The following is a 115343-nucleotide window of genomic DNA, read 5'->3' as shown; positions in this document are numbered from 1 at the left end:
TTTGATTGCAGGTTCAGGTGCAATTTTAAAAAGCGGACTATGATGGCTTGGCACCGGAGCGCCGCCTTGTTTTTCCCGTTCAAAGTCTTCCTTAGGTGTGCCGCCTATCTGGAAATACACACTCTGAATGGTCGGGTTCATAATTAAAAAAGGGTAGTCTTCAGCACCCATGCCTAAACGTTTATAGTTCTGATCCAGAATATCTGCGCCAAAGTGACTAACCCAGCGCTGCTTCAAACGTTGGGTCAGCGGAATATCGTTGACTGTAGGTGGCGTTGTTTGTGGATCCACAGTCACTTCAGGCAATTTATCTTCAGGCAAACCAGCTACCCGGCCCATATTGGTCGCCACTCTTTTAATGGCGCTAATCAGTTGTTCACGGGTTTCCAGGGTGTCGTTGCGTACTGTCAGCTGCAAATGCGCAGAGTCTGGAATGATGTTGTGTTTCGATCCTGCATGAAAAGATCCGACGGTAATCACGCTGGGCTCTTTCGGGGCGATTTCACGGCTGACAATGGTTTGCAGCGCCAAGACAATTTGTGAGCCCAAGACTATAGGGTCTTTACCACGGTGGGGGCTGGCACCATGTGCACCTACACCATGAATACGGATATCGACCGAATCCACACCAGAGTAGGGCGAGCCTTCAACGGCAACAATTTTACCCGCTTCAATTTCACTGGATACATGCAAAGCCATGGCGTAATCAGGTGTGCCAAAACGTTCCCAGATTTTGTCGTCACGCATGCTTTGAGCGCCGCCCACATATTCCTCAGCGGGTTGGCCTACCAGCATCAGCGTGCCTTGCCATTGATCTTTAATTTTTACCATTTGCCGTGCTGTGCCCACTAAGCTGGTGATATGCATATCGTGACCACAAGCATGCATCACTGACACTTCGTTGCCGTTCCAGTCTTTGCTTTTTACTTTGGACGCATAAGGCAAACCACTTTTTTCTTCTACCGGCAAGGCATCCATATCAGCACGCATCATCACCAATGGGCCTTTACCATTTTTCAAAATGGCGACCACCCCTGTTTTCCCGACACCAGTAGTGACCTCAAAACCTGCAGCTTTAAGCTCTTTGGCTAAACGTTCGGCCGTTTTGACTTCCATAAAAGACAGTTCCGGGTTTTGGTGGAAATGCTTAAACAGCGGCTCAAGGTGCTGTTGGTAATCGGTGTGAATAGTGTCAGCTAAGTCTTTTGGCGCAGCCAGGCTGCTGGTGCTGATAAAAGCTGAGCTGATTAAACAGGTGAGAGGGAGCAAGCGCATTTTGAAATCCTTTTTGTTATTTTATGAGTTTGTGGCCAGCCAAAACATCACAGCATAAAAAAGCAGCAAAGAACAAGGGACTTACCTCGTTATGCGCTCAAAACCAGTCAGCGAAAGATAACTGGCGCTTGCAATCAGGCATAGCATGAGGTGTTGCAGCTCTAAATAAATACAGCCTATTTAATAGACTAAGCTTATGTTTTTAAATTATTTTTCTTGTTTCTCTGTTATGGGTTGAAATTCTGTTGCTGGAAAACCATAGATAGGGGTAATTTAGTCATTAGTTAATGCTTGTCCGATGTTATGATCGACAGGCTTGTATCAGTACGTCATGCCCGCAGGCTTTTTGATTTGGATAAGTTCAGGGTATTCGGATGAAGCGCTTAGGTTTAATTGCATTGTTTTTTTATCTGGGGTCCTTGTTTGTGGCCTCAGACTCTTCTGCTGCCCGGAATTTGCTGGAGGCAGTGCAAGCAAATCAGCCGCATGGATTGTCGCAACTGACCTCTGTTGCTCAACCCGTTAAACACGCTGATCTGTCTGCTGAGCCAGACAAGGCTGTAGTGTTATGGCAGCAGTTTGAGTGTGTTGCCGCAACTTGTTCTGCAAACCAGAAGTTAACTTCTAGCTATCTAGCTGCCAGCATCAGGCGTTTTTCCGCCAGGGCACCTCCTTTGTTTGTTGGTTAGTTCATACTTGCAGTGATGCAGACTGCGCCTTTTGAAAATCAAGGTGGGGCTGCAAAAAGATCTTCTTCGTGGGCATAGCCCGCAGCTTTAGTGATGAGAGAGCCAATCTATGTTTGTGATTGATCAAATTATTTTATTAGCCGCGATTTTAATTATCTTCGGTATTGTTTCCAGTAAATTGTCGGCCAGACTGGGTTTGCCTGTACTGGTGTTGTTTCTTATGGTGGGGATGCTGGCAGGGGAAGATGGCCCGGGTGGTGTTGTTTTTGATAATGCCGAAATTGCGCACGCACTCGGGTCTCTGGCCTTAGCCATTATTTTGTTTGATGGTGGTTTGCAAACGCCAATGACCTCCATTAAGCAGGTATGGAAACCTGCTTCTGTGCTGGCCACTTTTGGAGTGTTAGTCACAGCTGTTATTACTGGTGTTGCCGCCGCTTATATTCTCGATGTGTCTCTGTTTTATGGCTTACTGATTGGCGCTATTGTAGGTTCTACCGACGCTGCAGCTGTATTTTCATTGTTGCGTAACGCAGGTATTCATATTAACCCACGCCTGAAAGCCACGCTGGAAATTGAAAGCGCGACGAACGACCCTATGGCTATATTTTTAACTGTAGGCTTGTTGGAAGTACTGGTAAAAAGCTTAGAACCAGGCACAGGCTTGCTGATGTTGTTTGTGCAGCAAATGGGCATAGGTTCAGTGGTAGGTTTGGCTGCGGGCTGGTTGTCCGTGCGTATTATTAACCGTATTCATCTGACGACTTCGGGTTTATACCCTGTGATGGTGGCGGCTTTTGGTTTACTGGCCTTTGGCGTTGCGGCCAATTTGGGTGGCAGTGGCTTTTTAGCCATCTTTATTGCAGGGGTAGTGATAGGCAACAGCAGGTTTGTGTTTCAGCGCAGCACCTTCTTATTTCACGACGGTCTGGCCTGGTTGGGCCAAATTATTATGTTTGTGATCTTAGGCTTACTGATTAACCCTTCTACCTTGCTGGATGTCTGGTTTGAAGGTTTGTTGATTGCACTGGTGTTGACCTTACTGGCGCGGCCTTTGTCCGTGCTGCCGGTGCTGAAGTTATTTGGTTTTAGTATGAAAGAAATCACCTTAGTGTCCTGGGTTGGCTTAAGAGGTTCAGTGCCTATTATTTTGGCTATTTATCCGTTGATGTATGGGTTGCCCGGCGCCGAACTGATTTTTAGTGTGGTGTTTTTCGTGGTGCTGATTTCGGCCACAGTGCAGGGGTCAACTTTACCCTTGATGGCCCGGGCTTTGGGATTAACAGAACCAGCTCCGGCCACTCCTGCGGCTACACTGGAAATTACCGCTTTAGGTGATGTAGATGCCGATATTGTGGAGTATCAGCTGGGCGACAGTTCGCGCGCTTCGGGCCGTCGTTTATCCCAAATGGCTTTGCCTGACGGTACAGTGGTGGCGATGATCACCAGAGGCAATGAGGTGATCCCGCCACGGGGTTCGACCTTCCTGCACGCAGGCGATCATTTATTTATTGTGATGAAACCTGATGTTCGTGATTTTGTTGACCTGGTCTGTTCTGGCATAGCCAAAAGCGATCATCTGGAATTACCAGCAGCAGAGTTGAAACTAAAGGGCTACACCAAAGTAGAAGACTTATCACACTCTTATGGCATCAAGCTTTCTGCTGATGGGCATTTGTCCTTGGATGAGGTGTTACGTCAGGCTTTAGCAGAGGTTCCTGCTGTGGGGGATAGTCAAGACTTTGGTGCTGTCACGCTTTATGTGCGTGAAATGGTAGGGCAACGTATCACCACAGTGGGTATAGCGCCTGCTGTTCACGCCAACTAAAGATAGCAAGGCAGGTCAGAGTGATAGTTCTGACCTGCAGTCTTACACCACGCCCAGAACTGGCGGCATGGCGGCGTCGACTTCGTCGCTGATGGCATCCAGGGTTTTTTCTGCTTCATCCAAAGAGCTGACTTCGGCTATATGAAACAAAGCTTCGCCTTCGTTCACCAGAGGTAAGTTATTTCTGCCTATCACTATGCCGTTAAAACTGGCTTCTACTGCCACTTCAAAGTCGGAGTAGGGGCTGTAGATATGCGCCAGTACATCTCCTTGTTGTACGGTTTGGCCAAGGCCAACGTAATAGCGGGCTATGCCGTCGTGCTCAGCTCTGATCCAGCTACTTTTTTTGCTGAACAAAGAGCCTGTTTTGATGGTTTTTTTGCTGGGGCTGAACATGCCTAAATCCTGCATCACGTTCATAATGCCGCGTACACCCACTTTGATCGATTGCTCGTCAAAACGCAGTGCTTCACCTGCTTCGTACAAAATAATAGGAATGCCTAAACTGTTGGCTGTACCCCGCATTGTGCCTTCACGGCTGGCGGCCTTGATAATAATAGGGGCGTTAAAAATTTCGGCCATTTGCAATGCCACTTTGTCTTTCGCACTGGCCCGTACCTGAGGCAAGTTGCTGCGATGAATTGCGCCTGTATGTAAATCAATCACATGAGTGCATTGTTTTAAAATACGCTCAGTAAACTGAAAGGCCATACGGCTGCCCAGTGAGCCTTTTTCGCTGCCTGGAAAACTGCGGTTTAAGTCGCGTCTGTCAGGCAGATAGCGGGATTGCTGCACAAAACCGTAAGTGTTGACTATAGGAACCACCACTAAAGTACCTTTAAGCTGGTTCAGCTTGGGCCATTTCAGCAAGCGGCGGCAAATTTCGACGCCGTTAATTTCATCCCCATGCAAAGCAGAGGTAATCAAAAGTACAGGCCCCGGTCTTTTACCATGCACCACATGAGCGCCTATATTCAGCTCGGTGTGGGTGTAAAGTTTGCCAAATGGAATATCGACCACAGCCCGTTCACCGGGCTCGATCACAGTGCCACCTAAAGTAAAAGCCTGTCTTTTTTCCGTAAGCATGGGATTGCCTTCTGTTGTCGAAACTTACTTTGTTGCCAGCTTTTTCCGCTGCGCTTTTTGCAACGCTTTTTGTTCCATACGAGCCTGATGCAAAGGCACTTGTTTTTCCAGATGCTGGATCATAAGCTCAGCTACATCAATGTCGGTTGCACCTTCTATGCCCTCTAAACCCGGAGAACTGTTCACTTCCATCACCACAGGACCATGGTTGGAGCGCAGAATATCTACACCTGCCACTTGCAAGCCCATAGTTTTAGCGGCAGCCAATGCAGTGCGTTTTTCATCTGCGCTGAGTTTTACAATAGAGGCTGTGCCGCCTCTGTGTAAGTTGGAACGAAACTCACCGGCTTTGGCCTGACGTTTCATTGAGGCAACAATTTTAGTGCCAATAATAAAGCAGCGGATATCAGCGCCATTGGCTTCTTTAATGTACTCCTGCACCAGAATATTGGCGTTCAGGCCCATAAAAGCTTCAATCACACTTTCGGCTGCAGTGCGGGTTTCAGCCAGTACCACGCCTATGCCCTGAGTACCTTCTAAAAGCTTAATGACCAGCGGAGCGCCGCCGACCATATCTATTAAATCGGGGATATCACCGGGTTTATCGGCAAAACCAGTGATAGGCAAACCTATACCTTCGCGGGCTAATAATTGCAGGGAACAGAGTTTGTCGCGGGCACGGCTGATGGCGCTGGATTCATTCAGCGCATAGACGCCCATCATTTCAAACTGACGCAGTACAGCGGTGCCATAAAAGGTAATGGAAGCACCAACTCTGGGGATCACGGCATCAAACTGCTCCAGCACTTCACCTTTATAGTGAATGCCGGATTTGGTTTTGTTGATGTTCATATAACACATCAGCGGGTCTATCACCTCGATTTGGTGACCCCGCTCTTCCGCCGCTTCAACCAGACGGCGGGTAGAATACAACTCACTATTGCGCGATAAGACCGCAATTTTCATAACAACACCATCATCAGGCTCTGAATTTATCTGTTGAGACTATTCTAGTGTGCTTTGAGTGCCAAGTATCTGTAAAAAATCAAAAAATTCACACTAAAGCCTTACCACCTTAAAGTAAGAACAGTGAACCTAAACCGAGGAAGGCAAAAAAACCTATCACATCTGTCACTGTGGTTAAAATGACCGAACCAGACAGGGCTGGGTCTATTTTCATTTTTTCCAGCCAGACCGGGATCACCACACCACTAAAGGCTGCCACACAAATATTGATGACGATGGCAAAGCTGATCACGCCTGCGATAATCCAGTCACCAAACCAAAGGTAAGTGATGCCTGCAATGACCAAAGCCCAGATCACACCATTGATAGCACCTATGCTCAATTCTTTGCGCATTAAAGTCCAATAGGTTTGAGGGGTAATTTGACCAAGTGCTAAACCCCGGATAATCAGGGTTAAGGTTTGGCTGCCTGCAATGCCGCCCATAGAGGCGACAATAGGCATCAATACCGCCAAAGCAACCACTTGCTGCAAAGTCGCTTCAAATAAGCCTATGGTCCATGCCGCTAAAAATGCGGTCAATAAGTTAATACCCAGCCATAAAGCCCGGCGTTTGGCGCTGTTGATGATAGGGGCGAATAAGTCTTCCTCTTCGTCTAAACCCGCTGTGTGCATAAACTGGCCTTCAAGGCTGCGACGCACGTTTTCCAGCGCTTCACCTATAGATAAACGGCCTAAAAGTTTGCCTTCGCTGTCTACAACCGCCAAAGCACTGTAGCCAGAACGCGCTACTAAATCCGAGCCTGTATCCAGCTCCATATCGCCTTGTACTACAGGGGCTTCTGCGTCGATAAACTCGACCACTGGCATATGATTCGGCTGGCCTAATAAACGTATGCCTTGCAACAGCCCCACATAACGGCCTGTGCGGTCGACGACAAACAAGGCTTCTTGATATTCGGCATCTTCGGTTAGCTTTTTAAATAACCGTACTGCGTCCCGTACTTTGGCGTTTTTACTGACAATTAATACATCGTGATCGGCATAACGGCCACACTGCTCGTCATCGTAAGTTAAGGCCTGATCGAGCCAGCGCTTTTCGCTTTGATCCATGCGCGAGCAGGCGTATTGATAAATAGCGTCAGGTAATTCGTCGAGCAGCTCAATTAAGTCGTCTACATCAATTTCTTCAACCAGCTCGCGCAGCTGCGCTGTTTCCAGTTGTTTAAAGATATTGCTACGGGCGTCGACCCTCATGTAAGTCAATGAGGCAATTTGTTGTTCTTTTTCCAGCGTCAGCCAGGTGCTAACCCGCTGTTCCAACGGCATGGCTTCAAGCGCAATAGCAATCTCTTCCGGCTCTAATTGGTCCAGTTTTTCTGCCAGTTGCTCAGTTTCGTTTTCATCAAAACTGTCCCGGACTATTTCTTCAATATCCAGTGGGGTATTTTCAACCATTAAACCGCTCCTGCTGTCTGCATTGACGCTACAGCTTTACCACCAACGGCGGATTTTAAATAAGGCTAACAGGCCCAAAGCTAATCCAAGCATCAGGCCCCAGGTAATATAGTAGCCGAAAGGATTTTCCAGCTCGGGCATATACTTAAAATTCATGCCGTACACACCAACAATAAAGGTCAGTGGAATAAACACTGCACTGAGCATGGTCAGCACTTTCATTTTTTCATTAATTTGGTGTGATGAAGTCGACATATAACCATCGACCAAATCACTCAATTGGTCATAATACATCTGCGTCATACTGTGCAGGCGCTCGAACTTCTCGTAAAAATCGCGCAATTCTATCGGCTCAAAATGACGTTTAAATGGATGGCTGGCATCCTCTTCAAACAAGAGATCAGAAAACATTTCTTTCTGGTAGGCCAGGTTGCGGTCGATTTTACGAAACACCGAGCGGTATTTCATAATTTTCGCCATTTCCTGATCATTACCATTGGCTTGCATACTGTCTTCCAGCTCACCTAACTCGTCCTCAAACTGCAGCAGCTTTTCCAGGTAAGTACCTGATATGGCGTGGATATACTTTTTAATCCAGTCTTTAAATTTTTCAATGCCGACCAGTGAAGAGAAGGGTAAGTCAATTTTGCTGTCATCAAGCGGGCTATGGTATTTCACCAGAATCACTTGTTCGTTAAACAACACCGAAATTTGGCTATGGCCCGGATAATCACTGAAATCCGGAGCTGAAAAGCCACGCAAAATCAGCAAGCTGAAACTGTCGCTGAACTCCATCTTGGGTGGATGGCGTTCACGCAGAAAATCTTCGGCAACCACAGGGTGAATACGAAAGAACTCCAGCACCTGTTGCTGTTCCATTTGAGTGGCTGCAGTCAAATTAATCCAGATTTTGGTATCGGTTAACAAGGGGTAACGCAGCGTTTGAAAATCGCTGATCTGCCATTGTTGTTGCTCTGGACAATACTGGTGAAGTTCTATCATTGCTGCGGCCTTTTGTGTGCTTTTGGCAGCATAAGCAAAAAGGCTGTATGAATGCAAATGCTGTTGTGGATCTTGGACTTAGATTAAAGCGTTTGGTGGAAAACTGAGCAGGACTTCATGTTCCTGCTAGATTTTTTACTTAAAGGCTTTCGCCTTTGGCGAGATACTTTCTTTTGCTTCGCCAAAAGACAAGTATCCAAAGAAAAGGCGACCCTAGGTCGCAGCGAAATCCCGGCCCAAAATTGTGCGTCCAAGGCGGCTGGGTAACTCGCTCGTCGCTACCGCTCCTCACTCAGACACTCCCAGCCTTAAAACCTTGGCCACCCAATTTTGTCCGGCTCGCGCCCCAATAGGGATTTGGTGCCAGTAGTTGGTATGATTTATTGATTGCTAGCAAAGAGCGATGTGCGGAAATGACGCACACCGCAAGACCTGACCCTGTGCCTTCAAAAGCCTGTATGAATGCAAATGCTGTTGTGGATCTTGCACTTAGATTAAAGGGTTTGATGGAAAAAGCAGCGCCCCTGTTGAGATTCGGTTGCTGTAGTGGGTATTGCCATTTCTATAACTGTCGTAAAGAAGGAAAAGTGGAACTGATGTACCTAATATATATTCATGTACGGTGGGCTTAGTTAATTCCGTTCCGGCCACTCAGTTTGTTGCCGGAACGGAATTAGACAATTTATTGAGTGATTAGCTATTCATGTAAAGATATGATGCAATAACTCCAGCAAAGATATTTAGAACAAGAGACCATCCTGATTGTTTTAGAAAGTTTTTCCCATGTTGCTTGTTAATATCTATGGACTCAGCATTACGTTTTTTGTCGCCAGAGGTAAAATTAAAAACTACCTTTTTTCCGTTAATATTATCTAATGCACCATAAACTTTACTTGCCATTAGGTGCCCAATTTTCCCTGTTGGCGTAAATGCGTACAATCCTAAAAAAAGCCAAATGGCGATAACATGCATTGCCATTGTTCCACCATACAAATTTGTGTTGACCCATAAGAAGCTGGAAACCCATAAAGTTGCGTACATAAAAATGACTGCATGATGAATTAATTCTGCGATAGTCTGACGTCGTTTCTTAAACCAATAATAAAAGTCTGTGATCAAAGCAGGTTCCTTTCGGCCATTAACCCAATCACTAACTTCATTAATCAGTTCTTTACTGATTTGTGCATTGATAAAGTCAACTCGACAGAACGCAGGAGCAGTCATAACATCAATTTGATCAAAATCGTCAGAATTTCCTGATGCCATCATTTGCATAAATTTTCCAGGTTTCATATCTGATGAAACTCTAACAAGCAAGGTGTGTCTTTGAGGTAAATCGAAGCCTTGAATGCAAACCATGAAATCCCATTTAATTACAATTTCCTCTATACAGTCAGGGGTTTGCCAATGGTGTTCGACGAATTCACTCCACGAACCAAATTCTTGGATATCTGCACCCTCATAAACAATATTTAAGGATGTTATTTGAGCATCAATGTTATGTAATTGTAGCTTTCTAGTTATACAGGCATTCAGCTCTACAAGATCGTTAACATCTAAAAAGAGAGGCTTGTGATAAACTTTTATTCTTGAATCTGGTTTTCCTGCAAATAAATAAAATAAGGATTTTAGCTGTTCTTTTGGAAGTTTAGCGACGATCCCTCCTTGCTTTTTTATCGAATCTTCATCCATTTCAATTACTGCATTTCCATTCGTCATACTCTGTATTCTCCTTATTATTTTACAATGGTTTTTTCGTTTACTAAGACATCAACCTACCGCTGATGTACCTCTATTTCAATATGTTTTTCTGAAAGCACTAAAGTTATGATCAACGAAATCCATGCAGGCTGTGCGTCAGTTCTGCAAATGTTTACTCGAATAAAATTGCAGTAACTTTAGTCGTTAAAAGGCGAAGCCCGCAGCCTTAATACGACTAAAATACTGCTGAATGCTGGAATTACAGGGACTTTCTGGGTAACCTCTCACTAGTGGTGATGGGAGTCATAATGAGCAACGCAAAAATCAATAAAGCAATGCTGAGCTGGGCGCGTGAGCGTTCTGGCTTCACTTTGCCTGAATTTGCGCGAAAGCTTGGAGTGACAGACGAAAAGTTGATGCAATGGGAAGCTGGTGAACGTGAAATAACCTTTGTTCAGGCTATGGCATTTGCTGACAAAGCCCATGTGCCATTTGGTTATTTGTTTCTGCATCAGCCTCCTGTGGAAAGCCTGCCGATCCCTGATTTACGCACAGTTGGTTCTGCCGAACTGAGACGTCCGAGTGCTGAGCTTCTCGACCTGCTTAAGAACATGCTGGAATGTCAGGATTGGTATCGTGACTATGCACGCAGTCAGCTGTTGGAACCTGTTGATCTGGTTGGCAGCTTTCGTGTTGAACAAGGTGTGGCCGCTGTTGTTGCTGATATGCGTGCAAAACTGCAAATTCCTCCGCACCCGAAACGGGGCACTTGGGTTGAATATTATCGAGACTTAGTGCAGCGAATTGAACGCTTGGGCATCTTAGTCATGAGGCAATCCAGCTTGGGGCATCATAGCAGGCCTTTTAATGTCGACGAGTTTCGTGGTTTTGCGTTATGCGATGAATTTGCTCCTATTATCTTTGTTAATCATGCTGATGCGCCTGGTGCAAGGTTGTTTACGCTGATCCACGAGTTATGTCATATCTGGATTGGGCAGACCGGTGTGTCTGATGGCAACGCGAACAGTCATAGTGCTGAAGAACAGTTTTGTAATGCTGTGGCGGCTGAGATGTTAGTGCCTACTGATGAATTTTTAAGGCACTGGCGAAAAGACCTTGAGCTGTGGCAAAAAAATCTGCCGGAGCTGGAAGCTCAGTTTCATGTCAGTACCTGGGCATTGGCCAGAAAAGCACTGACACTTGGCTTGATTGGTCAGGATGAATATGTGGCTTATATAAAGGCCCAAACTGACGCCTATCAAGAAAGACAAACTGAAGGTGGCGGCCCGACTTACTTCAAAACCAAAAAAGCTCAAATCAGTCAGGTGTTCTCTAAAGCTGTGGTGAGTGAGGCTTTAAATGGCAAACTCTTGCTCAGAGATGCGGGTTGGATGCTCGGCATGAAGCCTGCCAATGTTGCTAAATTTGCACAGGAGCTTGGCCTTTGATTTATCTGCTGGATGCAAATACCTATATTGAAGCCAAAAACTCTTATTACGACATGGAGTTTTGTCCTGCCTATTGGCAGTGGTTGGACAAACAGTTTGCAGCTGGTATTGCTGGCAGTATTGATATGATTGGCCGTGAATTAAAAGAGGGTAACGACGCGTTGGCAGACTGGGTGAAAGCTCGTGGTGTTCAATTTATTGCCAACGATGATGACGCTACCCAAACGGCTTATATTGCCATCATCGACTATGTGATGGCTCAGAGCTTTAATCCAGGCAATCGTGACAAGTTTCTTGAAAAAGCTGATCCTTGGTTAATCGCCAAAGCAATGGTGACAGGTGCTGTGGTGGTGACCCACGAAAGCCTGGTGAGCGACACCACAAAAAAAGTGAAAGTGCCAAATATCTGTAAGCAATTTGGGGTTAGCTGTATTAATACCTTTGATTTTTTGCGTGCAACCAAGGCGAAGTTTGGTCTGATATAGGCATGTATATTTATGCTTAAAACAAGCGAACTGGCAGGTTGAAATTTTTAAAAGGTTTTCGCTCTCCATTCAATAAACGGGCGCCCGCAAGGGACGCCCCTACAAAATATCCAGAACCACTGCGCCGTTTTTCATTACTATTTTTCAATACTGACACACCACAACCCTGTGTAAATCGTGTTGTAGTGTGACCAACTCGCCTTGTCGAATCTCTGTATCTCTGTGCTTTGCCTGCCATTAAGGTTGAACCTGTGGCAAACCCAAGCATTTAGTTCGCCATAAAAACATAAAACAAAAAAGTATCAACAGACAGGGGTTAGACAATGCATAAACGTAACGCACTTTCGCTTGCGATAGCGATGGCATGCGCTTTTTCTGCCGTCGCGCAGCAAGCGGATGTTAACAACAGCACCGAAACGACCACAGCACAAACCACCATCAATGAAACCGAACTGGAAGTCATTTCAGTCACGGCCACCAAACGCAAAACCAAACTGATGGAAACACCAGTGGCTATTTCGGCCCTGAGTGCAGCCCAACTGCAACAAAGCGGCGTCAACAACGTGGTGGATATCGCCAATTTAGTGCCGGGTCTGGATATTGCCGTCTCCTCAGAGCAGGCAGCACCTGTGATTACCATGCGTGGTATTCGTTCCACCAACATCACTGAACTGGGTGACCCTGCAGTGGGCGTACATCTGGATGGTATTTATTCTCCACGTATGCAGGGCGCTCTGGCGTTGATGTATGACGTAGAGCGGGTTGAAGCTTTGCGTGGTCCGCAAGGGACTTTGTTTGGCCGTAACTCTACAGTCGGCAGCATTAACGTACTGACGGCTAAGCCGGATATGAGCAGCACCTTTGGTAACCTGAATACCGAGATTGGTAAATTTAACGCCAAAAGTGTGGGAGGTATGTTTAACCTGGCTGTGTCAGATGATTTTGCTGTGCGTTTTTCCGGTAAAGGCTTAAAGCGTGATTCCTATGTCGAAGGCTACTGGGATCCAAACCAGTACGACACCCGTTATTTACCACAAGGCGTATTAAACGCTGAAGTGATTTCTGAAAACTCCTATCAGGGCATAGGCCAAACCTTAACCCAACGCGAAAACTGGTGGATAGATGCGGCTGGCACAGATCCGGAAGCGCAAAAAGTGCGTGCTTTAACTCCTGCAGATAAAGGTGATTTTTACAACAACGCCAACGAGCATTCGTTCCGCGTCAGCACCTTGTGGGAACCTGCTGCAGGTAATTTCTCCAACCACACTGTGTTCCAGTACTACAAAAACGACAGTGCCGGCTCTACGGACATGGTGAACTGTGACAAATTGCGCGGCAGACCTACCGAGATGGGGGGCGACTGTTCCAACTTTTTACCAAGCGACAACACTTATCAGGCCGTGGTGAACGTGCCTGGTAAACTGGAGCTGGACATCACTTACCTGCGCAACACGTTAAACTATGAACTGACTGACGAGTTAGATCTGGTCTGGTTGGCAGGCTATGAAGATATGAAGCGCCAATCGGCTCAGGATATTGAAACTGGCCTGGATGTCTGGGATGGCGCTATGTTTTTCCTCGATGGTACAGGCGCACGTTCTTATTCCACTGAGTTGCAATTACAGTCGGATGAGCTGGGTGATTTAGTCTGGATCGCAGGCGTAAACCTGTTCCATGAAAAAACCTCTACTGTGGGTTATTACGACAACCCTATGGATGATAAGGCGTTTTGGGATCAGCCAGACCGTTCTACCGACGCTTTGGCTGTTTTCGGTCAGGCGACGTACAACTTAACTTCTGATCTGCACCTGACCTTAGGTTACCGTTTCAGTGACGAAACCAAAGAGGACAAAGGCGGCCGTACTTTACGTTGTTCCAATGCCGATGGTTGTGCACCTGGCTGGTATAACCGCACTGTGTTGTCCGATCTGCCAACCAATGCCTTTGAAGATCCGTCTATCTATAAATCCTCTTTTGCCAATGACAACAAAGGCAGCTGGCAAAACAATGACTTCCGTCTGGGCCTTGACTACGACCTTAGTGAAAACACCATGTTGTATGGCTATGTGGCCTCAGGCTTTAAAGCTGGTGGTATTGGTGACGTGTTTGAAGTGGTCAATGACAGAACAGGTCAGGTACAACGTATTGAAACCCAGTTTGATCCTGAGCAGGTTGTGACTTATGAGCTGGGCACAAAAACCAGCTTGTTGGATAACTCGCTGAACTTACAAGCGGTGTTTTTCTATACCGACTACACAGATATGCAGTATGCCTCTGTAGGTTCTGTTGGCACTGTGGAACGTTTGGCGCCGGTAGAGAACCCGGATGGTAGCCCTGTGCTGGATGCCAACGGTCAGCCTGTGCTGGATTATCGCAATATGCCAGTGGTTGCTTACTACACTCAAAACGTACCGGGTTCGACCATCAAAGGTTTAGAGCTGGAATTTGACTGGAAACCTTATCCAGCAGGCCGTATCAATGGTTATGTCACTTGGACTGATGCCCGGGTGACCGAAGACTGGATCACCAAGTGGGATTACGACCCTGAGTATCTGTTTGGTTTGTCTTATGAAGAGTCTATTGACCCTGAAAACGACATGCTGACCACTAACCTTAAAGGCAATCAACTGGCGATGGTGCCAAAATACACGGCCAACTTAAGCTACACCCATAGCTTTGATTTGGGCAGCTACGGTTTTATCCACGGCTGGTTTAATCTGAGTTGGAAAGATAAGTCTTACAACACCATCTGGAACGTCGACAGACATCTGGACGATATGGACTTTGCAGTGTCTGACGAAGCTGTTGGTTATATAGACGATCGCAGAGACGCTCATACCATAGCCAATGCTTCACTGAAATATGAGCCGGTCGGCCAGGTCTGGTTTGCTGAACTTTTTGTCAGCAACGCCACGGACGAAACTGTCCAGCAATGGAGTAACACAGGTAAGGGCTTCCCGAAAGGCAGTTTTAATATGCCAAGGTATTACGGGGTGCGTGCAGGCTTTAATTTCTAAGCTTAACCACTAGTGCAGAAACCGCTCCGTCGTACTGAGCGGTTTCTTTTTATCCGGCGCTTAACACCTGATTTGGTGGGGCGTTGTGACCACGCGAAGGAAGATGTTCATGATCAGTACCAAGAGCAATAAAACTCTTATTAAAACCCTCCACAAAAAGCAAAAAGTGGCATTGCTGGGCTTAGTGCTGGTAACTGCGGCTTATGCCACAGCCGCTGACACTCAGGCAGGAAACAAGGCCGAAGTAAAAACTGCCCAGGCTACCGCTTTACCGCAAACAGTGCAGTGGCCTTATGTCAATACGGGGTTAAAGCGCGACCCGGAACTTGAAAAAGTACTGGATCAGATATTAGCTCGCATGACGCTGGCGCAAAAAGTAGCACAGATGATCCAGCCGGAAATCGGTTATTTGTCTTTAGCACAAATGCGCAAGTACGGCTTTGGTTCTTACCTCAATGGCGGTAATACAGCGCCTTATGGTCAAAAACAAGCTTCTGCAGAGGTTTGGTTAAAATACGCTGACGAAATGTATGAGGCCTCTGTCGATGCCAAAGAAGATGGCAGCCGTATTCCAACCATTTGGGGCACAGACGCTATGCACGGCCACAGCAATGTCTATGGCGCCACTTTGTTTCCACACAATATAGGTTTGGGTGCAGCCAATGATCCAGAGCTTATCCACCGTATTGGTGTGGCGACCGCTAAAGAAGTTGCGGTCACTGGTATTGAATGGAGCTTTGCACCTACAGTCGCAGTAGTACGTGACGACCGCTGGGGCCGCACTTATGAAAGTTACTCTGAAGACCCTGCCATAGTCAAAGCTTATGCCGGCCAGATGGTGTCAGGTTTACAGGGCACTTTGGGCAAAGATTTCCTGCAGGGTTTTGGCCGTATTGCCACAGCCAAGCACTTTGTAGGCGATGGTGGCACTGAAAAAGGCATAGACCGCGGTGACACCCTGGTTGATGAACAAGGCCTGCGTGATATTCATGCTGCAGGCTATATGACCGCCATTCAGGCTGGTGTGCAGTCGGTGATGGTGTCTTTTAACAGCTGGAATGGCGTGCGCTTGCATGGCCATAAATATCTGCTGACCGATGTACTGAAAAACCAAATGGGTTTTGATGGTTTTGTGGTCACTGACTGGAACGGCCATAAGTTTGTAGAAGGTTGCGATCTGGAACAGTGCGCCGGTGCTATTAATGCTGGTGTCGACGTGCTGATGGTACCTGAGCACTTTGAAGCTTTTTACCACAACACCATTCGCCAGGTGGAGCAGGGTATTATCCCTATGGCGCGGATAGACGACGCAGTGCGACGCTTTTTACGGGCGAAAATTCGCTGGGGCCTGCTGGAACGTGGCAAACCGTCCAGCCGGGTTGAATCTGCTCAAATGGCGGTATTTAACAGTCAGGAGCATAAAGAACTAGCACGCGAAGCTGTGCGAAAATCTTTAGTGCTGTTAAAAAACAACCAAAAAGTACTGCCGTTATCAGCGAAAAGCCGGGTGCTGGTGGCTGGCGATGGTGCAGATAATATTGCCAAACAAGCAGGTGGCTGGAGCGTGTCCTGGCAGGGCACGGACAACACCAATGCTGATTTCCCCAATGCGACTTCTGTCTACCAGGGCTTACGTCAACAAGTTGAAGCTGCCGGCGGAAAAGTCGAACTGGCGGTGGATGGCAACTACAGCCAAAAACCTGATGTAGCAGTAGTGGTGATAGGCGAAAACCCTTATGCCGAATGGTTTGGCGATATTCAGCAGCTGGAATACCAGCACGGCGATAAGAGCGATTTAGCCTTAATTAAAAAGCTAAAACAGCAGGGTATTCCAGTGGTCACCGTATTTTTAACTGGCCGGCCGCTGTGGACCAATAAAGAACTGAACGCCTCCGACGCCTTTGTGGTGGCTTGGTTACCAGGTTCTGAAGGGCAAGGCGTAGCTGATGTGCTGCTGGCTGATAGTCAGGGCAAAGCGCGTTATGATTTCCAGGGTAAACTGAGTTTTTCATGGCCTAAGTATGACCATCAGTTTGTGCTGAACAAAGGCGATGCCAACTATGACCCCTTGTTTGCTTATGGCTATGGCTTAACTTATGCAGAGCACACAGAACTTGGCCCTTTGTCTGAGCAGGTATCTGCAACAGCAGCAAGCAGTTCGGATCAAGGCATTCAGCCGTTGTTTTTACGCAACTTATCTGCAGATATGGCCTGGGTGTTATCGGACAGCAGCGTTGCGCAAAACAAAGAAGCTCTGATTACCACGCCTTATGGTGTCAGTGCTGACGGTAAAAGTTTGGCCATGCAGTCGGTGAACTTGTCCTACCAGGAAGATGGCCGACAGTTACGTTGGAATGCAGCGGCTAAGGCATCAGCCAGCTTGCGTTATATCAAGCCTGTTGCTGCATCCAAATACAAAACAGCCAAGGCATTGCGTTTTAGCTTGCGCTTTGACCAGCAAGTACCAGCAGAACTAAGCCTGGCTGTGCTTTGTGATCAGCAGGGACTTTGTCAGCGTCAGTTGTCACTGACAGAACCACTTGCGCACTTAAAGCCTGGTGTATGGCATACTGTGGAAGTGGCACTGGATTGTGCTGACGCCTCAGCCGTAAAACGTATTTCAGATGCGTTGGTGTTTAGCTCAAGCGGACAGCATAGTTTGGCGGTGGCAGAGATGGTGCTTTCTGCACAAAAAAGTACAGAAGCGGCTCAAGGCACTGTGCTGATAGGCTGCGCTAATTAGCCAACCTGATCACTACTAAAGAACGAACAGTGGTGCTTTTCATAGCAACGCTGTTCGTTTTTTTTAATTGGAATTGAATGGTGTTGCAATCTTTAAGTCGTAATCAACTATTCTGGCTCTGTCAAAGCGGTGGCTGGGCTGTATATGCTGTACTGACAGCGCTGATGATTAAAATTCCCAGTCAGGAACCCTGGCAGCTAGGCTTGCCTCATCTGCTGCTGGATACCAGCTTTGGCTTTATGCTTACTCTGTTATTGCGGGCCTGGTACCGTAATGTCAGCGCGCAACACACCCGCTCAAAAATTCTCTGGCATTTACTGGTGATTTTGCTTAGTTGTCTGGTGTGGACTCAGTGGAAGTGGCAAACCTTGCAGTGGCTGTATGGCCAGATATGGCAGTCTATGACTTGGTTCGACTTCGGCACCTGGAACTCTGCTTCTTTAACTATTTTACTCACCTGGACCGCCTTGTACTACGCCTCCAAAGCCACCTTCGAAACCATGGAGCAGCGGCAAAAGGCAGCCGAAGCTATTCATCTGGCCAAAGAGGCCCAGTTAAAAATGCTGCGCTATCAGCTCAATCCGCATTTTATGTTTAACAGCATTAACGCTATTTGCACCTTAATTTTAAAGCAAGACAATCAACATGCAGTCTCCATGCTGGAAAAGCTCTGTGACTTACTGCGCTACAGTTTGTACACAGACCCTTTGGCCAAAGTGACAGTGGCAGAAGAAATACAGATCTTACAAACTTACTTTGATGTAGAGCAGTGCCGGTTCAGAAATAAGCTGAATGTATCTATAGTGGCCGACGATGACGTCAAAGGTTTGCTGATGCCCTCTTTGTTACTGCAACCTCTGGCCGAAAACGCGCTGAAACATGGCATGCGTATGTCGCAACAAAGTTATGCCATTACTGTGAGCTTTAGTCAGCAAAACGGCCAGTTGCAGATCCGAATGCTGGACAATGGCAGTGGTTTTGCTGAGCAACCTGAGACTGGATCTACCGGCCCATCTACTGGTATAGGCCTGCACAATTGTGAAGAGCGTATAGCGCTGATTTACCCTGGCCAAAGTTCTTTTAGTTTTGGCAACAGAGCGGAAGATGGCGCCTGGATCCAAATTAACATACCTCAAGAACGACCAGGTCCGCCTCAGTGGTGAACAAGATGACGATAGTAAAGACTCTGATCGTAGACGACGAACCAGCAGCCATCGAAGGCTTGCGATTGCGACTGGAAGCCTTCCCGCACATTCAGGTAATAGGCGAAGCCAACAGCGTAGCTGAAGCTATAGCTTTGATTAATACTCAGACGCCCGATCTGATTTTTCTGGATATTGAAATGCCGGAGCAAAGCGGCTTTGAGCTGATCCGGCAACTTCAACCCGAGCATTGTCCGGCCATTGTCTTTGTCACCGCCTTTCATCAACATGCGGTAAAAGCCTTTGAAGTACGAGCCCTTGATTACTTACTAAAACCCGTGAAACTGGAACGTTTAGCTGAAGCTATAGCCAGAGTGAGTGAGTTGACGAGCAACCGTGCCGACAAAGCACAGCTACTGTCTGCTGTTGCAGAAATAACTAAAGAGCAGCAGGGGGGCAACACTGGGAGCAGTAAAGAGCGCAGTGCTGAGGACAATGCAGAAGTAGCCGAGCCGCAATACTGTATAGAACGGCAGAAACTGGTGATCCAGGACGGGCGCAACCCCATTCAGTTGATCCCTTATCAGGACATTATCTGGATTGACGCCGCCGGAGACTATATGTGTGTGCACACCCAGGCTGAGACTTATGTGATGCGGGCCAGGCTAAAAAGCCTGATTGACGAGCGGTTGCCCGATGTCTTTGTCCGCATTCATAAATCAACAGTGGTGAACCTGACCTATATCGAAAAACTACAACCGCTCTGCAACTCCGAGTACAACGCTGTATTGCTGAATCAAAAGGTACTGAAAGTAAGCCGCACTTATGCCAAAGCCTTGAAGCAGAGGTTGTTGGGGTAAATCTAGCCGCAGTGTTTTAAACCGCGACCGGAAGGAATTGTTTCGAGCGACAGATTTAGTGGGGATGGACTGCAAAGAGCGAATTGCAGACATAACGCTTTGCTAATTGGCTGCCGCAGCGCAGGCAGTCCAGTGGAGCCCACGCTTTTTGTGGCCGGAACGAAATTAAGCAACTTGTTAGCATTACAAATCTCTAGTAATACTTTCTAGTGAAGTAACTCTGGAAACTAATACTTTTAAGTCAATGCTTGGGAAATGATCTAGCTCATTCTGTATAAAATTGACCATATCAGGAATATCAGAATCATTTTTCACGAAAATGTATTTAACATCTTTAGGAGTAAACGTTATTGAACAGTTTTCTTTTGTCAGTTCATTTTGGTCTTTTAGCTTATCTGCCGATTCAAATATTTCTTTATTTAAGTAATCTGGAACATTATCGTTTTTAGGTACGTAACGCCATTCAGATTCTTGATAAAACTCTTTTCTGACAACTTTACCACCGATCACCATATTGCCTTCAGTTGGCTTAGAATGAGCCAATAAATACCTTACAAGGACTTTGCTCTTTGCTACATCTTCTTCACTAAGCTTAATGTTCAGATCAATAATATCCCTGAATGTTTTGGGGATAAGGCTATTAGTTGAAACATAATGGATTGGAGTTATTTTGTTGGCTACTGCCCACTCCTTAGTGAGGCCGATCCCAAATGCCCCATAGAATTGCACATGTTCATCAGTTCTAGACAGAGGAATATCACAAAAACAAACCATTGGGTAAGCTATGTAGTCAAAATCCTTGTATCCGAGCCAATTCACATCTTCGGCACAATATCTCGGCCAAAAACCATTTTTTATGATTAGCTTTAGCACTTCGCTACTTTTTGTGAAATGAAAAAGTGTGTGAGATTTTGGATTCAACTAACTCTCCTTGTAGTGCTAACGCCCGCAGCACAGGCCGAAACCCGCGCAGCGGTTGAGGTCCAGGCCACGAAGTGGCCGATTGTGACTGCGCTTGTTATACCTTTAACCACCAAGCACTGCTCGAATTGCAACACCACAAACTGAAACAACAAGAGCTGTAACTGAGAGCCAAAAAGAAACTTTGTATCGAGACTCTTGACGTTTCATTGTTAAAAGGTTCAGCAAGTGGTCATAACATTTAAACCATTTTTTCGAATAGTCTAAATCCGTTGCATACGGTTCTTTATTGCCATCTTTTTTCTTAGTGTATGGAAAATAGGCATATAGCTGTTTGAGCATTTTTTTAAGCTCTTTTTCCGATAGATCTGCAGTTTCGGGTTCAAAAACCTTGCACTGAAAATTATATACTTCGTCAATAGTTGGCATCAATTAGTCTTCTATGTTGAAAATTAAAGCGAAATCCGAACCAAAGGTATAACAGTTGTATATTGTGCTGGCACGCTTTCTCTGGTTTTACCAGATGAGACACCAGCTTTAACGTATTGATAAAAAGCGATTAATTACAATCAACCACTACTAGCTGCGACCCAAAGCGTGCTGGCACATTATTACTTTTCTCTGGCCTGTTATTTTTAGTTTGGTCCGCGCTAAGTATCTAAATTAGAGTGTTTTTCCTTCTTCAGCAACAAATAAATGTGCCTGTTGGTTTGTGCAAAGTGTGCCTGTTTTCTGGCAAAAGCAAATAACACTGTCTATTCGTCCAGATCTACAAGCAATGTCAGCTTCTGGCACAGAGTGACGATACGGACCTTCTCTGAGAAAGTGTCAGCGGGCGGCCCACAAGGGGCGCCCCTACGGCGTGATGTGATCTGGCTCAGAGCATTTAAGGGCATCAGCCTATCTTTATCAGACGCCTAGGCTTTAGGCTTCATCATGCCGTGCATCTTTAGCCAGCTACTAAAAGCATTAAACCAGCCTGTACTTGTTGTGTCTTTGGGGTACATGCCAAAGCCGTGACCACCTTGCTCGTAAAAGTGAAACTCAACCGGTTTCTTGGCTAGATGCCAGCTTTTAATCAGGCCAAAGTCACCATTGGCGAAAAAAGGATCGTCTGCAGCAAGGGCAACGAAAAGCGGCGGCGCATCGGCTGGCACTGTGACTTCAGCCAGCGGGCCATAGATATTGGCAATAAAAGCGGGTTTGGTTTCTTTACCGACGAGCGTTGTTGCCATAGTCAGCATGGCACCGGCTGAGAAACCTATCATGCCAATGCGGTCCGGATCGACTTTCCACTCAGCAGCGCGTTTGCGAATAAGTGCAAAGGCTGCGCTTGAGTCTTCAAGCTGCGGTGCAAGGCGAGTCGCCATTTCGGCCGGATCTGGGCGGGGTGGGCGGCGGGCAGTACCGGAAAACATCTGCGCCATTTCTTGTTGAAAGGCCGCCATATCGGCCGGTGTTTGGTTTAATCTGTATTTCAGCACAAAAGCGGCAATGCCTTGCTTCGCCAAAGCTCTGGCGACATCCCAGCCTTCGTTGTCCATCGACAAGGTACGAAAACCGCCACCAGGCGCAACAATCACAGCAGCGCCACTGGCTATATTTGCATCGGGCAGAAAAGGCGTTAGGGTAGCGACAGTGACATTACGCGCAAATCTGCTGCCATACTGCGAATGCCATGATTCTTGTGCTTTAGCGTCCGGCAGTGGGCCTGTGCCTAGTTCTATTGCATTGCTCTGAACGGGTGATGCAATAGGTGTCATCACGTCATTTGATTGCGCAAAAGCTTGCGCTGTGAAGATGCAGGCGGCCAGCATAAAGCGCAGCCGGAACTTACTAAAACCTAACGAGCTGAGCTGTATTATTGGATCTTTCATCTCATTCCTTTCCTTTTTTATCTTCTGAATAAACAGATGGTTCGGGCTACTTCTTAGACGTTCGCACTATTATTTTTTGGACGTTCTCACTATGGGTTTAATAGTGCCGTCTTTATTGAAATAGACTCTGTCGAGGCTAACTGAGCGACGGTAATTGCCACCGCCTGGCAGGTCAGCACTGTGATAAGCGAGATAGGTGTTGCCTTTAAAATCAAACATCGCCGGGTGGATAGTGGTGGTGTTAGGCAGAGGTTCCATAATGATGCCCTGGTACTTCCATGGGCCTGTGGCGGATGAGCTGGTTGCATAGGCAAGACTTTCCGGAAAACCCGCCGCATAAACCAGATAATAGATGCCGTTGTGCTTGGATAGGTAAGGGCCTTCTTCGAAATTAGGCAAGGTGTCTACCGCATGAATTTTCACCTTACTGGTATCGCGGTTTTGCATCTTTCCTTCTGCATCCAGGCTGTAGCTTTCACCTTTTAAATGCACTAAATCGGCTTCAAGCTCAACCCACCATAACTGCTGGTTACCCCAATACAGGTAGGCTTTGCCATCGTCATCAATAAAAACGGCCGGGTCTATATTGCGCCAGGTGTGATCTTTATCCTTTGCTGTATCTTCCAGCAAAATCATCGGCATACCGCGTGCGTCTTTAAACGGGCCTTCAGGGCTATCCGATACAGCCACGCCAATTGAAAAGCCAAATTTCCCTGCGGTTTGGCCACCTTCTACTGCGGCATAAAAATAGTATTTAGACTTGCCTGACTGATCTTTACGGTGGATCACGTGGTGGGCGTAAGCGTTGCCGGTTTTTTGGTCTCCTCTGGCCCACGGAAAGTCAGAGTAGCGAAAGACTGCGCCTTTGTTTTGCCAGGTCACTAAGTCTTTACTGGTCCAAAGTCGGTAGTCGTACATCCGATAATCTTTACCATCCGGCAACGCCTCATCGTGCGTGCTGTACAGATATAAAGTGTCATCAAGTACCAAAGCGGCCGGATCTGCTGTGTAGATAAGTTCGCCCACTTCATTGGTTGGGTCTTTGGTATCGTATTTAATAATAGGGTTGTCGAAGCTGGAGGGGGCTGTCTCTGCCTGTGCCGTGCCGCAGGCCAAGATCCCTGAAAAAGATAAAGCCAGACACAGCTGTGCCAAGGGTTTTCTGGTCGTACTGAAGGTTTTAACGGTAAACATTGAAGCGTATCCTTAAGCCACAATAATGGGATAAGGCACAGTGTGTAGAAATTTTCGGCATAACGGAACGTCAAAGCTGTTACGAATCCGTTTAATAGCTTTACCTTATTTGATCAATAGTTGGGCAGGGTAAGTCGGGGATTTTAGATAAGGATCCTGAGGTTTCAGTAGCAGGGAGTTATGGAAAAACAGTCTTTGTTTTATCGCGTCAGTAGCAGCTTAGGCTGAAAAATCGTGTGAATTTAGGCAAAAAAACGGGCGCCCATAAGGGGCGCCCGCATCGTATAAAGAGGGATCATTCGGACTAAGCTGCTGCTTTAGACGCCTGAATATACTGATCAACTAACTGCTCCAGCACGTCCAGCGGCACTGCTCCGTTTTTCAGTACTACGTCGTGGAATTGGCGGATGTCGAATTTATCGCCCAGCGCTGTTTTGGCTTTTTCACGCAGTTCCAGCATTTTCAGCATTCCGACAGTGTAAGCAGTGGCCTGGCCAGGCATCACTATGTAACGCTCTATGGCGTTTACCGCTTCACCTTTTGAGTTTGGTGTGGTGTCGACCAAATACTGAATGGCCTGTTCGCGGGTCCATTTTTTATTATGTAAACCTGTGTCGACCACCAAACGGCAGGCGCGCCATAGTTCCATGGCTAAACGGCCAAAGTCGGAGTAGGGGTCCTGATACATGCCAATCTCTTTTGGCAAGAACTCAGTGTATAAGCCCCAGCCTTCGATATAAGCGGTGTAACCACCAAACTTACGGAACTTAGGCACATTGTCCAGCTCTTGTGCTATGGCAATTTGCATATGGTGGCCTGGAATACCTTCATGATAAGCCAAAGCTTCCATTTGATACTTTGGCATACCACTCATGCGGTACAGGTTGGCGTAATAAATACCAGGGCGGCTGCCATCCATAGAAGGTTGCTCGTAAAAGGCTTTCCCCGCTGATTGCTCACGGAAAGGCTCAACTGCTTTTACCACCATATCGGCTTTAGGTTTAACGATAAAGAGCTCATCCAAACGCGATTTCATGGTATCGATAAGACGAGTGGCTTCGGCTAAATACTCTGCTTTGCCTTCGGCTGTGTCCGGGTAATAAAACTGTGGGTCGTCACGCATAAAGGCAAAAAACTGCTGTAAGTCGCCTTTGAAGCCGACTTTTTTCATAATGCCTTTCATTTCTTCGTGAATACGGGCAACTTCAGACAAACCCAACTGGTGGATTTTTTCTGCGCTGTAATCTGTAGTGGTGATGCGGGCTAAACGGGTAGCGTAATAGGAGTCGCCATCTTTAAAGCGCCATACGCCATCTTCAGTACCGGCTTTTTCTTCTAAGGTGGTCAGCAATTTGATCAGGTTTTCATAGGCTGGTTTTACACTGCCCACCAAAGCCAGTTCAGCTTCTTTGATCAGCAAGTCTTTTTCAGCCTGCTCCAGCTTCAGTTCTTGTACTTTACCGCGAAAATCTGCCAATAAAGTGCTGTCGTTGCCACCGTCAAAAGGCGAGCCGCTGATGATATTACGACTGGCACCAATCACATGACCAAACACAAACTTAGGTGGCAACACACCAATATCTGCGCGGGCTTGCAGTTGTTGTTCCAGTTGCTTGAAATAGGTGGTCACGCCTTTTAAACGGCCAATGTAAGCTTTGGCATCTGATTCATCGCTGATGCTGTGCTGGTTAATCAGTAAGGAAGGCACATTGGAGTGGGTACCAAACATTTGATTCACAGGGTAGCTGTACAAGTCCCATTTGGCATCATCTAAACGGGCCTGCAAACGCGCTGTTAACAGCTTTACACTCAATTGGCGGCCAGTGTCGAGGCTTTGCATATTTAAGGCTTGCACCTGCGCCAGTTGCTCTTTGGCTTGTTCCAGCTCTTTTTGTGTTTGAGCTTCAGATAAATCATCCCACTGATCGTAATTGGTTTTTAAGCCTAAAGCTGTTTGTGTTTCCGGACTGTTATCTACTGACTGCTGGAAAACTTTCTCAAACAGCGCGTCGGCTTTTTGGTTTTCCGTCAGAACCACTGTCGCTTCAATGATTTTGCTTTGATCGATCGGAGTTGGGGCTGGTTTACAGCCTGCGACTGTCGCCAGGCTTACTGCCAACGCCAGTGCTGAATAACGTAAATACATAATTGGACCTTCATTATTTTTTGTAGTTAATTGGATCAAATAAATAGCCCCAGCAAATCATTCAGGTAACGTGCGCCTTTTGGACTGATTTGCCAGTGTAATTCTGTGCTGTTAATTAACCCCAGTTGCTCTGCTTTGGCAAGTGCATCTTCCACAGATGTGACGGGCAAGCCGGTATAAGCGCTGAAATCCTGTTTAGGACAAGCTTCGAGTAAACGAAAGCGGTTCATAAAAAACTCAAAAGCTCTGTCTTCAGGCGCTACTTCAGTGCTTTCATCCAGATAGCCTTTGCTGATATCCATATAACCTTTGGGGTGTTTAATTTTCACAGGCCGGATAATTTTGCCTGTGTCTGGCACTGTGATTTTGCCATGAGCGCCACAGCCAATACCTAAGTAGTCGCCATAACGCCAGTAGTTCAGATTATGCCGGCACTGCAAGCCGCTTTGGCTATAGGCTGAAATTTCGTATTGAGTGTAGCCATGCTGCTGCAACAACTGATGGCCTTGCTCCTGAATATCCCACAAGGCTTCGTCTTCCGGCAATACAGGAGGGCGCGACGCAAAGGCGGTATTAGGTTCAATGGTCAGTTGATACCAGGATAAATGCGGTGGCTTTAAATCTATAGCTTGTTGTAGATCAGCCAAAGCACCGGCAACATCCTGATTGGGCAACCCATGCATTAAATCCAGATTAAAACTTTGCAGTGGCAAGGTAGCGGCAAGTTGTGCTGCATGAATAGCTTCATCGCAATCATGAATACGGCCTAAGGCTTTCAGTTGTTCTGTCTGAAAACTTTGCACGCCAATAGAAAAACGAGTCACGCCAGCGGCCACATAAGCAGCAAAACGGGCTGCTTCCACTGTCCCTGGGTTGGCTTCCATAGTGATTTCGCAGTCGTCTGTTAACTGCAGCTCTTTGCGTACCCCATCTAAAATGGCCTGAATGCCTTCGCCACTAAAAGTGCTGGGTGTACCGCCGCCAATAAATATCGAGCTGATTTTACGGCCTTGCACATAGCTTAAATCCTGGTGTAAATCGGCCAATAAATGACTGATATATTCTTGCTCTGGAATACCTTGTTTTACCGCATGTGAGTTAAAGTCGCAGTAAGGGCATTTTTGAATACACCAGGGAATGTGGATATAAAGCGCCAGCGGCGGCAGTTGCAGCTGTGTGGTTGATGCCAGGCTCATCAGGCGTGTTCGCCTTTTAATAAAGACACCAATAAGCGCAGAGCTTTGCCTCTATGGCTTAACTGCTTTTTCTGCTCTGCTGTTAATTCTGCAGCCGTACACTGTGTTGACGCTGCGCTTTGGGCATCATCAGGCTTGCAGTCATCAGGAATAAATATCGGGTCGTAACCAAAACCCCCTGAACCTGAAGCTTCAAAGGCAATTTGGCCATGCCAGATGCCATGGGCTATCACAGGAACCGGGTCGTCGGCATGACGAACAAAAGCCAATACACAGTGAAACTGGGCAGCGCGTTCGCCTTGCGGCACAGCCTGTAAATCGACCAGTAGCTTTTGCAGGTTTTTTAAATCATTGCCATGCTCACCGGCATAACGGGCTGAATAAATACCGGGCGCGCCACCTAAAGCATCTACTGCTAAACCTGAGTCGTCGGCAATAGCGGGCAGGCCAGTTAAACGGCTGGCATGACGGGCTTTAATCAGCGCGTTTTCGATAAAACTTAAGCCATCTTCAATAGCGTCAGGCACCTGAAAATCGGACTGCGGCACGACCTGCCAGTCAAAAGGTGCAAGCAGGGCAGATAACTCAGCTAATTTGCTTTTATTACCAGTGGCTAAAACAAGTTTATTCATTAGGGAAACCTTTGAAACAAAAAGGCTCAGTGGATACTGAGCCAGATAAACAGGGGATTATTCGGTATAAAACATCTGTGAAAACTCTAACTTCTGGTTTTCTGTGCCTTGCCAGATATCCAGTTTAAACTTCAGATGTTTTTGGTCGTGCACAGGTACTTGGGCCAAATAATAAATGGCATCGCCTTCTTTTACTTCACGAAAGCTGAGTTCGATCTGCTTTTGCGTTAGATCTGTGGCAGTGCCGGAAATGCGTACTTGTTGTGCTTTTTGGTCTGCACTGTTCAGTACTGAAATATTCAGTACGGCCTGATATTTACTGCGCTGCAGCTGATAACTTTGCGCTATTTTGGCATCAATAATAGTGCTGTCAAAAGCGATGTAATGCACATCCCATGGCCCCAGTACTTTCTTTTGTTCAGCCTGAAGTGGATTCATAAAAAAGGCCAGAATCAGGCTTGCTGTCAGCAAATAGTTTTTCATCAGGACTCCAGATAAGGTTGTAAGGCGTCGGGAACAGAGCAGGGCGCGACAATGCGCCATTTTTTCTGTCGGCTTAGTTCGCCTTTTTCCAGCAGCACCTGACGTTTAGCCACGTCAAAGCTTTGTGCCAGAAACTGTTGCAAATGAGCATTGGCTTTGCCATCGACAGGTGGGGCTTTAATCGCCACTTTGATGGCATCGCCATGCAAACCTAAAAACTGATCACGGCTGGCACCAGGCTGCACATGCAATTGCAGCAGGATATCGCCATTGGCCAGCCGGGTTAACAATTAGAAACCGCGTAACATATTGGTCAATAAAATCTGGATAAACTGGATGCCTAACAGCACCACCAGTAAAGATAAATCCAGACCACCCATTACAGGAATGACTCTGCGTACCGGACGTAATAAAGGTTCGGTTAACTGATGCATCACCAGCTCAACCGGGTTACGGCCTTGACTGAACCAGCTCAGTAAAGCGCGGATCACTAATATCCAGAATGCCAGTTGCAGTGCTTCGGTGATCAGCAATACCAAGGCACTTAATGGCAGATACATGTAAAGCACCTGACCTAATTGCAGCAGTTGTACTATCACCACATGCAGCACACAAATGGCAAAAGCAAAGATCCAACTGGCCGTGTCGACCGGGCCCATGCTTGGCAGAAAACGGCGCAGCGGAATAATAGCCGGATTGGTGGCTTTGACGACAAACTGGCTGAATGGATTGTAAAAATCGGCTTTGGCGCTTTGCAGCCAGATACGCAGCAGCACCACCATCAAATAAAGTTTGATCAGGCTGCTTAACAGAAAAAAGAATGCTTCGGTCATTATGAGTCCTTAAAGAGTTTTTGCCATTTCTTCAGCACGGCGTATTGCTGCATACATGGCGTCTTTGACCATGCTTTCAAGATTATGTTGTTTAAAAGTTTCAATAGCTTCGTGTGTGGTGCCTCCTTTGGACGTCACCTGAGCACGTAGCGCTTCAAAAGATAATTCAGACTGACTGGCCATAGTGGCTGCACCTAAAGCCGTTTGCGCCACCATTGCTTTGGCTTGGTTTTCATCAAAACCCAGTTCCTGTGCCACTTGCTGCATGGCTTGCATAAAGTAGAAAAAATAAGCCGGTGCACTGCCTGTAACCGCAATAATAGCGTTAATGTCCTGCTCTTTTTCCAGCCAGACGGTTTTGCCTGTGCCTGCAAACAGCTTTTCGGTAAAAGACTGCTCGTAGACAGAGCAGCGGCTTGGGAATAAACCTGTGACGCCTAAACCCACTAAAGCCGGAGTATTTGGCATAGCGCGAATAATACGGACCTGGCCTAACATTTGCTCAAAACGCTCGACAGAAATACCTGCGGCAACGGAGATAAACAGTTTTTCCTGACATTCAGGGGCCTGCTCTATCAATTGCTGACAGACTTCAGCCATCATCTGTGGTTTCACCGCCAGTACTATGACATCGGCTTTGGTGACCGCTTCGATATTGTCTGTGGTGGTTGCAATCTTGTACTGGCTTTTTAAAACCTTTAATTTTTCTGCATTACGGTTGGCTGCAATAATATTTTCAGCCGGATAACCCTGCTTAATCATACCGCCAATAATGCACTGTGCCATATTGCCGGCACCGATAAATGCCACTGTGTTGTCAATCATGCGAATTTGTTTCCATGGCTGCGGACATGATCATGCCCATCGTATTAATGCACTGTGCCATATTGCCGGCACCGATAAATGCCACTGTATTGTCAATCATGCGAATTTGTTTCCCTGGCTCCGAAAATGGCCGTGCCTAATCTTATCATAGTAGAACCAAAGCGCAGAGCGTCTTGCCAGTCGTCTGACATGCCCATTGAAAGTTCTTTTGCATCAGGATGTTGCTGTTGCAATTGCAGTGACAGCTTTTGCATCTGCTCAAAAGCTTCAGCGCCTTTACCCGGCTCTGGAATGGCCATTAAACCTTTAAGGGTAAGCTGCGGTAATTTAGCGACCACAGTGGCTAAATTTAATAAGTCGGCAGGTTCAACGCCTGATTTAGACTCTTCGCCACTGATATTCACCTGCAACAGCACCTGAAGTGGTGTTTTGTCCAAAGGCCGCTGTGCTGATAAACGTTCCGCAATTTTTAATCTGTCTATGCTGTGCACCCAGTCGGCATAAAGCGCTATGTCTTTGGTTTTATTCGATTGAATAGGGCCAATAAAATGCCATTCAATGCCTTTAAGGTGACTTAGTTCTGTCGCTTTACTGACCAGTTCCTGCACATAATTTTCACCAAAAGCGCGTTGACCTGCCTGATAAGCAGTAGCGACAGAGGAGGCTGGTTTGGTTTTACTGACAGCAATCAGACGGCTTTGTGGCGTTAATTGCTGTTTTATCTGAAATTCTGTGATGGCGTTGTAGGCTGATTTCAACGCTTCTGCTATGTTGTTTGTCATATCAACTCTGTTTCTGGCCTTTGCTTTGGAGTGCTTTTCACCATGGATATTACCGAATTACTCGCCTTTAGTGTGCAACATAAAGCCTCGGATCTACATTTATCAGCCGGTGTACCACCCCTCATTCGGGTCGATGGTGATGTGCGACGTTTAAATATTCCGGCTTTAGACCACAAAGCGGTGCACTCTTTGGTGTACGACATTATGAATGACCGTCAGCGTAAAGAATACGAAGAAAAGCTCGAATCCGACTTTTCTTTTGAAGTGCCGGGTTTAGCGCGTTTTCGTGTCAATGCTTTTGTACAAAACCGCGGCGCTGCTGCTGTGTTTCGTACCATCCCAAGTGATGTGTTAAGTCTGGAAGATTTAAATGCCCCCGATGTGTTTCGCAGTATTTCCGACAACCCACGTGGGCTGGTGCTGGTGACTGGTCCTACAGGTTCGGGTAAGTCGACTACGTTGGCGGCGATGATTGACTACATCAACAGCACCAAAAACCATCATATTCTGACGATAGAAGACCCTATTGAATTTGTGCACCAGAATAAACTGAGTTTAATTAACCAGCGTGAAGTACACCGTGATACTCATAGTTTCAGCAATGCCTTGCGTTCGGCCTTGCGTGAAGATCCTGATGTAATACTGGTGGGTGAGCTGCGAGATTTAGAAACCATTCGTCTGGCGATGACCGCAGCTGAAACTGGCCATTTGGTGTTTGGCACTTTGCACACCACCTCAGCGCCAAAAACCATAGACAGGATTATTGACGTATTCCCTGGTGAAGAGAAAGCCATGGTGCGTTCTATGTTGTCTGAATCGCTCAGAGCTGTTATTTCACAAACTCTGCTGAAGAAAAATGGCGGCGGCAGGGTGGCTGCCCACGAAATTATGCTGGGGGTTCCGGCTATTCGTAACCTGATTCGTGAAGATAAAATTGCTCAGATGTACTCAGTGATCCAAACAGGTGCAGCTCATGGTATGCAGACCATGGATCAATGCCTGATTAATCTGGTCAGCCGTGGTGTGATCAATCAAAAAGATGCGTTGGCCAAAGCTCAGGATAAAAACTCCTTTAACAGCATGGGCTCTATGGGCCGGATGGGGTAACAGCAATGGGCTTAATCGACTATTTACACAAAATGGTGGCTGCTGGTGCTTCAGATTTATTTATTACCGCGGGCTTAGCAGCTTCGGCGAAAATTAACGGTGAAATGCAGCCTATAGCAGAACAAGTGCTTAACCCTGAGCAATCGCTGGCGTTGGTGTTATCCGCCATGACGGCAAAACAACAAGCGCAGTTTCAGCAGGACAAAGAATGTAACTTCGCTATTGCCAATGAGGCAGGGCGCTTTCGGGTCTCTGCCTTCTGGCAGCGCGATCAGGCTGGTATGGTGGTCCGTCGTATCGTCACCACTATTCCAAAAGCTGACGATTTAGGTCTGCCCGCCGTGCTTAAAGACATCATTATGTCCAAAAGGGGGCTGGTGCTTTTTGTTGGTGGCACAGGCGCTGGTAAATCTACCTCGCTGGCGGCATTACTGGGCTATCGCAATCAAAATGCCCGTGGTCATATTTTAACCATCGAGGATCCGATTGAATTTGTGCACGATCACCAAAAAAGCCTGGTGACTCAACGCGAAGTGGGGATTGATACCGAGTCGTTTGAAGCGGCGCTGAAAAGCTCGTTACGTCAGGCGCCTGATGTGATATTGATTGGTGAAATTCGTAGTCAGGACACCATGGAATACGCGTTGTCTTTTGCAGAAACCGGTCACTTATGTATTGCGACTTTGCACGCCAACAACGCCAACCAGGCCATAGACCGTATTATGCATTTGGTGCCTAAAGAAAAACACGGCAAGCTACTCTTTGATTTATCACTGAATTTGCGTGCCATAGTAGCCCAGCAACTGGTACCTACCGTGGATGGTAAAAAGCGGGTGGCCGCTATTGAAGTGCTGCTGAATTCGCCTTTGATTGCTGATTTAATTAAACGCGGCGAAATAGGCGAAATTAAAGCGGTAATGAGCAAATCCCGTGAGCTGGGTATGCAAACCTTTGATCAGGCGTTGTACGATTTATACAAAGCAGGCCAAATCAGCCACGCTGACGCGCTGCATTATGCTGATTCTCCCAACGATTTACGTTTGATGATGAAGCTAAAAGAAGGCACTACAGGCTCTGGTTTATTGTCTGGTGTGACAGTGGCGGGTTTAACGGATAACGATTAAATGATGCTGGTTCTTTGTGTCTGCATGCGGAAATTTCAGCATGCAGATTTTTGTCATTTACTGATCCGTTAAACCTCTGGACTCAACAGCCTCTATTAGCTGCTTTGCAAAGTGTTGTAACAAATCAATAAATTGATGCGCTGTATTAAATGAAGCGGCGAGAAGTTCCGGGTCTTCAATATACTCATGCACCATTTTATTTCGGAGTTGTCGGGCTGCGATCCAATCACTGGAAGAACTGAGCCAACCAAATTGCTCTGCCTTATGCAAGTTGTCGAGCACAGGTCCTTTTTTTTCACCCAAGGCCAGTAATACCGCAGGCAATAACTTGTCACCTACATTGTCCTGCAAGCGGCCAAAACGGCTGGCAAAAGCATCCAGTTGTTCAGCAAGGCTAATATTTTGTTCTAAGCTGGCTAATTGTTTTGCTGTTAATGGGGTTGTAAACAGTCGGGCATCTGTCTGCAATAAGTGATGTTGTTCTTTTTTAATCACACGAATTAAAAAAGCCAACCGCAGTTGTTCATCCTGATTTAGCGTCATAACAAAATTCCCTGTTCGGCAATTTGATGAATAGGTTGGATGGCAAGATTTGGAGCTTTCAGCAGGACATCTATTTTTTGGTCGCCCAGAGTCATAATGATCTCCGCTTCAATTCGTGCTGCTGTCATGGCCGGATTATCAATAGCTACTGGACTTTGTACCAAAAGGTCGATATCACCTCCTGATTTTGTATCGTCAGTTCGGGAGCCAAACAGGCTGACTTTAGCATCAGGCCCTAGAACTTTTTTTACACAAGTTTTGATACTTTCAATTTCATATGGAGTCAGTCGCACGCTAAAAGTCCGATTAATTCATTGATTAATAGAGAGTATAGCGCCCTGTGGATAGCAGGACCAGACTTGCCTTGGATTGTTGCTGAGTGTTGTGTTTCTACAGCTGGTAAAATTTACCCCAGCGGCCCTGGTCTGCCGAATAAATAGCCCTGAGCTTTATCACAGCCAATGTCTTTTAAAATTTGATATTGAGCTTGGGTTTCGACTCCTTCCGCAATAATGATTAACCCCAACGCTTTACCTAAAGCGCAGATGGCCCGGACTATCTCAGCACTGCTGCGATCCTTGCCAAGACTAATCACAAAAGCTCTGTCTATTTTTAAACAATCTATAGGCAACTCACGCAAGCGGCTTAAGGATGAATAGCCGGTACCAAAGTCATCGACGGAAATGCGGGCGCCCAGGCAACGTAATTGGTCAAGTGTGTTCAACAAGCTGTGGCTTTGGCTCAGGGCTGTTTCGGTAATTTCAAGATAAATCATAGACAAGGAGACGTCGAATCGGGCAGCTAACAACCTGATTTTATCTGCCAACTGCTGATCTTCTAACTGCCGTACCGACAAATTGATGGACAGAGTTATATCTTTGCCATAGCGCTGGATCAATTCTGGTATATCTTTGAACACCTGCTGAAATACCCAGTCACCTACTTCGTTAATCAGATTGCTTTGTTCTGCTACTTTTATAAAACGGTCTGGTGGAATAAAGCCCATAGTGGGATGATCCCAGCGGATCAGTGCTTCAAAACCTCTTAATTCCTGATCGTTGATCCGTACTATGGGTTGGTAGTACATGATGAGTTCATCGGTTTTATACAAAGCGGTTTTGAGGTCTTTTTCGATTTGTACCCTTTGCCTGGTTTTTTCTGCCATTAACGGATTAAAAAAAGAAAATCTGTTTCTGCCGTCATCTTTGGCGGCAAACATCGCCAAATCAGCGCATTTAAGCAGCTCCTCATAACTGGTCGCATCGTCCGGGTAGCAGGCAATACCTATGCTGGCTGATACATTCACAATATTGTCCTGCAGTGAAATATCCTGGCCAATAATGAGTAATATTTTTTCGGCAATACGCAGGCAGTCAGAAGGATGATGAATATCGGGTACCACCAGCACAAACTCATCTCCTCCAACCCGGGTAGCAACGTCTCCGGCTCTTGTAAGCTGGCTGATCCGTTTCGCGACCTCTTGCAACAATAAATCGCCTGCATGATGGCCTAATGTGTCATTCACCAGCTTAAAGCCATCCAGATCCAGATACAAAATACCTAACATACTTTGATTTCTGTTCGCCCTGATAAGCTCAGTTCGCAACATTTTCTCAAGTTTTACCCTATTCCCAAGCCCGGTCAGGTGGTCGCTGAAGGCCAAGGTTGCCAAATGCTCTTCGGCGCGTCGTAGTGCTGATATATCTGAGAACATTACTACATAATGACTGATAGCTCCCTGAGTCATAGGCGCACGCACTTTACATAAGTGTTGCCAGGCAGGGAAAAAAGAGCCGTCTTTGCGTTTACATTCAACCTCTCCACTCCAATGGCTGGAACTAAGCTCCTGTAATCGCACAGCGACAGGAAAGCTTTGTTGAGAGTACAAAAAGTTGTCCGGTTTCATACCTCTGACTTCTGCTTCGCTGTAGCCAGTGACCAGACTAAAAGCCGGATTGACTGAGATCACCTCACCAGCGTCATCCAAGACTAAAATAGCTTCGGAGGTGGTTTTAAATACCGTATTGGCCTGACGTAGTTGTAGTTCTTCTTTTTGTTTACTGGTTACATCACGCAAAATGCCGCTGATCAGATGCTGATTTTGTGATGTCTGAAAATGGCCAAATAATTCAAGGTATTGCAGCGGCTTTTTTCGCGCTGCCGTAAAGACGGTATTAAAATCCCTTTTGCGGGCGAAAAGTTGCGACAGGCGTTGGTGCTCATCGTCAGCCAGTATAGCTTTTAACTGTGAAAGTCCGCCTTCTGTGGCATCAGGGCGTTGCAGATTGTCGTAGAAACTATCATCAGTGTTTAGTTGATCTGTGGTTAAGTTCAGCTGCCAGTGACTCATTTTTGCTGCATTTAATGTCTGCTGCAGTCGCTGTTCCGAGTTGCGTACTTTCAGTTCAGCCTGATGCCGGATCACCGCCATACGAATACTGGCTTCCAGTTCTCTGCGGTCAAAAGGTTTAATCAGATAACCATGAGGGAAGGATTTTTCTGCCTGCTCCAAAACATTTTCATCACAGTACGCGGTCAGAAAAATGACAGGAACGTCCATTTGTTTTTTTAACTGCTCAGCGGCTTCAGTGCCACGCATTTTATCTGCAAGCTGAATATCCATCAGCACCAAATCCGGCGGGAACTCCAGCGCTTTAGCCACCACATCTTCGCCTCTGGCTATAGTGCCTGTGACTCTGTGACCCAAGTCTTCCAGTGTGTTTTTTAAGTCCAGTGAGACGATATACTCGTCTTCAACAATCAGAATATTAGTCTGCATAACCTTATTCCCTGGTTGATGAGAAATGGATGGAATAGAGGGTGCCCTGGTGGCGGTTGAGCTCTATTTGAGCACCTAGTTGTGCGATAAAAGCCGGGATCAATTGCATACCCAAAGAGTTTCCCTGGCCCAATTCGATACTTTCAGGCAAGCCAATACCATCGTCGCCAATTTCTAATGTTATTCTGTTTCCTGTCTGAGTCAGTGCCAGTTTCACCTGGCCTTGTTGCTGTCCGGGAAAAGCGTGCTTGATGCTGTTAGTCAGAATTTCGGTGGCTAACAAACCACATGGAATAGCCTGTTCCAGCGCTAGAACAATGTCATCGTCTATTTGAGCAAAGTCAAAGCTGATAAAGTCAGTATTGGTCAGGGTTTGCCTGACTAACTGGCAGAGTTGTCTTAAATAATTAGCCAGAGGTACTGAGGAAAAATCTCGTTTTTCATAAAGTAACTGGTGAGTCAGTGCCATGGTGCGAACCCGCAGCTGGCTCTCCAGCAGTACTTGTTTTAATTCTGGTGTGGCGCCCCTAGAGCGTAAACTCAGCAGACTGGAGACAATCTGCAGGTTGTTTTTTACTCTGTGGTGGACCTCGTTTAACAATAAAGTACGCTCCGCCAGCAAGGCTGTTTTTTCATCAATAATACCTTGCAGGTGTTGTTGTGCGGCTTTAGCGGCCGACACATCGGTGATCGTCGCCAGCACTGCTGCCTTTTTGTCGCCTTCGAGGTAAGTTAAACCTATTTCAACCGGAAACTCGGTATTATCTTTACGTTTTGCATACAACTCGCGGTGTTGTCCCATGGGCCTGGTGGTTGGGGCTAACATAAAACCCTGCCGCAATGCAGGATGATGCTTCTGATAACGCTCTGGCAGCAGAATTTCTATAGCTTTACCCGTCAACTGGCCCGCTTCATAACCAAACATCTGTAAGGCTCTGGTATTAGCTAAGGTGATAAGGCCCTGACCATCAATAGAAACAAGGCCATCAGCCGTGCTGTCGAACACTCGGCGAAATCGGGTTTCGCTGTCCTGTAACTCTTGTTCGCTACGTTTTCTGCTGGTGATTTCGATGCCGGAAGGTACCAAAAAGCTCAGTTGTTGATGATCGTCGTACACCGGAGCCAGCATAAAATCCATGATCACAATGTCATCTTTCATTTGGGCAGTGATATCAAAGCGGCTAATGATCCCGGCTCTGGCATCCGACACGGCTTTCTCTATGCGTTTGGCTGAGGCCGCATCATGTTGCCACCAGAAGCAGTCCCAGAATTTTTTATGACGGACTTGCTCCAGTGTGATGCCTGCCAGTTCCAGTGGCGGTTTGTTTGCGTCTAATAAAGTGCCATCCGGTGTAAGAATTCCGACAAAGCTGAACATATTGTCGAGAATTTTCCGCAAGCGCTCTAAATCGTCTTTGCGTGTTTGTTGTACAAACCAATCCATGGTGCTGTTCAGCGCAACAACAGTTATACCGCAAAGCTGTTGTTCTGAATTAAACAGTGGAATGTAGGAGCCAGACCATTGCGACTGTTCGGCGTTATTGCTGCCATCCCCGAGCACGCTGAAGTTTAACAAGGCTTTGCCTGTATCCCGCACCTGCTCCAGCAGCGGCATTATACTATCTGCAAGAGCAGGCAATACCTCCGCTACTGTCCGACCTAAATGCCGCTCTATAGCAACACCGTTAAATTCAGCCAAAATAGAGTTGATACTGATATAACGAAAAGACCTGTCCAACACAGCAATACCGGTCGGCAGGGAGTGACTGAGCGCATCCAGCGCCAGAGCTTTTAGTTCAGAACTTGATTCCATGTCAGTACGCCTTGAATTCCATGTTTTCAACTTAGACACAAGTGGTTGTTTTATCAAGGCGGTAATGAAAAACAAAAAAGCCCCGGGGGAGGGGCTAAATGCTAAGAGCGGGTTTTATCGCCGCCCGTCGGGCATCGAATTGGGTATCGGATAGCGGACTGTCAGGGGGTAGGCAGTGTAACTGGCAAAACCCCTAACTCCGCAGGGGCTTGATCTGAAACAAAACTAAAACGTGGCACCAGTTCGCCAGCCACTTCGACATTGCTGGTAAACATGTCCAGTGGCCTCACCCATAAGCCGAAGTCACCGTATAAGGCTCTGTACAGCACCAACTCCTCATCGGTTTCGCTGTGACGTACCAGCGAAAGCACTTGATACAAAGGGCCTTTATAGTGACGGTAGAAGCCGGTTTTAATCGCCATAAGCGCCACCGTTTTCAAACCAGCTTTCTAAAATCAGTTTAGCTGACAGGCTATCGACCAACTCTTTACTGAGTTTTTTAAAACCACCTTCAGCAAAGAGCTGCGAACGGGCGTCTACTGTGGTTAAACGCTCATCTTGAGTTTTTACTTGCAGACCGTAACGGCCGTGTAGGCGATTGACAAACTTATGCACACGGGCGGTGAAAGGCTGCTCTGTGCCATCCATGTTTAACGGCAAACCCACCACCAGCAGTTTAGGTTGCCATTCTTTGATTAAGGCTTCAATTAAGTCCCAGTTCGGAATACCGTCCTGAGCTTTTAAGGCCTTGAGCATAGTGGCTGTGCCTGTCATGCTTTGACCTACTGCTACGCCGATACTTTTTAAGCCATAGTCAAAGGCCAATACGGTGACGCTACTACTCATCAGGCGTGACCTGCTTCTGGGCTTAATTGCCAGACTTCAATACCCATGGCATGAGCGGCACCTTGCCATTTTTCGGCATGGCTCATTTCGAAAATAATGTTATTGTCGGCTGGTATCATCAGCCAGCTGTTTTCTGCCATTTCTTTTTCCAGTTGGCCAGCACTCCAGCCTGCATAACCTAAGGCCAGAATAAATTTGTCCGGCGCCTCTTCGGTAGTGAGCTTTTCTAAAATATCTCGTGAAGTGGTGACCATTAAATCGTTATTCAGCCGCATACTGCTGGTGTAACCTTCTTTTGGCGTGTGCAGTACAAAACCTCTGTCACTTTGCACAGGGCCACCAGCACAAACCTGGGCTTTTGCTGCGTGGCTTTGTTCATCATGTTCAATCTGCAGTTGGCTTAACAGCTCTGTCACTTTGACTGGCATAGGGTGATTAATCACAATACCCATAGCACCTTCAGCATTATGCTCACAGATGTAAGTTACGCTGCGTTTAAACATCGGGTCATCAAGACCCGGCATGGCAATCAATAAATGATTCTGAAAATTGTCCATATAACCGCCTTAGGACCCAGTCTGATTTTGTTTTACTAATTGGTTCTGCTTTAACAGTAGTTCAATCTGGTCAAATAACATGCCGGTAATATTCACTGGGAAAGCCGCTTCAATTTCACGGATGCAGGTTGGACTTGTGACGTTAATTTCAGTCAGTCGGTCACCGATAATATCCAGGCCTACAAAAATCAAGCCTTTTGCTTTTAAAGTCGGGCCAACAGCACGGGCAATGGCCCAGTCGCTTTCAGTTAAAGGACGAGCCTCACCACGACCACCAGCCGCTAAATTACCGCGGGTTTCACCACTGGCTGGAATGCGGGCTAAGCAATAAGGCACAGGTTCGCCATTCACCACCAAAATACGTTTATCACCGTCTTTAATCTCAGGAATAAAGCGTTGTGCCATGGCATAGCGACTGCCATGTTCTGTCAGGGTTTCAATAATGACGCTGACGTTGGCATCGTCCGGTTTTAAACGGAAAATCGAAGCACCACCCATACCATCCAGAGGTTTTAAGATCACATCCTGCTCTTGCTGGTAAAAGGCCTTTAAACGCGCTGCGTCGCGGGTCACCAAAGTTTTTGGTGTATGTTTAGCAAACCAGGCGGTATAGAGCTTTTCGTTGGCATCCCGCAGGCTCTGTGGTTTATTGACAATCAAGGTGCCTTCGTCTTCAGCTCTTTCTAAGATGTAGGTGGCGTAAATAAATTCAGTATCAAAAGGCGGATCTTTACGCATCAAAATAACGTCTAAATCGGATAAAGCGATGTCCTGAGCGCCGCCAAAGTCATACCAATGTTCACCGTTTTGCTGCACAGATAACAAGCGGGTGCGGGCACGGGCCTGACCTTCAATTAAATACAGGTCATTCATTTCCATGTAATGCAGCTGATAACCACGGGATTGTGCCTGCAACAACATGGCAAAACTGGAGTCTTTTTTGATATTGATGTCCGCAATCGGGTCCATCACTATGCCTAATTTAATCATCTTCACTCCTGTTTGGATCTGCTTTAGGCCAGATCACCAAATTGTAACTGTAATGCGCTGATGGCGGTTAAAGCCGCCGTTTCGGTACGTAATACGCGTGGGCCTAAACGAACAGCCATAAATCCAGCGTCTTTGGTTTGTGTCACTTCAGTGTCGGTAAAACCACCTTCAGGGCCTATGACTAAACGAATAGTCTGACTACCTGATATGGTCTTAATGGAGTCGCTGGTCCATGGATCCAAGGTTAGCTTTAAATCTTTTGTCTCTTGTGCCAACCATTTATTCAGTTGCAGAGCCGTATGCACGACAGGCACTACACTGCGCCCTGATTGCTCACAAGCGGCTATTGCAATTTTTTGCCACTGCTCTGTGCGTTTGGCCAGTCGCTCTGCATCCAGCTTTACGCCACAACGTTCTGTAAAAAGTGGAGTTATTTCAGTGACGCCCAGTTCAACCGCTTTTTGAATAACAAAATCCATGCGGTCACCACGGGAAATACCCTGACCTAAATGCAGTTTGAGAGGGGACTCCACCGGGTTTTCGCTTGAACTGATGGCTTTAACCAGCAGTTGTTTTTTTTCAACTGCGGTAATTACAGTCTGATAATTCAAGCCGTCGCCATTAAATAAACAGAGCTCGTCGCCAGCCTGCATCCGCAACACTCTGCCTATATGATTGGCGCCATCTTCGGCTAAGGCAAATTCTTGCTGCAGTGCAATGGCACCAGGCTGATAAATTCTGGGAATACGCATAAACATAGTTTCTTAAGCACTTGAGAGAGTGCCTATGGTAGCAGGCAAAAGCGGGGCTGGGTATGGCTTGTGACGCAACTTCTGCGTCACAAGCCTGACTTCATCTGCAGAAAAGCAATTAAGGGGCAGGGTAGACGTAACTTGCGCCAATACCTAAAGGAATACCCAGCATCCAGAACAGAATTAAAAAGCTGGTCCAGCAGATCAATAAGGTTATGGAATAAGGCAACATTAGCGCCACTAAAGTACCTATACCTGTTGATTTCACATACTTCTGGCAAAACACCACGATCAGCGGGAAGTAAGGCATTAAAGGCGTGATGATATTGGTGGAAGAGTCACCAACACGATAAGCGGCTTGTGTTAGATCCGGAGATACACCCAGCTGCATTAACATGGGAACCAAAATGGCTCCAATCAGTGCCCATTTTGCTGAGGCCGAACCTATCACCAGGTTTACTACTGCGGTCAGTAAGACCAGACCAACCAGGTTAACAGCCATAGGAAAGGCCATAGCCTGTAGATAATTCGCTCCTTTTATCGCAAGCAAAGCACCTAAATTTGACTGACCAAAAGCAAAAATAAACTGAGCACAGAAAAATGCCATCACAATGTAATAGCCCATACCACTCATGGCTTTACTCATGCCTTGCACTACGTCTCTGTGGGTTTTGACTTTACCTGAGACATAACCATAAACGATGCCTGGGATCAGGAAAAATACAAAAATAAGCCCAACAATAGACTGCATCAAAGGAGCCGAAGCTGCGGTCAATTCACCAGTGCCAGAGCGCCATGCTGAGTTTTCCGGCCATACTGCTGCCACTAATACCGCAGCCGCGACCAGCATAGACAGCAGAGCAAAACGTAAACCTTTGCGCTCGCTATCATCTAATGGCTCCATCGAGGGCAACTGATCCGGGTCTCCGTCGACTTTGGTTTGTTGCAAACGTGGTTCAACAAACTTATCTGTCAGTACCCAGCCGACAATGACAATCAACACCACAGAAGCTGTAGTGAAGTAGTAGTTATTCAGTGGATTAATCACCAGACTGGCGGCTGCTGGGTCGGCAGATAAACGGGCTGAGGCCTGAGTTAAACCGGCCAGTAAAGGGTCTAAACTTGAGGGCACAAATAAAGTGGCAGCAAAACCACCGGACACACCAGCAAAAGCTGCGGCTATACCAGCTAAAGGATGACGACCAGCGGCATAAAAAATCACCGCGCCTAATGGAATAACCAATACATAACCGGCATCTACTGCAACATGGCTTAAAATACCAACGGCAATCAGTACAGGGGTCAGTAAATGCTTTGACGTCACAGCTAAGATGCTACGCAAACCAGCGTTGATAAAGCCGGTGTACTCAGCCACACCTAAACCTAACATGGCGACTAGTACCACACCCAAAGGCGGGAAGTTGACAAAGGTACTGACCATTTTTGACATGAAATCAGCAAAAGCTGCACCTTCCAACAGGTTTTTTACCTGAAAAGGCTGACCTGTGCGTGGGTCTATATCTGTGAAAGTCACGCCTGATAAAGCCCAGGACAAGCCCCAGACAAAAAACATCAATAGAGCAAATAAGATGGCAGGGTCTGGTAGTTTGTTACCAATACGTTCTATGGCATTGAGGCTGCGATTCAGCCAGGAGGTTTTTACGGCACTGGATGTCATGGATACTCCGTGTTGTTGTTTTAGTCATCTGCTGTGACTGTTTTTTTGTGGTTTTACCTTATCCTGCTTTGATAAAACCGTAAATTAAAAAAATCGTCAGGAACGATTTTTAACAATGCGAAGCATTGGCCCAAAGGGTGAAGCCGGAAACAGCATTGCCAACAGTTTGGCAATGCCCGGCTGAACGCCAGTGGCTCTGCCCACTGGCCGGAATGCGCCATGGATGGCGGCGCATAAAAAATCGTCAGGAACGATTTTTAACAGCTTCAGCTGGCCCACTGTCCGGAATGCGCTTTGGATTACAGAGTGTAAAAAAGGAGAGCCTGGCTCTCCTCTTTACATTATTACGCTATGCAAAACAAAAACTTAGATCTTTGCTTCAGAGCGCAGAATTTCTGCTTTGTCGGTATTTTCCCAAGGGAATTCGTTACGACCGAAGTGACCATAAGCCGCAGTAGCACGGTAAATCGGGCGCTCTAACTGCAACATTTGGATCAAACCATAAGGGCGTAAATCGAAGTGACGGCGGATCAGAGCTATCAGTTGATCTTCGCTTAATTTACTGGTGCCAAAAGTCTCAACGCTAATTGAAGTAGGTTCTGCCACGCCTATAGCGTAAGACACCTGAATTTCACAACGTTCAGCTAAACCAGCAGCCACAATGTTTTTTGCCACATAACGGGCGGCGTAAGCAGCTGAGCGGTCAACTTTAGATGGATCTTTACCAGAGAAAGCACCACCACCGTGACGCGCCATACCACCGTAGCTGTCTACGATGATTTTACGGCCAGTTAAACCACAGTCACCCATAGGACCACCGATGACAAAACGGCCAGTTGGGTTAATGAAAAACTTGGTTTTATTGCTCAGCCATTCTGCTGGTAATACAGGCTTGATGATGTGTTCCATCACGGCTTCACGCAGGTCAGCCGTAGAAATAGTGTCACAGTGTTGAGTGGACAACACCACTGCATCTATACCAACCGGCTTGCCGTTTTCGTAGACAAAGCTCAGCTGAGATTTTGCATCAGGACGTAACCAGCTCAAAGTGCCATCTTTACGCACTTTGGCTTGTTGTTGCACCAAGCGGTGAGAATAAGTAATAGGAGCTGGCATTAACACGTCAGTTTCATTGCTGGCATAACCAAACATTAACCCCTGATCGCCTGCACCTTGCTCACTAGGATCTTCATCTTTCTTATCCACACCCTGGTTGATGTCAGGAGATTGTTTACCAATGGCGCTTAACACAGCGCAGGAATTGGCGTCAAAACCCATATCTGAATGCACGTAACCAATGTCACGAATAGTGCTGCGAGTGAGCTCTTCGATGTCGACCCAGGCTGAGGTAGTGATTTCACCACCTACTAACACCATGCCTGTTTTTACGAAGGTTTCGCAAGCAACACGGGCTTTTGGATCTTGTTCTAAAATGGCATCCAATACCGCGTCAGAGATCTGGTCAGCGATTTTATCCGGATGTCCTTCAGAGACAGATTCAGAGGTAAAAATGTGTTGTGCCATTTACGTATTCCACATGTTGGTTGTTATCGCGCCTGGGCGCTGTAATTTGGGGCGGCTATTTTAGTGAAAGCAGCAGGTCATTGCCAGAACTTTCTGCCGCCCGGACGTCTTTAATGCTAAAGCTTGCAACTATATCGGCTCAAGCCAGTAAAACTTTGCTTTGGTGTGGATTAAAATTTGCGATTTGGTCGATGCTCTGTGAAAATGAGCCCAACTTTGCCGTATCCATGTAAAAACAGCGTTCACCCGCTTAGCCGCCAATCCAATAAAGACAGAAAAGAGCAGTGCATACGGGTAACCCCACCCCTTGGATCAAAGTCATTTATAAAGTCAATAAAGCAGGAGAGAAGATGCCATCTCGTAAACAACTCGCTAACGCCATTCGTGCTTTGAGTATGGATGCAGTGCAAAAAGCGAAATCAGGTCACCCGGGCGCCCCTATGGGCATGGCAGACATTGCTGAAGTATTGTGGCGCGATTATTTAATTCACAATCCACAAGACCCAAGCTGGGCCAACCGCGACCGCTTTGTGTTGTCTAATGGCCACGGCTCTATGCTGTTGTATTCTCTGTTACATCTCTCTGGCTATGATTTAGGCATTGAAGATTTAAAACAATTCCGTCAGTTACATTCCAGAACTCCAGGCCACCCTGAATATGGTTATGCACCTGGTGTTGAAACCACCACTGGTCCTTTAGGCCAGGGCATTACCAATGCTGTGGGTATGGCTATCGCTGAAAAGGCATTAGCTGCCCAGTTTAACCAGCCTGGCCATGATGTAGTTGATCATTACACTTACACCTTCTTAGGTGATGGCTGTTTAATGGAAGGTGTATCACACGAAGCCTGTTCATTAGCTGGCACTTTAGGTTTAGGTAAATTAATTGCCTTCTGGGATGACAACGGTATTTCTATCGATGGTCATGTTGAAGGCTGGTTCACCGACAATACGCCTGCACGTTTTGAAGCCTATGGCTGGCATGTGATTGCAGGTGTTGATGGTCACGACTCTGCAGCTATTGCAGCTGCTATTGAACAAGCACGTGCTGTGTCAGACAAACCAACATTAATTTGCTGCAAAACTATTATTGGTTACGGCTCTCCAAATAAATCTGGTTCACACGACTGCCACGGCGCGCCTTTAGGTGATGCTGAAATTGCCGCAGCTCGCGAGTACTTAGGCTGGGAGCATGCTCCTTTTGTTATTCCACAAGACATCTATCAAGAGTGGGATGGCAAAGCCAAAGGCTTATCTGCTCAGCAAAGCTGGAATGATAAATTTGCCGCTTATGCCAAAGCTTATCCTGAACTGGCCGCTGAATTTACACGTCGTATGGCGGGTGATTTACCAGCAGACTGGGCGGAAAAATCTGCCGCTTATATTCAGCACTTGCAAGACAACCCACAGTCTATTGCTACCCGTAAAGCATCTCAGAACAGCTTAAATGCCTTTGGTCCTTTATTGCCTGAGTTGTTAGGTGGTTCAGCTGATTTAGCAGGTTCTAACCTGACCATTTGGTCCGGCTCCAAAGGGGTCACTGCAGAAGACGCCAGCGGTAACTACCTGTATTACGGCGTACGTGAGTTTGGTATGTCCGCCATGATGAACGGTATAGCTCTGCACGGTGGTTTTATCCCGTACGGTGCTACTTTCCTGATGTTTATGGAATATGCCCGTAATGCGGTGCGTATGGCTGCTTTGATGAAACAGCGGGTTATTTTTGTCTACACCCATGACTCCATTGGTTTAGGCGAAGATGGCCCAACGCACCAGCCTGTTGAACAGTTAGCATCACTGCGCGTGACGCCAAACCTGATGAACTGGCGTCCTTGTGATGCAGTGGAATCCGCTGTTGCATGGCAAGCTGCTATTGAACGTACCGAAGGCCCAAGTACTTTAATTTTTACCCGTCAAAATCTGGTGCAACAGCCTCGTACAGCGCAGCAACTGGCTGATGTGCGTAAAGGTGGTTATGTGTTGTTAGATTCTGTTGGCACGCCTGAATTGATTCTGATCGCCACAGGCTCTGAAGTAGAGCTGGCAGTACAGGCCTACCATCAGTTAACTGCTGCTGGTCGTAAAGTTCGGGTTGTCTCTGTGCCTTCAACAGATGTGTTTGAAGCTCAAAGTGCGCAGTACCGTGAATCCGTATTGCCTGCAGCTGTGACTAAACGTGTCGCTGTGGAAGCAGGTATTAAAGATAGCTGGTACAAATATGTTGGTCTGACAGGTAAAATCATTGGTATGGACAGCTTTGGTGAATCGGCTCCGGCTGAACAGCTGTTTGAACATTTTGGCATTACCACGGCCGCTGTGGTTGCAGCTGCCAACGAGTTGTTCGCGTAATAATGAAAAGGGGCCTTGTGGCCCCTCTTTTTGATCCGTAAATGTGTGAAGATTGAGTAGAAATGACCATTAAAGTGGCAATTAACGGCTTTGGCCGTATAGGTCGGAATATTCTGCGTGCCGTATACGAGTGCGGTTTAACAGAACAAGTCAAGGTGGTCGCTATTAATGAGTTGGCCGATGCCAAAGGTATAGCTCACTTATTAAAATACGATACCTCGCATGGCCGTTTTGGTTTTCCAGTTGAGTTAACTGAACAGGGCCTGCTGGTCAATGGCGATGCTATCGCATTATTTGGCCAGGCCGATCCCGCCCAGTTACCCTGGAACGAATTAGACATCGATGTAGTACTTGAATGCACAGGCGTGTTTCATAGCCGCGCCGATGCACAACTGCATTTAGATGCAGGGGCAAAAAAAGTACTGTTTTCCCATCCGGCGGATGCTGATATTGATGCCACAGTGATTTATGGCATTAACCAGCATTTACTCACTGATGACATGACGGTCGTGTCGGCTGGTTCCTGCACCACCAACTGCATAGTGCCGGTGATCCAGGTGTTGGATCAGCATTTTGGTGTCGAAAGCGGCACTATTACCACTATTCACGCCTCGATGAATGATCAGCAGGTAATCGATGCTTATCACACTGACTTACGCCGCACCCGAGCTGCCAGTCAGTCTATTATTCCGGTAGATACCAAATTAGCCCGCGGTATTGAGCGTATTCTGCCGCACTTGGCTGGTCGTTTTGAAGCCATTGCTGTGCGTGTGCCTACAGTAAACGTCACGGCTATGGATTTAAGCGTGACTTTGCATCAGGACGTCGATTTAAAGCAGATCAATCAGGTCTTGCAGCGTGCAAGGGCAGGGGAGCTGGCTGGTATTCTGGATTACACCGAAGAGCCGCTGGTTTCAGTAGATTTTAATCATGATGCGCATTCATGCATTGTTGACGGTTCACAAACCCGGGTCAGCCATAAACGTTTAGTCAAATGTTTAGTTTGGTGTGACAACGAATGGGGCTTTGCGAACAGAATGATCGACACAACCCGCGCTATGATGCGTTTTGTCTGAACGTTATTTAAATTAATACTAAAAAATTAATCAAATCACAGGAGTCTGGTATGTCAGTTATTAAGATGGCGGATGTAGATTTAACAGGGAAGCGGGTACTGATCCGTGAAGATTTAAACGTACCGGTGAAAAATGGCAAAGTGACCTCCGATGCGCGTTTAAAAGCTGCTATCCCTACTATTGAGCTGGCGCTGAAAAAAGGCGGAAAAGTGATGGTGTGTTCTCACTTAGGCCGTCCAGATGAAGGTGTGTACACTGACGAATTCTCTATGGCTCCAGTGGTCGACTACTTAAACACGGCTTTATCTGTGCCTGTACGTTTAGTGAAAGACTATCTGGACGGCGTTGAAGTGAACGCTGGCGAAGTGGTTGTGTTTGAGAACGTACGCTTTAATAAAGGCGAAGGTAAAAACGACGAAACCTTGTCGAAAAAGCTGGCTGCTTTATGTGATGTATTTGTGATGGATGCTTTTGGTACGGCACACCGTGCTCAGGCGACCACTCATGGTGTGGCAAAGTTTGCACCTGTAGCCTGTGCTGGTCCTTTACTGGCTGCTGAGTTAGATGCCTTAGCTGCAGCGCTGAAAAATCCTAAACGTCCTTTGGTCGCCATTGTTGGCGGGTCTAAAGTGTCCACTAAACTGACTGTACTGGAATCTTTATCCGGTATTGTTGACCAATTGATCGTCGGCGGCGGCATCGCTAATACTTTTATCGCCGCTCAGGGCTATCAGGTTGGGAAGTCTCTGGTCGAAACCGACCTTATTCCTGAAGCCAAGCGTTTAATGGCACAAGCAAAAGCCAATGGCGGTTCTATCCCTGTGCCTACAGACGTAGTGACAGGCAAAGCTTTTGCCGAAGACACGCCTGCTACTACTAAATCTGTTGCCGATATCAGCAGCGACGATATGGTATTTGATATTGGCCCTGACAGCAGTGCTGCGCTGGTCGATATTCTGAAAAATGCCGGCACCATCGTCTGGAATGGCCCTGTGGGTGTATTTGAATTCGCCTCTTTTGAACAAGGCACTAAAGCTTTAGCTTTGGCCATTGCCGACAGCAAGGCGTTTTCTATAGCAGGTGGTGGCGATACCTTAGCTGCTATTGATAAATATGAATTAGCAGACAAAATTTCTTATATCTCGACCGGTGGTGGTGCTTTTCTGGAATTTCTCGAAGGTAAAACCTTACCAGCAGTGGAAATATTGGAACAACGCGCGAACACCACAGCCTAAAGCTGTTAAATTACCAATAATTACAAAAATCTGAAAGAAAGTGACCGCTGGCTCTGTACTATTAAAGATCACCTCAGGTGACGGCAGAGCCAGCAGTTTTAAAACACAACCCTTACCCTACAAAAGAGAGAGGATCTCATGGCTCTTATTTCAATGCGTCAAATGCTGGACCACGCCGCCGAGTTTGGTTATGCAGTACCAGCTTTTAACGTCAATAACTTAGAACAAATGCGTGCCATTATGCTGGCGGCAGATGCCACAGACAGCCCTGTGATAGTGCAGGCTTCTGCCGGTGCCCGAAAATATGCTGGCGCGCCGTTTTTACGTCATCTTATTCTGGCTGCAGTGGAAGAGTTTCCTCATATTCCTGTAGTGATGCACCAGGATCACGGCACATCAGCCGCTATCTGCCAGCAAGCCATTCAGCTTGGTTTTTCGTCTGTGATGATGGATGGTTCTTTAGGTACTGATGGTAAAACACCAATGGATTATGACTACAATGCCGATATAACGCGTCGGGTTGTAGATATGGCGCATGCTTGTGGTGTTTCAGTCGAGGGCGAATTAGGTTGTTTAGGCTCGCTTGAAACTGGCGCGGCAGGCGAAGAAGATGGCATAGGTGCAGATTGCATCTTAAGTCATGACCAAATGTTGACGGATCCTGAAGAAGCTGCTCAGTTTGTTAAAGCGACAGGTGTAGACGCTTTAGCTATAGCTTGCGGTACCTCACACGGCGCTTATAAGTTCAGTCGTCCGCCTACAGGCGATATACTGGCGATTGATCGCATTAAAGATATTCATGCCCGCATCCCGGATACCCATCTGGTTATGCATGGTTCGTCGTCAGTACCTCAGGAATGGCTTGCTATTATTAATGAATACGGTGGCGCTATCCCTGAAACTTATGGCGTGCCGGTGGAACAAATTCAGGAAGGGATCAAGTTTGGCGTACGTAAAATCAATATAGATACAGATTTACGTTTAGCTTCAACAGGGGCTATTCGCCGCTACATGGCGAAAAACCCTGCAGAATTTGATCCGCGTAAGTATTTGCAGGAATCAGTCAAAGCTATGACTGAAATTTGTAAAGATCGTTATCAGGCATTTGGCACTGCCGGTAATGCATCGAAGATAAAAGCCATTTCTCTTGAGCAAATGGTGAAGTTGTATGAGTCGGGAAAACTAACACCGAACATTAAATAAGCAAAAAATTTAATGAATTATTAATACAGGAAAGCTCCTGATTTTGCTTAAGTTTAAAAGGGTATAAGCCGTCTTTAAATTGCAACAAAACTGTCATCGTTGACAGGCGTTGTTATATTGACAATCCGCGAGTTTGCTGCAATGATGCGGGCGGTTTACCCTTTAACCGGGTTATTTTTTGTTACAAAAAATAGCCTTTCAAAAACAGGTTACGTTAATCAGCAATTATTGGTTGGGAACTATGTCTAACAATAACATTCGTAAGAGTCTGGTTGCTTCTGCTCTGTTTGGAGCATTCGCATTGGCCAGCACTTCAGTAGCAGCAAATCAACTGTCTGAAATTCAAAAAGTGGGTCAGCAAAATATCCGCGCCTCAGTACAGTCTCAGGAAAAGATCAACAATATTTTTGACCAAAGCCAGGAATTATTGGCCGAGTACCGTCAATTAGTTGAGCAAACTGAAAACTTAAAAGTTTACAACGATCACGTTGCTAAGTTGGTTGCCGATCAAAGTGCTCAGCTCGCTTCTTTTGACAAGCAAATTGGTACTATTGAAGGTACTAAGCAAGGTATCGTTCCTCTGATGTATCGTATGGTTGATACCTTAGAAGCCTTTATCAAAGCCGATATGCCAATCGATCTGACGAACCGTTTAGCTCGTATCGATCGTTTACGTGCTGTATTAGGTAACTCAGCAGTTAACACTTCTGAAATGTACCGTTTAGTAATCGAAGCCTACCAAATCGAAAAAGATTTAGGTACAGCTTTAGTGACTTACACTGACAAACTGGCAGTGGGTGGCAGCGAAATTACTGTGAACTACGTATACGTAGGTCGGGTTGCTTTACTGGCGCAATCTCTGGATGAAAAACAAGCCTGGATGTTCAACAGAACTACAGGTCAGTGGGAAGAACTGGGTCAGGAATACATCGAATCGACCAGATTCGCTATTCGTGTTGCGGGTAAACAAGCTGCCCCAGAATTGTTAAAACTTCCAGTGTTAGCAGCGGAGTAAGCATAAATGAAGAAAGTTTTTAAAGGTTTAGTAATTGCAGCTACTGTCACTTTGTCTGCAGGCGTATGTTTAAACGCAGCAGCTGATACTGCCAAGCTGGATCAATTATTAGAGCAGGTTAAGCAAGCTCGCACTGCTGAAGGTCGTATTAACCAGCAGCGTGAACAGGAATTCTTATCTGACCGCGCTGACAAGCAAGCCCTGTTAAACAGAGCAAAAGCTGAATTTACTGCCGAAGAAGCACGTGGCCGTTCTTTAACTCAGCAGTTTGCTGATAACGAAGGTACGTTAGCTGCGAAAGAAGCTGAATTAATTGCAGCTCAAGGTACTTTAGGTGAGATGTTTGGTATTGTTCGTGGTGCTGCAACCGAAACTATCGGTGGTATCGCTATGTCTAATATCAGTGCTCAGTACAAAGGCCGTGAACAACTGCTGCAAAAGCTGGCTGAAGCCAAAGAGATTCCAGAGATCAAAGAACTGGAAGAACTGTGGATTGCTCTGCAAACTGAAATGACTGAGTCTGCCAAAGTAGCTAAGTTTGAAGGTAACGTTGTAGGTTTAGACGGTAACGCTTCTCAGGCTTCAGTAACTCGTATTGGTGCATTCAACCTGATTTCTGACGGTGGCTATTTAGTATTCAACGCTGATACTCAGGAAATGCAACCTTTGGTTAAACAACCAGAGTCTTACATTGTTGCTGATGCTGAAGCGTTCAAAAATGCTGCTGCCGGTGAAATAAAACCAGTTTATATTGACCCTACTGGCGGTAACTTACTGCGTCTGAAAACTCAGGAAGCTACATTAACAGAACAGTTCCACCAGGGTGGTACTCCAGGTTATGTGATCACGGCTTTATTACTGATCGGTTTACTGATTGGTGCTATCCGTTTCGTATCACTGCAAGCTGCTTCTGCTGGTGTAAAATCTCAGTTGAAAAATCTGGGTAATCCTTCAGAGAAAAATGCTTTAGGCCGTATCCTGAAAGTTTACCACGACAACAAATCTGTTGACGTTGAAACTTTAGAACTGAAACTGGACGAAGCCATTATGCGTGAAACGCCGGATATCGAAAAAGGTATCGGTATTATCAAGCTGATCGCTGCTGTTGGTCCTTTATTAGGTCTGTTAGGTACAGTTATCGGTATGATCGGTGCGTTCCAGGTTATTACCTTACACGGTACTGGCGACCCGAAAATCATGGCTGGTCAGATATCAATGGCGTTAGTAACAACTGTTCAAGGTCTGTTATGTGCTCTGCCATTACTGTTCCTGCACGCGATGTTACAAACAAAATCAAACTCAATCCTGCACGTCCTGGATGAGCAAAGCGCTGGTATCATCGCTGCTCACGCGGAGAAGGAGAAAGCGTAATGCATAGCCTGATAGAGCTTTGGGAATCTGTCAGGGATTTTATCGCAACCGGCGGTGATGTACTTTATATCGTCGCCCTAGTGCTCTTCATCATGTGGGTATTGATCATAGAGCGCTTCTGGTTTATCAGTCGGGAATATCCAGCTATGCGTAATAAAATTATTGCAGACTGGAACGCCCGGGTTGATACAACCTCATGGTATGCGCATAAAATTCGTGATGCGTGGGTGTCTGAGGCATCTACCAAACTGAATGACCGGATCAATGTAATCAAAACTTTGGTTGCGATTTGTCCTATGGTTGGTTTGTTAGGTACCGTGACTGGTATGATCGCCGTATTTGAAATTATGGCGGTACAAGGTACTGGTAACCCAAGACTGATGGCAGCTGGTATTTCAATGGCAACAATTCCAACTATGGCTGGTATGGTTGCATGTTTATCAGGTGTATTTGTAACGTCTAAACTGGAAGGTAAGGTGAAATCAGCAGTTCATGAATTAGCTGATAGCATGCCTCATCATTGATAGAGAGTAATTTATGGCACGTAAAATTAGACGTGAAGCCGAAGAGGCAGCAATTGATTTAACGCCAATGTTGGACGTTGTATTTATCATGCTGATCTTCTTTATCGTAACGACCTCGTTCGTTAAAGAAGCGGGTATCGATGTACTTCGCCCTAAAGCGACAAAAGCTATATCTAAGCCGTCAGCCACTATCTTTATTGCTATCCGTGCAAACGGTGAAATCTGGATGGATAAACGTGCTGTAGACGTTGAGCGTGTTGGTGCAACAGTTGAAAAACTGTTAGCTGAATCGCCAACTGATACAGTTATTATTCAGGCAGATAAAGAAGCTAAGCATGGTGTTGTGGTTTCAGTAATGGATCAGATCAAGCTGGCTGGTATCGATAAGATTTCGATCGCTGCGGAGAACAAGTAATATGGTAAGGTTATTACTATCACTGGTTGTTGGTGCGGTAATAACGTTTTTCCTGTATGTGTTGATGGCATTCCTTATAGGTGGGGATGATACGTTCACCAATGCTAAAAAGGAACAAATCGTTATTGAAATAAACTCGACACCGCCTGAGTCAAAAGCTCAGACTCGTGTTCGGGTACCGCCACCACCACCACCACCGCCACCAGAGCCGCCAAAAGCTCCGGTTGCTGAACCCGCTTCGACAGACACAGGTGGAACCATTGGGTTTAACATGCCTTCTGTTGACGTAGGTGGTGCAAGTTCAGGATTGGGCGATCCATCTTCAGCAATGATGCGTGATGGCGATGCTACTCCTATAGTTCGTATCGAACCAAAATACCCGGTACAGGCAGCTCGTGATGGCCTGCAGGGTTGGGTGAAAATGCGTTTTACTATTCTGGAAGATGGCAGCGTTGGCGAAGTTACTGTTGTAGAAGCTGAACCTAAACGTGTATTTGACCGTGAAGCAATTCGTGCTCTGAAACGTTGGAAATATTCACCAAAAGTGGTCGATGGTAAGGCTGTGCAGCAACCAGGTATTATGGTTCAGCTGGACTTCTCACTAGACCAGTCTGGAGGTTAACACTATGAAGAAAATGACTACTCTAACTTCTGCGTTGATCGTACTAGCCAGTTTTGGTGCAACGACTCTGAGTTCCTATGCTGTAGCGGCTCCGGATCCGAAAAAGATTGAAGAGCGGAAAAACCGCAAATCAAGCGCTGTAGGTGAGAAAGTAGGTAAAGCTATAGCTAAAGCCTACGAACTTTATAGTGCTGAGCAGTTAAACGAAGCTATTGCTGTATTGCAGGGTGTTGAGTCCAGCAATGAGTTTGACATGGCGTATTTGAATCGTTTTTTAGGCAACATGTGGGCCGCTAAAGACGAGAAAAAAGCCATTGACTACTTACGCAAAGCGATGAAGCCAGATGTGTTAAGTTTTGCAGATCAGGCTGCAGGTACTCGTTTACTTGCCGACTTATTGTTAAGTGATAAGCAATTCAATGAAGCAATCAAAACTTATTACCAGTGGATGGATTTCACTGGCGAGAAAGATGCGAACGTCTATCTGCGTATTGCCAGTGCTTACATGGAAACAAAGCAGTATCAAAAGGTCATTGAACCTGCTGATATGGCTATTGCGATGCAAGACAAAGCTAAGCCAAACGCTGGTCCTTATACGTTGAAGTTTTCAGCTTATTACGAGATGAAAAACAACAAAAAAGTGATCGAAGTGTTAGAGACTACCGTGCAAATTTTCCCTTCGGATAAACGCTGGTGGACTTATTTGGCTCAGTTTTACAGTATTGACGAGCAATATGAAAAAGCTTTGGTCACATTAGAAGTTGCGGCAAGGCAAGGTATGTTGGAAACAGCGAACGAGTATAAATTATTGTCTCAGCTGTATTCAAACTCCAATGTCCCTTACAAAGCGGGCATGACGCTGGAAAAACATATTAAGTCTGGTTTAATCCCTAAAGATAAAACCATGCTTAATAGTATGGCCGGTTCGTTCCAGGCAGCGCGTGAAATGGATAAAGCCGCTCAGTATTACGGTGAGTCAGCTCAGTTAGACAATGATGCCGATGCTTATCGTCGTCAGGGTTCTTCACTGATCCTTGCTGAAAAATACTCTGCAGCTGTGGTGGCTCTGAATAAATCATTGGATGCTGGCGTAAAAGTCAGAGGTCCTGTGTATTTGGCTCTGGTTGAAGCTTACTTCTATCAGAACAAGTTCAGAGACGCATACCAGGCAGTGCAAAAAGCTAAAGCCGATCCTAAGTATGCCCGTCAGGCAGCAAGTTGGGAAAGCTACATTAAAGAACGCGCCAGTAAAAACAACGTGACGCTTTAATTGTTTAAAAAACCCTGCTCCGGCAGGGTTTTTTCTTTTATGTCCTTCCAGTATTTAATTCGTAGTTTTCCTGTTTGTATCTGTTGTACTTGAATCTGACGCTGTATTGACTGCGTTATCTCGCCTCAATCACATAGGTAACTATGCGTCTGGCAACTCACCGGTTTGTCGCTTCCCCACAACTCCACGTTACGTGGGGAGAGCATCAGTTCGTCTGTATTTTTGTAGTATCAGTGACAGAGTAGAGTAGGGGGCTATGTTATTTATTTTCCTGCAATTTGCTGCTTGAATCGTCACTTAGTTTAAAAAATATGCGAACAGTTAAGGCTTTCTAAAAAACTGTTGACACCTTTGGCCTCGGCCCCTAGAATTCGCCTCGTCTTGTAGGGGATTGCTTAGCAACCTCTACAATTGGTGTGGGGCTATAGCTCAGCTGGGAGAGCGCTTGCATGGCATGCAAGAGGTCAGCGGTTCGATCCCGCTTAGCTCCACCAAAGATTTTGTTCCAGTGTCCCTTTCGTCTAGAGGCCTAGGACACCGCCCTTTCACGGCGGTAACAGGGGTTCGAATCCCCTAAGGGACGCCAACAAAATCTGACAAACTGACTGTAGTGTCCCTTTCGTCTAGAGGCCTAGGACACCGCCCTTTCACGGCGGTAACAGGGGTTCGAATCCCCTAAGGGACGCCAATTAGTCAGTACAGTTAGTGATGTTTATGCGCCTGTCCCTTTCGTCTAGAGGCCTAGGACACCGCCCTTTCACGGCGGTAACAGGGGTTCGAATCCCCTAAGGGACGCCAACATCATATGAAGGTCTATCCAGTGTCCCTTTCGTCTAGAGGCCTAGGACACCGCCCTTTCACGGCGGTAACAGGGGTTCGAATCCCCTAAGGGACGCCACTTCAGCGTTATATCTGCAAGTGGGGCTATAGCTCAGCTGGGAGAGCGCTTGCATGGCATGCAAGAGGTCAGCGGTTCGATCCCGCTTAGCTCCACCAAATTCTACAGCTTCACTTCATTATTAGTTCCGTCAAACTCACTAGTTGCACTTATCTATTGCCGCACTCTGACGCACTACGGAATTCTTCACATTTTATCTTTAGCCTTTAAAGCAAAAAAAAGCGACTTTACAGCCGCTTTCTGACATTGCTCAAATTTCGTTACATTTTCACTCTAGACCTAAAACCAAAGGTAGCATTAAATCTGCGATAACAGGTTGGGCTTCCAGGTTCGGATGCAGTCCATCTGCTTGCATCCAATGCTGTTTTAACGCTATGGTCTCCATAAAGAAAGGCCAAAGCGGTATTTGCTGCTCTTCTGCGACTTTTGGATATAAATTGGTGAATTGTGTGGTGTAACGTGGGCCATAGTTTGGCGGGATACGTATTTGCATTAATACAGCTTTGCTGTCCTGTTGCCTGATATGCTGCACCATCGTATTGAGATTAGTCTCAAGCTGTGGCACGGGAAAACCACGCAGGCCATCATTGGCTCCTAGCTCAATCAACACATAGTCGGGTTTGTGTTGTTCGAGTAAGGCGGGCAAACGTGCCAGGCCACCAGCAGAAGTTTCGCCGCTGATGCTGGCATTCACCAAGGTCCAGCCGCTGTCTTGTTGCTTTAGCTTTTGCTGTAGCAGATAGACCCAACTTTGTTGTTGGCTTAAACCATAACCGGCGCTCAGACTATCGCCCAGAATTAACAGCGTTTTGGCCTGCACTGCAGCTGCAGTGAACGACAGGACCAAAAGCATAACGTAGATCAATCGAATCATGAAAACACCTATACCTCATATTGTTGCAAAAGATGTTGTAAAAACAGTTCAGCTCACCGGATCTGAGCTTACCATACTGCAAGATATCCACCTTACGATCAATCAGGGCGCGACAGTTGCCATTGTTGGTGCTTCAGGTTCAGGCAAATCCACTCTGTTGGGTATACTGGCAGGCTTGGATTTGGCTTCATCCGGTGAAGTGTATCTGGCTGGTCAGCCGCTGCATAAACTTAGTGAAGATGAACGCGCTGAATTAAGAGCGCGTTCTGTTGGTTTTGTGTTTCAGTCTTTTTTACTGTTACCCAGTCTGACAGCGCTGGAAAATGTCACTTTGCCTGCTGAGCTGGCAGGCATGCCAGATGCACGAGCTCGTGGTCTTGAGTTACTGGCACAGGTTGGGTTAAGTCACAGAGCCGATTTTTTTCCTAATCAAATGAGCGGTGGCGAGCAGCAGCGGGTTGCGATAGCCCGGGCTTTTATTACCAAACCTGCGGTACTTTTTGCCGATGAACCTTCGGCGAACCTGGATAGCGCGACAGGCGAAAAAATCGAAGATCTGTTATTTGAACTGAACGAGCAACAAGGCACGACCTTAGTGCTGGTGACCCACAACCATGAACTGGCGCAACGTTGCCAATACAGATTCCAGATGCATGCTGGCCATTTAGCTGCTGATTTAACTCAGACGACAGAGGATAAGCGCCATGTGGGGTAAAATCGCCTGGCGACTGTTCTGGCGCGAATTAAGCCGAGGCGAGTTATGGGTGATCGCCTTTTCACTATTTCTGGCTGTATTAACAGTAGTGAGTTTGTCTGGCATCACTGAATCTGTGCGTTCTGCTTTGTATCAGCGCAGCGCCAACTTTGTAGCCGCAGACAAAATTTTGCGCTCCAGCATAGGTTTTAATGAACAGGTTCAACAACAAGCAGATCAGCTGCAACTGAACTCATCTCGTCAGGTGCAGTTTAATTCCATGTTGTTTGCCAAAGATCAGATGCAGCTGGTTTCAGTGAAAGCTGTTTCTTCAGCCTATCCACTGCGTGGCGAGCTGAAATTAAGCTCCTCTATCACCGACCCAAGTCTGGTTGCTTCATTGCAGCCGAATCAGCTTTACCTGGAAAGTCGGCTTTATAGTTTGCTGAATATCAAGGTAGGTGACAGCCTTGAGTTGGGTGAAAAGGCATTTACCGCAGCCGGAGTGATAGTGGCTGAGCCAGATGCACCGCTGTCGGTATTTGGCAGCTCACCTCGTATTTTGATGCATCTGGATGATGTGGCCGCTACGGCTATTATTCAGCCTGGCAGCAGAATTAGTTATCGCTTAATGTTTGCTGGTTCTCAGCAAGACCTTGAATTGCTGGAGACTCAAAGCAAAGAATTGCTGGGTCCACAGGACAGATGGCAACAAATGGACAGAGAATCCGCCATAGGAGGCGCTCTGGACAGATCTGAGCGGTTCTTATTGTTATCAGGTCTGTTGGGTATAGTGCTGGCCGCTTGTGCCGCTGCAGTGGCCGCTAACAGGTATAGCCAGCGTCATGCTCGTTCAGTGGCTGTGATGAAAGCTCTGGGGGCCACTACCACCTTAAGCCGGAAAATTTATGGTAGTCATTTGTTATTTGTGGTGATTTTCAGTGTTGGTTTTGGTTTGCTGGCTGGTCAGCTGTTAGTGCAATTAAGTCAATGGGGCGTTGCTTTCTGGATGCCTGAGTATCTGGCTGAATTCAGTTTCAGGCCTTTAGGTCTTGGGGTTTTGACTGCCGCCATTTGCGCTGTCTTGTTTTCAGCCCGGCCTTTATGGCGTCTGGCTGCAGTACCGGCACTCAATGTACTGCGCGAGAAGCCGGATCAAATGAAATTTGACCCGGTGCATTTAATCAGCGGCTCAGTGGCTATCTGGTTATTGATGTGGCTATTTAGCGGCGATTTATGGATCAGCAGCTGGTTATTTGTGTTGTGTCTGGTATTCGCTTCTCTGCTGATGGGCTTTGCCGCTGTGATGGTCCGGGTGGCTAAACCTATGGCCGCAGGGCAAAGCAGCGCATTACGGCTGGCACTGGCGAATTTACGCCGCAGATTATGGCCCAATGCCTTTCAGTTGATCACTTTTAGTCTGGCGTTGTTTTTAACTCTGCTGTTGTATTTTTTACGCTCTGAGTTGCTGGACCAATGGCAACAACAAGTGCCGGAAGGCGCGCCGAATCAGTTTCTGGTGAATTTAACGGAGCAAGACAAAACTTCACTGCAACAATTGGCAGTTCAGCACAACTTAGAGCTGACCGAATTTTATCCTATGGTGAATGGCCGGGTACTGGCGGTAAACGGTGAAAACTTTGCCGATGAAGCAACCAAGGAAAAACCTGAGCAACGTCAGGGGGTTGGGCGCGAACTGAACTTAACCTGGTTAAATGAAATGCCTGACAACAATGAACTGGAAAGCGGCCAATGGTTTAGCGCTCAATCCAAAGCTGAAGTGTCGGTTGAGTCGCAAATGGCAGAGCGATTGGCATTGAAACTGGGTGACAAGCTGCAATTTTCAGTCGGAGGGCAACTGTTTGAAGCGACGATCAGCAGTATTCGTAAAGTAGACTGGAACAGTTTACAGCCGAACTTCTATATGGTGTTGTCACCTGATCTGATGCAGGGCTTTCCGGCTACTTACATTACCGCCTTTTACTTACCTATGTCAGAGCAGGAATTGTTGAATCAAATAGTGCGGCAATTCCCAACAGTCAGCCTGATTTCTGTCGATACCATTTTAAAGCAGGTCAACGACATTATCAGTCAGGTCTCCGTGGCTTTAACCTTTATTCTGATTTTGGTGTTTGCATCCGCTGTTTTGGTATTGGTCGCGCAAGTGCAGGCCACGCTGGAACAGAGGGAACAGGAGCTGGCTATTTTGCGGACCTTAGGCGCTAAATCGGCTTTTCTAAAAGCAGCGCTTTTGTATGAGTTTGCCGCTTTGGGGGCTTTAGCCGGGCTTTTTGCCACTATTCTGGCAGAAGTTCTGCTGGCTGTAGTGCAACAGCAGTTCTTTGATTTGCCTTACCAGCCGCACTGGAATTTGTGGTGGCTTGGCCCTGTATTGGGTGTCGCTTTAGTCACAGTGCTCGGTGCATGGCAGGTCAGGCAGTTACTTAAGATGTCAGGCAGTACCTTATTACGTCGCGCCCTTCAAAATTGAAGGGCGTTTAAGGCATCTTTTAAATGGCTGTGGTTAAACTGAAAACCATTGTCCAGTAAACGTTTGGGTTGCACGTTCTGGCCAAATAACAGTAAATCAGCCATTTCACCAAAAGCTAAACGTAATACAAAACCAGGCACTGTAAAAGGTGCCTTTTTACCAAAACGTTCTGCCAGCAGCTGGCTGAATTGTTTGTTGCTGACAGGGCGGGGGGCTGTTGCATTAAAGGGCCCACTTAAATCATCCCGTTGCAGTAAAAAATCAATCAGACGCACCATGTCTTCCAGATGGATCCAGGACATAAACTGTTTACCATCCCCTATAGGGCCGCCTAAACCCAATTTAAACAACGGCAGCATCTTTGCTAAAGCTCCGCCTTGACTACTCAGTACTATGCCTGTGCGTAGCAAGCAGACTCTTGTCTGTGGACTTGCAGCACGCTGAGCCAGGTTTTCCCAGCGGGCACAAATATCATGGCTGAATTCAGGGTAAAAAGAACTGTGTTCTTCTGTGACTATTTCACTGCCCTGACGACCATAAAAACCTATAGCTGAGCCGCTCATCAATACTTGAGGTGGAGTAGTACAGTGCTGGATTTTTTCTGCCAGTGCTTCAGTTAATTGCCAGCGGCTTTGGCAGATTTTTTGTTTTTGCGATTCACTCCAGCGTTTGTCTGCTATAGGCTCGCCAGCAAGATTGATTACTGCATCGATGTGGTTGAAATCGATATCGTTCAGGGACTGCTGATATTCAGCCTCAACACCAAGGATTTGCCTGGCTTTGACTGATGATCTGCTAAGGATTATAAGTTGATGCTGGCCTTGCCATCCTGCAATGAGCGCGCGGCCTATCAGTCCGGTTGCACCGGTGATCAGGATCTTCATTGTTAAAAGCCTCCACAACTAAAGTATTGAATACAGCCAAGTATAAGCGCATTAATACGGTCGTGATGCTTATTCTGGTTTAGTATGAACTTGCTTTAATAATTCGATACGTTGCTTGATGTGGTACAGCTGGCATTGTTTGTAGTATGCACCTGCAGTTTTACTATCGGGTAATTGGCCAATAAACTGCCAGCGGCAGTCCTGTTCTGTGTACAGAGCAAAGGTTTGACGGGATTTATTAAAGAGTTTTAAGCCATCCTGACGGCCCGTACTGTTTGCTTGTTCTTCCAGTTTGAATAAGTGGTTGTTTTCCCAAGTGGTTAATTCCCGTCTGCTCTGTTCCAACTGCTGATCTAAACATTGCATATACTCCACTTTCGATAATGTTTTTTGATCACAGGCTTCTGTGGCAGCAAGCGAAAATGCACTGAAAGTGATTGCGAGCAGCATTAGCTTGATCATTTTAGTCCTGACTCCGGAAAACGAATGACAAAACGCGCACCACCCAATGGGCTTTGCGACACCTGCAGTTCGCCTGAGTAGGATTTCACTAGCTCAGAGACAATAGAAAGACCCACGCCATGCCCTTCTTTGTAGGTATCGAGTCGGGTACCACGCTGAAATAATTCTTCTCTTTTATCCTGCGGAATACCTGGACCATCATCTTCAATATCCAGTTGTAAGGGTTTGCCAAAGGCGCTGATTTTGACCCGTCCATTACAAGCTTTGCAGGCATTGTCGAGCAGGTTGCCTAATATCTCCATTAGATCGGTTTCATCACCACGAAACACCACCTGATCGGTACACTGAATTTCTATCATGCAGCCTTTATCATGATAAATTTTGCTTAAAGCCTGTTCCAGTTTATCAATCAGCGGTTTGACTTTAATTTGCTTATGCCACAAATCCTGGCCTGAACTCGAAGCTCGTTTTAATTGATGCTCAATCATGCCTGTAATGCGGTCCAGTTGTTCACGCAGTTCAGGTTGTTCAGACAGCTTCGAGGTGCGTAATACAGCTATAGGCGTTTTTAATGCATGAGCCAAATCACTTAAATGATGACGGTAGCGTTGCTTTTGTCTGTTCTGATTGGCCAGCAGCAGGTTTAGGTCTTCTTTAATTTTGTTCAGTTCAGAAGGGTAGTCGTGTAGCAGTTGTTCCTGCTGACCACTTTCGAGCTTATGAATTTCTTTATCTAAAGAGGTTAAAGGCTTAGTGATCCAATAGTAGGCCAACAAAGTTAACCCTATCAGCACCAAAGCTATGCCAATAAACCACTGACTCAGGGTTTTTCTGAAGGTGTCGAGTGGCTCCTGCAACAGTTGATCATTCTGCACTACATGAATGGTCAAAGGCAGGGTGTTATCACCTAAGTCAAACAGCACTGAAAAAGACAGTACCCAGTATTTCTGCTGGTACTGTTCCATCAAGACAAACTCATGCGAGGCTGGCAATATCTGATGGGTAGGGGGATCAAATTGCTGATTAATAGAAGAATCGGATTGCCATAACAGTTCGTTTTCACTGGTAATAAAAGCAGCCAAACCTGAATCGGGCCGGTAGAAATCCGGCGGCAGCAGGTTGTTGCTCAGCTCCACTTTGCCCTCATTGGGATGTACTTCCGCCAAAATGGAGTACATATGTACTTCAAGTTTCTGCTCAGTACTGGTCAGCAGTTGGGTATAAAAAGCCTGTTCTATTGCAAAAAATGAACTCGGTAATAAAAAGAACAGCAAAAACAGGCTGATAATACCCTGACGAACCTTGAGCGATAACTGCATTTAGCTGACAACCATGGTAAAACGGTAACCGCGGCCACGCAGAGTTTCTATAGGTTTTAGCTCGCCATCCGGGTCCAGTTTTTTCCGCAGGCGCAGCACAAAGACTTCAATGACATTACTGTCCAAATCGAAATCCTGATCGTAAATATGTTCTGTCAGCTCAGTTTTGGAAATCACTTTATTTGGGTTGTGCATAAAGTACTCCAGCACTTTGTACTCATAAGCGGTCAGACTGACTTCATCCTCGCCCAGCCAGACTTGCTGGGTTCTGCTGTTGAGCTTCACAGGACCAGAATGCAGCATTGGATCCGGCTGACCAGCAGCACGGCGTATCAACGCATTGATGCGGGCCAACAGCTCTTCAGTATGAAAAGGTTTGGTCAGGTAGTCATCTGCTCCGGCATCCAAACCTTCAACCTTTTCCTGCCAGCTGCCACGAGCTGTTAATACAATGACAGGAGTTTTTATATCATTCTGACGGGCTTTACGAATAAGACTCAGACCATCCATTTTAGGCAGGCCTATATCGATAATGGCCAAATCATAAGGGTATTCGCTTAACTTAAACCAGCCGTCCGCTCCATCATGAGCTACGTCTACGCTAAATTGCTGTTGCACTAAATGCTCGCGGATTTGTTCCGCCAATAAAGTCTCGTCTTCAACAACTAATAAACGCATGGGGCTTCCTTTTTAAACTGGCATAAACAAAGTGGGGTTATGCTAAAACACTCTGTCTGCGGCGGCAATCCTTAACATCAGACAAATCGTTGAAAGTCTAAGATCCAGGGTCTGAATTGCTGCTGAACACCTGTTGTACTTGAAGCCGCAGCTTTGTTGGCTGCGCTACTTGTGGTGCTTCCAATTAGTTAGGTTTATTTTGTTTTAATTATGTAAAAATATTGATGCAAAAAGTTGTATTTTGGCTATCTTTATTGACGAGGTTGCAACTCAAAGTGGTTCTTTTGTCTCTGTTTACCGGATTGTAGTTGCTGGCAACAACCTTCAGTAACACAGTGAAGAGGCAAGGAACTGTTAAAAGGAGAGAACTGTGATGAAAATCGCACTCGTTGCAGCAGTCATGGCCAGTCTGGCCTGTGCAGTTAACTTAACCGTAGCACAAGAAATGGCGAAAGCCCCTTTGTCTGTTCCGGCGGCAGCGAAAGTCGCTGATAAAGCCAAGCTGAATATTAATCAGGCTTCTGTAGAGCAATTAGACGCATTACCTGGTATTGGTGAGAAAAAAGCTCAGGCCATTAAAGACTACATCAGTGCCAATGGCCCTATTAAAGATCAAAAGCAACTGACAGAAGTCAAAGGCATTGGTGAGAAACTAGCGGCGCAGGTCGCAGAGCACGTTAGCTTTTAACTTTTAAACTGCCTGCAGGCCTTAACTACGCGCTCGTCAGCTGTCGCCGAGCGCTTTCATTTGTTCATTCGCCCACTGAACTGCAGTGTGATACGCATCAGGCACAGCTTTGGTGTCGAGTTTCAGCGACTGGATCAACGCGTTCGCATCCTCCCAAGCCGCTTGTTCATAAAATTTAATTAATTGCAGAAATTGCGCCATAGGGCCAACACCATCGATCAGTGCCTCTTTAATATCTTTGGACAGTGGCAGCTTGCTCATCACTGAACTCATGGGTTCATCCAGTATCGCGTCCATCAGTGACATCATGCCAGTTAAAAATGCTTTAGACAGCTCGGCAAAACCTGCAAGACGAGCGATGTCTTCAGCAAAACGAGCTCTGGTCATTGCCAGGCGCATTAACTCAGCAGGCTTGTCGCTGCTGATTTGGGCAGTAAAAAGCACAGATAAAAAGCGTTTTAGTTCAGCCTGCCCCAACACCACTATGGCTTGTTTGATAGTGGCTATTTCAGCACGGCGTTTAAATACGGCAGAGTTAGTGTAACGCAGTAGCTTGTAAGATAAATGCACATCCCGCTCAAACACCGATGTAATGGTATTTAAATCCATTTCTGGTTTTGCTGTTTCATACAACAACTCTGCCAAAGTCATTTGGGCAGGAGATAAAGCCCGGCTTTGCATCATCTCGGGGCGGGAGAAAAAATAGCCCTGAAAATAATCAAAGCCTAAATCTAAAGCCTGCAGAAACTCTTCGTTGGTTTCTACCTTTTCCGCCAAGAGTTTGATATGAGGAAAGTCCTTAATGGCGTCTTTAATTTGCAACATAGTATCGAGGCTGGTCGCGCGATAATCAATTTTGATAATGTCGATCAGAGGGTAAAAATGCCGCCAGACGGGTTGGTGAATGTAGTCGTCCAACGCCAGAACATAACCTTGAGCTTTTAGTAGTTCACACTCGGCTAATAAACGTTTGCCGGGCTGAACTGTTTCCAGTATCTCGATCACCACTTGCTCACAAGGCAACATGGACGGGTATTTTTTTAATAAAGAATCTAGCGTGAAGTTGATAAAGCCTGGTTTATCCCCGAGAAACTCATCCAGACCTAAATTCAGTTGACTGCCTTCAATCATGCGTGAGGTGGCTTCGTTGCTGTCCACTTCAGGAAATACGTTCTCCACACCATCCCTGAATAACAATTCATAGGCAAACAGGTTTTTGTCTTTATCCAGAATAGGTTGGCGTGCAGTGTAAAAGTACATAGGTTCCTGAACAGCTAAACAGAAGTCATGCTTCAATGTAGCAAAGATCTGCGGGAAAAGACTATGGTCTTACAGATATTTTCAAATATCACGAAAGGAAACAGCAGGCAGATCTGAACAAATGATCTGCCTGCTGTCTATGAGTTAGTTATTTTCTAACTTATCAGATACTTGCTGAAACAATCGGCTTACATCTGCAGTGGGAGCAGAGGTGACCAGACTAACAAACCAAGTCAGTAGAGCAGACACTAAAACGCCAGGTATGATGGCATAGAGGAAGTCATTTAACTGCTTACCGTCAATTTGGTAAGGGCTGTACGCCCAAAACAGCACAGTCAGAGCGCCTGCTGTGATACCCGCCAAAGCACCCCAGTGGTTCATCCGCTTCCAGTACAAACTGATCAGCACCACAGGACCAAAAGCAGCGCCAAAACCTGCCCAGGCATTGGCGACTAAACCTAAAATGGAGCTGTTACTGTCCAGAGCCAGCAGAATGGCGACAAGGGCCACGGCAAAAACCGAAGCCCGGCCTACCAATACCTGCAGCTTGTCACTGGCGTTTTTATGCAAAAAGGTTTTGAAAAAATCCTGAGTTAAAGCGCTTGATGTCACCAGCAACTGAGAAGAGATGGTACTCATAATAGCGGCCAGAATAGCTGCTAATAATAAACCACCGACAAATGGATGGAACAATACCTGAGAGAGCAGAATAAAAATCGTCTCAGGGTCTTCCACCTGCATTTGGGTTTGCTGAACATAAGCGATGCCGACAAAACCTACCGCCATGGCACCTAAAATAGAAATGATCATCCATGACATACCAATACGACGTGCCGCTTTAAAATCGTCCACAGAACGAATCGCCATAAAACGCACAATAATATGCGGCTGACCAAAATAACCTAAACCCCAAGCCAACAAAGAAATAATGCCAAGTGCGCTGGTGCCGGTGAATAGGTCCAGATGTTTTGGATTCAGTTGCTCTATGGTGGTGAACATCTGAGTGGGTTGGTCCAAAGCGCCAAAAGCGACCAGTGGCACAGTAACCAGAGCGACAAACATAATAATGCCCTGCACAAAGTCCGTCATACTGACCGCCAGAAAGCCGCCTAATAAAGTGTAGGTAATGACAACACCAGCGGTCAGAAACAGGCCAAATTCATAATCAAGCCCAAAAACTTCGTCAAATAATTTGCCGCCTGCAACCATGCCTGATGAGGTATACAAGGTGAAAAAAACCACTATGACGACAGCAGACACCAGACGTAATAACCGGGTCGGGTCGGCAAACCGATTTTCCAGGTAGTCGGGCAGGGTGATGGAATCTTTTGCAAGTTCAGTGTAGACCCGAAAACGGGGTGCCAGCAGTATGTAGTTGAGGTAAGCACCTATGACTAAACCAACACCAATCCAGATTTGTGATATGCCTGCGACATACATAGCGCCTGGTACACCCATAAGTAACCAGCCACTCATATCAGATGCCCCAGCGGATAAAGCAGTAACGCCCGGGCCCAGTTTACGGCCACCCAACATGTAGTCAGATAAGTTACTGCTGGATTGGCGGTAGGCGTACAAGCCTATTGCCAGCATAGATAAAAAATAAATGGATAAAGCTAAAATGGTTGCCGTGGCCACTGTGATTCTCCCGCATTGTTATTTTTGTAGTTATAAAGTGGTCGCATGCTATCAATAGCTTTGGGTAACAGCCAGTTTTTTAAGTCAGACAAACAAAGCTTCGCTGCCAATGACGGCCGACTTTTACTCAGGGTACAATTCTGGCAGTGCAGATTTATCACTTGTCTTCTCCAGTGATAACTTAGACCAACAGATCCACAATGCTTTGCCCTGCCAGCTTTGCTGATTTTTTTGATACAGCTGCTGGTTCAGCAATTGTAATTGCTCGGTAAAGTTTTGATCTTTACACCAGAGTGCTAATTCGGTCAGTGAGGCCGGTGTTCTGCCAAACTGTTGCTGAGCCCATAACATCAACCACTGTCTTGTTGCGCCCGCATCGTTGTTATGACAAGCCAGCTGCAGTTTTTTCGGATTGGCTCTGGCAGAACCTGAATTGTGTACCATAGCTTTTTTTACGACGGCTCTTTTTGGCCTGAACCAAACTAATGCAAGCACGGAGCAAAGCCAGAGTGCTGTCAGTACTGAGCTAGTGTAATTCCATTGCCATGGATTGTGTTCTGCAGCTGCCGTAGTCAGTCCTTGTGCCGCTGGCACAACCACAGCTGCACTGTTTTGTTGCGGCAGTTCAGGATTTACCTCTACCGTTAAACGTTTTTCCGGCAAGGTAGCGTAATGTACTGAATTGGTTTTTTTATTCCACCATGGCAGCTTTACTTCGGGCAAAACCAGTTCGCCTGTTCTGTTGGCAACCACTGCCATGCTAAATACTTTTTGTGACACCAGGGTGCCATTACGCTCTGCTTGTTTGGCTTGTGGCTGCTCTTTGTAAAGCTTCACGCCATCAGGTGCGTTCAGTGGCAGGTCGGGTAACTGGTGTTCAGCTACATCCAATGCAGTTAATGTAATAGTGCGCGTGACGGGTTCGCCTTGAGTTAACTGTTCTGTGGCCGGGCTCCATTCTTCATTTAAGCTGACTAAATCTGCGATCAGCCAGTCGCCTGGGAAGTTATCCGGCTTGGCCGCAACTTCAATAGTTAAATCATTGGCTGTGGCGCTGACCGCTTTGGTTTGAGCAAAATAGTCATAACGACCTGAGTTTCTGTCGAGCATTTCGCCGCTGAGGGTCGAGCCAGGCAGCACAAAAGTACCACTGCGTTCTGGGATGATCCGGTATTTACGGCTAAAAGTGCGGTAACGTTCGCCGTTAACTAGTTCGCTGCCTTCTTTGTCTTTACCCAGTTGTTCTATGCTCAGGCCATCTACTTTAGGTTCGCTGAGTGAACCCCGTTGTAAATCGCCCTGAAAAAATATTTTTACGTCCAGGTAGGCCAGCTGCTGCACATAAAGTTGTGTGCTATCCAGACTGCTTTGTAAAAACAGCTGTGGATCGTTAGTCGTTTCTGTCTGTGCTGAGCCCTTGATTACTTCGACTTCGATAGAGGAGGAGCTAACGCCTTCAATCTCAAAGGATGGAATAGTAAAAGTACCACTTTGTTTTGCTTTAAGTAGCAGACGCCAACTGGTGGTGCGGCTGGCCTGACCGTTGATAATTTGCATTTGCTGGCCCATAGAAGGGCCTTGCACAATAAAATGTTGGTCCAGTACGGAGAAATCAGGTTGCTGTGCCACCTGATCATCTGCAACCAATTCCAGTACCGCCGTCTCACCCAATAACAACGGGTTTTTATCCAGGGAAACTTTTAGCTCAGTCAAAGCCCAAACTGGACTACTTAGTAATAAAAACAAGCATAACCACTGCTTTACCATTCTTCGACAACTCCGGCTGGTGGTTGATCATAACGACGTTTTTGATATTCAAGCGCCATTTTGCGGCGTAATAACAAAGAAGGATCGTCCTGTACTTTGCGTAATAAATTATCCAGTTGCTGACTCTGTTCGGCGTTGGCATTAGGCCAGGCTTCAGAAATCGCTTTGTGTTGCTGTTCCTGCTCCTCCTCCTCCTGCTGTGCAGCAGCCTGTTGTTCTGCTTGTTCAGCAGCCTGTTGCTGCTGCTCTTGCTTTTGCTGCTCGGTTTGACCAGGCGGCTGATCTTTTTGTGAAGCCGCATCATCGGCTTGCTGATCAGACTGTTGTTCGGAAGATTGCTGTTCAGATGTTTGTTCGTCAGATTGTTGTTTTGACGATTCTGCACCTTCGCCTTGATCGTTGGATGATTCGCCTTGCTGCTGATCCTGCTCTTCGCCTTCACCTTGCTGCTGGTTTTGTTGCTGCTGTTGTTGCTCCAGTGCTTTTTGAACCACATCTATGTTTTGTTGGGCTTTATCAAGCGCCGGGTTTTTAGCTAGAGCCTGCTGATAGGCCTCAATGGCCTCTTCATATTTTTGCTGTTGCGCCAGACTATTGCCAAGGTTATACAACGCATCAGCACTGTCCTGTTGTCGATAAGACTGCTCAGCTGCTGGGTAATCTCCGGCTTTATAGGCGGCGTTGCCTTTCCACAGTGGGTCGTCAAAGTTTTGCCAGGCATCGCTGTAATCCCCTTGCTGATAAGACTGCTGTGCTTTTTGGCTTTTGGTCTGCCACAGATCATTCCATTCAAAGGCTTCTGCTTTGGGTAAAAACAGCACCAGTAAGAAGACAGTCAAAGCACCGCGTTTATGCAGCCACAACGCCAGAGGCAGCAGCAACCAGACCAGATAAACAGCGTTGTCTTGCCATTGATCACCAAAAAGCTTTTGTTGCTCTTCGCTATCAGCTTTTTTATCCAGAGGTTTTAGCGCCAATAAAGCATCAATATCACTGTCTTCAGAGCCCGCCACTGCAAAAACACCTGAGCGTAGTTCAGCCAGTTGTTGTAGCTGTTCCAGCGGTACTCGGGGCAGCACTATAGCGCCCTGACGGTCTTTTAATAACTCACCGTTACTTAACCGCACCGGCGCACCTTGTGTGGTGCCAAAGGCCAGTACAGATAAACGATGCGGCCAGTTGTCCATCAAATCACGTAACCGAGGGTAATCAGCGGAAGCAAAGCCGTCGGTAAAAAGCACCACGTCTCCTTGCAGATAACCGCCTTGTTTGAGCAGTTGATCGGCCAGCAGTAGCGCGGCTTCAATGTTGGAACCTTGCACCGGCATAATGTCGGGGCTGAGTTCAGGCAACAGCAACCGGACATTATTGTGATCCTGAGTTAAAGGCGAAATGACAAAAGCATCGCCGGCAAAACTGACCAAAGCCAGCTCCCCCTCTTTGACGCCATCTATATAGTCCAGGGCTTTAAAACGGGCCTGGGTTAATCGGTCAGGCGATAAGTCGGTTGCACGCATCGACATCGACATATCCATCAGAATCACAGTGGCTTTTTTCAGTTGAAATACCGGCTGTGGTAAACGCTGCCAGCTCGGGCCTGCCAGGGCAATCACGCTAATTAGCCAGATGATCAGGACCAGCCACAGCACTGGCTTTTGCTGTTGTGTGGCTGGCACTGTCAGTAATTCTTTTTGTAGATGCGGTGCTATCCAGTGTTGCCATGCGCTTTGTGGCTGGCGTAGTTTGGCAAACAAAACCCAAATCAACACAGTGGGCAAGATTAACCAAAAGTACTCCGGCCTTAACCAATGAAAATCAGCCCACATTTTTTATTCTCCCTGCAAAGCGCACCTGGCTTAAGGCAAGTAACACAGAACAAAACAACGCCGCCAATAAAGGCCAGTGCAACAGGCTTTGCTGCGGACGATAACTGATTTGGTCACGCTCAATAGGTTCTAACTGATCCAGCAGTTTGTATATTTGTGCCAATTCAGCCAAATCGCGGGCGCGAAAATACTTGCCGCCGGTTTCTTCTGCAATACGGGTCAGCAGCACTTCATCCAAATCCTGCGACGGGTTAATCAACTGACGGCCAAAAATACTTTGTTGCACCATTTGTTCGGCTCCAACACCTACGGTGTACACCTTGACTCCGGCAGCTTTGGCCAGTTGTAAGGCTTCCATGGGCTGAATCACACCAGCTGTGTTCGCACCATCACTTAACAAAATCAGTACTTTGTTTGAGGTTTCGTAAGTATTCAGCCGTTTCACTGCTAAGCCTATCGCTTCACCTATGGCGGTACGTTCGCCGACTAGCCCCCGCACTGCTTCATCCAGCATGGTTTGAATAGTAGTTAAGTCATAGGTTAAAGGGGTTTGTTGATAAGCGGCATCGCCAAATAAAATCAGACCAATGCGGTCGCCTTTGCGTTTTTGAATAAAGTCGCTGACGACCAGCTTCACGGCTTGCAGTCTGTCTATACTCTGGCCCTGATGCTGCATATCACTGATTGCCATAGATCCGGATAAATCCAGCGCCAACATCAGATCCCGGCCTTGTTGTGGCAAAGTAACGGTTTCTCCCAGCCATCTGGGTTGAGTGGCCGCCAATACTAAAAAACACCAACAGAGTAAAGCGAGTAAGGTTTTAACAGAGCGGGGCGCTTTACTTGTCAGGCCAACAGTCTGGCTACTGGCTTTGATCAGGGCTTTGTGTGTTAAAGGGCTGCCTTGCTGCTGTGTTTTACGTCGTAGCAACAAAGGTAAAGGTAATAACAAAAACAACCAGGGGTAGCTGAATTCAAACATCAAAGCCGCTCCAGCTGTTTGACAGAAACTTTATGCAGCCACTTTTCAGCAAATTGCAGATAAGTGGTGAAATCAGCTTGATCCGATACCGATTGATACAGCACTTTCTGTAAATCAGGCAAAGGCTGTTGGGGTAATTGTTGCTGTAAAAATTCCTGCCAGTGTTTCACTGGAGCAGACAACACGCTATGACCCGGACTGTAACAACGCACCAGACGTTTCAATAATTCGTTCAGTTCAGCGCTCTGATCTGGCTGTTTAATCAGCCGCAATTCTGCTTTGGCCTGACGCAAGGGCAAGGCTTTTTGCCATTTTTTCCAAAAAAAACGAAAGCCATAGGCCAAGAGTACAATAAGCAGCAATGCAAGTAACCACCAGCCCGGAGCAGGTGGCCAGAAGGTGTTCAGCATCGGTTCTTGTATATCAGCCAACGCCAGTTGGGGTTCAGTGTTCGCCATCAGGCCAACTCCTGTTTAATTGTTCAATCAAAGGCAAGGCTGCACTTATTTCTAAGTAGCGGCAGTTCAGCTTTTTTAAGTTCAATTGCAAAGCTTGTTGCCACTGGTGTTGCTGGTGCCGATAACTGTCTTTTAAAGTGGATGAACCTAAATCCAGAGTTTTTAGCTCCACACCATCTGTCACTGCCGCTAAACCAGAAGCAGACAAGGGCAACTGCAAATCCAGAGGATCAGTAATATGCACACAACGAATTTCATTATGCTGGCGCATGGCTTGTAAATGGCGCAAGCCTTGTGCGTCAAGTGCGCTGAAATCTGAGATCACAAAAATAAGCGCACCCGGGCGGGCTAAACGACGCATTAACCCCAACGCATGGTTAATGTTGGACTCTGCAGCCATGCCTTGGTTTTGCTGAATTTTAATCAGCGCATTTAAATAACGTAATACCGCCTGGCTGCGAGCTGCAGGTTTAAGCTCAAGCAATTGTTGTTCACTGAAGACCAAGCCACCTAATTTATCGCCGGTTTCACGCACATGCCAGGCCAATAAGGCTGCTAAATGCGCTGCCTGCACAGACTTGAGCAGCAACTTTGTGCCAAAACGCATCGACTCAGATAAATCGGTCAGGATAAAAACTGGCCGCTCTTTTTCTTCGCGAAATAATTTGGTGTGTACTTTGCCGGTGCGGGCTGTGACCCGCCAGTCGATGGTTCGCACATCATCACCGGGTTGGTAATGCCGTACTTCATCAAACTCCATACCCCGGCCTTTACTGCGGGCCAAATAGGAGCCAGCCAGCTTACTTTGAATGGCCATTTTGGGGGCTAAATCCAGCAAAGCATGATGACGCTGATAGGCCAAGAGTTGCGGCAGATCCAAATGGATACCGTCTGTGGCCAGTTGTTCTAGCTGAAGTTGGGTATTCATCAATGGCACATCAGGCAACAGGAACCAGTTTTAAAATCTCTCTGAGCACATCATCTGTGCTTAAGCCCTGAGCTTCGGCATCGTAAGTTAAAATCAAACGATGACGTAGCACATTAAAAAATACTGCCTGAATATCATCCGGCGTAACAAAATCACGGCCTTCTAACCAGGCTTTAGCACGGGCACAACGTTCCAAAGCAATACTGGCGCGGGGGCTGGCACCATAAGCTATCCATTTCGCCAGTTGCTCGCTGTAGGCGGCGGCATTACGGGTTGCCATCACCAGCTGCACTATATAGTTTTCCAGGCTTTCGGCCATATGCAGTTTTAAAATGTCCTGACGGGCGGCAAAAATATCGGCCTGACTGATAGGGCTTAATTTGGCTTTTTCATGAGCTAAAGCTTCACCCCGGGTTAAACGTAAAATAGCCAGTTCAGTGGCTGCATCCGGATAATCCACTTTGAGGTGCAATAAAAAACGGTCGAGTTGAGCTTCAGGCAAAGGATAAGTGCCTTCCTGCTCCAGCGGGTTTTGGGTTGCCATCACTAAAAACAGTTCGGGCAGGGCATAGGTTTTACGGCCTACGGTAATTTGTTTTTCTGCCATAGCTTCTAACAAGGCCGATTGCACTTTAGCAGGAGCGCGGTTAATTTCGTCAGCCAGAATAATATGGTGAAACAAAGGGCCAGCCTGAAACTCAAATTGCCCGGTTTCAGGACGGTAAATATCAGTGCCTGTTAAATCGGCGGGTAATAAATCCGGTGTAAACTGAATGCGGTGAAAACGACCTTCGACGCCATGCGCCAAAGCATTCACTGCTCTGGTCTTGGCTAAACCCGGTGGGCCTTCCACCAGCAAATGACCATTGGCCAATAAAGCCAACAAAATACCTTCCGTCAGCGCATGCTGACCTAAGACCTGACTGTCCAGATAGTCTTTTAAAGCGGAGAATGCCTTTACCATAATACTCACTACTGTTTTTAAGTTATTGTCGTCAGCTATTGTTGTTTATTTTCCAAGCAGTTAGCTCAAAAAAAAGCTAGGCTAAGACCACTTGCTTTTATATAAGGTTCAAGACGTTTTAAAACAAGTGTTTTAATTTGCCTGATCTCTGGTTACAATCGAAATTATCTACAGGTCAGACCTGTCACGAGTCACACTAAGAGGATTGTCCATGGCTGCGCCACTACAACTTACCACACGTCAAGGAGACCGTATCGCCATAGTGCGTGGTCTGCGTACTCCATTTGCTAAACAAGCCACCGAATTCCATGGCGTCTCAGCGCTGGAACTGGGCAAGCTGGTCGTCAACGAACTGCTGATCCGTAGCGAATTGTCGCCCAAGTTAATAGATCAATTGGTTTTTGGTCAAGTTGTACAAATGCCGGAAGCGCCAAACATTGCCCGTGAAATCGTATTAGGCACTGGCATGAATGTGCATACAGATGCCTTCAGCGTCACCCGTGCTTGTGCTACCAGCTTCCAGTCTGTGGTCAGTGTGGCCGAAAGCATGATGGCTGGTGTCACCGAAATCGCTATTGCCGGTGGTGCAGATTCAAGCTCTGTTTTACCTATTGGTGTCAGCAAAAAATTAGGCCGTGCTTTGGTCGATTTAAACAAAGCCAAAACTTTTGGTCAGAAACTGGCGATTTTCCGCCGCTTAGGTTTAAAAGATTTATTACCAGTACCTCCAGCAGTGGCTGAATACACCACTGGCTTGTCTATGGGTGATACGGCTGAACAAATGGCCAAAACCCACGGCATCAGTCGTGCCGATCAGGATGCGATGGCGCACCGTTCACACAGCCTGGCAGCGCAAGCCTGGAAAGATGGTTTATTAAAAGATGAAGTGATGGCCGCTCACATCGAGCCGTACAAAACCTTCCTTGAAATCGACAACAATATTCGTATGGATTCCAAGCTGGAATCGTACAGCAAGTTAAAGCCTGTATTTGACCGTCAGTTTGGTACTGTCACTGCAGCCACCAGCACCCCTTTAACAGACGGTGCTTCCGCTGTATTGATGATGACCGAGAGCCGTGCTAAAGCCATGGGCTATGAAGTCTTAGGTTATATCCGCAGCTATGCTTTTGCCGCTATTGATGTCTGGGAAGATATGCTGATGGGCCCGTCTTATGCGACACCTATTGCTTTGGACCGTGCTGGTCTGAAACTGTCCGACTTAACCCTGATTGAAATGCACGAAGCTTTTGCTGCTCAGGCGCTGGCCAATATGAAAATGTTTGGCAGCAAGAAATTTGCTGAAGAAAAACTGGGTCGCGCTGAAGCCATAGGTGAAATTGATATGGCAAAATTTAACGTCATAGGTGGCTCTTTAGCCTACGGCCATCCTTTTGCGGCGACAGGCACCCGTTTAATTACTCAGACTTTAAATGAATTAAAACGTCGTGGTGGTGGTATTGGTTTAACCACGGCTTGTGCTGCCGGTGGTTTAGGCGCGGCCATGATAGTGGAGACTGAATAATGAGCCAACCGACCTTTAGTTTAAGTATTCGCCCTGATCAAATTGGGGTGATTAGCATGGATGTGGCAGGCGAGAGCATGAATGTGCTCAAAGCTGCTTTTGCTGATGAAATTAAATCTTTGCTCAGCGAAATAAAAAACAATAAAGACATCAAAGGTTTAGTTATTATCAGTGGCAAGCCAGATTCATTTATCGCTGGTGCTGATATTTCTATGCTGGATGGCTGCACTACAGCGCAGCAAGCCGAAGACATTGGCCGTATGGGCCAACTGGTGTTTAACCAGCTTGAAGCTTTATCTATTCCATTAGTGGCCGCTATTCATGGCCCTTGTTTAGGTGGTGGTTTAGAGCTGGCGCTGGCCTGTCATGCCCGTGTCGCGACTACAGACAACAAAACTGTATTGGGTTTACCTGAAGTGCAGCTGGGTTTATTGCCTGGCAGCGGTGGTACTCAGCGTTTACCTCGTCTGGTTGGTATTCAAAAAGCTTTGGATATGATTTTAACCGGCAAGCAGCTGCGTGCTGCTCAAGCGAAAAAAATTGGTTTAGTGGATGCCGTAGTCCCTAAAAGTATTTTGCTGGAGGCCGCAGTGCAGTTGGCGCTTAAAGGCAAACCTGCAGCTCGTGACGTCAAACTGAACTTTGTTGGTAAAGTGCTGGAAAAAACGCCTTTTGGCCGCGCCATAGTGTTTAGTCAGGCAGAAAAACAAACTTTAGCCAAAACCCATGGCAATTACCCGGCACCTTTGAAGATCCTCAAAGCCATTAAAGCTGGCGTGGATGGTGGTTTTAATAAAGGCCTGGATGTGGAAGCCAAAGCTTTTGGTGAGCTTTGCATGACCAGCGAGTCCAAAGCCTTACGTTCATTATTTTTCGCTACGACTCAGATGAAAAAAGAGACTGGGGCAGGGGATGTTCAACCGCGTAAAGTGCGTAAAGCCGCTATTTTAGGCGGCGGTTTGATGGGCGGTGGTATCGCCAATGTCACTGCTACTAAAGCCGGTGTGCCGGTGCGGATTAAAGACATCAGCCAGCAAGGTATTTCCAATGCAATGAAATATAGCTACAGCCTGCTGGAGAAAAAGCTGCGTAAACGTTTTGTCACTAAGACTGAAGTGCAAAAGCAAATGTCCCTGCTGACAGGTACCACAGACTACAGCGGTTTCCACGATGTGGATTTAGTAGTTGAAGCTGTGTTTGAAGATTTAAATTTAAAACAGCAAATGGTGGCTGATATCGAAGCCAACTGCTCTGAACATACGGTCTTTGCCAGCAACACCAGTTCATTGCCTATAGGCCAAATTGCAGCCAAAGCGGCTCGGCCTGAAAATGTCATTGGTCTGCATTACTTCTCTCCTGTGGATAAAATGCCACTGGTTGAAGTCATAGCCCATGACAAAACCTCGGCTGAAACTATTGCCACTACTGTGGCTTTTGCCCGCAAACAAGGTAAAACGCCGATCGTCGTAAAAGATGGCGCAGGTTTTTACGTCAACCGTATTCTGGCGCTTTATATGAATGAAGCGGCCAATATACTGCTTGAAGGCGAACCAGTTGAAGCGCTGGATAAAGCGCTGGTGAAGTTTGGTTTCCCTGTCGGTCCTATTACCTTACTGGATGAAGTCGGCATAGACGTAGGCGCTAAAATATCGCCCATTCTGCTGAATGAATTGGGTGAGCGTTTTACTGCACCAGCTGCATTTGACCGCTTACTGGCGGATGGCCGTAAAGGTCGTAAAACCGAAAAAGGTTTTTACCTGTACGGCGCCAAAGCCAAAGGCAAAAAGCAGGTCGATGCTTCCGTTTATACCGTACTGGGTTTAAACCCGGCGGCTAAACTGAGTGGCGATCAAATAGCGCTGCGCTGCGTGGTGCAAATGCTGAACGAGGCCGTGCGCTGCTTAGAAGAAGGCATTATCAGCAGTGCCCGTGACGGTGACATAGGCGCCATCTTCGGTATAGGCTTCCCGCCGTTCTTAGGCGGCCCGTTCCGTTATATCGATCAGATGGGTGCTGCCACTTTAGTAGCGCATCTGCGTAGCTTTGAGAGTCGTTTTGGCGCACGTTTTGCCCCAAGCAAGCTGTTGCTGGAAAAAGCAGAACAAAATACCACTTTCTATTAAGCCATCCTTTGCTCCTGAAAAGGCTGCTATCTGTCCGATAGCAGCCTTTTTTATTTCTCTTTGCTGCTGTTTTAACAGGGTTTTGTTTTGTTACATCTTATTCGTCGCATAAGTTGCCGCTGTGGTGGTGGTAAAACAGCTGTTGTGTTAACGTTTTGTTGTTTTTAATCACTGAATCCACACAAAGAAAGAGAGAAAAACATGCCTAATCCGATCCGTATCCTTGGTTATGGAGTTGCCATGCTTACCAGCATCCAATTGATGGCGGCTATGCCATCAACCGCACCTGTCGCGCCAACCAAACCCTATGTGGTTAAATCAGAAAATGGGGACAGACAAGATCCCTATTATTGGCTGCGGGATGATAAACGACAGGCACCAGAAGTGCTGGCGTACCTGAATGCCGAAAACCAGTATTACCAGCAGTATGCCGACCAGTACAAAACACTAAACAAAACGCTTGCTGATGAAATTATTGGCCGGGTGAAGCAGGATGACAGCACTGTCCCTGCCATTAAAGGGGACTATTCCTATTACACCCGCTTTGAGCAAGGCAAAGAGTATCCTATTTATGCCCGTAAACCCAAAGCAGGTGGTGCTGAGCAAGTGATGCTGGATGTGAACAGCATGGCAGAAGGTAAAGATTTCTATCAGATAGGCAACTTTCAGGTCAGCCCTAATCAGCAGTTGCTGGCGTATGCAGAAGACACCACGGGCCGTCGTAATTACAACCTCAAGGTACGGGATTTACGCACAGGCAAAGATTTAGGGACTGTGATTACCGGTGCTGAAGCCTCTTTGGCCTGGTCGGCTGATAACAGTCAGCTGTTTTATATTGAAAAAGACCCGCAAACTTTATTAGGCACCAAAGTGCGCCGCCATACGCTAGGTCAGGATGTGGCGAAAGATGAAGTTTTGTACGAAGAAAAAGACAGCAGCTTTTATATGGGCGTGGGCAACAGTGCTGATGATCAGTTTGTGGTGATTTGGCTTGGCAGTACAGTGTCCAATGAGATGCTGGTGCTGAAAAGTGATGATAAGTCTGGCAAATTTACCTCTATAGCACCACGTCAGCGCGATTTTAAATACGAAGTTGAGCATATCGATAATCGTTGGGTGATCATGACCGACTGGGATGCGCCTAACTATAGGTTGATGACAGTGAAGGATGACCAAATAGGCGATCGCAGCCGCTGGCAGCCGTTGTTGGCTCATAACCCGGATGTATTTATTGACTCATTCCAGCTGTTTACCGACTACCTGGTGATTAATGAGCGTAGCAATGGCCTGGACAGAGTACGTTTGATGCCATGGTCTGATTTAAGTAAAGCCCAGTATGTCGAATCAGATGAAGCCGCTTATGTGGCAAAAACAGATAACAATCCAGAACAAAACAGTCTTTGGTTACGCTACCGTTATACATCGTTAACCACTCCGCCTTCTGTGTACGAAATGCATATGAAAACAGGCGAAAAACGTTTGTTGAAGGAACAGGAAGTCTTAGGTGGCTTTGATAAAAACAATTATCAGACCGAACGTGTCTGGGCCACAGCAAAAGATGGCACCAAAATTCCGGTCAGTCTGCTGTATAAAAAGGGCCTGAAAAAAGATGGTACAGCACCTTTGTATCAATATGCTTATGGCTCTTACGGTATTTCCAGTGCACCGTCTTTTCGCAGCACTGTGATCTCTTTAGTTGACCGAGGTTTTGTGTACGCCATCGCTCATATTCGGGGTGGTCAGGAAATGGGGCGTGCCTGGTATGAAAACGGTAAGTTATTGAAAAAAATCAATACCTTTACTGACTTTATCGACGTCACTGATTACCTGGTTGCTGAAAAATATGCAGCTAAAGATAAAGTCTTTGCCATGGGCGGCAGTGCCGGCGGTCTGTTAATGGGCGCTATAGCCAATATGGCTCCGGAGAAATACCGTGGTCTGGTGGCACATGTACCTTTTGTTGACGTGGTCACTACTATGCTGGATGAATCTATTCCGCTGACGACCAATGAGTTTGATGAGTGGGGCAATCCAAAACAAAAAGTTTATTACGACTACATGCTGTCGTATTCACCTTATGATCAGGTAAAAAAACAGGCTTATCCGGCCATGCTGGTGACTACGGGTTTGCATGATTCACAGGTTCAGTACTTTGAACCGGCGAAATGGGTTGCTAAGCTGCGTACCGTAAAAACCGACCAGCAGCCTTTGCTCTTCCGCACCACTATGGAAGCAGGGCATGGTGGCAAATCCGGGCGTTTCTCACGTTTGATTGAAGTTGCGGACGAATACGCTTTTATTTTGTCTTTGTTACCAACCACACCTAAGTCTTAATTCAACACTATAAAAAGCGGCGCAGGGCTGATGATCTGCGCCGCTTTTTTATTTCCGCTGGCCTGACTTGGGCTTTCGTCGCATTTGTAGTCATTTTCTGCAGTCAGTACCAGCTCGGTCTGGTATAGTGCCGCGGTTTTTTTTAGCCGCATTACTAAGCAGCAGTAATAAGCAGGAGTTCGGTGTGGTTTTTATCCTGAGCCTTTTTTGTCTGAGTAGTGTCAGTGTCTATATTGCGGCTTTACGGGCTGGTATGGCCGCTAAACGCTGGGCTTTGGCTGCTTTGTGTTTGGGGCCTCTGGTGCTTCCCTTGTTTCACAATCATAAAAGACTGACGCTACGCCGCGCTTTTGGCCGCTTTTCAAATTTCTTTTAGCATTGATCCTGCCTGATATTCATTACGTATCAAAATTTGCAATTTGGACGGATTAAAAGGGTTATTCGTCAACCAGTTGCGATTATTTTCTGAGCAAAATGTGTCTTCCGAGGCATTACAAAATCATTTCTTTTGACAAAGCAAAATTTTTGTTTGACGAGTCTGATTTTGTTTACCATACTGCGCACAGTTTGATTCGGATAGCTGTAGATACAACAAAATTAGAGGAAAAAAGTGATGCAGCAAAGTTTTGTCGCTAATCGTCGCTTTTTCGATGACCAGAATTTCCCAAAGGGATTCACCAGGTCCGGGCGCTTTACTCTGGCAGAGGGTAATCTGCTGGAAAAACATGGCAACGCCATGCAGGAACTGGAAGCAGGCTCACGCCAGCCAGTCAATGAAGAAGAACAACGTTTTATCGCTGTTTGCAAAGGCGAACAGGAAGCAGCCAGTCAGTATGAAAAAGTCTGGTTGAAGTACAAGCAACGTTTGCAGGAAAAACGCAAATTTCATACCGTATTTGGTAAGAAGCGTATTGCAGATGGTGGCGAAGACTTCTCGTTTGTAGATAACGACGCAGATTAAAAAGTAACACTCTGAAGAGAGGGTTAGCTCAGATCCAGTACTTGGTATTGGATCTGAACTAACCCTTTTTTGTTTTATGTTATGGATGCTGTCTGGCTAAAGCCCCAAGACCTTTTTAACCTGGCACTGCAGTCAGTTTTGGTTTTTGTTGTTTCTGCTGTTTTAAGAACAAACCAAAATCATGAGCCGACAACGGCTTACTATAGAAATAGCCCTGAATAATCTCACAGCGCAGCTGCTTGAGCTGTTGTAACTGCTCAGCTTGTTCTACCCCTTCCGCTACTACCGTCAGGTTCAGGTTATGCGCTATGGTGACTATAGTGTCCACCATATTGCGGCCACGAGCCGTATTCATATCGTCGATAAAAGCTTTATCGATTTTTAAGGTATTGAGCGGAAACTGTTTTAAATAAGCCAAAGAGGAATAGCCGGTACCAAAGTCATCCATCGCCAGATGAATACCACGGGCCCGTAGCTTCTTCATGGTATCGATCGCCAGTGTTGGCGACTGCATAACGGTACCTTCAGTGATTTCCAGTTCCAGATGATAAGAGGGCAGTTCAGAGCGCTGCAGAATGTCATCTATCTGCTCACATAAAAACGGCAGCATAAACTGCTTGGCGGACAAGTTCACGGCAACGCGGCCATGAAATAAGCCCATATCTATCCAGCGTTTGACGTCTTCGCAGGTTTTTTGCAAAACCACTTCACCGATTTCAAGAATTTGGCCTGTTTCTTCTGCCACCGGAATAAAAGAAGCCGGGCTGATTAAGCCTTTTTTCGGTGTGATAAAACGCACTAAAGCTTCCATACCCACCAGTTGACCTGTGACTATGTCCATTTTCGGCTGATAAAACACTGTGAAGTAATCTTCTTTTAAGCCATGGCGGATCAGGTTTTCCACCTGCAATCGTTTCACTGCCAGTTTGTTCATCGAGTCATTAAAAAACAGGTAACGGTTAGCGCCTTCGTGTTTGGCATGGTACATAGCCGTATCTGCATTTCGCAGCAGTGCCTGAGGGTCGTGGCCATCTTCCGGATACAAAACGATGCCAATACTGCTGGTGATCGCCAGTTCGTGCTGCTCGATAAAAAAGGGCAGGTTAATTTGTTTCAGTAAGTCTTTAGCCAGACTGGTAATACTGTGAATATCATTGGTGTTTTCCAGCAGCACTGCGAATTCGTCACCCCCTAAGCGGTATAACTTTGCTTTAAAGCGGGTGAACAGGCTTAAACGCTCGGATAATTTACACAATAAGGTATCGCCGAGCTCATGGCCAAGTGAGTCGTTAATTTTTTTGAAGTTGTCTAAATCGAATACCAGAAGTGCATGCTCTACCTGTTCCCGCACCAGTTGAGTCAAATGACTGGAAAAACGTGCACGGTTTGGTAAGCCTGTTAAGGTGTCTGTGTCTGCTAAACGATTTAGTTCGGCTTCGCGTTTTTTCCGCTCACTGATATCAGAAACTACACCAACAAACTGTTGTACCTGACCCAGTTCGTCTTTAATCACATCAAAACTAAGCTCAGCCTGAAACAATTCGCCGTTATGGCGTTTATCTTCAATTTCACCGGCCCAATAGCCTTGCTCTAACAACGCCTGACGGATTTCATGTAAAAAGCGGGCAGGGTAGAGGCTCAGTTCAAACACGCTGTGCAACACAGATTCACGGCTTTTTCCTGTCATGCTGACAAAGGCCGGATTCACTTCTAATAGCGTAAAATTGGTATCACAGACCATCACCGCATCAGAGATATTATCCAGACAGCGGGCAAATAAGCTTAAACGCTCTTCGGTTTCTTTTAACTGCTGAATATTTTTTAAGGTGCCGGTCATCCGTATTGCCTGACCTTGTTCGTTTAACTGCACCACTTTGCCTCTGTCCAGTACCCAAAGCCATTGGCCATTAGCGGCTTTAATTCGGTAACTGGATTCAAAAATAGGCGTCATGCCATGCATATGTTGCTTCAAAGAACTGGTGACTCTTTCTACATCCTGTGGATGGATCTCAGAACGATTCGGTGGAAATTGCTGGCTGTCACCTGGTTTCTCCAGAGGTTGATGCCAGGAACTGGATCGGTACAGCTGGCCTGCCTGCATATCCCAGTCCCATAATTCATCGCCGCTGCCCCACAACGACAAACGTAAACGCTCTTCACTTTGTTCCAGTTTGGATTGATAACGTCGCATCCGCACTATGCTCAGATGAGCCAGCGTCAGGGCGACTATAGAAAGGGCGGAGATCACTGTCAGCACATAAGGTTGCAACTGCTCCCAGCCTGCAGCAAATACAGGCAAAGGCGCAGTCATAACAAGGCTCAATGGCAGCAATAAAACAGGAGTAAGGCGCACAGTCAGACTTTTTTAATGGATGTCAATTCACGTTAACCAATGTTGTACGCACTGTCAAAGCCATTCCGACAATAAAGGTAATTTCTCTAATAAATTGAACGGGTTTTGTTCAGTTAAATGACTGTGGTCCGGTTTATCTCCTGTAGCCAGAAAAATAGCATCGTAGTCCGGCGCCAATAACTGGTAAAAAAATGCGATAAAATCGTTCAGACTGAGCTGTTCCAGTGCCCGTTCTATCTGTTCATTTAAATCAAACTGATGGTCGCCCTGGCCTATGGCAAGCCAAAGCCGTTTTGCTCTCGCACCTAAGCTGCTGTCGCGCTCTTTGATTTGCGTGGCCAAGCCTTGTTTCATCTGCACGAACTCTTCTTCGTCCAGCTCTTCAAGCTCTGATAGAAAGTTTTTGTAGAAGGCCAAAGTGGCTTTGTACAAATCAGCGCATGAGGCCGCGGGGCTTTGAATATAAAAAGCGATGCCTGGCAACAGATTCATTGGCACATAGCCTGTACCCACCAGATAACCCAATTGCTGTTCTGTGCGCAGAACATGGAAGTATTCCGGAGAGAGTAAATGATTGGCCAACATAAACAGCGCCATATCCACAGGGCGCTTTTGCCGTGATGGTAAATAAATCACCAGCGCCTGATCACTGTGCTCAACAGGCACCTTGACCCAGACAGGCCCTATGCCCTCTGTGTTATAACGCTGACGGGGCAAAGCTTCACCTTGTTGCTGTTCTGCAAGCCAGGATTTTAAAGCCTGACTTAACTGCTCTGGGTCTTTTTTATGCCAATTGCCCAGCATAAAAGCTTCCAGATGCACCTGTTTCAGCAGTTGCTGGTGAAACTGTTGAAAAGTGCTGAAGCTTTGTTGCTGTAACGCCGCTGCCAGTTGATCAATATCCGGGTTCAAAGGCTGTAACAATGAGGACAGCTGGCTGAATAATTTGGACACAGGTTTATTTTTGCTGTGATTTTGCCAGTGCCGAATTAACTGGCGTTTGATTTCATCAAAACGTTGTTCATCAAACTGGCAAAAGGCCATCTGAGCCAGTAAATCAGCGACTAATTTAATTTGATTGCCTGCTAAACCGCTGCTGTGCAGACTGATGCCGTTATGCTGCACATGCAAATGATAAGTCAGGCCCGCCGTAGTGGCGGCATAAAAGCTTTCGTTGATTTGATCCTGAAACAACTCCAGCCACAAACGGCTGCAGGCCATCTGACTTACAGAACCAATGCAGTTAGGTAAATTCAGCTGAACAAAAATATGGCCTTTTGGGGTTTTAAAGTCAGTGTCGGCTTTAAACCATAATTTAAAGCCGGTTTCTTTCGCCACTAACACAGGTTTGGCCATATGATCGGTATCGGCCAGCAAGTTGAGCTCTGTGACCAGATAGGGATTACTTTGCGGCAGATGACTGCTTGCGGGGACTCCTGCCTGCAGGTAGTTATTGATCTGGCTTTGTTGTAGTGGTTGCACACTATATGGCGTTTGATACCAGCGTGCTTCCCGGTTGGCTTTAATTTCAGGGGCAATAAACATTACCCTCATATTGCCTGGTCTGAAATGTCCCAGCAGTTCGCGGTACAAAGCTTCTGGCGGCAAGTCCATACGATAGTCACCATAGACATAATCATCCACCGGATAATGTTGCATATTGACTGACAAATCGCAGGCTCCCTGCAACGCTGTGCTTGGCTCCTGATACAAATAGCTCCACTGCACTAAACGCTGACGTTCCAGAAACAAATGCTCTGGGAATGGCGACTGACGCAGTAATTGCAACTGACCAAACAAAGCTTCAATAATGTGCTCTTTGGCAGATACGCCTTGTTCTGTCAGCTCAAACGACAAAGTGAAATCTTTGTAATTACTGCCGTCTATGCCTCCGCCTGCACTGAGCTGGTTCACCCAGCCGTTGTCTTTTATAAAAGCCAGTAAAGAGCCGGGACCTTCGTCACCTAATAAATGTGCCAAAAAAGAAATCAGTTTGTATTTGTACCAGGGCTGGATATCCGGCAACGCAAAGCTGGCAACCAGCCGCTGGCTAAATTTGTGAGGTTCTATATCCAGTTGCAGAGCTTGATGTTCAGCCAGATACAAAGGCTGCGACAGCGGTGCTTTGGCACAAACATCATTGGGTAAGGCATCAAAATACTGATGAACCAGCTGTTCCAGTTGTTCTAAGGGCAAAGGAGAGACCAGGCACAAGCTCATGCGGCGGGTGCCGTATTGGCTTTTAAAAAACTGCTGCACCGCCTGCTGCAGGCTTTGTTCTGGGGTATCACACAAGGTCAGTAAATTACCGACTGAAAACTTGGCAAAAGGGTGGGCCGGATTGACAGTTTCTTTATGGACCTGATAAATGCGTCTGCTGTCGTCTTTGAGTTTGAGTGAAAACTCAGCTTCAATGGCCTGACGCTCTTTTTCAATGTAATCGGCGTGAAACAACGGCGCGCGAAACATATCGGCAAACCTGTCCAACGCCAGTTCAAAGTAATCTGAATCAATGTCAAAGAAAAAGCTGCTGTGCTCAGTACCTGTCCAGGCATTGTGGCTGCCGCCATGATGATTAATAAAATGCTGGTACTCACCGGCGTCCGGATATTTTTCAGTGCCCAAAAACAGCATATGCTCCAAAAAGTGCGCCAAACCCTGCCGTTCGGCCGGATCGTCAAAATGTCCGACGTTAATTGTCAGGGCAGCAGCACTTTTTTCTGCGTCTTGTTGATGCACTAAGAGTACAGGCAGATCATTGGCTAAAGTCAGCGCCAAGTACTGACGCTTGTCGTTAGGGCTTTGCATTAACTGGCTTTTTTTCAATTTATGCCTCGTGACGGGAACCCTGAAAATACGGAATGCGAGGGTTCATCATAGCGATTAGGAATATAGTAACGCAATTTTATGCTTTATTAGCAGTTACTGTCGGCATTAACTTTCATTATCATAGCGCACTCTTTTCGCGAGCGTCGCGAAGTTGTAACTGGTAGCAACAATGGTTAATTTGGTTATTATGCGGCACGGTGAAGCTGAACCGCAGTACTTGAGCGACAGTGAACGACAATTAACAGCAGCAGGTCAGGCCGAAGTCTGTGAAATGGCAGAATGGCTGCATCACCACTATAGTGCATTTGACCGGATTTTCTCCAGCCCTTATCGCAGGACTGTGCAAACCGCCGCAGTTTTAGTGCAAAAAGGGCTGTCGAGTCATGTTGTTGAACTGAATACAGATCTGGTGCCTGAAGGCAACGCACAGTTAGTGGTCGATTTTCTTGACATGCTGTATGCCGAAAACCCGCAGGCGAAAATCCTGTTGGTATCCCATATGCCACTGGTCAGTTTTTTGGTGGAAGCTTTTACCCGTAGTGGCCAGGCGCCAATTTTTGATACTGCAGGTGTGGCTTGTATTGATTACCATCAGCACAGAGGAATGTTACTGGAGTATGCCTGCCCCAGCATGATCCATCTGGTTAAGTCGGTGTCCTGAGCAATACCAGCAAAGCACCATCCCGGCCCCATTCTGTTGGGGCCGTATGAAAAGCCCGCACATTAGGGTGCTGCACCAGCCAATTCGGTACTCTTTTTGCCAGAATGCCCAAACCTTTGCCATGCACCACACAAGCACAGTTAAAATGCTGTTGTTCGCAATAAGCCAATAAGCCAGCCAGTTCGGTTTTGGCCTGTAGCTGAGTTAAGCCATGTAAATCCAGTACTACGGCCGGGCGAAACTCGCCTCGCTTCAATTGCCGGGCTAAGGTTGGGTCGTCACCTGTCTGAACAAAAGCCAGGGTAGAGCCGTCGCTTAAAAAACCTTCGTACTGATCGGAAAAGTAAAACAAATGGCTATCTGGACTGCTATTTGTTAAAGTGGCGGCCATTCTGACCTTGCCGGGTTGGCGGGCAAAAGGTATCTTGTCCTGCTGCAAGGGGCGTGCGCCTGTTACCGAGTCACGGAACAGCTGTTTTTCATCATCTGGAAGATCTGGAACTGGTGTTTTTTTTCGCATGCCCGAAGTCTAACCAATCACTAGAGTAAAACACAATGACAGAGCATCAAAGTAGCCATCTGACTGCGGAAATTATCGACGAAGCCATCCGCCAGCTGCATTCCATCCACGACTGGTTACGCTGGTCTGTCAGCCAGTTTAATAAAGCCCATATCTATTTTGGCCACGGTACCGACAATCCATGGGATGAAGCGGCTTTATTGCTGGCTCATAGTCTGGATATGGCGCGCATCACTGAAAACCTGTTGCCGCTGCGCGTTACCAGCTCTGAAGCCAAAGTTTTTTGTGATTTGTTATTGCAACGCATTGAACAACGAATTCCGGCCGCTTATTTAACTCAGCAAGCTTTTTTCTGTGGCTTAAGTTTTTATGTCGACGAGCGGGTGTTGGTGCCACGTTCTCCTATAGGCGAGCTGATTAATAGAAGCTTCGAGCCCTGGTTTAAAGAACATGAACCGGCACGTATTTTAGATTTGTGCACAGGCTCAGGCTGTATTGCTATTGCTTGTGCTAAACAGTTCCCGAATGCCGAAGTGGATGCGCTGGATATCAGTGAAGAAGCGCTCGATGTGGCGATATTTAACATTGAACAGCATGAGCTGGAACATCAGGTGTTTCCTATGTTGTCTGATGGCTATAACGCCATTAAAGGCCAGACCTATGATTTGATTGTGACAAATCCGCCTTACGTTGATGCTGAAGATATGGCCGACTTGCCGGATGAATACCATCACGAGCCTGAATTAGGTTTAGCTTCTGGCCATGATGGTTTAGAACTTACTCGCCGTATTTTGGCTGAAGCTGCAGAGCATCTAAACGACGGCGGCTGGCTGATTTGTGAAGTGGGTAATAGCATGGTGGCGCTGCAAGAACTGTATCCGGATCTGCCCTTACAATGGCTGGAATTTGAACGTGGTGGTTTAGGTGTGTTTGCTATTAGCAAAGCCGACCTGGTGAAACATCAGGATAGTTTTGTTGCATAGTTTTGAAACACAGTTTTGAACCACAATTTAGAAGCTTAATTTTCAGAAAATACAAAGATACGCAGGGGTGAATGATGTCGGGTAATTCTATAGGCCAACTGTTTAAAGTGACCACCTTTGGTGAAAGCCATGGCCCGGCCATTGGTGGCATAGTGGATGGTTTGCCGCCCGGCTTAAAGCTCGATCTGGAGCAAATTCAGCTTGAGCTGGACAGACGCAAACCCGGCACTTCACGTTACACCACAGCACGTCGCGAAGACGATATCGTCAAAATTTTATCCGGTGTGTTTGAAGGCTATAGCACGGGCGCATCCATAGGCTTGTTGATTGAAAATACCGATCAGCGTTCACAGGATTACTCAGCTATTAAAGATCTGTTCCGTCCAGGTCATGCGGATTACACCTACTGGCATAAATTCGGTATTCGCGATTACCGTGGGGGCGGCCGTTCGTCCGCTCGTGAAACTGCGGTGCGTGTCGCAGCAGGTGCTATCGCCAAGCAGTACTTAAAAGCCAAATTTGGGATTGAAATTCGTGGTTATCTGGCGCAGCTTGGCCCTGTGAAAGCGCAAAAGTTGGATTGGGATCAAGTAGAGCAAAACGCCTTTTTCTGTCCTGATGTCGATGTGCTGGAGCAGTTAGATGAGTATATGCGTCAACTGAAAAAAGACGGTGATTCAGTTGGTGCCCGTATTAATGTGGTGGCGTCCGGTGTGCCTGTAGGTTGGGGCGAGCCGGTGTTCGACCGGATTGATGCGGATATAGCCCATGCCATGATGAGTATTAATGCGGTTAAGGCTGTAGAAATTGGCGATGGTTTTGCTGTGGTAGAGCAGCGTGGCTCTACCCATCGCGATGAATTGCGCTTAGAGGGCTTTAGCGCGAATCATGCAGGTGGCACTTTAGGTGGTATTACGTCAGGTCAGGACATTAACGTCAGCATTGCGTTAAAACCTACCTCCAGTATCAGCATTCCGGGTAAAACTATTACCACCAGCGGTGAAGAAACAGAGATGATCACCAAAGGCCGTCACGACCCTTGTGTCGGCATTCGTGCAGTGCCTATTGCTGAAGCCATGCTGGCGATAGTGCTGATGGATCATTTCCTACGTCACAGAGCTCAAAATGCTGATGTCATAGTTACGACACCAGATATTGCAAGGCAGCCGTAACGCTTTGGGATAGAATAGAAACGTCGCTTTATGCGGCGTTTTGTTTTTGTACATCGCGGTGATGTGCTTTTAATTTTGTAGTGGAAATCTGATGAAACTTGCCACCACCCCAGCCCTGGGACTTGCTTACTTTGCGTATTTTGCTGTGTTGGGCATTTTTGTACCTTACCTGCCGATGTTTCTCGATGGCCGTGGTTTTAATTCTCACGATATTGGCTTGCTACTGGCGATAGTCACCACCACTCGTATTATTGGCCCGAGCTTGTGGGCTATGGTGGTCGAGCGTAAAGGCGATCCAATCAGCGTCATGCGGTTTGGCGCTGTGCTGGCGTCCATTGGCTGGTTGAGCAGCTATGTTGATCTGGGTTATTGGCCATTGGTATTTGGTCTTGGTTTATTCAGCTTATTCTGGACTGCGATTTTGCCTCAGCTGGAAGTCAGTGCTTTTCACTATCTGAATAATGACAGCAGCGTGTATGGCAAGGTCCGCAGTTTTGGCAGTGTGGGTTACATAGTGGTCGTCATGCTGGGTGGGTTGTTGTTGCAATATTTTGGCTCCGAATTTTTGCCCTGGGGCGCGACGGTTTTTCTGGCTTTGCTGCTTGGCACTTTGTTTTTACTTCCGTCTTTTACGATGAAAAACACCGAAGGGCAGCAGTCTATCCGCTTCAGAACTCTGTTTAAGCATCCGGTGTTTTTACGTTTTATGGCTGCGACTTTTTTAATGCAAATCAGTTTTGCGCCTTTCTACGGTTTCTTTATTTTGTATTGCCGCGATTTAGGCTACAGCGGTGTTACCTCTGGTTTGATGATAGCTCTGGCTGTGCTTGCGGAAATTATCGCGTTTTTTTACGCAGGCAAGGTGCTGAACCGCTTTAGTTATCGTGTACTGCTGACCTTTTGTTATGGCCTGACCATAGTGCGCTGGCTTATTGTGGCTTATCTGGCAGAGCACTGGTATTGGCTGGCTTTTAGTATGTTGTTTCATGCCGCCAGTTTTGCGTTGGCACACAGCTGCGCTATGCAGTTTATTCAGAGCTTTTTTGCACCAGCGCAGCGCAGCCGCGGCCAGGCTTTGTATGCAGGTGTGGTGTATGGCGGCGGTGGTGCTATTGGCGCTTATTGTGCCGGAGTACTATGGGCTGACGGACCTGGCGCTACTTTAACTTTTGTCAGTGCTGCAGTGGCGGCTTTAGGCGCCACCTTAATGGCCTTTTCTTTGCCAAAAACCTTACGGCAACAGCAAAACCTTTAGCGCAGTAGTGAGTTCCTGCTGGGCATTGCAGGCGTAAAAGGCTACAATGCGGCGTTTTTTTTACGCTGTAGAGGGTGTCGTGGCCAGTCTGTTTCGTTTAGGTTTAATTATCAATCCTGTAGCCGGAGTAGGTGGTGCTGTTGCGCTTAAAGGTAGCGATGGCGTAGTGGAGCAAGCTCTGGCATTAGGGGCTGTGCCTCAGGCGCAAAATAAAACTGCTTTGGCGTTAGAGCAGTTGTTACCTCTGAAAGAGCAGCTACAAATACTGACGGTTGCTGGTGCTATGGGCGCTGATTTATTGGCATCTTTAGGCTTTAACTTTCAGATCTGTTATACGCCAGGATCCAGTAACACCTCTGCAGAAGATACAGAACAAGCTGCTACTGCCATTGCAGAGCAGGGCGTGGATTTGTTGTTATTTGCCGGTGGTGATGGCACAGCCCGCAATATCTGTGCTGCGGTCGGCGAGCGAGCTACTGTGCTCGGTGTGCCAGCAGGTTGTAAAATTCACTCTGGTGTTTATGCCATCAGTCCATCGGCAGCTGGCAAAGTCATAGCTCAGTTGGTCAAAGGCGAATTAGTCACCTTAACTGAAGCTGCTGTGATGGATATAGACGAAACCGCCTTTCGCCAAGGCATAGTGCGCGCTAAACGTTTTGGTGAAATGCGTATTCCAGCCGAGCTTCGTTATATCCAAAGTGTGAAAAACGGCGGCAAAGAAGCAGAAGAGCTGGTGCTGGATGATTTAGCGGCCTATATAGCCAGCACCATGGACGATGACGTGCGTTATGTCATGGGCTCAGGCTCTACTGTTGCCGCTGTGATGAAAGAACTGGGTTTGCCTAATACCTTACTAGGCGTAGACGTGGTTGAAAATGGCCAGCTGATTGCGTCCGATGTCACAGCCACAGAGCTGCTGGCACTGGTGCAGGATTACCCAAGCAAACTGGTGATCACCTTAATAGGCGGGCAGGGCCATGTGTTTGGCCGGGGTAATCAGCAGTTAAGTCCTGCGGTTATTCGCGCAGTTGGCCGCGCTAATATTTGTTTAGTCGCCACGAAGACTAAATTACAGCAACTGGAAGGTCGGCCTTTATTAGCCGATACCGGTGATGCAAGCCTTGACCAGCAGTTACAGGGCCTGATCCCTGTGCTGGTCGGTTACAACGATTATGTGATGTACAGACTAGGTCTGGAGGAGTAAAAATGCAGGACGTTCAGGCCTATATTCAGCAGGTTGCCCAGTTTTTAGATGCAATGGTACAACAAGCCAGTGATGATGAATTATTTGCCGGTGGTTATTTACGTGGCCATTTTGATTTAGCTGTGGGCCGTTTAGAACTGACAGAACAACAATTTGAGCGTGCTGAACTTGCGGCTTCTGTACAACAAAGTTTAGATCTGGCTATTGCAGGTGGTGAACTGACGGAGCAGGACCAGGGCCTGGTTTTAGGCTTGTGGCAGCAACTACAACAACTTTCGTGATCTGATGTTGCATCAGATTTAAACTGAAGCCGAATTTGATTTGCGCTTCTACAACGCGCTTTATGCGCCAAACTACAAGTGAACTTTATGTCTACTAAATTTACCAGCTTAGAGCAACACGCCAGTTATGGCATAGGTCTGCAAATGGGTCAGCAACTGGCTGACAATCCGTTTGACGGTTTAGACATTCTGGCGGTAGCCGCAGGTTTAGCTGCCGCTTTCCAAGGTGACGAGCCAGAAGTATCTGAACAGCAAATTGGTGCTGCGTTCCAGGTGATCAGCCAGCGTATGCAGGAACAACAGGAAGAACAAGCCAAAGCTTTAGCTGGCGCTGGTGATGCTTTCCTGGCTGAAAATGCGAAAAAACCAGGCGTGACTGTGACTGAATCAGGTTTACAGTACGAAGTATTAGTACAAGGTGAAGGCGAGAAGCCAACGAAAGCTTCTACAGTCCGTACGCACTACCACGGCACTTTGATTGACGGTACTGTGTTTGACAGCTCGTATGACCGCGGTCAGCCTGCTGAATTCCCGGTATCTGGCGTGATCGCCGGCTGGACTGAAGCGCTGCAACTGATGCCAGTTGGCACCAAGTTACGTTTAACTATTCCACACAACCTGGCTTACGGTGAGCGTGGCGCTGGTGGCAAAATTGCTCCATTTAGCACTTTAGTCTTTGATGTAGAACTGTTGGCTATTATTGGCTAATCTGTTGTTTTGATAAAGAAAAAGGAGCCTTCGGCTCCTTTTTCTATTTAGGTTGAATTTAGTCGTATGGATTGTATTTTTTCTTCTTAAACTGACTGAAAATTAACATCAGTGACAGCAGCGTATACACCACAAAAATCACTCTTGTCCAGACGGGCATAGAGAAGTCCATAAAGCGCCAAGCTATATCACCACACATACCGGTAGGGTTAAAAATTTCTGGAAACCACTTATCTAAAGGCAAACCCAGCGGGAATTCAGGAAACAAACTACAGGTATATAAACCACCGGATTGCACCAGCTCCTCTACACCTATGTGTTCCTGGGTGATCATAAAACCCCAGACAGAACTTGCAGCAAAAGTGAATAAAGCTATCCAGCGCAACAAACCATTGGTCGGCGAGATCAATGCGATCAGGGCTGCCAAAATAACACCTGTTAATGCCGCTCTGGCATAAACACATAGCATGCAAGGCTGTAAATTCATTTGATATTGAAAGTACAATGCCAGACCTAACAACACCGTGGCTGACAGAGCTAAAACGAGCCATGCCGATCGTTGTTTTGACCATTTTGCCAGACTGGATAACATTCGGATCCCTTTGTTTGATAAAACAAAACTATAAGTCGGTCAATCTAAGGCAAAAACAGCCGAAAGACAACCCACAGCACGTCGAACAGCTATTTTTAATCCATAGCTTGTTAACTGCTTTGTCTCTGGTACAATCAGTGCCATTTATCTGACATTATAATAATGACAACGGGCCCCTCCGCATGACTATGAATTTAATTAAAGCGCAAAGCCCAGCTGGTTTTGCTGAAGAATATATTGTTGAGTCCATCTGGAATGGCAAATTTGCTCCAGGTTCCATTTTGCCGGCTGAGCGTGAACTGTCAGAGCTGATTGGGGTGACCCGTACTACCTTGCGTGAAGTATTACAACGTTTAGCCCGTGATGGCTGGTTGACTATTCAGCACGGCAAACCCACCAAAGTAAATAATTTCTGGGAAACCTCAGGTTTAAATATTCTGGAAACGCTGGCTCGTTTAGATGAAGAGCGCATGCCGGAATTGGTAGACGAACTGCTGTCTGCCCGCACCAACATCAGTGCTATTTATATTCGTGGTGCTATCAAAACTCATAAAGACCAGGTGATTGCCTCTTTTGCCGGTGCTGAAGATTTAGCCGACACAGCTGAAGCTTTTGCAGCTTTTGACTACAACCTGAACCATGAAATGGCACTGCATTCCTCCAATCGCATTTATGTGCTGATTTTAAATGGCTTCCGTGGCCTGTATAACAAAATCGCTCGTTTTTACTTTTCATCCTCTGAAGCCCGTGAACTGGCTCGTCAGTATTACAACCAACTGAAGCAATATGCTGAAGCTGGTAAACATGACGAAGTGGTGTTTGCGGTACGTAAGTATGGTAAAGAAAGCGGAAAAATCTGGGCAGGCTTACGCTCACAAATTCCAAAAGATTTAATCGAGTAATCTGAAACCGCCGAAAGGCGGTTTTTGTTTTTTGCATTCATGCAAAAAACTCCTGCGGAGCCTGCTCAAGCAGTCCAAAAACATTCCAGATGTTTTTGTATTCGCCGCCATTTAACAAAGCATAGCCTTGTCACAGCGGGTGGGGCTGGTTATTATATTGCCATATATAATATAACCTTTAGTTATATGGGGCGAACCATGCAAAAGCCTGCTACCCGGCCACAAGAAATTTATCTGGATAATAATGCCACGACTCCTGTTTTGGCTTGCGCTGCTGCTGCGGTGCAACATACGATGCAGCAATGCTTTGGCAATCCAAGCAGTAGCCACAGTACTGGCATTAAAGCCAAAGTCGAGCTGGAAAGCACCAGACAACTGGCACGTCAGCTGATTGGTGCAGGTTCCGGCGATATCGTCTTTACCTCTGGAGCTACCGAAGGTATTCAAAGTTCTATTTTCTCCGCCTTGTTGCATGCCCGCATGTCAGGAAAAACAGGGCCTGCTTATAGCTTGTTGTATGGAGCCACAGAGCACAAAGCCGTACCTCAAAGCCTTGAACACTGGAATCACGTATTGCAGTTGGGCGCGACTATTAGAGCTATCCCAGTTGATCAGCATGGCCTGTTGGATTTTGATTTTATCCAACAAGAATTGCCCAATACTCTACTGATTTGCACTATGGCAGCGAATAACGAAACCGGTGTAAAGCAGGATTTAACCGCGTTGCAGCAGCTTATCCGTGGTGTTGCCCCAGAAGTGTTATGGATGGTGGACTGCGTGCAGGCGCTTGGCAAAATGCCATTGCAGCTGGAACAAATGAGCATAGACTACGCGCCTTTTAGTGGTCATAAACTCTATGCGCCAAAAGGTATTGGTTTTTTATATGTACGTAAGGGCACCCCTTATCAGCCGTTATTGGCTGGGGGTGGGCAGGAGAGTGGCTTACGTTCAGGCACTGAAAACCTGCCAGGTATTGCAGCCTTGCAGGCGATATTTCAGCAGCTGAAATTAAAAGAAGGTTCGGTCTTTCAGCCAGAACAGCAGCTGTGGGGCTATCGTGAGCAACTGCTGTCTGCTTTGCGTCAGGTTTTTCCTGATTTAGTTCTGAACAGCGATCAACCTTATATAGTGCCTACCACCATCAACTTTTCTGTGCCGGGTTTTGCCAGTAAAGACATTATGGATTTGTTTGACGCTGCAGGTATTCGCGTCAGCTCAGGTTCGGCCTGCAGTTCTAAAATCCCGACCAGCTTTGTGCTCAATGCGATGGGTTTGCCGCTGTGGCGTAGTCAGGGCGCTATTCGTTTATCCTTTGGCCCGGCGATGACGCCACAGGAATGTCAGCAAGCATGTAGCGCTATTCTGGCACTAAAGGCGGTGGTCAATTCCTGTTGTCTGGTATTAAGTGACGCCAGTAGTACAGAACTTCAGCCTTTAGCAGGCTTAGTGCAGTTAAAACACGAAGATTTATGCAGCTATTTGCTGGTGTCGGCAGAGACCTCAGAAGTCATTATTATTGATGCTGTATTAGCCCTGGCCAGCCGTATTGCGCTTTTAGTGCAGGGCCATCAGTTAAAAGTACGGGCTATTCTGGATACGCATCAGCATAAAGACCATCCGTCGGCCCGGCCTGAGCTGGTTACTTTGTTAACTGATTTACTGAACCCGGTAAAGACCAACAGCCTTGGCTGGCCTTTAAACGAAACCAGCCTGAAGATGGGGTCTTATCAGTTGAGTACTGTGGCAACTCCTGGTCATAGTCCTGAAGCTGTGACTATTTTGGTACGGCAGCATCAGCGACAAAAATTTGCTTTTGTTGGGGATTTTATTCTGCCGGGAGGCACTGGACGGTTGGATTTACCTGGTGGCGACAGTCAGGCGTTTCGCCAGAGTTTACGAGCTTTAGGGCAGCAATTAGAAGCTCAAACCTTATTAATCTCCAGTCATGACTATGCTCAACGTTTTTTCACCCGTTGGGACCTGATGCTGCAGGAGCAGCCTGTATTGCAACAGATCCTCAGCACCGAAGATACGCCCGATCAGTGGCTGAGTGAATTGCAGCGTCAAACGGACTGGCTGCAACAGCAATCAGGTCATTTTTGTGGCGTGGTCGAGGTTTGTGCTTCCGATGCAACTGCTGTGATTGATAAACATCAGATCGCGGCGTTAATACAGCAATATCCGGCTTTGCAAATTTGGGATGTGCGTGAAGCTCACGAGCAGGCCGCTGGCGCTTTGTCAGTGTATTTGCCTGACCTAGCTTCTAAAGAAGTCCCTTTGTCCGCCTTGGTACAGCAAGTCGCTGAGCAACAGACAAAAACACCACAACCAGTGCTACTGGTTTGCCGTTCTGGTAATCGTAGTTTGTTGGCCGCCAAAGTGCTGAACAGAGCTGGGTTTGAACTGGTGTTTAATCTCAAGGGTGGAGTGGCACTTTTAGCTTGATTGAAGAGCTTTCATACTTGGCTTAGATGGACAGATTGGCGACCATAAAGGTCGCCGCAACAGCCAGCACCTGTTTAGTAAAACAGATGCTGCAGTGGGTTTAACAAACGTGTTAAGCCTTTTTTAAACTTCAGCGGTGCTGTTAAGACCGACAAACATAAACAATCTTCACTCATAGTGCGCGGCGTGTGAGTATGATCCGGTGTATTAATCAATAAATCACCTTCACCATAACAACCCGATTCGTCGTAGATTTTACCTTTAAGGACTAAGGTGATTTCCAAACCCAAATGAGTATGTTGTGGCACTTCGCTGTCTTTACGAATATAAAGTAAAGACACATTGTGTTGGTCTTCACCTGCCAGCTTTGCCGTGCTGATCCCACCTAAATTTAACCACTTCAGCTTGTTTTTCAGCAGCGGCTTTAGCGAAGCTGGTAATAAAATTTCACTATTCTGAATTTGTACTGCAAAAGGCTGTCGTTGGGTCAGCTGCGCTGCAACTTCTGGTTGATCGGTAATAAAATCCAACATCTGTTGCCAGTCAGTTTCTGCGCTTTGTGCCTGGGGTAAGGCGGCCAAATGTGCCCCGGCTTCAGCTTCCAAATCCATCTTAATGCGTTGACAATGTGGGCACAGATCCAGGTGTGCTGCAATAGCCAGGCTTAATTCAGGGGCCAGACTGGCTTCAATAAATTGTTCCAGCAGCTCCAGCGCCGGGTGATGTTTAACTGCGTGGATCATCGATAGCCTCTCTTAATCTGTCGAGCGCAAGACGAATACGGGATTTCACTGTGCCTAAAGGGATAGCCAGTTCTTCCGATACTTCCTGATGCGATTTTTCTTCTAAATACACCTTTTCCATAACGTCACGCTGCGCTGGCGGCAACTTGGCAAAATGGGGAGCAACTTTTTCTGCCAGTAACCATAAATCCCACTCGTTACTGTCCGTGCCTTCCTGTTCCGGATAATCGCCATCAAAAAACAAGTCGTCGGCAGACAGCTCATCTTTGCGGCTTTGTTTTTTGCGTAACATGTCAAAACGCACATTACGGGCAATGGTAAAAATCCAGGTAGAAGCACAACCACGGCTTGCATCAAATAATCTGGCTTTTTGCCAGACATTGAGCATGGTGTCCTGCACCATCTCCATGGCCTGTTGTTCGTTGCCAAACATTTTTAAACCAAAAGCCTTTAAGCGTGGTGCAAAATAGCTAAATAGCTGTGAATAGGCTTGTTTATCACGATCCACTGCAATAAAAGTTAAAGCTTGTTCCCACTGCGCATTGTCTTGTGGTTGAACTGACATAGATCCTTGAATACCCGGCCTCTGATAATTCCTGTCATCATGCCTTTGAACTGATGTTGAATCCAACATTATTCCAATCCTGTCTGTATCAATTTTGCTTGTGCTTTATTTACGCTGCGTATTTAACTTTAGATTGGTTCTAAAAATAGAAAGGTTTGTCTGATTTATTCTGATTTATTATCTAAAAAGTTAAAGTTATTCTGTCATTACTAACTCGACAGGAGAAACCACCATGGCACATGTATTAGTAATTAATAGTTCTATAAGCGGCGACAAAGGTCAATCGACTCAGTTAAGCCAACAATTTTTAGCGTCCTTACCTGCAGGTTTCAGCACTGAAACTGTTGATCTGGTTCAGGACAGCTACCCACATTTAACCATGACAGAAATGGCGGCCTGGATGACTCCAGAGTCTGACCGTACTGATGAACAAAAAGCTTTAGCTGCTTTGTCAGACGATGCTGTTGCTCAAATCAAAAAGGCTGACGCTATTGTGATTGGCGTTCCTATGTACAACTTCGGTGTCCCAAGCCAACTGAAAGCCTATTTTGACCGTCTGGCTCGGGCTGGTATTACCTTTAAGTATACTGAAACAGGTCCTGTTGGCTTGTTACAAGATAAACCAGTGTTTATTTTCGCAACTCGTGGTGGTTTGTATCAGGGTACTCCAATGGACTCGCAAACTCCGTTTGTCACTGCTTTGCTGAATTTCATTGGTTTAAAAGATTTAAACTTTATTTACGCTGAAGGTTTAAATATGGGACCTGAAAGTGCAGAAAAAGCCTTATCTGCGGCGAAAGCCCGTATTGCTGAATTAGCACCAGCTGTGGCCGCTTAACAACGGCCTTGGTTTTCTTTTGACCTGTTCCATTTCCCGCAAGCTTTGGCCACTTTGATTGAGTGGCCTTTTTTATGTTTTACATCCATGTAAAACACCCTTCGGGCCATCGTCGCTGCGCTCCAATGTTTAAAATCGCTCCGGGCGATTTTGTATGTTTTACATCCATGTAAAACACCCCTCGGGCCATCGTCGCTGCGCTCCAATGTTTAAAATCGCTCCGGGCGATTTTGTATGTTTTACATCCATGTAAACCGGTCCGGCCAGTGGGCAGAGCCACTGGCGCTCAGCCGGACATTGCCAAACTGTTGGCAATGTTATAACCGGCTTCGCCCTCCGGGCCATCGTCGCTGCGCTCCAATGTTCACAAAACGACAGGATAGCCGTTTTGCACAGCTTTAGCTGCCGAAGGCGAACATCATGGATGATGTGAGTAAAAATCGCTCCAGGCGATTTTGTTTTTTAGGCTCATGAAAAGTCATTTTTTTTCATTGTCGCTTCCATTTTTCTCAAACCTTTCTGTTATTTAAGGACTTTCTTCACTTAGGGTTTGGTAAGTGTGCTGGCTCTGAATTATGCTAGGTAAAACTTATGCCTCAAGGAGAGCAAGCTTTGGCAACTATTCAATCTCAACATAAATGGCGTTTTTTCCGATCAGGTGGTTTTGATCAGGTGGCGCTGGACTCTGCCGCAGATCTGCAGCATTTAAGTGAACTAGACCCTAAACTCTGGACAGTGCTGAATTGTCCTACCACAGGCCTTGAATTTGACAGCCGCACCTTGGCCTTGTTGGATCTGGATGGCGATGGTCAAATCCGGGTGCCGGAAATTCTTGCTGCGGTGCGCTGGTGTTGTGAGCGGTTGCTGGATGCGGAAATCATGTTTAAAGCGCCGGGCTTGCCGCTTAATGCTATTGGTGATCAAGACGCAGAAGGAGCGAATCTTAAAGCTGCGGCGCTTCGTGTGCTTGAAATTACAGGTAAAACACAAGCTGATCCATTGCAGGTTACGGACCTGGCCGATATGACGCTGCTGTTTTCTCCACACCATTTTAATGGAGACGGCGTGGTGATGGCAGAGCTGACCTCTGATACAGAATTGGCCCAGTTGATCACTGAAATTATTCAGACTCAAGGTGCTCAACCCGATCGCAGCGGTGGGGAAGGTATTGACGGCGATAGCCTGAATGCCTTTTATCAGCAAGCTGCAGCTGTGGTGGAATGGCATACGGCCGGAGGTTCTGACGACCCTCTGTTTTGCCCGTTGGGTGATAAAACGGCAGAAGCAGTTGTAGCCTTTGAAGCGGTAAAAGCCAAAGTAGATGACTTTTTTGTTCGCTGTCAGTTGGCCGCTTTTGATAGCCGCGCTGCAGAAGCGTTAAATCCTGCTGTTGCTTCCTATGACTTACTGAGTAATAAAGCTATCAGTGCTGCAGATATTGATGTTGCCGCCTTGCCACTCGCAGCTATTGCCGCAGGGCAATCTTTACCACTGGGCGAGGGTGTTAACCCGGCCTGGGCCAGTGCTGTGACCCACTTCAAACTTTTGGTCGTTGACCCTTTGGTTGGCAGCAAAAGCAAAAGTAAAGCCGGGCATTTAACGGCTGATCAGTGGCAACAGATATGTGAGGTATTAGAGCCCTGGCGCTCATGGCAGGCAGCTAAACCAGACACTACTTTGCATCAACTTGAGCTTGAACGTCTGCAGGCTATAGTAGCCGGAGATGGCAAAGAGCGTCTGGAAGCCTTAATTGCTCAGGATCTCGCAGCATCCACTTTTGCCGATAATGTCGATGCGGTTGAGCGTCTGGTGCGATATCAGCGTGATTTAGTCACTTTGCTGCGTAACTTTGTGTCGTTAAGTGATTTTTACCAACGCAAACATAAAGCGATTTTCCAAATTGGAACCTTGTATCTGGATCAGCGCAGCTGTGAGCTGGTGCTGAAAGTATCAGACATGGCCCGTCATGCCACTATGGCCCCTTTTAGTGGTTGTTATCTGGTGTACTGTACTTGTGAACGCAAGGGCGAAATTCCGTTGCAGATAGTGGCAGCCTTGACTGCCGGAGACGTTGACGAGTTAATGGTACCAGGCCGAAACGGCGTGTTTTATGACAGACAAGGCCGTGACTGGCGCGCTATGGTGACTAAAGTAGTGGCTCAGCCTGTCAGTATTGGTCAGGCCTTCTGGTCTCCTTACAAAAGAGTTGCGGCTTTTATTGAAGCTCAGTTGCAGAAGTTTGCTGCTTCGCGTGATAAAGACATTGAAGCGAAAACGACCACTGGAGTGGCTACAGCGGCTACGCCAGCACCAACTCCGGCAGCAACTGCTGCTGCGGCCGGTTTTGATATCGCTAAATTTGCTGGTATTTTTGCTGCTTTAGGTTTGGCTGTTGGCGCTATTGGTACAGCGTTGGCTGCTGTAATGGCAGGACTTTTTTCGCTGGTCTGGTGGCAAATTCCATTGGTCATTCTCGGTGTCTTGCTGTTGATTTCCGGACCTTCGATGTTGATGGCGTTTTTAACCTTGCGGCGGCGTAATCTTGGACCTCTGCTGGATGCCAATGGCTGGGCAGTGAACACCAGAGCCAAAATTAATGTGCCTTTTGGTGCGGCTTTAACAGGTTTAGCTCGTTTACCTGCCGGAGCTAAACGCAGTTTAGCCGACCCTTTTGCTGAGAAAAAACGGCCTTGGGGCAGTGTGCTGATCCTGTTGCTGGTTTTAGCTGGTGCAGGGTTATTCTGGTGGTTCAGACTCAACTAAAGCCTGTCGATGAAAACAGCCTGCGAAGTCTTTTTGCAGGCTGTTTTCAGCTCTTCCCATTCCACTTATCGCCTGCCACCAACCATTAAACCTATGCGATTCATACAGCTCTTGGTCTTTGGCTGATTTCTTTGTATAAAGAGCTTACAACCACCACTAAAAAAGAATATTAATGAAAACAAAACCATGGTTAGTAGCGGCTTTTGTCGCGGCAAGTTTTATTGGTTCTGCTGTTGCAGCTGAACCTCAAACCTATCAACTCACTCCTGTCAGCGTCAAAGCGCCGGAAAATGCAGCCCATGCCCCATTTACTATGGAGCAGATTATGGCGCATCCGGACTGGCTGGGTCGCCCGGCTGAAGGGGCGTATTGGGCAGATAGCAACAGTCAGTTGTACTTTCAGCAAAAACGTCAGGGTTCAGAAATTCGTGACTGGTACAGCTTAAAAGCAGAGCAGGGCGCTTTGGCAACAGTGGTGCCTATGGCCGACTGGCATTTAATGGGATCGGCGCGCACTGTCTATAGTCAGGACGGCAAATCACTGGCCTATTTATTTGAAGGCAATGTCTTTGTTAAACATCAGGGCAAGTTAACGCAAGTGACACGAAGCTCAACGCGTTATGACGAAGTGCAGTTTTTAGCGGATGGTCGTTTGGTATTCCGTGCTGGCTGGACTTATCAGGTGCTGGATTTAAACAGCGGTGCTGTCACTGAACTGGTTAGCCTTAAAAATGCGGATAAACCAGCGGCCCCTAAAGTAGGCGCTTCCTATCTCGCGCAAGAACAGCACAAACTCATCGACTTTGTCGCTTTGACGCATAAAAACAAAGCAGAACAGTTTGAACAGCGGCAGTTACTGGCGACTCAAAACCATGCGCTGGCGATTCAGACCGTTTATCTGAATAAAGATAAGCGTATTGCATCGGCCAGTCTCTCTCCAAAAGGCGATATGTTGCTGGTCGCGTTAGCGGATAAAGGCGAATGGCGTGATAAAACTGACATTATGCCCAACTACATCACTGCTTCTGGTGATATAGCCTCTGAAGAAGTACGTCGCCGTGTGGCAGATCAAAAACCTCAATCGCACCAGTTGTTTTTGGTTGATGTGAAAACTCAGCAGGCAACAGAGCTGAAATTTAATGATTTGCCTGGTTTTGATGAAGATGTGCTGGCGGCTGTGAAAGCAGAAAATGCCAAAGCACAGGGCAAAACTTATCAATCGAAAAAAGCGCCTCGTGCTATTGAATTAATTAACGACTGGAGCTGGAGTCAGTCTGCTATCCAGTGGCATGATTCAGGCTCGCAGGTGGCAGTCATGCTTAAAGCCTGGGACAACAAAGACCGCTGGCTGGCAACAGTAGATTTCGCGAAAAAACGTTTGGTGAATCAGCACAGATTGCATGACGATGCCTGGATTAACTACAGCTTCAACGACTTTGGCTGGTTAAGCCAAAAAGAAACCTTGTATTACCTGTCAGAAGAGTCAGGTTATGCTCATTTGTATGTTAAACCCGTCAATGGCACTGCAAAGAAACTGACAGCCGGTACTTTTGAAGTCAGCAATCCGCGTTTAACTAAAAACGATCAGTACCTGTATTTCAAAGGCAATATGAGCCATCCTGGCATTTACGAAGTGTATCGTGTCAATTTAGCTTCAGGCCAGCTGGAGCAAATGACAGCGCTCAAAGGCTCGGCTGACTATCAGTTATCACCGGATGAAAACAAGCTGCTGTTAACCTGGTCCAACTCTGTCACTCCACCAGAGTTATATCTGATGGACAACAAACCTAAAGCCAAAGTCAGCCGTTTAACCCATACAGTGTCAGCAGAGCTGATGGCGTTAAACCTGACTGCACCACAAGTAGTTGCTGTGCCATCCAGCCATGGTAAACAGCCTGTGTTTTCTAAGCTTTATTTGCCAAAAGATTATCAGCAGGGTGAAAAACGTCGCGCTGTGATTTTTAACCATGGTGCTGGTTATCTGCAAAACAGTGACTTGGGCTGGTCTGGTTATTTCCGTGAATACCTGTTCCACAACCTGTTGATCCAACAAGGTTATGTCGTATTGGATATGGATTACCGTGCATCAAAAGGTTACGGCCGTGATTGGCGTACAGCCATTTACCGTCAGATGGGTACTCCTGAAACTCAGGATTTAGTCGATGGTGTGAAATACCTGGTGGCAAATGCGCATGTCGATGAAAAGCGTGTTGGTACTTATGGAGGTTCTTACGGTGGTTTTATGACCTTTATGGCACTCTTCACTGAACCAGATCTGTTCAAAGCCGGTGCTGCTTTACGTCCTGTCAGTGACTGGGCTTATTACAACCATGGTTATACCTCGAATATTCTGAATACACCTGATGTTGACCCCATAGCCTACCGTCGCAGTTCACCGATTTATTTCACTGAAGGTTTAAAAGGCAAGCTGCTGATTAATGCGCCTATGGTGGATGACAACGTGTTTTTCCAGGATGTAGTGCGTTTGGTACAACGTTTAATTGAGCATGAAAATGCCAACTTTGAGACTGCGATTTATCCGGTCGAGCCTCATGGTTTCCGTCAGCCAAGCAGCTGGCTGGATGAATACAAACGTATCTTCCGTTTATTTGAACAAGAGTTATAACAGGATCAGGGTCAGAGCTTTTGCTCTGACCCTACTCAAAATCCGGTTCTAATTCAAAACGTAACAGCTGCGAAGAATAGGGCTGATACACCTCTAAACATAACGCCTGTAATAACAAACGTGGTGCTGCGGCATAAGCTTCATCATGAGCATAAAAAGCATCGCCTAAAATGGGATGCCCCAGACTTTGCATATGCACCCGCAATTGATGCGAACGCCCCGTTACAGGGCGCAGTTCCACTAAGCTACTTTGACCATCAAAACTTAAACGCTGAAAATGAGTCAGAGCCGCTTTGCCGGTTTTTTCACAGATTTTTTGCAGAGGAGGTTTGGCTGCATCTGCGATCAGCGGGGCATTTACCATGCCTTGTTCGGCAATTTCACCCCAGACTCTGGCGCGGTAAATTTTTTTCACTGAGCGTGAGGCAAACTGTTGTTTCAGCGCCGCTTCTGCTTTACGGCGCAGCGCAAACACCACTAAACCAGAGGTGCTCATATCGAGGCGGTGCACCAATTGAGCGAGTGGAAACTGTTGCTGCACTCTATGCAGCAAGCAGTCCTGCATATCTTCACTGCGGCCCGGATTGGTCAATATACCACTGGGTTTATTCACCACCAGAATGTCTTTATCCAGATACAAAATATCCAGCCAGGGTTCGGCTGGTGGGTTATATACAAAAGGCCTTTGCATCCACTCACTCTTATTTATACAGATGGTTAATACAGATATAGCTACTGCAGTTATAACGCCAATTCTGGCATACTAGCGCCAACTTTGTATCTAGTTATTTAAAATGACAATAACGATTAATGATTTAGCAATTTTGCCCGCGACCAGCGAAAACTGGGATTTGTTGTATCAGGATGAACATCTGCTGGTAGTGAACAAACCTGCGCATTTATTAACAGTGCCAGGGCGGCATCCACAAAATCAGGATTGTCTGATAAGCCGGGTGCAACTGGAATTCCCTTCCGCCTCTGTCGTGCATCGACTGGATTACGACACCTCGGGTTTATTGGTCCTGCCTCTGACGAAAAAAGCGCTGTCGACAATCAGCAAAGAGTTTCAAAGCAGGGGCACAAAAAAGATTTATCAGGCCGTGGTGTCTGGTGTGCCACATCCATCAGAGGGTACAGTGGATAAGCCGATTGCTGCCGATCCCAACAACAGGCCTTTGTATAAAATCAGCGCAGATGGCAAAGCTTCTGTAACGCACTACAAGGTGCTGAAACTATTACCACAGCAGCAGGCCTCTTTAGTGCAATTAGAGCCGGTGACAGGGCGCTCACACCAGTTGCGATTGCATATGCAAAGCATAGGGCATGCAATTTTAGGTGACCCGTTTTATGCTACCCAAGCCCAGCAACAACAAAGCAGCCGTTTAATGCTGCATGCAGCAGTGTTGGAATTTACCCATCCGCAAAGCGGGCTTTTGATGAGTTTTACTGCTGAACCTGACTTTTTGCAGGCTTTGCGCTGAGAACAAACATCAGCCCCAACAAAACAGCACAAATCACTCCATACAAATGCGCGTCTATGGCCACATTAGCATCTATTAATGCGGCCAGTTCCGGATCTGGCCCTTGCCACTGCTCGTAGGTTACTTTGGCTATCACACCCAGCAGAATAAGCCAGCCGGACTGGATCTTGTGCTTAATATCCAGCAAAGCGCCGACGGTAATAAAGCAATGTAACCAACCAGATAAACCGACATAAATCTGAATGTCAGGACTGAACAGATACAAAAGTAAACTGATGCCTATACAGCCGGACAGTAGCAAGAGCGCAAAAGAACTCAGTTGGTAATAGAGCTGATGCAGCATCAGCATAAGCAGTAAAGCACCCAAATTCATCACCAAATGCCAATGATTGCTGTGCAGTAAATGCCCGGTTAAAGCGCGCCAGATTTGTTCTGGTTGGGATCTGTGGTATTCGAGCACAGCTCGGATACTGTCTGGCAACAGATGCAGCAGTACCAACAACAGAGCAAAAGCCAGCATGGCGTATTGAAAGGTAGAAAAAGCGCGAAAATTCATCAACATCTTCGTTCACTGAATGGAATAGCTGCTATGCAAAAGCATTCGTCGCTTCAGGTCAAGGCTTTTAACGTGAAAAGGCGTTTCAGTCATTGATCCAACTGGCCCGACTAGGTAAGGTGAAGCTATGTAAGAGGTAGGAAAAATAATGATAACAACTCAATTTAAGTTTCGGATGCTGACAGCTGCATTGCTGTTCAGTAGCACCACTTTATTTGCCGCAATAACAGACCCTGAAGCCACCACTGGTATAGAACAAAAACAACTTGCCACAGCCAAACACTACATGGCTTCTGCTGCTAATCCGTTGGCGGTCAAAGCGGGCGAACAAATTCTTGCCAAAGGCGGCAGTGCAGTGGATGCAGCTATTGCTATGCAACTGATGTTGGGGCTGGTGGAACCACAAAGCTCAGGTATTGGCGGCGGTTTGTTTTTGCTACATTGGGACAAACAGCAGGCTAAGTTAAGCTCCATTGATGGCCGTGAAACAGCGCCATCCTCAGCCGGGCCTGATTTGTTTGTTGAGCAGGGTCAACTGATGAACTGGCGTGATGCTTTTGTTGGCGGTAAGTCTGTTGGCGTGCCTGGTGTGATTAAAGCGCTGGAACAGGCTCATCAGCAGCATGGTGTGTTGCCTTGGGCTGAGCTTTTTGCGCCAGCTATTCAAACTGCAGAGCAGGGGTTTGTGGTATCGCCCCGTTTAGCTGGTTTGTTAAAGGCCAACTGGAACCCGGGTTTAGATAAATTTACTCAAACAGCGGCTTATTTTAAAGCGGATGGTCAGTGGCTACAGGCTGGATTTGTCCGGAAAAATCCGGATTATGCGGCTTTACTGAAACACATAGCGAAAGACGGCAGTAAGGCGTTTTATCAGGGCGACAATGCCAAAGCTCTGGTTGCCGCTGTGCAACAGGCTCCTGTTAATGCAGGCAAGATTAGCCTGAAAGATTTAAGTTCTTACCAGACTAAACAGCGGGAGCCTATCTGCATCCCGTACCGGCAGTTTAAAATTTGCAGCATGGCACCACCAAGTTCTGGAGGTTTAGCTGTATTGCAAATGATGGGCATGCTGGCGCATCAGCCTTTGGCAAAACTAAAACCCAACTCAGTGGAGGCTATTCATTTGATCAGCCAGGCCGGTAAGCTGGCCTTTGCCGATCGTGAACGTTTTGCTGCCGATCCGGATTTTGTCAAAGTGCCAGTGCAAGGTTTACTGGCTGCTGATTATTTAAAACAACGCGCTAGCTTATTGACTGCGCCTGAAGTCGGGCCTGCTGTAGCGGGAGAGCCACAAGGTGCTGAACCTTTGGCGTCAGGTAACGCCATTGAATTTGCCAATACCAGTCATTTATCTGTGGTAGACAGCAAAGGTAATGCGGTCAGTATGACCACCAGTATTGAAAATGCCTTTGGCTCAGGTTTATTTGTTAATGGTTATCTGCTGAACAACCAACTGACCGACTTTTCGTTGCAGGCCAAAGTAGATGGCTATTGGGTGGCCAACAGAGTGGAAGCCAATAAAAGACCAAGGTCTTCGATGGCTCCTATGATGGTGTTCGATCAGAAAGGCACACTGATTTATATCACCGGCTCACCAGGTGGCAGCCGCATTATCAATTATGTAGCGCAAAACTTAGTGGCTGTGCTGGACTGGAAAATGGATGCACAACAAGCAGCTAACCTGCCACGATTTACTCATCGTAATGACGCTTTGGTGCTGGAACAAAATACCAATTTAAGCCAGTTGGTTCCGGCGTTACTGGAACTGGGATATCAACCAAAACTAGCAGATTTAAACAGCGGTATTCATGCCATTGAGATTAAAAACACCCATTTAGAAGGTGCGGCCGACCCACGTCGCGAAGGCATAGCAGCAGGCCAGTAGCCTAAAAAGGATCAGAACAAAAATGAGTATTGATGTATCCACAGAGCAAGGCGTTTTAACCCTTAGCCTGAACAGACCCGATAAAAAAAATGCACTGAACAAGCTGATGTATCAGCAATTAGTGCAGCAGTTACAGCAGGCAGCACAAAATGATGAAATCAAGGTCGTGTTGCTGCAAGGCTCAGCAGAGTGCTTTTCTTCTGGCAATGATTTAGCCGACTTTCTACAAAGTGGTGAGCTCAACGACGCTCATCCTACAGTGATGTTTTTGTATGAAATGGCAAAGTTTCCTAAGCCTGTAGTGGCTGCTGTGGCGGGCCTCGCTATTGGTATAGGAACTACAGTGCTGCTGCATTGTGATTTGGTCTACAGCACGGCCGATTGCCGTTTTCAGCTGCCTTTTACCCAGCTGGGGTTATGCCCCGAAGCAGGTTCTAGTCTGTTATTACCTTTACTGATTGGGCATCAGCGCGCCAGCAGTATGTTATTGCTGTCGGAAGCCATAGATGGCAACGAAGCGTACCGTTTGGGTCTGGTTAATCAGCTGGTCGACAAAGAAAACCTGCTGGAGTTTGCGCTCAACAAAGCGAAAAAGCTGTCTGCTTTACCTGCGGATGCAGTGCAAAGCAGTAAAAGACTGATGAAAAGCGGTAGTGCAGTGAAGCAGGCGATAGAGCTGGAGCTGGCTGATTTTAGTCGTTTACTCAAAGGGCCTGACTGTCAGCAGGTGATAGCGCAGTTTTTTAAACGCTAACACTCAGCCCAAAAACAAGGGGCGACCTTTATGGTCGCCCGTCTTTTGTCCAATTTGATGGCGCAGTCTTACTACACAGCTGTTCTGGCATAAGGGTCCGATTTAACCCCTTCCACCAGCCACTGGCCATCTTCCTTCACCATTTTGACCACACGTAGTTCTATCTTCTTATTACCATTGCTTTTGCCTTCAAACAACATGGTAATTTCAGCTGTATTGCCGTATTGCTCCCGCAGGTTTTTGCCGGTACGGTCAATGCTGATATTTACTTCATCAAAACTCATGTTATACAAAGTTCGCACCACACCTCGGGTATTACCATAGGCATCCAAAATACGGGCATAGGATGTTGTGCTCAGTGCTTTTGCTCTCTCTAAATCTTTGGTGGTGTATAAAGAATGAAAAAATTCGCCAGCAGCGAACTCAGGGGAACCTAAGTCCGCATTCACTTTGGGTGCTTCTTCAGAGCAAGCTAATAACAGCAAGGAAAATAACAGCACTAAAATTTTTTGCATTCGTGTTACTCAAAGTAGATGTTCGGCTTACAGTCTGGGGAAATATAGGGGAAAAGTAAAGAAAAAGGCCACAAAAGTGGCCTTGCAGTCAATCTAAGGTATTGATTAAGCTTGTAATTCGCTTTCGGTAAAGAAGTCTGCAAACAGCGCGCTGGATAAATAACGTTCTGTTGAGCTTGGAATAATCACCACAATATTTTTACCAGCGTTTTCTGGCAGCTCAGCCAGGCGCTTGGCGGCAACTACGGCTGCACCTGAAGAAATACCAGCCAGAATACCTTCTTCTTTCATCAGACGGTGTGCCATAGCGATGGCGTCGTCGTTGCTGACCGTTTCTACCGCATCAATAATGGATAAATCCAGGTTACCAGGAATAAAACCTGCACCTATGCCCTGAATTTTATGTGGACCAGGTTTAATTTCCTGACCAGCACGGGCTTGGCTTATCACAGGAGAATCGACCGGTTCTACCGCCACGCTGAACAGTGGGTGTTTTTTCTCGTGCTTAATGTAACGGCTGACACCGGTAATAGTACCGCCTGTGCCTACACCAGCTACGAAGATGTCAACCTTGCCATCTGTGTCATTCCAAATCTCAGGGCCTGTGGTGTCAAAGTGAATTTGTGGGTTAGCCGGGTTTTCAAACTGTTGTAAAAACACATATTTGTCTGGATCTGACGCCAGAATTTCTTTGGCTTTTTCGATAGCGCCTTTCATGCCCTTTGCGCCTTCAGTCAGCACTAAGTTGGCACCCAAAGCTTTAAGCAACTTACGGCGCTCTAAACTCATAGTGGCTGGCATGGTCAGAGTTAATGCATAGCCGCGGCTTGCCGCAACAAAAGCTAAAGCAATACCTGTGTTACCAGAAGTAGGTTCGATAATTTCTTTACCAGGGCCTAACAGACCTTTTTTCTCGGCATCCCAAATCAAGGCTGCACCTAAACGGCATTTCACAGAGAAGCTTGGGTTACGGGATTCGATTTTGGCAAATACATTGGCACCAGATGTGACGCGCTTTAAACGCACCAGAGGCGTGTTACCAATAGAGAGTGAGTTATCTTCGTAGATCTTTGACATAATAAAAAACCTTCAGGGTCTGATAATTGGTTATAAGAATACTCGTGCCTTGTTAAAACGAAAGAAAAGATTTGATATAAGATATTCCCATCTTAAGCCTGCACCGTAAAAAGAAGTAACCACAGATGATTTTTCAAAGCACAGAACACTATATTTTATCGCCTGAACTAGCGCTGGCCGTGAATGCCGCAGTCACCTTAGAAAAACCTTTATTGATCAAAGGCGAACCTGGTACTGGCAAAACCAGGTTAGCTGAGGAGCTGGCAGCAAGTTTAGGCACTGATTTGATTAACTGGCAAATCAAATCCACCAGTAAAGCTCAGCAGGGGTTGTATGAGTACGATGCGGTTTCACGTTTACGTGATGGCCAGTTGGGTAGTGAGCGCGTAGCGAATATCAGTAACTACATCAAGCCTGGCAAACTCTGGACTGCTTTTACCGCAGAAAAACGCCCTGTGTTGCTAATCGATGAAATCGACAAAGCCGATATCGAGTTTCCAAACGATTTATTGCACGAGCTGGATCGGATGTCTTTTGATGTGTATGAAACAGGCGAGCGTATTAGTGCAAAACAGCGGCCTATAGTGGTCATAACCTCAAACAATGAAAAAGAGTTACCAGACGCTTTTCTTCGCAGATGTTTTTTTCACTACATCCGTTTTCCCGACAAAGACACCTTAACTCAAATAGTGCTGGCGCATTTTCCGACCTTGCAGGCCGATTTACTGACAGCAGCACTCGAGGTATTTTTTGACTTGCGTGCAGTGGATGCGTTAAAGAAAAAACCTTCGACCTCAGAGCTGTTGGATTGGTTAAAACTTTTGTTAGCCGAACAGATAGCGCCATCTGTGCTACAGGATAAACAGCATCAAGGCGGTTTAATACCTTTATACGGTGCCTTACTGAAAAACGAGCAGGATGTGGCCTTACTAGAAAAACTGGCCTTTATGGCTCGTCGCGCTGGCCGTTGATATGCTGATTTCGTTTTTTTTAACTTTGCGCAAATATGGCCTGAAATCCAGCATCACTGAGCTGCTGGATTTACTTAAGGCGCTACAACAGCAACTTATTTTTGCAAGCACAGATGATTTTTATCTGCTGGCCCGTTTATGTTTGGTCAAAGATGAAAGCCAATACGACAAATTCGACCGCGCTTTTGCCGAGTATTTTGAAGGGGTCGAGAGTCTGGATTTAGCTGCGCTTATTCCGGATCACTGGCTACTGCCTGGGCTTATTCGCCAATTGTCGGAGGAAGATAAAGCCAAACTGGCTTCTTTAGGTGGGCTTGAACAGTTGCTGGAACAATTTAAACAACGTTTAAAAGAACAGCAGGAAAAACATGCAGGCGGCAATAAATGGATAGGCACGGGCGGCTCATCGCCTTTTGGTGCTTATGGTTTTCACCCGGAAGGCATCAGAGTCGGCCAGCAGGGCAGTGGTCAACGCCGTGCTGTTAAGGTATGGGACAAACGTGATTTTAAAGACTTTGATCAAAACGCAGAGTTAAATCACAGAGCGATGCAATTGGCGCTTCGCCAGTTGCGGCGGTTTGCCCGCACCGGACAAGCCACAGAGCTGGATTTAAACGGCACTATAAAAGCCACAGCTCAGCAAGCGGGCTGGCTGGATTTAAAGTTTCAGAGTGAGCGGCACAATGCGGTGAAAGTGCTGATGTTTTTTGATATCGGCGGCTCTATGGATGATTACATTCATGAATGCGAGCAGCTGTTTGCTGCCGCCCGCACCGAATTTAAGCATCTGGAGTTTTTCTATTTTCATAACTGTCCTTATGAGCAGGTATGGCGCACTCATCAAAGGCGTGCCACTGATGCCGTCTCCATTACTCAGCTTTTGCAGACGTATCATAGTGACTACAAAGTGATTTTTGTTGGCGATGCCACCATGGGTCCTTATGAAATTACGTATCCGGGCGGCAGTGTGGAGCACTTTAACCCAGAATCCGGTGAAGTCTGGTTAAAACGCTTGCTGGCGCATTTTAATAATGCAGTGTGGTTGAACCCACAACCACAAGCCTGGTGGAGCCATTATCACTCTATTGAAATACTGCAGAAACTGATGCAAAACCAAATGTATAGCATGACGCTGGACGGTTTAAGTGGCGCCATCCGTCATTTATCAAAGCGGCATTGAAAAGGTGCTGTGAACTGATTAAAGTGATTTATCAATCAAGCTTATTTATCAAGCATTTACAGGACCTTTAATGCAGCACGAACAGCCAGAACATCAGGATATAAGGGAAGTAGCGCCTGACACTTTTGTCGACGAAACCGGCCACCAGTTAACGAAAAAAGAAGTACGGGAAATAGTCACCCCTCATGCTTTTGTGGTGGCAGATGAACTGATAGGGCAGCCTTTGGCTAAACCTCTGCGCCGTGGTCTGGCTATAGGCATAGATGGGGTTATTATCAGTGGCCTCGCCTCCGCCAGCCTGATTTTTGTGTTACCCACTATGCTCTATTTATGTTGGAGCAGATACAAAGCTCAGAAGACAAATCACCTGCTGCTGATAGCGCTGGCGACCTTGTGTATGCTGCTTACGCTGAACTGGGCACCACAGCTTCTGCAGGAAAAAGAGACGATCTCAGCCTCTGATTTGAATTTAACTCCACATGCTGGTGCTGAACTGGCCAAAGTGTCGCTAGAGTTGTCCACCAAAGCTTGTGATGATCCTTGTGTTGAAGACAAAATAAAATCCCTGGCGCTTGAGTTACAGGAGTCTGGTGTTACCGCTGAACATCAGCGCGATTTGCTCGATGGTGTGTTGGAGATCACTCAACTTAAAGGTACAGAAAAACGTGCTTTACTGGATAAATATGTGGCTGAACCACAAGTGGTTACGGCGCCAGTGACGACTGCGCCTGTTACAACGCCAGCGCAGGAAGAGTCTTATTCAGTATTGGATAAATTGAAAAACTCCGATTACAGCCTAATCAAATGGGTGAAGGGTATATTGGCCGACTTTGGTTTAGGTTTTGGCTGGGCTATGGCTTATTTTACCTTTTACACCAGTTGGAATAATGGCCAGACCATAGGCAAGCGGCTGACCCGTATTCGGGTGGTACAACTGGATAACCAGCCATTAAGCTTATGGGCCTCTTTTAGTCGTCAGGGCGGTTATGGCGCAGGTTTTGCGACGGGCCTGGTTGGTTTTGCTCAAATACTCTGGGATCCAAACCGTCAGGCTATACAAGACAAAGTGGCCAGCACAGTAGTGCTATATAAGCCCTAACATTCTGGCCGATTTCAGCGAAATTAAGCTAGAATAGCGACCAATTCAGCAACTCATTACAAGAAGTTGCGCTATGACAAGGGTATTCTGAATGAAAAATGTGCTGATCAGCGGCTCAGGCCTGTTTACTCCAACCGAAACTGTCACCAACGAAGAGTTAGTCGCCAGTTTTAATCAGTATGTCGATTTGTTTAATGAGCAATATGCGGCTGATATTGAAGCCGGTGAGCTGGCCGCTTTGGAATATTCCAGCTGCGAGTTTATTGAAAAAGCCTCAGGCATTAAATCACGCCATGTATTGCACAAAGAAGGTATTTTAGACCCAGCCGTGATGATGCCGGTTTTTCCAAAACGTGGCGAAGACGAACATCCTGAAATGGTGGAAATGGCCATAGTTGCGGCCCAGGAAGCCATGGCGCAAGCGGGCAAAACTGCGGCTGATATCGACCTGATTATTTGTGCAGCCTCTAATATTCAGCGGCCTTATCCAGCCTTATCTATTGAACTGCAACAGGCTTTAGGGGCGTCGGGTTATGCCTTTGATATGAACGTGGCTTGTTCATCTGCCACTTTTGCTATCAGCAATGCAGTTAATGCTATTCGTGGTGGTATGGCCAAAGTGGTGCTGGTGGTCAATCCTGAATTTGCCTCCCCTCAGGTCAATTACACCAACAGAGACAGTCACTTCATTTTTGGTGATGTCTGTACCGCTACTATTATCGAAGCGGAAGATACCGTGACGTCTAACAACGCTTACCGTATTTTGGGCATGAGCTTAAAAACTGAATTTTCCAACAATATTCGCTGTGACATTGGTTACACCGAACATTGCCATCCGGAAACAGACCCAGACGCGCCATTCTTTAAACAGCAAGGCCGCAAGGTATTTAAAGAGTTATTGCCTATAGTAGCTGATGTGATTTTAAACGAGATGCAGCGTTTATCTGTGGCGCCAGATGATTTAAAACGCTTGTGGTTACACCAGGCCAATATCAATATGAACCTGTTTGCGGCGAAAAAGATCTTAGGTCGCGACCCTTTACCAGAAGAAGCTCCGCTGGTATTAGATACCTACGCCAATACAGCGTCAGCAGGTTCTGTGATTGCCTTTCATAAAAACAAAGAAGGCATTCAATCCGGCGAAAAAGCCATTTTATGCTCTTTCGGTGCAGGCTACTCAGTAGGTTGTCTGGTACTGGAAAAACGTTAATCAAAAATGGGGTCAGAACACATTAGTTATGCGTAACTAATGTGT

100 protein-coding genes and 6 tRNA genes (1 of these 106 running past the window's edge) are annotated in these 115343 nt (G+C 46.6%); 53 read left to right on the top strand and 53 right to left on the bottom strand.

The features are described from left to right. Positions 1–1275: the 5' portion of an amidohydrolase gene (locus LSG37_RS02680; RefSeq protein ID WP_233078312.1), read on the bottom strand. The gene continues 54 nt to the left of window position 1, outside the view; 1275 of the gene's 1329 nt are visible here — the first part of the coding sequence; the start codon lies at positions 1273–1275; its stop codon lies off the left edge, out of view. 374 nt (positions 1276–1649) lie between these two features. Between LSG37_RS02680 and LSG37_RS02675 the strand changes: the two genes are divergently transcribed. Continuing rightward, positions 1650–1964, top strand: a complete 315-nt coding sequence (locus LSG37_RS02675) for a hypothetical protein (protein ID WP_233078311.1) — start codon at positions 1650–1652, stop codon at positions 1962–1964. A gap of 109 nt (positions 1965–2073) precedes the next feature. Then, positions 2074–3792 carry a potassium/proton antiporter gene (locus LSG37_RS02670; protein WP_233078310.1) on the top strand — a complete coding sequence of 573 codons (1719 nt, stop codon included), beginning with the start codon at positions 2074–2076 and terminating at the stop codon, positions 3790–3792. Between the two features lie 42 nt (positions 3793–3834). On the opposite strand, the gene LSG37_RS02665 is transcribed toward LSG37_RS02670, so the two are convergent. The 5 genes from LSG37_RS02665 to LSG37_RS02645 form a co-directional block, all read right to left on the bottom strand. Further along, a complete protein-coding gene (locus tag LSG37_RS02665) occupies positions 3835–4878 on the bottom strand; it encodes a succinylglutamate desuccinylase/aspartoacylase family protein (RefSeq protein WP_233078309.1) in 1044 nt (347 codons plus the stop codon). A gap of 24 nt (positions 4879–4902) precedes the next feature. Further along, the gene (rimK, locus tag LSG37_RS02660; protein ID WP_233078308.1) at positions 4903–5844 is read right to left on the bottom strand and encodes a 30S ribosomal protein S6--L-glutamate ligase; all 942 of its coding nucleotides are present in this window, start codon (positions 5842–5844) and stop codon (positions 4903–4905) included. A gap of 109 nt (positions 5845–5953) precedes the next feature. Then, positions 5954–7300 (bottom strand): magnesium transporter, encoded by a 1347-nt coding sequence (gene mgtE / locus LSG37_RS02655; protein WP_233078307.1) that lies wholly within the window; start codon positions 7298–7300, stop codon positions 5954–5956. A gap of 36 nt (positions 7301–7336) precedes the next feature. Then, on the bottom strand, positions 7337–8302 hold the full coding sequence (locus LSG37_RS02650) for a magnesium transporter CorA family protein (protein WP_233078306.1): 966 nt from the start codon (positions 8300–8302) through the stop codon (positions 7337–7339). A 693-nt stretch (positions 8303–8995) separates the two neighbouring features. Further along, entirely contained in the window at positions 8996–10021 is a 1026-nt protein-coding gene (locus tag LSG37_RS02645) for a hypothetical protein (RefSeq protein ID WP_233078305.1), read from the bottom strand. Between the two features lie 290 nt (positions 10022–10311). Between LSG37_RS02645 and LSG37_RS02640 the strand changes: the two genes are divergently transcribed. The 6 genes from LSG37_RS02640 to LSG37_RS02615 all read left to right on the top strand — a co-directional run bounded on the left by LSG37_RS02640 (position 10312) and on the right by LSG37_RS02615 (position 19698). Continuing rightward, positions 10312–11451, top strand: coding sequence for a helix-turn-helix domain-containing protein (locus LSG37_RS02640; protein ID WP_233078304.1), 1140 nt, complete (start codon positions 10312–10314; stop codon positions 11449–11451). Further along, positions 11448–11936 carry a DUF4411 family protein gene (locus LSG37_RS02635; RefSeq protein ID WP_233078303.1) on the top strand — a complete coding sequence of 163 codons (489 nt, stop codon included), beginning with the start codon at positions 11448–11450 and terminating at the stop codon, positions 11934–11936. The genes LSG37_RS02640 and LSG37_RS02635 overlap by 4 nt, the downstream gene beginning before the upstream one ends. Before the next feature lie 323 nt (positions 11937–12259). Then, positions 12260–14953 (top strand): TonB-dependent receptor, encoded by a 2694-nt coding sequence (locus tag LSG37_RS02630; protein WP_233078302.1) that lies wholly within the window; start codon positions 12260–12262, stop codon positions 14951–14953. A gap of 109 nt (positions 14954–15062) precedes the next feature. Continuing rightward, the gene (locus LSG37_RS02625; RefSeq protein WP_233078301.1) at positions 15063–17696 is read left to right on the top strand and encodes a glycoside hydrolase family 3 protein; all 2634 of its coding nucleotides are present in this window, start codon (positions 15063–15065) and stop codon (positions 17694–17696) included. Between the two features lie 77 nt (positions 17697–17773). Further along, positions 17774–18859 (top strand): sensor histidine kinase, encoded by a 1086-nt coding sequence (locus tag LSG37_RS02620; protein ID WP_233078300.1) that lies wholly within the window; start codon positions 17774–17776, stop codon positions 18857–18859. Between the two features lie 5 nt (positions 18860–18864). Then, on the top strand, positions 18865–19698 hold the full coding sequence (locus LSG37_RS02615; protein WP_233078299.1) for a LytR/AlgR family response regulator transcription factor: 834 nt from the start codon (positions 18865–18867) through the stop codon (positions 19696–19698). Positions 19699–19881: 183 nt separating this feature from the next. Here the strand turns inward: LSG37_RS02615 and LSG37_RS02610 are convergent, their stop codons facing one another. The 12 genes from LSG37_RS02610 to LSG37_RS02555 all read right to left on the bottom strand — a co-directional run bounded on the left by LSG37_RS02610 (position 19882) and on the right by LSG37_RS02555 (position 30587). Next, entirely contained in the window at positions 19882–20619 is a 738-nt protein-coding gene (locus LSG37_RS02610) for an abortive infection system antitoxin AbiGi family protein (RefSeq protein WP_233078298.1), read from the bottom strand. 105 nt (positions 20620–20724) lie between these two features. After that, positions 20725–21048 carry a hypothetical protein gene (locus tag LSG37_RS02605; protein ID WP_233078297.1) on the bottom strand — a complete coding sequence of 108 codons (324 nt, stop codon included), beginning with the start codon at positions 21046–21048 and terminating at the stop codon, positions 20725–20727. Between the two features lie 488 nt (positions 21049–21536). Beyond that, a complete protein-coding gene (locus LSG37_RS02600; protein ID WP_233078296.1) occupies positions 21537–22496 on the bottom strand; it encodes an alpha/beta hydrolase in 960 nt (319 codons plus the stop codon). 69 nt (positions 22497–22565) lie between these two features. After that, positions 22566–23690, bottom strand: coding sequence for a glycoside hydrolase family 43 protein (locus LSG37_RS02595; RefSeq protein WP_233078295.1), 1125 nt, complete (start codon positions 23688–23690; stop codon positions 22566–22568). Positions 23691–23994: 304 nt separating this feature from the next. Next, positions 23995–25836: a DUF885 domain-containing protein gene (locus tag LSG37_RS02590; RefSeq protein ID WP_233078294.1), complete on the bottom strand. Its 1842-nt coding sequence runs from the start codon at positions 25834–25836 to the stop codon at positions 23995–23997. A 35-nt stretch (positions 25837–25871) separates the two neighbouring features. Next, entirely contained in the window at positions 25872–27032 is a 1161-nt protein-coding gene (gene hemW / locus LSG37_RS02585) for a radical SAM family heme chaperone HemW (protein ID WP_233078293.1), read from the bottom strand. Then, complete coding sequence (gene rdgB, locus LSG37_RS02580; RefSeq protein ID WP_233078292.1) at positions 27032–27664, bottom strand: RdgB/HAM1 family non-canonical purine NTP pyrophosphatase; 633 nt, start codon at positions 27662–27664, stop codon at positions 27032–27034. Before rdgB ends, hemW begins: the two co-directional genes overlap by 1 nt. Positions 27665–27721: 57 nt before the next feature. Beyond that, complete coding sequence (locus LSG37_RS02575) at positions 27722–28147, bottom strand: DUF4426 domain-containing protein (protein ID WP_233078291.1); 426 nt, start codon at positions 28145–28147, stop codon at positions 27722–27724. After that, on the bottom strand, positions 28147–28437 hold the full coding sequence (locus LSG37_RS02570) for a DUF167 family protein (RefSeq protein WP_233078290.1): 291 nt from the start codon (positions 28435–28437) through the stop codon (positions 28147–28149). The genes LSG37_RS02575 and LSG37_RS02570 overlap by 1 nt, the downstream gene beginning before the upstream one ends. Continuing rightward, complete coding sequence (locus LSG37_RS02565; protein ID WP_233078289.1) at positions 28438–28980, bottom strand: YggT family protein; 543 nt, start codon at positions 28978–28980, stop codon at positions 28438–28440. A 9-nt stretch (positions 28981–28989) separates the two neighbouring features. After that, complete coding sequence (proC, locus tag LSG37_RS02560; protein WP_233078288.1) at positions 28990–29805, bottom strand: pyrroline-5-carboxylate reductase; 816 nt, start codon at positions 29803–29805, stop codon at positions 28990–28992. Between the two features lie 92 nt (positions 29806–29897). Continuing rightward, the gene (locus LSG37_RS02555; protein ID WP_233078287.1) at positions 29898–30587 is read right to left on the bottom strand and encodes a YggS family pyridoxal phosphate-dependent enzyme; all 690 of its coding nucleotides are present in this window, start codon (positions 30585–30587) and stop codon (positions 29898–29900) included. Positions 30588–30629: 42 nt separating this feature from the next. Here LSG37_RS02555 and LSG37_RS02550 point away from each other — a divergent pair, with 42 nt between their 5' ends. Then, the gene (locus LSG37_RS02550; protein ID WP_233078286.1) at positions 30630–31694 is read left to right on the top strand and encodes a type IV pilus twitching motility protein PilT; all 1065 of its coding nucleotides are present in this window, start codon (positions 30630–30632) and stop codon (positions 31692–31694) included. Positions 31695–31699: 5 nt separating this feature from the next. Then, the gene (locus LSG37_RS02545; protein WP_233078285.1) at positions 31700–32818 is read left to right on the top strand and encodes a PilT/PilU family type 4a pilus ATPase; all 1119 of its coding nucleotides are present in this window, start codon (positions 31700–31702) and stop codon (positions 32816–32818) included. A gap of 57 nt (positions 32819–32875) precedes the next feature. Here the strand turns inward: LSG37_RS02545 and LSG37_RS02540 are convergent, their stop codons facing one another. From LSG37_RS02540 to metK, 11 genes are all read right to left on the bottom strand, one after another. After that, positions 32876–33361: a hypothetical protein gene (locus tag LSG37_RS02540; protein WP_233078284.1), complete on the bottom strand. Its 486-nt coding sequence runs from the start codon at positions 33359–33361 to the stop codon at positions 32876–32878. Next, a complete protein-coding gene (locus LSG37_RS02535) occupies positions 33358–33654 on the bottom strand; it encodes a nucleotidyltransferase domain-containing protein (RefSeq protein WP_233078283.1) in 297 nt (98 codons plus the stop codon). The genes LSG37_RS02540 and LSG37_RS02535 overlap by 4 nt, the downstream gene beginning before the upstream one ends. A 113-nt stretch (positions 33655–33767) precedes the next feature. Then, positions 33768–36140: a two-component system response regulator gene (locus LSG37_RS02530; RefSeq protein WP_233078282.1), complete on the bottom strand. Its 2373-nt coding sequence runs from the start codon at positions 36138–36140 to the stop codon at positions 33768–33770. A gap of 4 nt (positions 36141–36144) precedes the next feature. Beyond that, positions 36145–37953 carry a PAS domain S-box protein gene (locus LSG37_RS02525; RefSeq protein WP_233078281.1) on the bottom strand — a complete coding sequence of 603 codons (1809 nt, stop codon included), beginning with the start codon at positions 37951–37953 and terminating at the stop codon, positions 36145–36147. Between the two features lie 161 nt (positions 37954–38114). Further along, positions 38115–38375 carry a DUF1653 domain-containing protein gene (locus LSG37_RS02520; RefSeq protein ID WP_233078280.1) on the bottom strand — a complete coding sequence of 87 codons (261 nt, stop codon included), beginning with the start codon at positions 38373–38375 and terminating at the stop codon, positions 38115–38117. Next, positions 38365–38799 (bottom strand): Holliday junction resolvase RuvX, encoded by a 435-nt coding sequence (ruvX, locus tag LSG37_RS02515; protein WP_233078279.1) that lies wholly within the window; start codon positions 38797–38799, stop codon positions 38365–38367. Before ruvX ends, LSG37_RS02520 begins: the two co-directional genes overlap by 11 nt. Further along, positions 38799–39356: a YqgE/AlgH family protein gene (locus tag LSG37_RS02510; RefSeq protein WP_233078278.1), complete on the bottom strand. Its 558-nt coding sequence runs from the start codon at positions 39354–39356 to the stop codon at positions 38799–38801. Before LSG37_RS02510 ends, ruvX begins: the two co-directional genes overlap by 1 nt. 9 nt (positions 39357–39365) lie before the next feature. Continuing rightward, complete coding sequence (gene gshB, locus LSG37_RS02505; RefSeq protein WP_233078277.1) at positions 39366–40346, bottom strand: glutathione synthase; 981 nt, start codon at positions 40344–40346, stop codon at positions 39366–39368. A gap of 23 nt (positions 40347–40369) precedes the next feature. After that, the gene (gene rsmE, locus LSG37_RS02500; protein ID WP_233078276.1) at positions 40370–41098 is read right to left on the bottom strand and encodes a 16S rRNA (uracil(1498)-N(3))-methyltransferase; all 729 of its coding nucleotides are present in this window, start codon (positions 41096–41098) and stop codon (positions 40370–40372) included. A gap of 118 nt (positions 41099–41216) precedes the next feature. Further along, positions 41217–42776: an AbgT family transporter gene (locus LSG37_RS02495; protein ID WP_233078275.1), complete on the bottom strand. Its 1560-nt coding sequence runs from the start codon at positions 42774–42776 to the stop codon at positions 41217–41219. A 366-nt stretch (positions 42777–43142) separates the two neighbouring features. Next, positions 43143–44300, bottom strand: a complete 1158-nt coding sequence (gene metK / locus LSG37_RS02490; protein WP_233078274.1) for a methionine adenosyltransferase — start codon at positions 44298–44300, stop codon at positions 43143–43145. Positions 44301–44650: 350 nt separating this feature from the next. Between metK and tkt the strand changes: the two genes are divergently transcribed. The 16 genes from tkt (at position 44651) to LSG37_RS02410 (ending at position 56375) form a co-directional block, all read left to right on the top strand. Beyond that, a complete protein-coding gene (gene tkt, locus LSG37_RS02485; protein ID WP_233078273.1) occupies positions 44651–46648 on the top strand; it encodes a transketolase in 1998 nt (665 codons plus the stop codon). 62 nt (positions 46649–46710) lie between these two features. Further along, on the top strand, positions 46711–47724 hold the full coding sequence (gene epd / locus LSG37_RS02480) for an erythrose-4-phosphate dehydrogenase (RefSeq protein WP_233078272.1): 1014 nt from the start codon (positions 46711–46713) through the stop codon (positions 47722–47724). Between the two features lie 50 nt (positions 47725–47774). Beyond that, positions 47775–48959 carry a phosphoglycerate kinase gene (locus tag LSG37_RS02475; protein WP_233078271.1) on the top strand — a complete coding sequence of 395 codons (1185 nt, stop codon included), beginning with the start codon at positions 47775–47777 and terminating at the stop codon, positions 48957–48959. 138 nt (positions 48960–49097) lie between these two features. Then, positions 49098–50162: a class II fructose-bisphosphate aldolase gene (gene fba / locus LSG37_RS02470; RefSeq protein ID WP_233078270.1), complete on the top strand. Its 1065-nt coding sequence runs from the start codon at positions 49098–49100 to the stop codon at positions 50160–50162. Positions 50163–50403: 241 nt separating this feature from the next. Beyond that, positions 50404–51177, top strand: coding sequence for a DUF3450 domain-containing protein (locus LSG37_RS02465; protein WP_233078269.1), 774 nt, complete (start codon positions 50404–50406; stop codon positions 51175–51177). A 6-nt stretch (positions 51178–51183) separates the two neighbouring features. Beyond that, positions 51184–52548 carry a MotA/TolQ/ExbB proton channel family protein gene (locus LSG37_RS02460; protein ID WP_233078268.1) on the top strand — a complete coding sequence of 455 codons (1365 nt, stop codon included), beginning with the start codon at positions 51184–51186 and terminating at the stop codon, positions 52546–52548. Next, the gene (locus tag LSG37_RS02455) at positions 52548–53072 is read left to right on the top strand and encodes a MotA/TolQ/ExbB proton channel family protein (protein ID WP_233078267.1); all 525 of its coding nucleotides are present in this window, start codon (positions 52548–52550) and stop codon (positions 53070–53072) included. The genes LSG37_RS02460 and LSG37_RS02455 overlap by 1 nt, the downstream gene beginning before the upstream one ends. Positions 53073–53085: 13 nt before the next feature. Beyond that, positions 53086–53487, top strand: a complete 402-nt coding sequence (locus LSG37_RS02450) for an ExbD/TolR family protein (RefSeq protein ID WP_233078266.1) — start codon at positions 53086–53088, stop codon at positions 53485–53487. A gap of 1 nt (position 53488) precedes the next feature. Next, on the top strand, positions 53489–54109 hold the full coding sequence (locus tag LSG37_RS02445) for an energy transducer TonB (RefSeq protein WP_233078265.1): 621 nt from the start codon (positions 53489–53491) through the stop codon (positions 54107–54109). 4 nt (positions 54110–54113) lie between these two features. Beyond that, positions 54114–55379, top strand: a complete 1266-nt coding sequence (locus LSG37_RS02440; RefSeq protein WP_233078264.1) for a tetratricopeptide repeat protein — start codon at positions 54114–54116, stop codon at positions 55377–55379. 418 nt (positions 55380–55797) lie between these two features. After that, positions 55798–55873 (top strand) — tRNA-Ala (locus tag LSG37_RS02435). Between the two features lie 16 nt (positions 55874–55889). Then, positions 55890–55965: transfer RNA gene (locus tag LSG37_RS02430), tRNA-Glu, on the top strand. A gap of 26 nt (positions 55966–55991) precedes the next feature. Next, a tRNA-Glu gene (locus LSG37_RS02425) sits at positions 55992–56067 on the top strand. A gap of 34 nt (positions 56068–56101) precedes the next feature. Next, positions 56102–56177, top strand: a tRNA-Glu gene (locus LSG37_RS02420). Between the two features lie 24 nt (positions 56178–56201). After that, a tRNA-Glu gene (locus LSG37_RS02415) sits at positions 56202–56277 on the top strand. 22 nt (positions 56278–56299) lie between these two features. Further along, positions 56300–56375, top strand: a tRNA-Ala gene (locus tag LSG37_RS02410). Between the two features lie 170 nt (positions 56376–56545). On the opposite strand, the gene LSG37_RS02405 is transcribed toward LSG37_RS02410, so the two are convergent. Further along, on the bottom strand, positions 56546–57151 hold the full coding sequence (locus LSG37_RS02405) for an arylesterase (RefSeq protein WP_233078263.1): 606 nt from the start codon (positions 57149–57151) through the stop codon (positions 56546–56548). On the opposite strand from LSG37_RS02405, the gene LSG37_RS02400 reads away from it, so the two are divergent. Both LSG37_RS02400 and LSG37_RS02395 read left to right on the top strand, forming a co-directional pair. Then, positions 57150–57866 carry an ABC transporter ATP-binding protein gene (locus tag LSG37_RS02400; RefSeq protein WP_233078262.1) on the top strand — a complete coding sequence of 239 codons (717 nt, stop codon included), beginning with the start codon at positions 57150–57152 and terminating at the stop codon, positions 57864–57866. The two genes, LSG37_RS02405 and LSG37_RS02400, sit on opposite strands and share 2 nt — an antisense overlap. Beyond that, positions 57856–60336, top strand: coding sequence for an ABC transporter permease (locus LSG37_RS02395; RefSeq protein ID WP_233078261.1), 2481 nt, complete (start codon positions 57856–57858; stop codon positions 60334–60336). Before LSG37_RS02400 ends, LSG37_RS02395 begins: the two co-directional genes overlap by 11 nt. On the opposite strand, the gene LSG37_RS02390 is transcribed toward LSG37_RS02395, so the two are convergent. The 4 genes from LSG37_RS02390 to LSG37_RS02375 all read right to left on the bottom strand — a co-directional run bounded on the left by LSG37_RS02390 (position 60327) and on the right by LSG37_RS02375 (position 63679). Then, complete coding sequence (locus tag LSG37_RS02390; protein WP_233078260.1) at positions 60327–61220, bottom strand: TIGR01777 family oxidoreductase; 894 nt, start codon at positions 61218–61220, stop codon at positions 60327–60329. The two genes, LSG37_RS02395 and LSG37_RS02390, sit on opposite strands and share 10 nt — an antisense overlap. Before the next feature lie 69 nt (positions 61221–61289). Then, positions 61290–61682, bottom strand: a complete 393-nt coding sequence (locus LSG37_RS02385; protein WP_233078259.1) for a hypothetical protein — start codon at positions 61680–61682, stop codon at positions 61290–61292. After that, positions 61679–63001 carry an ATP-binding protein gene (locus tag LSG37_RS02380; RefSeq protein WP_233078258.1) on the bottom strand — a complete coding sequence of 441 codons (1323 nt, stop codon included), beginning with the start codon at positions 62999–63001 and terminating at the stop codon, positions 61679–61681. The genes LSG37_RS02385 and LSG37_RS02380 overlap by 4 nt, the downstream gene beginning before the upstream one ends. Continuing rightward, positions 63002–63679, bottom strand: coding sequence for a response regulator transcription factor (locus LSG37_RS02375; RefSeq protein WP_233078257.1), 678 nt, complete (start codon positions 63677–63679; stop codon positions 63002–63004). Between the two features lie 373 nt (positions 63680–64052). Here LSG37_RS02375 and LSG37_RS21355 point away from each other — a divergent pair, with 373 nt between their 5' ends. Next, complete coding sequence (locus LSG37_RS21355; RefSeq protein ID WP_346015668.1) at positions 64053–64367, top strand: ComEA family DNA-binding protein; 315 nt, start codon at positions 64053–64055, stop codon at positions 64365–64367. 36 nt (positions 64368–64403) lie between these two features. Here the strand turns inward: LSG37_RS21355 and LSG37_RS02365 are convergent, their stop codons facing one another. From LSG37_RS02365 to LSG37_RS02330, 8 genes are all read right to left on the bottom strand, one after another. After that, the gene (locus LSG37_RS02365) at positions 64404–65627 is read right to left on the bottom strand and encodes an EAL and HDOD domain-containing protein (protein ID WP_233078256.1); all 1224 of its coding nucleotides are present in this window, start codon (positions 65625–65627) and stop codon (positions 64404–64406) included. A 144-nt stretch (positions 65628–65771) separates the two neighbouring features. After that, on the bottom strand, positions 65772–67220 hold the full coding sequence (putP, locus tag LSG37_RS02360) for a sodium/proline symporter PutP (RefSeq protein WP_233078440.1): 1449 nt from the start codon (positions 67218–67220) through the stop codon (positions 65772–65774). 168 nt (positions 67221–67388) lie between these two features. Further along, a complete protein-coding gene (locus LSG37_RS02355) occupies positions 67389–69032 on the bottom strand; it encodes a BatD family protein (protein WP_233078255.1) in 1644 nt (547 codons plus the stop codon). Next, positions 69026–70858, bottom strand: a complete 1833-nt coding sequence (locus tag LSG37_RS02350; RefSeq protein WP_233078254.1) for a VWA domain-containing protein — start codon at positions 70856–70858, stop codon at positions 69026–69028. Before LSG37_RS02350 ends, LSG37_RS02355 begins: the two co-directional genes overlap by 7 nt. Further along, positions 70848–71840 (bottom strand): vWA domain-containing protein, encoded by a 993-nt coding sequence (locus tag LSG37_RS02345; RefSeq protein WP_233078253.1) that lies wholly within the window; start codon positions 71838–71840, stop codon positions 70848–70850. Before LSG37_RS02345 ends, LSG37_RS02350 begins: the two co-directional genes overlap by 11 nt. Next, positions 71840–72298, bottom strand: coding sequence for a DUF4381 domain-containing protein (locus LSG37_RS02340; RefSeq protein WP_233078252.1), 459 nt, complete (start codon positions 72296–72298; stop codon positions 71840–71842). The genes LSG37_RS02345 and LSG37_RS02340 overlap by 1 nt, the downstream gene beginning before the upstream one ends. Next, a complete protein-coding gene (locus tag LSG37_RS02335) occupies positions 72285–73226 on the bottom strand; it encodes a DUF58 domain-containing protein (RefSeq protein WP_233078251.1) in 942 nt (313 codons plus the stop codon). The genes LSG37_RS02340 and LSG37_RS02335 overlap by 14 nt, the downstream gene beginning before the upstream one ends. 10 nt (positions 73227–73236) lie before the next feature. Beyond that, positions 73237–74190 (bottom strand): AAA family ATPase, encoded by a 954-nt coding sequence (locus LSG37_RS02330; RefSeq protein ID WP_233078250.1) that lies wholly within the window; start codon positions 74188–74190, stop codon positions 73237–73239. A 211-nt stretch (positions 74191–74401) separates the two neighbouring features. Here LSG37_RS02330 and fadI point away from each other — a divergent pair, with 211 nt between their 5' ends. From fadI to LSG37_RS02315, 3 genes are all read left to right on the top strand, one after another. Then, positions 74402–75712, top strand: coding sequence for an acetyl-CoA C-acyltransferase FadI (gene fadI / locus LSG37_RS02325; protein WP_008897857.1), 1311 nt, complete (start codon positions 74402–74404; stop codon positions 75710–75712). After that, the gene (gene fadJ / locus LSG37_RS02320; protein WP_233078249.1) at positions 75712–77835 is read left to right on the top strand and encodes a fatty acid oxidation complex subunit alpha FadJ; all 2124 of its coding nucleotides are present in this window, start codon (positions 75712–75714) and stop codon (positions 77833–77835) included. The genes fadI and fadJ overlap by 1 nt, the downstream gene beginning before the upstream one ends. Before the next feature lie 240 nt (positions 77836–78075). Further along, on the top strand, positions 78076–80169 hold the full coding sequence (locus LSG37_RS02315) for a S9 family peptidase (protein WP_233078248.1): 2094 nt from the start codon (positions 78076–78078) through the stop codon (positions 80167–80169). On the opposite strand, the gene LSG37_RS02310 is transcribed toward LSG37_RS02315, so the two are convergent. Further along, a complete protein-coding gene (locus LSG37_RS02310; protein ID WP_233078247.1) occupies positions 80166–80321 on the bottom strand; it encodes a hypothetical protein in 156 nt (51 codons plus the stop codon). The genes LSG37_RS02315 and LSG37_RS02310 overlap by 4 nt on opposite strands. 32 nt (positions 80322–80353) lie before the next feature. Here LSG37_RS02310 and LSG37_RS02305 point away from each other — a divergent pair, with 32 nt between their 5' ends. After that, positions 80354–80545: a hypothetical protein gene (locus tag LSG37_RS02305; RefSeq protein ID WP_233078246.1), complete on the top strand. Its 192-nt coding sequence runs from the start codon at positions 80354–80356 to the stop codon at positions 80543–80545. A 237-nt stretch (positions 80546–80782) separates the two neighbouring features. Further along, positions 80783–81130 carry a MaoP family protein gene (locus LSG37_RS02300; RefSeq protein ID WP_127023839.1) on the top strand — a complete coding sequence of 116 codons (348 nt, stop codon included), beginning with the start codon at positions 80783–80785 and terminating at the stop codon, positions 81128–81130. Positions 81131–81245: 115 nt separating this feature from the next. On the opposite strand, the gene LSG37_RS02295 is transcribed toward LSG37_RS02300, so the two are convergent. Further along, positions 81246–83441 (bottom strand): putative bifunctional diguanylate cyclase/phosphodiesterase, encoded by a 2196-nt coding sequence (locus LSG37_RS02295; protein ID WP_233078245.1) that lies wholly within the window; start codon positions 83439–83441, stop codon positions 81246–81248. Between the two features lie 96 nt (positions 83442–83537). Continuing rightward, positions 83538–86309 carry an insulinase family protein gene (locus LSG37_RS02290; protein WP_233078244.1) on the bottom strand — a complete coding sequence of 924 codons (2772 nt, stop codon included), beginning with the start codon at positions 86307–86309 and terminating at the stop codon, positions 83538–83540. Positions 86310–86481: 172 nt separating this feature from the next. Between LSG37_RS02290 and sixA the strand changes: the two genes are divergently transcribed. Next, on the top strand, positions 86482–86973 hold the full coding sequence (gene sixA / locus LSG37_RS02285) for a phosphohistidine phosphatase SixA (RefSeq protein WP_233078243.1): 492 nt from the start codon (positions 86482–86484) through the stop codon (positions 86971–86973). Here sixA and smrB read toward each other — a convergent pair. Then, positions 86957–87493: an endonuclease SmrB gene (gene smrB / locus LSG37_RS02280; protein WP_233078242.1), complete on the bottom strand. Its 537-nt coding sequence runs from the start codon at positions 87491–87493 to the stop codon at positions 86957–86959. The genes sixA and smrB overlap by 17 nt on opposite strands. Before the next feature lie 35 nt (positions 87494–87528). Between smrB and prmB the strand changes: the two genes are divergently transcribed. The 6 genes from prmB (at position 87529) to bamJ (ending at position 93096) form a co-directional block, all read left to right on the top strand. Further along, positions 87529–88476, top strand: a complete 948-nt coding sequence (prmB, locus tag LSG37_RS02275; protein ID WP_233078241.1) for a 50S ribosomal protein L3 N(5)-glutamine methyltransferase — start codon at positions 87529–87531, stop codon at positions 88474–88476. 74 nt (positions 88477–88550) lie between these two features. Continuing rightward, positions 88551–89648 carry a chorismate synthase gene (gene aroC, locus LSG37_RS02270; RefSeq protein WP_233078240.1) on the top strand — a complete coding sequence of 366 codons (1098 nt, stop codon included), beginning with the start codon at positions 88551–88553 and terminating at the stop codon, positions 89646–89648. A 91-nt stretch (positions 89649–89739) separates the two neighbouring features. Continuing rightward, positions 89740–90903: an MFS transporter gene (locus LSG37_RS02265; protein WP_233078239.1), complete on the top strand. Its 1164-nt coding sequence runs from the start codon at positions 89740–89742 to the stop codon at positions 90901–90903. 79 nt (positions 90904–90982) lie between these two features. Then, a complete protein-coding gene (locus LSG37_RS02260) occupies positions 90983–92107 on the top strand; it encodes an ATP-NAD kinase family protein (protein WP_233078238.1) in 1125 nt (374 codons plus the stop codon). A 2-nt stretch (positions 92108–92109) separates the two neighbouring features. Continuing rightward, complete coding sequence (locus tag LSG37_RS02255; protein WP_233078237.1) at positions 92110–92388, top strand: YfcL family protein; 279 nt, start codon at positions 92110–92112, stop codon at positions 92386–92388. An 87-nt stretch (positions 92389–92475) separates the two neighbouring features. Continuing rightward, a complete protein-coding gene (gene bamJ, locus LSG37_RS02250) occupies positions 92476–93096 on the top strand; it encodes a BamJ family beta-barrel-assembly machinery protein (RefSeq protein WP_233078236.1) in 621 nt (206 codons plus the stop codon). Between the two features lie 58 nt (positions 93097–93154). Here the strand turns inward: bamJ and dsbB are convergent, their stop codons facing one another. Next, positions 93155–93688, bottom strand: coding sequence for a disulfide bond formation protein DsbB (gene dsbB / locus LSG37_RS02245; protein WP_233078235.1), 534 nt, complete (start codon positions 93686–93688; stop codon positions 93155–93157). Between the two features lie 182 nt (positions 93689–93870). On the opposite strand from dsbB, the gene fadR reads away from it, so the two are divergent. After that, positions 93871–94590 carry a fatty acid metabolism transcriptional regulator FadR gene (fadR, locus tag LSG37_RS02240; RefSeq protein WP_233078234.1) on the top strand — a complete coding sequence of 240 codons (720 nt, stop codon included), beginning with the start codon at positions 93871–93873 and terminating at the stop codon, positions 94588–94590. A 198-nt stretch (positions 94591–94788) separates the two neighbouring features. After that, the gene (locus LSG37_RS02235; protein WP_233078233.1) at positions 94789–97035 is read left to right on the top strand and encodes an aminotransferase class V-fold PLP-dependent enzyme; all 2247 of its coding nucleotides are present in this window, start codon (positions 94789–94791) and stop codon (positions 97033–97035) included. Positions 97036–97109: 74 nt separating this feature from the next. On the opposite strand, the gene LSG37_RS02230 is transcribed toward LSG37_RS02235, so the two are convergent. Next, a complete protein-coding gene (locus LSG37_RS02230; protein WP_233078232.1) occupies positions 97110–97778 on the bottom strand; it encodes a ChrR family anti-sigma-E factor in 669 nt (222 codons plus the stop codon). Then, a complete protein-coding gene (locus LSG37_RS02225; protein WP_147903700.1) occupies positions 97762–98343 on the bottom strand; it encodes a sigma-70 family RNA polymerase sigma factor in 582 nt (193 codons plus the stop codon). Before LSG37_RS02225 ends, LSG37_RS02230 begins: the two co-directional genes overlap by 17 nt. Before the next feature lie 232 nt (positions 98344–98575). On the opposite strand from LSG37_RS02225, the gene LSG37_RS02220 reads away from it, so the two are divergent. The 3 genes from LSG37_RS02220 (at position 98576) to LSG37_RS02210 (ending at position 104570) form a co-directional block, all read left to right on the top strand. Further along, positions 98576–99181: an FMN-dependent NADH-azoreductase gene (locus LSG37_RS02220; protein WP_233078231.1), complete on the top strand. Its 606-nt coding sequence runs from the start codon at positions 98576–98578 to the stop codon at positions 99179–99181. A 612-nt stretch (positions 99182–99793) separates the two neighbouring features. Continuing rightward, positions 99794–101944 (top strand): hypothetical protein, encoded by a 2151-nt coding sequence (locus tag LSG37_RS02215; RefSeq protein ID WP_233078230.1) that lies wholly within the window; start codon positions 99794–99796, stop codon positions 101942–101944. Between the two features lie 172 nt (positions 101945–102116). Continuing rightward, positions 102117–104570 (top strand): S9 family peptidase, encoded by a 2454-nt coding sequence (locus tag LSG37_RS02210; protein ID WP_233078229.1) that lies wholly within the window; start codon positions 102117–102119, stop codon positions 104568–104570. Positions 104571–104601: 31 nt separating this feature from the next. Here LSG37_RS02210 and LSG37_RS02205 read toward each other — a convergent pair whose 3' ends face one another. Further along, positions 104602–105261 (bottom strand): RluA family pseudouridine synthase, encoded by a 660-nt coding sequence (locus LSG37_RS02205; RefSeq protein WP_233078228.1) that lies wholly within the window; start codon positions 105259–105261, stop codon positions 104602–104604. A gap of 103 nt (positions 105262–105364) precedes the next feature. Here LSG37_RS02205 and LSG37_RS02200 point away from each other — a divergent pair, with 103 nt between their 5' ends. Next, positions 105365–106051: an RluA family pseudouridine synthase gene (locus LSG37_RS02200; RefSeq protein WP_233078227.1), complete on the top strand. Its 687-nt coding sequence runs from the start codon at positions 105365–105367 to the stop codon at positions 106049–106051. On the opposite strand, the gene rrtA is transcribed toward LSG37_RS02200, so the two are convergent. Next, positions 106014–106613, bottom strand: a complete 600-nt coding sequence (gene rrtA / locus LSG37_RS02195) for a rhombosortase (RefSeq protein ID WP_233078226.1) — start codon at positions 106611–106613, stop codon at positions 106014–106016. The two genes, LSG37_RS02200 and rrtA, sit on opposite strands and share 38 nt — an antisense overlap. Before the next feature lie 142 nt (positions 106614–106755). On the opposite strand from rrtA, the gene ggt reads away from it, so the two are divergent. Both ggt and LSG37_RS02185 read left to right on the top strand, forming a co-directional pair. After that, positions 106756–108492, top strand: a complete 1737-nt coding sequence (ggt, locus tag LSG37_RS02190; protein WP_233078225.1) for a gamma-glutamyltransferase — start codon at positions 106756–106758, stop codon at positions 108490–108492. A 22-nt stretch (positions 108493–108514) separates the two neighbouring features. Next, positions 108515–109246 carry an enoyl-CoA hydratase gene (locus LSG37_RS02185; RefSeq protein ID WP_233078224.1) on the top strand — a complete coding sequence of 244 codons (732 nt, stop codon included), beginning with the start codon at positions 108515–108517 and terminating at the stop codon, positions 109244–109246. Positions 109247–109317: 71 nt separating this feature from the next. On the opposite strand, the gene LSG37_RS02180 is transcribed toward LSG37_RS02185, so the two are convergent. Together LSG37_RS02180 and cysK are read right to left on the bottom strand one after the other, a co-directional pair. Next, positions 109318–109761 (bottom strand): hypothetical protein, encoded by a 444-nt coding sequence (locus LSG37_RS02180; protein ID WP_233078223.1) that lies wholly within the window; start codon positions 109759–109761, stop codon positions 109318–109320. Between the two features lie 105 nt (positions 109762–109866). Next, a complete protein-coding gene (gene cysK / locus LSG37_RS02175) occupies positions 109867–110838 on the bottom strand; it encodes a cysteine synthase A (RefSeq protein ID WP_233078222.1) in 972 nt (323 codons plus the stop codon). Between the two features lie 125 nt (positions 110839–110963). Here cysK and LSG37_RS02170 point away from each other — a divergent pair, with 125 nt between their 5' ends. The 4 genes from LSG37_RS02170 to LSG37_RS02155 all read left to right on the top strand — a co-directional run bounded on the left by LSG37_RS02170 (position 110964) and on the right by LSG37_RS02155 (position 115298). Then, complete coding sequence (locus tag LSG37_RS02170; RefSeq protein ID WP_233078221.1) at positions 110964–111809, top strand: AAA family ATPase; 846 nt, start codon at positions 110964–110966, stop codon at positions 111807–111809. A 1-nt stretch (position 111810) separates the two neighbouring features. Then, entirely contained in the window at positions 111811–112989 is a 1179-nt protein-coding gene (locus tag LSG37_RS02165) for a vWA domain-containing protein (RefSeq protein ID WP_233078220.1), read from the top strand. A 70-nt stretch (positions 112990–113059) separates the two neighbouring features. Next, positions 113060–114088, top strand: coding sequence for an RDD family protein (locus LSG37_RS02160; RefSeq protein WP_233078219.1), 1029 nt, complete (start codon positions 113060–113062; stop codon positions 114086–114088). 91 nt (positions 114089–114179) lie between these two features. Next, positions 114180–115298 (top strand): beta-ketoacyl-ACP synthase III, encoded by a 1119-nt coding sequence (locus LSG37_RS02155; protein ID WP_233078218.1) that lies wholly within the window; start codon positions 114180–114182, stop codon positions 115296–115298. The last annotated feature ends 45 nt before the right edge of the window (positions 115299–115343 follow it).

The organism is Rheinheimera soli (assembly GCF_021290985.1).
GTDB classification, from domain to species: domain Bacteria; phylum Pseudomonadota; class Gammaproteobacteria; order Enterobacterales; family Alteromonadaceae; genus Pararheinheimera; species Pararheinheimera soli.
This window is presented reverse-complemented; position numbering and strand designations above follow the sequence as displayed.

Coding starts and splice junctions, on each gene's coding strand:
- LSG37_RS02235 (WP_233078233.1), top strand. CDS start 94,789: ATGCAAAAGCCTGCTACCCGGCCACAAGAAATTTATCTGGATAATAAT.
- bamJ (WP_233078236.1), top strand. CDS start 92,476: ATGTCTACTAAATTTACCAGCTTAGAGCAACACGCCAGTTATGGCATA.
- LSG37_RS02300 (WP_127023839.1), top strand. CDS start 80,783: ATGCAGCAAAGTTTTGTCGCTAATCGTCGCTTTTTCGATGACCAGAAT.
- tkt (WP_233078273.1), top strand. CDS start 44,651: ATGCCATCTCGTAAACAACTCGCTAACGCCATTCGTGCTTTGAGTATG.
- LSG37_RS02295 (WP_233078245.1), bottom strand. CDS start 83,441: ATGACTGCGCCTTTGCCTGTATTTGCTGCAGGCTGGGAGCAGTTGCAA.
- LSG37_RS02445 (WP_233078265.1), top strand. CDS start 53,489: ATGGTAAGGTTATTACTATCACTGGTTGTTGGTGCGGTAATAACGTTT.
- gshB (WP_233078277.1), bottom strand. CDS start 40,346: ATGATTAAATTAGGCATAGTGATGGACCCGATTGCGGACATCAATATC.
- putP (WP_233078440.1), bottom strand. CDS start 67,220: ATGCTGGCAATAGGCTTGTACGCCTACCGCCAATCCAGCAGTAACTTA.
- epd (WP_233078272.1), top strand. CDS start 46,711: ATGACCATTAAAGTGGCAATTAACGGCTTTGGCCGTATAGGTCGGAAT.
- LSG37_RS02455 (WP_233078267.1), top strand. CDS start 52,548: ATGCATAGCCTGATAGAGCTTTGGGAATCTGTCAGGGATTTTATCGCA.
- LSG37_RS02615 (WP_233078299.1), top strand. CDS start 18,865: ATGACGATAGTAAAGACTCTGATCGTAGACGACGAACCAGCAGCCATC.
- LSG37_RS02525 (WP_233078281.1), bottom strand. CDS start 37,953: ATGGAATCAAGTTCTGAACTAAAAGCTCTGGCGCTGGATGCGCTCAGT.
- ruvX (WP_233078279.1), bottom strand. CDS start 38,799: ATGAGTAGTAGCGTCACCGTATTGGCCTTTGACTATGGCTTAAAAAGT.
- mgtE (WP_233078307.1), bottom strand. CDS start 7,300: ATGGTTGAAAATACCCCACTGGATATTGAAGAAATAGTCCGGGACAGT.
- LSG37_RS02475 (WP_233078271.1), top strand. CDS start 47,775: ATGTCAGTTATTAAGATGGCGGATGTAGATTTAACAGGGAAGCGGGTA.
- LSG37_RS02405 (WP_233078263.1), bottom strand. CDS start 57,151: ATGATTCGATTGATCTACGTTATGCTTTTGGTCCTGTCGTTCACTGCA.
- LSG37_RS02315 (WP_233078248.1), top strand. CDS start 78,076: ATGCTTACCAGCATCCAATTGATGGCGGCTATGCCATCAACCGCACCT.
- LSG37_RS02550 (WP_233078286.1), top strand. CDS start 30,630: ATGGATATTACCGAATTACTCGCCTTTAGTGTGCAACATAAAGCCTCG.
- LSG37_RS02620 (WP_233078300.1), top strand. CDS start 17,774: ATGGTGTTGCAATCTTTAAGTCGTAATCAACTATTCTGGCTCTGTCAA.
- rdgB (WP_233078292.1), bottom strand. CDS start 27,664: ATGAATAAACTTGTTTTAGCCACTGGTAATAAAAGCAAATTAGCTGAG.
- LSG37_RS02590 (WP_233078294.1), bottom strand. CDS start 25,836: ATGTATTTACGTTATTCAGCACTGGCGTTGGCAGTAAGCCTGGCGACA.
- LSG37_RS02155 (WP_233078218.1), top strand. CDS start 114,180: ATGAAAAATGTGCTGATCAGCGGCTCAGGCCTGTTTACTCCAACCGAA.
- LSG37_RS02395 (WP_233078261.1), top strand. CDS start 57,856: ATGTGGGGTAAAATCGCCTGGCGACTGTTCTGGCGCGAATTAAGCCGA.
- LSG37_RS21355 (WP_346015668.1), top strand. CDS start 64,053: ATGAAAATCGCACTCGTTGCAGCAGTCATGGCCAGTCTGGCCTGTGCA.
- LSG37_RS02440 (WP_233078264.1), top strand. CDS start 54,114: ATGAAGAAAATGACTACTCTAACTTCTGCGTTGATCGTACTAGCCAGT.
- LSG37_RS02675 (WP_233078311.1), top strand. CDS start 1,650: ATGAAGCGCTTAGGTTTAATTGCATTGTTTTTTTATCTGGGGTCCTTG.
- LSG37_RS02170 (WP_233078221.1), top strand. CDS start 110,964: ATGATTTTTCAAAGCACAGAACACTATATTTTATCGCCTGAACTAGCG.
- fadR (WP_233078234.1), top strand. CDS start 93,871: ATGACTATGAATTTAATTAAAGCGCAAAGCCCAGCTGGTTTTGCTGAA.
- LSG37_RS02520 (WP_233078280.1), bottom strand. CDS start 38,375: ATGGCGATTAAAACCGGCTTCTACCGTCACTATAAAGGCCCTTTGTAT.
- LSG37_RS02595 (WP_233078295.1), bottom strand. CDS start 23,690: ATGTTTACCGTTAAAACCTTCAGTACGACCAGAAAACCCTTGGCACAG.
- LSG37_RS02385 (WP_233078259.1), bottom strand. CDS start 61,682: ATGATCAAGCTAATGCTGCTCGCAATCACTTTCAGTGCATTTTCGCTT.
- fba (WP_233078270.1), top strand. CDS start 49,098: ATGGCTCTTATTTCAATGCGTCAAATGCTGGACCACGCCGCCGAGTTT.
- LSG37_RS02460 (WP_233078268.1), top strand. CDS start 51,184: ATGAAGAAAGTTTTTAAAGGTTTAGTAATTGCAGCTACTGTCACTTTG.
- LSG37_RS02355 (WP_233078255.1), bottom strand. CDS start 69,032: ATGGTAAAGCAGTGGTTATGCTTGTTTTTATTACTAAGTAGTCCAGTT.
- LSG37_RS02185 (WP_233078224.1), top strand. CDS start 108,515: ATGAGTATTGATGTATCCACAGAGCAAGGCGTTTTAACCCTTAGCCTG.
- fadJ (WP_233078249.1), top strand. CDS start 75,712: ATGAGCCAACCGACCTTTAGTTTAAGTATTCGCCCTGATCAAATTGGG.
- LSG37_RS02600 (WP_233078296.1), bottom strand. CDS start 22,496: ATGAAAGATCCAATAATACAGCTCAGCTCGTTAGGTTTTAGTAAGTTC.
- LSG37_RS02640 (WP_233078304.1), top strand. CDS start 10,312: ATGAGCAACGCAAAAATCAATAAAGCAATGCTGAGCTGGGCGCGTGAG.
- LSG37_RS02230 (WP_233078232.1), bottom strand. CDS start 97,778: ATGATCCACGCAGTTAAACATCACCCGGCGCTGGAGCTGCTGGAACAA.
- LSG37_RS02555 (WP_233078287.1), bottom strand. CDS start 30,587: ATGACAAACAACATAGCAGAAGCGTTGAAATCAGCCTACAACGCCATC.
- LSG37_RS02575 (WP_233078291.1), bottom strand. CDS start 28,147: ATGAAAAACTATTTGCTGACAGCAAGCCTGATTCTGGCCTTTTTTATG.
- LSG37_RS02625 (WP_233078301.1), top strand. CDS start 15,063: ATGATCAGTACCAAGAGCAATAAAACTCTTATTAAAACCCTCCACAAA.
- LSG37_RS02220 (WP_233078231.1), top strand. CDS start 98,576: ATGGCACATGTATTAGTAATTAATAGTTCTATAAGCGGCGACAAAGGT.
- LSG37_RS02200 (WP_233078227.1), top strand. CDS start 105,365: ATGACAATAACGATTAATGATTTAGCAATTTTGCCCGCGACCAGCGAA.
- metK (WP_233078274.1), bottom strand. CDS start 44,300: ATGGCACAACACATTTTTACCTCTGAATCTGTCTCTGAAGGACATCCG.
- LSG37_RS02375 (WP_233078257.1), bottom strand. CDS start 63,679: ATGCGTTTATTAGTTGTTGAAGACGAGACTTTATTGGCGGAACAAATC.
- prmB (WP_233078241.1), top strand. CDS start 87,529: ATGACAGAGCATCAAAGTAGCCATCTGACTGCGGAAATTATCGACGAA.
- rrtA (WP_233078226.1), bottom strand. CDS start 106,613: ATGTTGATGAATTTTCGCGCTTTTTCTACCTTTCAATACGCCATGCTG.
- LSG37_RS02210 (WP_233078229.1), top strand. CDS start 102,117: ATGAAAACAAAACCATGGTTAGTAGCGGCTTTTGTCGCGGCAAGTTTT.
- LSG37_RS02390 (WP_233078260.1), bottom strand. CDS start 61,220: ATGAAGATCCTGATCACCGGTGCAACCGGACTGATAGGCCGCGCGCTC.
- LSG37_RS02265 (WP_233078239.1), top strand. CDS start 89,740: ATGAAACTTGCCACCACCCCAGCCCTGGGACTTGCTTACTTTGCGTAT.
- cysK (WP_233078222.1), bottom strand. CDS start 110,838: ATGTCAAAGATCTACGAAGATAACTCACTCTCTATTGGTAACACGCCT.
- LSG37_RS02335 (WP_233078251.1), bottom strand. CDS start 73,226: ATGAATACCCAACTTCAGCTAGAACAACTGGCCACAGACGGTATCCAT.
- LSG37_RS02540 (WP_233078284.1), bottom strand. CDS start 33,361: ATGACGCTAAATCAGGATGAACAACTGCGGTTGGCTTTTTTAATTCGT.
- LSG37_RS02160 (WP_233078219.1), top strand. CDS start 113,060: ATGCAGCACGAACAGCCAGAACATCAGGATATAAGGGAAGTAGCGCCT.
- LSG37_RS02330 (WP_233078250.1), bottom strand. CDS start 74,190: ATGGTAAAGGCATTCTCCGCTTTAAAAGACTATCTGGACAGTCAGGTC.
- LSG37_RS02530 (WP_233078282.1), bottom strand. CDS start 36,140: ATGCAGACTAATATTCTGATTGTTGAAGACGAGTATATCGTCTCACTG.
- LSG37_RS02670 (WP_233078310.1), top strand. CDS start 2,074: ATGTTTGTGATTGATCAAATTATTTTATTAGCCGCGATTTTAATTATC.
- LSG37_RS02345 (WP_233078253.1), bottom strand. CDS start 71,840: ATGTTTGAATTCAGCTACCCCTGGTTGTTTTTGTTATTACCTTTACCT.
- LSG37_RS02255 (WP_233078237.1), top strand. CDS start 92,110: ATGCAGGACGTTCAGGCCTATATTCAGCAGGTTGCCCAGTTTTTAGAT.
- LSG37_RS02400 (WP_233078262.1), top strand. CDS start 57,150: ATGAAAACACCTATACCTCATATTGTTGCAAAAGATGTTGTAAAAACA.
- LSG37_RS02645 (WP_233078305.1), bottom strand. CDS start 10,021: ATGACGAATGGAAATGCAGTAATTGAAATGGATGAAGATTCGATAAAA.
- LSG37_RS02165 (WP_233078220.1), top strand. CDS start 111,811: ATGCTGATTTCGTTTTTTTTAACTTTGCGCAAATATGGCCTGAAATCC.
- aroC (WP_233078240.1), top strand. CDS start 88,551: ATGTCGGGTAATTCTATAGGCCAACTGTTTAAAGTGACCACCTTTGGT.
- LSG37_RS02650 (WP_233078306.1), bottom strand. CDS start 8,302: ATGATAGAACTTCACCAGTATTGTCCAGAGCAACAACAATGGCAGATC.
- LSG37_RS02340 (WP_233078252.1), bottom strand. CDS start 72,298: ATGGCGAACACTGAACCCCAACTGGCGTTGGCTGATATACAAGAACCG.
- dsbB (WP_233078235.1), bottom strand. CDS start 93,688: ATGTTATCCAGTCTGGCAAAATGGTCAAAACAACGATCGGCATGGCTC.
- LSG37_RS02450 (WP_233078266.1), top strand. CDS start 53,086: ATGGCACGTAAAATTAGACGTGAAGCCGAAGAGGCAGCAATTGATTTA.
- LSG37_RS02495 (WP_233078275.1), bottom strand. CDS start 42,776: ATGACATCCAGTGCCGTAAAAACCTCCTGGCTGAATCGCAGCCTCAAT.
- LSG37_RS02465 (WP_233078269.1), top strand. CDS start 50,404: ATGTCTAACAATAACATTCGTAAGAGTCTGGTTGCTTCTGCTCTGTTT.
- LSG37_RS02365 (WP_233078256.1), bottom strand. CDS start 65,627: ATGTACTTTTACACTGCACGCCAACCTATTCTGGATAAAGACAAAAAC.
- LSG37_RS02350 (WP_233078254.1), bottom strand. CDS start 70,858: ATGTGGGCTGATTTTCATTGGTTAAGGCCGGAGTACTTTTGGTTAATC.
- LSG37_RS02225 (WP_147903700.1), bottom strand. CDS start 98,343: ATGTCAGTTCAACCACAAGACAATGCGCAGTGGGAACAAGCTTTAACT.
- rsmE (WP_233078276.1), bottom strand. CDS start 41,098: ATGCGTATTCCCAGAATTTATCAGCCTGGTGCCATTGCACTGCAGCAA.
- LSG37_RS02545 (WP_233078285.1), top strand. CDS start 31,700: ATGGGCTTAATCGACTATTTACACAAAATGGTGGCTGCTGGTGCTTCA.
- ggt (WP_233078225.1), top strand. CDS start 106,756: ATGATAACAACTCAATTTAAGTTTCGGATGCTGACAGCTGCATTGCTG.
- sixA (WP_233078243.1), top strand. CDS start 86,482: ATGGTTAATTTGGTTATTATGCGGCACGGTGAAGCTGAACCGCAGTAC.
- LSG37_RS02205 (WP_233078228.1), bottom strand. CDS start 105,261: ATGCAAAGGCCTTTTGTATATAACCCACCAGCCGAACCCTGGCTGGAT.
- hemW (WP_233078293.1), bottom strand. CDS start 27,032: ATGAGCCTGGCATCAACCACACAGCTGCAACTGCCGCCGCTGGCGCTT.
- LSG37_RS02605 (WP_233078297.1), bottom strand. CDS start 21,048: ATGCCAACTATTGACGAAGTATATAATTTTCAGTGCAAGGTTTTTGAA.
- LSG37_RS02630 (WP_233078302.1), top strand. CDS start 12,260: ATGCATAAACGTAACGCACTTTCGCTTGCGATAGCGATGGCATGCGCT.
- LSG37_RS02565 (WP_233078289.1), bottom strand. CDS start 28,980: ATGACCGAAGCATTCTTTTTTCTGTTAAGCAGCCTGATCAAACTTTAT.
- fadI (WP_008897857.1), top strand. CDS start 74,402: ATGGCTGCGCCACTACAACTTACCACACGTCAAGGAGACCGTATCGCC.
- LSG37_RS02665 (WP_233078309.1), bottom strand. CDS start 4,878: ATGCTTACGGAAAAAAGACAGGCTTTTACTTTAGGTGGCACTGTGATC.
- LSG37_RS02510 (WP_233078278.1), bottom strand. CDS start 39,356: ATGGACAATTTTCAGAATCATTTATTGATTGCCATGCCGGGTCTTGAT.
- LSG37_RS02310 (WP_233078247.1), bottom strand. CDS start 80,321: ATGCGGCTAAAAAAAACCGCGGCACTATACCAGACCGAGCTGGTACTG.
- rimK (WP_233078308.1), bottom strand. CDS start 5,844: ATGAAAATTGCGGTCTTATCGCGCAATAGTGAGTTGTATTCTACCCGC.
- LSG37_RS02380 (WP_233078258.1), bottom strand. CDS start 63,001: ATGCAGTTATCGCTCAAGGTTCGTCAGGGTATTATCAGCCTGTTTTTG.
- proC (WP_233078288.1), bottom strand. CDS start 29,805: ATGATTGACAACACAGTGGCATTTATCGGTGCCGGCAATATGGCACAG.
- smrB (WP_233078242.1), bottom strand. CDS start 87,493: ATGCGAAAAAAAACACCAGTTCCAGATCTTCCAGATGATGAAAAACAG.
- LSG37_RS02180 (WP_233078223.1), bottom strand. CDS start 109,761: ATGCAAAAAATTTTAGTGCTGTTATTTTCCTTGCTGTTATTAGCTTGC.